Raw genomic sequence first — 113,341 nt, forward strand, 5'->3', positions numbered from 1 at the left:
GCATCGGCGCGACAGCGCAATTCTTCGACCACTTCAACGGCTCGGTCGATCTCGCCGCGCCGCTGTCGCGGCCTGGCGGTGACAACGCGCCGAAACAGGACGATTTGAACGTGCTGTTCCGGGTGTGGGGCGAGTTCTGAATCCGGCTTCTCTGCCAAGGAAATTTAGTTATGAAGACCTCCGCAATTTCCAGCTCGATCGTCGGCAACGCGCGCTACGGCGCCACGCTCGGCAGCCGGTTCGGTGTCGCCATGGGCAGGCCGCATGCGGGCACCGCCATCGACGTCAAGCACCGCGGCCCGGGACGCGCGCCGATCGGGACGCAGTACGCCGGCGTGGCCGGATCCACCGGTTCCAACTAATCCACCACTCATGACGGATGCAGCGATGCATTCGGGTCGACGCTCGGAGAACGAAAGATGGCGGTATATGGATTGCGCTTCATGCTGGCGGCCGCGTTGCTGCTGTCGGCGCTCCCGGCTTCGGCCGCGACCTGGTGGGACGGCAAGTGGAACTACCGAGCCAAGCTGACCCTGGACACCACCTCCACCGGCGCGGCGCTGAGCCAGCCGTCCGGGCGCGCACAGGTGCTGGTGCGCCTGCATTCGGGCAACTTCAATTTCGCCGACGCCAAGGCCGACGGCAGCGACGTGCGCTTCGTCGCCGGCGACGACCGCACGCCGCTGAAGTACCACTTCGAGAAGTACGACGGGCTGGTCGATCAGGTGGCGCTGGCCTGGGTCGACCTGCCCGAGTTGCCGGCCAACGCCAGCACGCCGCTGTACGTCTACTTCGGCAATCCCGAGGCCAGCGGCGGCGGCGATGCCAAGGGCAGCTATGACGCCGATACGGTCGCGGTCTACCACTTCGCCAACGCGCAGGCGGCCGCCGCCGACAGCACCGCCTACGCCAACAACGCCGCGCCGCCGCTGGACCTGGCCGACGCCGCGTTGATCGGCGCCGGCCTGCGCCTGGACGGACGCGCGCCGGTGACGGTGCCGGCCTCGGCATCGCTGAACTGGCCGGCGGCGCAGCCGACCACCGTGTCGCTGTGGGCCAAGCCGGCCAGCGCCAACGCCTCCGGCGTGCTGCTGACGCTGCCCGGCGCGCTGACCCTGCGCCTGCAGGAAGGCCGCGTGCTGGCCGAGTTCGGCGCGGCGGTGCCGAGCGCGCAGATCGCCGCCACCACCGCGCTGCCGGCCGACGCCTGGGCGCATGTGGCGCTGCGCAGCGACGGCAAGACCGCCACGTTGTTCGTCAACGGCCAGCCCGCCGGCGAGACCGCGGTGGCATTGCCGGCCAGCAACGGCGGCCTGCTGCTCGGTGGCGAGCCGGGCGCGGCGCGGCCGAACTTCATCGGCCTGCTCGACGAGGTCGAAGTGGCCAAGAACGCGCGCCCGGTCGGCGCGATCGAAGCGGCGGCGCGCAGCCAGGGCGTGGACGCGCGGTTGGCGCGCTTCGATCCGGTCGAACAGCAGTCGGGCGATGGCGGCCACAACTACTTCGGCATCCTGATCGCCGCGCTGACCCCGGATGCGTGGGCGGTGATCGGGATCCTGGCGGTGATGGCGCTGATCAGCTGGTGGGTGATGGTGCGCAAGGGCCTGTACCTCAACGCCACCGCCGGCGCCAATGCGCGCTTCCTCCACGCCTACCGCCAGCAGGTGGCCGCGCATCCGCTGCACGCGCCGCACTGGCAGCAGCTCGGCACCTCGGCCGGCGTGCGTTCCAACCTGGCGCGGCTGCTGCAGGTCGGCCAGCAGGAACTGCGCGAGCGTCTGCAGGCCAGCGGGACCAACGTGGTGCGCACGCAATCGATCGCGGCGATCCGCTCGGCGCTGGACGCGGCCGCGGTGCGCGAAGGCCAGCGCATCCACAAAGGCATGGTGCTGCTGACCATCGCCATTTCCGGCGGCCCGTTCCTGGGCCTGCTCGGCACCGTGGTCGGGGTCATGATCACCTTCGCCGCGGTGGCCGCCGCCGGCGACGTCAACATCAACGCGATCGCCCCCGGCATCGCCGCCGCGCTGCTGGCCACGGTGGCCGGCCTGGCCGTCGCGATCCCGGCGCTGTTCGGCTACAACTACCTGCTCAGCCAGGCCGAAGCGGTCTCGGCGGACATGCAGGTGTTCGTCGACGAACTGGAAAAGCGCATCGCCGAAGACTATGCCGGCGACGCGCCGGCGCGCGCGGGCGGAGGCTGAGCCGATGAAGGTCCAAGGCAAGAAGCCCTACGACGACATCAACATCACGCCGATGCTGGACCTGGCGTACGTGCTGCTGGTGATCTTCATCATCATGACCACCGCCGCGGTGCAGGGCATCAAGGTCGAACTGCCCAAGGCCAGCGCGGCCAAGCCGTTGTCCGAGCCCAAGACCAAGGTCATCGCGATCGACAACAACGGCCAGGTCAGCCTGGACGCGGTGCCGGTGAGCATGAGCGAACTGGAACAGCAGCTGCGCAACGCGCTGGCCAGCGACGCCGAGCTGCCGGTGATGCTGCGCGGCGATCGCACCGTGCAGTACGAGAAGGTGATGGCGGTGCTGGACCTGTGCAGCCGGCTCGGCATCGCCTCGATCGGCCTGGCCACGCAACGCCAGGCGGCCGGCTGAGTGGACGCGATGGATCCCCTGCAATACGCCGAACCGCCGCGACGCTGGCTGAAAGCCGGCGCCGCGGTGCTCGCGCTGCTGTTGCTCGGCTGGCTGGCCACGCTGCTGCTGCGCCCGCAGCAGGCGACGCCGGCGCGCGCGCAGCCGCCGCGCATCACCCAGGTGATGCTGCCGCCGCCACCGCCTCCGCCGCCGCCCAAGCCCGATCCGCAGCCGCCCAAGCCGCAGGAACAGCCGCAGCCGATGCAGGCCGCCGAGCCGACCCCGCAACCGAAGCCGGACGCCGAAGCGACGCCGCCGGGCGATCCGCTGACCGCGCCGGCCGGCCCCGGCGACAACGCCTTCGGCCTGCAGGCCGGCGATGGCGGCGGCACCCGCATCGGCGGCAAGGGCGGCGGCGGCAGTCCGTTCGGCGGCTATGCGGCCAGCGTGCAGCGCGCGGTGCAGCAGCTGTTGCAGCGCGACGAGCGCACCCGCAAGGGCCGCTACAGCGCCACCGTGGCGCTGTGGCTGAACCCGGACGGCAGCATCGGCCGCCTGCAGATCCTGAGCTCGGCCGGCAAGCCGGAACTGGACGCGGCGATCGTGCGCGCGCTGCAGGACCAGCCGCTGCCGCAACCGCCGCCCGCCTCCCTTCCCCAACCCATCCAATTGCGCATCGGCGCCCTGGCGCCGGGCTGACGCCGCGTTTCGTACCAAGGACCCCAGCATGACCACTCCGTTTCCTCTCCACCGTCCGTCCCGGTTGCGCCTGGCCCTGCTGGCGCTGCTGCTGGCGCCGGGCGCGGCCATGGCCCAGTCCGCCGCGACCGCGATCGATCCGGCGCAGATCAATCCGCAGGTCACGCTGCGGCTGATCGACCTGCTGGTCGCCAAGGGCGTGATGACCCGCGCCCAGGCCGACGACCTGATCCGCGAAGCCTCCGCCACGGCCGCTGCGGCGCCGGCCCCGGCGGCGGCAGGCGCCGCGCCGTACCAGACCCAGCCCGGCGCGGTGGTGGTGCAGTACGTGCCCGAGCCGGTGCGCCAGCAGATCAAGGACGAACTGCGCGCCGAAGTCACCGCGCAGGCCAAGTCCGAAGGCTGGGCCACGCCCGGCGCGCTGCCGGAATGGACCCAGCGCGTGCGCGTGTACGGCGATCTGCGCGTGCGCGGCGAAGGCGTGTTCAACGCCGACGAAAACTACGCGTTCTTCCCCGACTTCGGCGACATCAACGCCGGCTCCGGGTTCGACGTGGTCGGCGCCAACAACGCGCCGTTCGTCAACACCACGCGCAACCGCAGCCGCATGCGCGTGCGTGCGCGGCTCGGGGTGAGCGCGCAGATCGCCGACTGGGTGCAGGCCGACCTGCGCCTGGCCACCGGCAGCGACCGTAGCCCGGTGTCCACCAACCAGACCCTGGGCGGCGGCGGCAACCTGTCCAAGTACTCGCTGTGGCTGGACCGCGCCGCGCTGCAGCTGACCCCGATCGACGCGTTGACCCTGACCTTCGGCCGCTTCGCCAATCCGTTCTGGAGCAGCGAACTGGTGTTCGACAACGACCTGAACTTCGACGGCGTGGCCGCGCGCTACGACCTGGCCGCCGATGACGACGATGCCGACTTCGCGCCGTGGATCAGCGCCGGCCTGTTCCCGGTCTACAACACCGAGTTCGATTTCGGCTCCACCAGCACCAGCAAGACCCGCAGCCGCGACAAGTGGATGTACGGCGCGCAGCTGGGCGCGCGCTGGCGCTTCGCCGACGACATGGCGCTGCGCGTGGGCCTGGGCTACTTCCAGTACGACCAGTTCGAGGGCAAGCGCTCGTCGCCGTGCCTGGCGCCGACCTCGGCCGACAGCTGCGACACCGATGGTTCGCGGCCGCAGTTCCAGCAGTTCGGCAATACCTTGTTCGCGCTGCGCGACATCGTCGCCGATCCGGCCAATCCCAATGGCCCGCAGCTGCAGTACTACGGCTACGCCAGCAAGTTCGGCGTCGCCGACCTGCACGCGCAGCTGCAGCTGGACCAGTTCGCACCGGTGACGATGCTGCTCGAGGCCGACGTGGTCAAGAACACCCGCTACAACGCCACGCGCGTGCGCTCGCTGGGTCCGGTCAACAACCTCGGCGACCAGGGCGTGTTCGACGGCGGCGACATGGGCTACTACCTCAACCTCACCGTCGGCCAGCCCAAGCCGGTGCAGCCGGGCGACTGGAACGTCAGCGTCGGCTACAAGTACCTGGAATCGGATGCGGTGCCGGACGGCTTCACCGATTCGGATTTCCATCTCGGCGGCACCAATGCGCGCGGCTTCATCGTCGGCGGCAACTACGCGCTGGCGCGCAACACCTGGGTCGGCCTGCGCTGGCTCAGCGCCAACGAGATCTCCGGCGCGCCGTTCGCGGTGGACCTGCTGCAGCTCGACCTCGGCACGGAGTTCTGAGCATGCACCGCCTTCCCTCCCGCCTGGCCTGCGGCATGCTCGCCGCGACGCTGCTCGCCATCGCCCCGCTGCACGCGCAGGACAGCACCGAGACGCGGCTGCGCGAAGCGCTGCGCGACACCGGCGCGCGGCTGCGCCAGGCCGAGGCCGCGCTGGTCCAGCAGCAGCTGGCGACCGCCGCCGCCGAACGCGAGCGCGACGCGCTGCGTGCCGCGCCAGCGCCGCGTGCCGCAAGCGCCGACCCCGGCCGCGAGGCCGCGTTGCAGCGGCAGCTGCTGCAGGCGCAGCGCGAACGCGACGCCGCGCTCGCGCAGCGACGCGAACAGCAGCAGGCGCAGGTCAACGCCGCGCAGGCCGCCACCCAGCAGGCGCAGGCACGGGCGACGCTGGACGCGGAACTGCAGCGCCAGCGCGCGCGGATGGCGCAATGCGCCACCGGCAGCGACGCGTTGTACGCCACCGCGCGCGAACTGGCCGCGCTGTACCGCGATCCGGCCTTCGTGCGCTTCGTGCGCAGCCACGGCCGCGAGCTGTTCGGCATGGCCAGGGTGACGCGCGAGAACCGCGTGCGCGCGCTGGAAGACCGCCTGGCCGAGCAGCACGCGCAGACCCAGGCCTGCTCCACCGCCGCGGCTGTGGCCACCACGCCGCAGGACGCTGCGCAATGAGCCGCGCCGGCGTCGCGCTGGCGTGGCTGGCGCTGGCCGCGCCGACCGTCGGCACGGACACCGCGCTCGCCACGCCGCCAGCGCCGCCGCCGGCGACCGCGCCGTGCGTGCAGGTGCGGATCGGCGAGGACGTCGCCGGCCAGCTGGACTGCCTCAACCAGACGTTGCGCGAGGCCGCCGCCAACGCCCGCCTGAGCGCCCCGCCGCTGGCCGCGGCCGCCACCGCGCTGGATCCGCTGCAACGCGGACAGCCCACGCCGGCCGCGCTGCGCCAGCGCTACGGCAACGCCTACGGCCGTTCGCTGACCCCGCAGCGCCCACAGCCGCACTACCTCCCCACTCCGTTCGCTCCGGCGCGCTGACGCGCCGCTACCGAGATCGCCGCCATGCCCCGCAACCGTCGCCGCCGCCGCAACCGCCTCCGCCGTCCCCTTCGCCTGCTGGTGCTGAGCCTGGCGATCTCGGCCGCCCTGGTCGGCCGCAGCCAGGCGCAGACCAGTCCGTTCGTGCGCCGTGGCGCCGATCCGGGCGCGCAGGCAGCGGCGGCCGCGCAGCAACAGGGATTGCAGTCGGCGGCGGCCAGCGCCCTGGCGCAGAAATCGCTGCAGGCCTTCCAGCGCGCCGCGCAGGCCCGGCAGAGCCTGGACGCGATGCAGGCCGCCGCGCGCGCCGCGGCGCAGGCATCGCAGGCCGGCATGGTGCCGGACGGCCTCGGCAAGGGCGGCCTGCAACTGCCTGACGGCGCGATCATCGATCCGGGCACGGTGCGCAGCGACGACCCGCGCCTTGGCCAGCGCAACGTGTGGCTGGGCGCACGCGCGCCGACCCAGCAGGTGGTCGGCGGCGACACCCAGGTCACCATCCAGCAGACCCAGAAGAAGGCGATCCTCAACTGGGAAACGTTCAACGTCGGCAGCCGCACCCGCCTGCAGTTCGACCAGTCCGCCGGCGGCAGCGACGCGGCGCAGTGGATCGCGCTGAACCGGGTCAACGACCCGAGCGCGGCGCCGAGCAAGATCCTGGGCAGCATCCAGGCGCCGGGCCAGGTGTACCTGCTCAACCGCAACGGCGTGCTGTTCGGCGGCGCCAGCCAGGTCAACGCGCATTCGCTGCTGGTGTCCTCGCTGGACCTGTTCGACGCCAACCGCGCGCTCAGCGACCAGACCTTCCTCGCCCGCGGCCTGTTCGGCGTCGCCGGCCAGAGCGGCGTGGTGCTGACCGGACTGGACGGCATGGCCGCCGGGCAACCGCCTGGCGACATCCGGATCGACAGCGGCGCGCGCATCGCCAGCGGCAGCCAGGGCTACACCCTGATCGCCGCGCCGAACGTCGGCAACGCCGGCACGGTGACCGCGCAGGACGGGCAGGTGATGCTGGCGGCGGTGCTGGGGCTGCGGCAGAGCACGGCGTTGCCCAGCGCCGCCGGCAACGTGCTGCCGGTGGGCTTCAGCGGTTTCTCGCTGCCCGGCGCGGCAATGGGCCAGATCGGCTCACTGGACAACAGCGGCGTGGTCGCCGCAAGCCGCGGCGATGCGACCCTGGTCGGCTACGACGTGCGCCAGCGCGGCGTGGTCAGCGCCACCACCAGCATCAGCCGTCCGGGCAACGTATCGCTGCTGGCGATCGACCAGAACGGCAACTACACCGGCAACGACGGCGCGACGCCCTATCTGGGCGGGCGCCTGGAGCTGGCGGCCGGCGCGCTCACCGCGGTGCTGCCCGAACGCGACGGCGAGACCACCACCTCCGGCGCCAGCGCCGACCAGGCCTTCGTCGCGCCATCGCTGACCCTGGCCGGCGCGCAGGTGCGGATCGGCACCGATACGCAGGTGCTGGCGCCGGGCGCGACGATGAACGTGACCGGGCTGAGCCGTAACGATGCGCCCGACCGTGGCCGCACGCTGCTCAACGACCGCATCCTGGTGGAAAACGGCGCGCAGTTGAGTGTGTCCGGCCTGGCCGACGTACAGCGCGACATGTCCAGCAATCTGGTCAAGATCCCGCGCGTGGGCCAGAACGAACTGGCCGACTCGCCGCTGCAGCGCGACGGCGCATTGGCCCGCCAGGCGCTGCAGTTCGACCGTCGCGCCAGCGGCACCCGCGCCGACGGCGTGGCCTGGGTCGGCAGCCCGCTGCTCAACGCGCAGGGCTATGTCGACCAGGTGCCGCGCACCATCGACGACATGCTGCTGGACGGCGGCACGATCAACCTCAGCGGTAGCGACGTGGTGCTCAATCCGGGTGCACGGCTGGACCTGGACGGCGGCTACCTGCACGTGCGCGGCGGCATGGTGGAGACGCCGCGGCTGCTCGGCAGCAACGGCCGCCTGTACGACCTGGCCAGCGCCGATCCGTCGCTGACCTACGTGGGCATCGCCGGCGATCAAACCCACCACCACGCGCGCTGGGGCGTGACCGAGCGCTACAGCAATCCCCTGCTCGGCAGCCGCCGCTACTACGAGAGCGACTACCTGGAAGGCGGTGACGCGGGCAGCCTGAACATCACGCTGGACCGCCACTACGACAACGTGCAGGGCCGCGAGACGCTGGGCGCGCTGGTGCTCGGCGGCGCGCTGTCGGCGCAGGCGGTGTCCGGCCGCTACCAGTTGCTGTCCGCCACGCCGGCACGCGGCGGCGCGTTGCACCTCGACGGCGGCGATGGGCGCAGCTGGCAGATCGTTACCGATACCCCGGTGACGGCCGGGCCGGACCTGGACACGTCGGTGGAGGAATTGGCCGACGCCGGCCTGGCGCCACAGGATCCGCGCCATCCCGGTTACTGGTCGCAGTTGTCCGCGCGCTGGGTGCAGGAGGCCGGCCTGGCCTCGGTCGGCGTAAAGACCGCCAACGGCGTCATCGAGGTCGCCGCGGACGCGCGCCTGCAGGTCGCCGATGGCGGCAGCATCACGCTCGACGGCGGACGCGTCGACGTGCAAGGCACGCTGATCGCGCGCGCTGGCGATATCGCGTTGGACAGCAGGGGAGGCGACCTGCGGATAGCCGCTCCCGGCCAGGACGCGCTGCTGGCGTTCGGTCGCGGCGACCTGCTGGTCGGCGGCGGCGCGCTGCTGGACGTAAGCGGACGGTGGGTCAACGACGACCGCCGGCTGACCCAGACCCCGCAAGGCCAAGCCTTCATCGACGGCGGCACGCTGTCGCTGCGCACGCAGCAACGCGTGGACACCGATGCCGACGGCATCCGCCACGACAACACCGGTTCGATCCTGATCGCAGCGGGTGCGTCGCTGCGCGCCAACAGCGGCGGCTACGTCGATGCCGACGGCGAACTGGCGATGCGCGACGGGCGCCCGCTGGGCCGCGGTGGCGACATCGGCCTGCAGACCTACCTGCGCCCATCCAATGACAGCACCGCCGACCCGACCTACGTAGTGGATCTGACGCCGGCCGACGGCGCCGGACGCCTTCAGTTCGATCCGGCCAGCCTGCAGGCCGACAGCTTTGCCGGCGGCGGCACGCTGACGCTGCGCGCGCTGGGCGTGCAGATCGGCGGCGACGCGCCGGCCGATGCGCGCATCCTGCAACTGGACCCGGCGTTCTTCGCCGCGCACGGATTCGGCAGCTACGACTTGGCCGCCGAACGCGACGCCGGCATCGCCGCCGGTACCCAAGTGCGCGTCAGCCAGCGCAACCTGCTGCCCGACGTGCAGGCGCTGCGCGCCGCGTCCAGCGGCACCGACGTGCTGGCCGGACTGCGCGATGGCGGCAACGGCTACGTGCGCCTGGGCCAGCTGGATCCGTTCTATCGACCGGCCACCGACTTCGCCCTGCGCGCCGGCGACTATCTCGGCCGCGTTGCCGGCAATCCCGTCCACAGCGCCGCCTCGGGCACGCTGGAACTGGCGCAAGGCGCGCAGCTGACCCTGGATCCGGGTGCGACGGTACGGCTGGGCTCGCGCGGGCAGGTCAACATCTTCGGCCAGATCAGCGCGCGCGGCGGCGAGGTCGTGCTGTCCGGCGATACCACCCAGCAGTCGGGGCTGGCCCCGCCACCCGGCGGCGACAACGGCCGCGCCTACGCCGATGCCGGCAAGTCGGTATGGCTGGGCGCGGACAGCCGCGTGGACGTGTCCGGTATCGTCCTGTCCGATCCAGCGCCCACGCTGCAACCCAGCGAACGCGGACCGGTGGTGCCGCGCGGCGGGCGCGTGCTCGACGGCGGCACCGTCACCCTCAGCAACGACGGCGGCTACGTGGTCGTGGAGGCCGGCGCGCAACTGGATCTTTCCGGCGTCTCGGCGGTGTTCGACCTGCCCACCGGCGCCGGCCTGTTCGGCGGCGCCACGCCGAGCCTGCAAGCACAGACCGTGTGGAGCGACGGCGGGCGCCTGACCCTGGCGGCCAGCGCCGGGCTGTTCTTCGACGGCCGCATCCAGGCCCACGGCGGTGCCGCGCAGGCGCAGGGCGGCACCCTCGCGCTGCTGCCCCTCAGCCAGGTCGGCAGTCGCACTCCGAACGGATTCGCCGCCAAGGGCCTGATCTTCACCCAAAGCGACAGCCGTCTGCCGGCCGGCGCACAGCCGGGACAGGCGCTGGAACCGGCGTTGGCCGCGCCGTCGGGGCTGCTGTACTTCGCCGCCGACCGGCTGGCCGACAGCGGCGTCCAGACCCTCTACGCCGGCGTGCAGACCCCCAGCGGCAGCGACGCCACCCCGCCGCTGGTCCCGATCGGCTTCAGCGGCGATGTGGACCTGTCGCTGGCGCGCGCACTGGTGTTCAACGCCCCCTCCTATGCGCTGCTGGCGCCGCAGGCCGGCAGCTTCGGCGCGCTCGCCGACAGCGGTCAGGTGACGCTGTCGGCCGCCTATGTTGGCCTCAACGGCTGGCGTCCGGCCACCGCCGATGCGAGCCTGGTCGAACCGCCGGCGCCCGGCGCCGCCAGGTTGACGGTGCAGGCCCAGCACATCGACCTGGGCGGCCAGTTCGCGCTGAATGGCGTGGGCCTGGCGCAATTCCACAGCCAGGGCGACCTGCGCCTGCATACGCCCGCGGCCTACGCCTTCCAGGGCACCACCACGCCACTGCCGCGCGCCGGCGAACTGCTCACTGCCGGCGACCTGGAGTTCCGCGCCGCGCAGCTGTACCCGGCCAGCGGCGAGACCTTCCTGATCCGCGCACTGGGCGCGCTCGATCCGCAGACCGGGGTGCGTGCCGACACCCGCATCGACATCGCCGACCACGGCGGCGATGCGGCGCTGCCGCTGTCGGCGGGCGGCACGCTGGCGCTGGACGCCACCGAGATCGAACAGCACGGCACCGTGCGCGCGCCGGGTGGACGCCTGCTGCTCGGCGTCGGCGCCGCCGGCGAGGACGCCACCGCGCGCGCGCTGTTCGGCACGCGCACCCTGGCGCCCACGCGCCGCGTGAGCCTGGGCGCGGGCAGCGTCACCTCGGTGTCGCTGCAAGGCGCGGTGCTGCCCTACGGCAGCACCGTCGACGGCAGCCAGTGGCGCTACGACGTCAACCCACAAGCCAGCAACGCCGACCTCGCCGCGCCGCCGCAGAAGCAGATCCGGCTGCAGGCCGCGGACGTGGAACTGGGCGCGGGCGCGCAGATCGACCTGTCCGGCGGCGGCGACCTGCAGGCGGTCGAATGGGTCCCCGGCACCGGCGGCAGCCGCGACGTGCTGTCGCGCTACAACACCAGCTACGCCAGCGGCAGCGCACAGCAGGTGCCGCTGTATGCGGACGCACGCGAGGTCTATGCGATCGTTCCCGGCCTGCAGACGCCGGTCGCAGCGACCGACGCGCTGTTCGAGCAGGGCGACGCGGCGCCGGCGCTGGGACGCGCGGTGCAGCTGAGCGGCGTGCCGGGCCTCGCCGACGGCGTCTACACGCTGCTGCCGGCCAAGTACGCCACCCTGCCCGGCGCCTATCGCGTCGTGGCGCGCAGCGGCAGCCAGGACGCGACCGCGGCGCAGAACCAGATCGCGCCCGACGGCACCGCGATGGTCGCCGGCCACTACGTCGATACCCTCAGCGGCGCACGCGACGCGCGCAGCAGCCTGTTCGAGGTGCAATCGCGGGCGACCTGGGGCCAGTACTCCGAATACACCCTGACCGGCGCCAACAGCTTCTTCGCCGGCCTGGCCACGCGCCAGGGCAACGCCACGCCGCAGCTGCCGCGCGACGGCGGGCAACTGGTGCTGTCGGCGGACCAGCGACTGCAGCTGGGCGCCACCCTCGCCACCGCCGCGGCCAACGGCGGCGCCGCCGCACAGGTCGACATCACCGCACGCGCGCTGCAGGTCCGCGGCCAGGGCCAGGCAGCGCTGGACGGCTACGTCAGCGTCGATGTCGCCGCGCTCAATACGCTCAACGCCGGCAGCCTGCTGCTGGGCGGCACCCGCGAGCAGACCGCCGCCGGCACACTGCTGCACGTCGGCGCCGAACACGTGCTGGTGAACAACGATGCGCGCGATCCGCTGCGCGCGCCGGAACTGATCCTGGTGGCCGGGGCCAATGCGGATGGCGGCGTGCAGGTCGCCGACGGCAGCGTGCTGCAGGCCCAGGGCGGCAGCGGCACGCGCAATTCCAGCACGCTGCTGATCGGCGACAGCGCTCCCGCCGGGGCCAGTGGCGATGGCGCGCTGCTGCGCCTGTCCAGCTACGGCGATGCGGCCCTGCAACGCCGCAACGTTCCCGGCGCAGCGCTGGCGCAGGGCCGGCTGCGTGTCGGCGACGGGGCGCAGCTGCTCGGCGGCGCCTCGCTGAACCTGGATTCCACCGGCGACACCGAGGTCGCCGCCGGCGCCCGCCTGCAAGCCGATGCGATCACCGCCAGCGCCGGCCAGGTGCGCCTGGACGCGGGCGCGGCGGCGACCGATGCCGGCGGCCTGGTGATCGGCGCGGCCAGCCTGGCGCAGCTCGCCGACGCCAAGCGGGTCAGCCTGCGCAGCTACGGCGACATGAGCTTCGCCAGCGGCCTGGAATTGAGCGTGGACAACGCGCTGACCTTGAGCGCCGCGCGCTTCGTCGGCGACGGCAGCACGGTGCGGCTGCGCGCCGACCAGCTGACCCTGTCCAACGAGATCGGCACCAGCGCCGCTGCCGACAGCGGCAGCGGCAGCGGACTGCTGCAACTGCAGGGACGCGAGGTGGCGTTCGGCAGCGGCGACAAGCAGCTGGCCGGCTTCGGTGCGGTCGCGGTCGATGCCGAGCAGGCGCTGTTCGTGCGCGGGCATGGCCAGTTCGACTTCGGTACGCGCGAGGTGACGCTGCGCGCGCCCGTGCTGGTGGCAGATGCCGGTGCCGACAATCGCCTGGTCACCCAGGGCGCGCTGCACCTGCAGCGCAACGGCGGCACCGCGAGCGCGGCCACGCCGCTTGGCGGCAGCGTCGGCCTGGTCGGCGGCAGCATCGACGGCAACGGCGCGATCCGCGCGCGCTCCGGCAGCGTCGACGTGCATGCCACCAGCGGCGACCTGCGGCTGGATTCCGGCGCCAGCATCGACGTGTCCGGCACCACCCAGGTCTTCTTCGATACGCCGACCTACACCGCCGGCGGCGATATCGCACTGCGGGCCGACCGCGGCGGAGTGAATGCCGCCACGTCCACCCTGCTGGATTTCTCCGCCGCCGGCAGCGCCGATGCCGGTTCGCTCGACATCGCCACGCCATTGGGCGCCGCGCGCCTGCTGGGCACGCTCGACGGCGCCGCCGGCAGCGGCCGCGGCGGCCGTTTCGCGCTGGATTCGGGCGCCGCGGTCGACCTCGACGCGTTGGCGCCGCAACTGGCCAACAGCGGCATCGACGGCGCCATCGACATCCATGCGCGCAGCGGCAATCTGACCCTGTCCGCCGGCCGTTCGCTGCAGGCGCAGCGCGTCAGCCTGACCGCCGATGGCGGCGCCGATGCGCTGCTGCGCGACGCCGGCAACGGCAACGTGCGCATCGACGGGCTGATCGACGCCTCCGGTACCCAGGGCGGCGACATCGCGCTGTGGGGCCGCCACGGCGTGGCGGTCAACGGCCGGTTGCTGGCGCGCGGCAGCGCCGCCGATCGGCGCGGCGGCACCATCGTGCTCGGCAGCAGCGGCCGCGAGGACGGCACACTCAACGCCGACTACGGCTACCAGAACGTGCAGGCTGCGGCGGCCGGCACCATCGCGATCGGCGCCGGCGCGCTGCTCGACGTCTCCGGCGGCAGCGCCGGCGGTCTGTCCGGCGGCAGCGTGCAATTGCGTGCGCCGCTGCTGGCCGACGGCGAGGTCAACGTGACCATCGCCGACGGCGCGCGCATCGCCGGCGCCCGCGAAGTGGGCCTGGAAGCCTATGCGGTGTGGAGCACCACCGATGCCAGCAGCGACCCGACCCAGCATTTCGACGGCATCGTCGATCCGGCCGGCTGGTACGACGCGCAGGGCCAGCTGCTGCCCGGCAGCTGGACCGACACCGCCGGCAACGCCTTGGCCGCACCGTCCACGCCGGCACAGTTGGCCGACTATCTGAGCCGCCACCTGTTCACACCGGACGCGGCCAACGCCGCGCATCGCCAGTTCTACGGTTACCGCGACGACGCCAGCGCCGCCCCAGGCACGCTGATGGGCTTCGTGCAGCAACCCGGCTTCGCCTTCGCCGGACGCTTCGCCGGCATCGCCAACTTCCGCGCACGGCCGGGCATCGAGCTGCGCAACCCGGACCCGGCGATCAACGGCGGCGCGATCAGCGTGCTGACCAGCTGGAACCTGGGTTCGGGCGCCACGCGCGATGCGCTGGATTTCCGCTACAACGGCGCGGCGCCGGTGCTGACCCTGCGTGCGGCACAGGAAGTGACGATCAAGGCCAGCCTCAGCGACGGCTTCTATCAGCTGCGCAATCCGTTCGGCAGCGGCGGCCCGCAGGCCAGCTACGACGATGCCGCCGGCCAGTACCAGGGGCTGAGCGAGCTGTATTTGGGATTCGGCGTGAGCATCGACACGCTCGTCCCCATGCCGTCTGCGCAGAACGGCGACGACGCACAGGCCCAGCAGTACTACGGGCAGTACCTGCAGTTGCTGGCGATGTTCCAGAAGACGCAGCCGGACATGGGCGCCACGCCGGAAACCCCGATCAACATGCTCGACGGCTTCCTGTTGCAGTACGCGCCGGAGCTCGGCAGCGTGGTGGAACAATTCCCCGGCCAACCGGCGCCGCCGCCGTCGCCGACCGCGCCGGCCGACTATCCCGGCTACCTGGCCAGCTACGAGCGCTACGTGCTGGACCTGTACGCGTTCTGGGGCCAGTCCGGCTTCGGCGCGCTGCCGGCCTACGTTCCACCGTCTTTGCCCGTGCTCGGCGCGCTGCTGCCCGCCGACACCCACAACACCCCGTCCTCGCTGCAGGCTAGCCGCAGCAACCCGCTGCCGCTGGCCACCGCCAGCCTGATCGGCGGCGACAGCAGCCGCTACCGCATCGTCGCCGGCGCCGATTTCGCCAGCATCCGTCCCGACGCGCTGCGCCAGGACGCCGACGCCGACGTGGTGCTCGACGGTCACCAGCGCTACCAGCAGGAAGGGCAGAAGGACGTGTTGCTGCCGACCGTGCTGCGCACCGGCACCGGCAGCATCCAGATCGCCGCCGCCCGCGACCTGCACTTCGCCGACACCGATGCACCGGCCAGCATCTACACCGCTGGGCGCCCGGTGGACGGCAGCGCGATCGGCACCGACACCTACGTGGCGCGCAGCAGCGCGGGCAGCCGCGCCGCCGACGTGGTGATCGGCGCCCAGGCCAACGCCGAGGCCGGCGGCGACCTGAGCCTGCAGGCCAACCGCGACATCGTCGGCAATCGGCAGATCGTGGACACCGACGGCAGCCGCAGCGGCGTGGTCGGCAACTACGTCGGCCAGTACTGGTGGCCGTGGATGCAGCTGGGCAATCCGCTGGGGGCCGACGGCCTTACCTCGATCGCCGCGCAGATCAACTACGGCGGCTTCGCCCAGGGCGTGATGAGCAGCGGCGGCGACGTCGCCGTGGATGCCGGACGCGACATCCGCGAACTGTCGGTATCGCTGCCGACCAACTACATCGAAGGCGAGCAGGGCCGCCGCGTCTTCGGCGGCGGCAACCTGAGCGTGAATGCCGGCCGCGATGTGCTTGGCGGCGACTATTTCGTCGCCGCCGGCGAAGGCCATCTGCGCGCCGGCGGGCGCCTCGGCAGCGCCTTCGATCTGCAGGCGCAGGGCTACGACGGTGGCGGCCAACTGCGTCAGGTCGAAAGCGCGGTGGATCCGGTCTTCGCGTTGCAGGATGCGCAGTGGTCAATCCAGACGCGCGGTGACACGGCGATCGGCGCGATCGTCAACCCGACCTACGTGATTCCCAACGAAGGCGGCATTCCCGCGCTGCTGGCAACCGACCGCATCAGCCAGGACTACAGCACCGACTCCAGTGTGCAGATCGCCGCGCTGGACGGCGACATCCGGCTGAAGACGCTGAAACTGCCGGGCCTGCTGTTCGGTTTCGGCGAGCGCGACAACAACCGTCCGTTGCCCGACAGCGTCTCGCTGAGCCAGCAGGTGTTCGACAACGTGCTGCCGGCGCGGCTGGAAGCGATCGCGCAGCATGGCGCCGTCCAGATCGAAGGCGCCGCGCGCCTGTTCCCGTCGGCCAGCGGGCAGTTGGCGTTGCTCGCACGCGACGACATCGCGCTGTTCAACGACAGCGTGCTGCCCGGCACCTCGCTGTGGATGCTCGATGCACCCGGCGCCTATGCGGGCAACGACCTGAGCGTGCCCGACCGCAACCAGTTGTTGAACCTGCATCGCAACGACAGTGCACCGGCGTTGCTGTACAGCCTGGACGGCGACATCGTCAGCGGCTTCGCCGCCGATGGCTATCGGCTCAATCCGCTGACGCTCGATCTGCCCAAGCCGGCACGCATCCGCGCCGGGCGCGATATCGTCAACCTCGACCTGCGTGCGCAGAACTACCGGGCCGGCGACGTCACCCGGGTGGTGGCCGGACGCGACCTGTACTACACGCCAATCCAGGGCGCACCGCTGGATCCCGGCTACGTCGCGCGCTGGGGATGGCTGGAACTGGGCGGGCCAGGCACCTTCGAAGTGCAGGCCGGTCGCAACCTGGGGCCGCTGACCTCGGCCAACGAGGCGTTGGCCGCCACACGAGGAAGGAACATCGATGCCCTGGACGGCGGCATCCGCACCATCGGCAACAGCAACAATCCCGGCTTGCCCACGACCGGCGCCACGCTGGTCGCACGCTTCGGCGTGGCCCCTGGCGACGCCGCCGACGCGTTCGCGGCGCTGTACCTGGATCCGGCCGGCGCGCAAAGCCAGGACGCCTACCGCCGCTGGTTGGCGGAGTTCGTGCTGCAGCGGAGCAACGACGCACGCGAGCGGGCCGGCCTGGCACCCCTGAGCGAACTGCCGGTCGCACAGGCATGGGCCGCGTTCCAGCAACTGCCTGGCGAGGATCGGCGCCTGCTGGTTGAACGCGTGTTCCTGGACGTGCTCAAGCAGGTCGGCGAAGGCTACGCCGACCCCGCCAGTGCCGACTATCAGCAATACGCACGCGGCTACCAGGCGATCGAAACCCTGTATCCGGGGCGACTGGGCTATACCGCCAACAATCTGCAAGGCGGTGCCAACGGCGCGGCGACGCGGGTGAGCACCGGCGCCCTGGACATGCGCGGCTCGACCCTGCAGACCGGGAACGGCGGCGATATCCGCGTGCTCGGGCCGGGCGGCGGCATGCAGGTGGGCAGCGCGCTGGCGCCGCCAGCGGTGTTCGATACGCAGGGCAACGTGCTGATCGGCCCGGCCCAGCAGGGCATCCTGGCGCTGGGCCAGGGCGACGTCGGCGTGTTCACCGATGCCAGCGTGCTGCTTGCGCAGAGCCGCATCTTCACCCAGCGCGGCGGCGACCTGGCGATGTGGAGCTCCAACGGCGACATCAACGCCGGCAAGGGCGCCAAGACCAGTTCGGAGAAGTCGCGCGCCAGCTATCAGTGCGACCTGGACCGCTACTGCACCCTCAACGCGCGCGGCCAGGTCAGCGGCGCCGGCATCGCCACCTTGCGCGTGGACGCGGCCGATCCGCAGGGCGACGTGGTGCTGGTCGCGCCACGCGGCACGGTGGATGCGGGCGACGCCGGCATCCGCGTCAGCGGCAACCTGATCGTGGCGTCGCAGTTCGTCGCCAATGCCGACAACATCCAGGTGCAGGGCGATACGGTCGGCGTCGGCAGCGCACGCAGCGTCGATGGCGGCGCGCTGAGCGCGGCATCCAACGCCGCGGCCGCGGTATCCGACGCGGTCGGCGACATGGCCTCGCGCGGCAACACCCCGCCGCGCGAGGCGCCGTCGGTCATCACCGTGCAGGTCATCGGTCTCGGCGATTGCGCCATGGACGACCCGCGCTGCCAGCCCGGCCCATGACATTGCGACGACATGGGCCGGATCCGCAGCCGGCCCATGTCCGAACCGATAATCTCCGTCGCATTATGTAGACAACGGAAAATACGGCCTGTGGAAATTCAGCCAGAACGTTATTTTGCCGTGCACGCATTATGTCAACGGCCACCAAGATCAATTTGTTTCAAGCTACGCATCACAGGTAAAGAAAAGTACCTGCGAATGTCTCTTCAATATCATTGTTCGAGCGCAACCTTTCTCCTGCGCCACCACTGTGGCGCAAGCACGCTACAGGTCAAGAAATTCCCCGGATCCTATCCGTCGTTTTCTCACCAAGGAGAGAAGCAAGTGCTCAACCTCAACATTTCCCGTTTCAGCGCCATCGCCGTTGCGGTCGCGGCCCTGTCCAGCGGTTCGGCCATGGCGGCCGAGAACCTGTACGGCGGCGGCGCCACCTTCCCGGCGCAGCCGTACGTCGGCACCGGCTACCTGACCCCCAACCCGGATGCGCGCCTGTCCACCAATGCCGGCAACACCCCCGGCACCGGCTTCACCGTCTCCGGCATCGCCGCCGGCTCGGTGTTCGGCACCTACAAGACCAACACCACCAACAACGTGTCGTACTGCCAGACCGGCAGCGGCCTGGGCAAGACCGCGCTCAACGGCGCGATCGCCAACCAGAGCTGCCGCGACTTCAGCGCCACCCCGGTGGGCTTCAGCGCGCCGACCAGCGCCAGCAACACCCCGGACTTCATCGGCACCGACTCGCCGCTGAGCACCAACGACTACACCACGTTCCTGGGCGGTGCCAACGCCGCGGCGCGCGTGGGCCTGGTGCAGATCCCGACCATCGCCGGCGCCATCGCCCTGCCGCACAACGATTCGGTCGACAACGTCGCGCTGACCACCGCTCAGGTCTGCCAGATCTATTCCGGCCAGGTCAGCAACTGGTCGTCGATCCCGGGCGTGACCGGCTCCGCCGGTCCGATCAAGATCGTCTACCGCACCGATGGCAGCGGCACCAGCTTCGCCTTCACCAGCTTCCTGGCCGCGCGCTGCAACGGCACCGCCAACGTGCCGTCCGGCTTCGTCTTCACCCCGAACCAGAGCTTCACGGCTGCCCTGCCGGGCGGCGCGAGCGCCGTCTATGGCACGCGCGGCGTCAGCGCCAGCGGCAACGCCGGCGTGGTCGCGGCGGTACTGAGCACCGCCAACGCCGATGCGCTGGGCTATGCCGATATCGGCGAAGTGGTCGCCCAGGCGGCCGACTACGCCACGGTCAACGGCTTCGACCCGGCGCTGTTCGGCAAGAACGCGTCCGGCGTGCCGACCCCGATCAGCATCAACCCGACCACCGGGTTGCTGGCCGGTCGCGTGCTCGACGGCGCCACCGTCAACCTGGTTCCGGGCAGCGGCTCGACCGCGACCAAGAACTGCGTGCGTCTGGTCAGCCCGTCGGCAGCGATCGCCAACGCGTACCCGATCGCCGCGATCACCTACCTGGCCGGCTACACCAATGGCAACGGCAGCGCTGCGCACATCCAGGCGCTGAAGGACCTGTACGGCCAGTTCTACAACACCACCACGCGCCCGGTGCTGCCGAACGGCTTCGCTTACCTGGACGGCGTCGCCACGTTCCGCACCTCGGTGCAGTCGACGATCACCAACTGCGTGCAGTAAGGCTTCACGCCAGGATGGCAACGGACCGGCGGGCAGCGATGCCCGCCGGTCTTTTTTTGTCCGGACGCCCCATTCGATGCAGCGATCGGCACGGCGCGACGCGATCCGCATCCCGGAACACGCGATCGTCGCACGCACGCATGCGCGCAGCGCCGCACGCCTCGCCGGGAGAGATCGGCACCCCTCGCAACCCGACTGCGGCGAAGGCCGCTACGCCGAAGCCGGCGGCTCCTCCTGCTCGCGCAAAAGCTCCTCCAGCACCTGGATCGCACCATCGATCCGCGTCAGCGTCTGCTGCAAATCGTTCCTGCGGGCGTCCAGCTGCTGCAGCTGCACGCCACCCGCGCGGCGCTCGTCCTTCAACTCCTGCAACCGTTGCGCGATCGAATTGCGATCCATGGCGTGGCACCTGCGTGGATGGGATCGCTAGAGTAAGCCAGCGTGCCCGGCTGCCGCAGCGGACGATAGGCCCATGATCGCCATCAGCGTGGCCGCGTCGTTCGCCGATGGCGATGGCCATGCGAGTCGCCGGCGCGCACCTGTGCGGCCGCGCCCAGGCTCAGGCGTACAACACGCCCGGCCGCCCTTCCTCCACGATCGCATGCGGCACGAAGCGCGCGCTGTCGCGGGTGATCGGGCCATCGTCCTCGCGGATGCCGATGCCGCACGCGGTGTCGCCGACGATCCAGCTGCCGACCATCGGATAGCGGCCGTCGAACACCGGCAACGGATGCGCCTGCTGGCGGATGCATGGCCCCTGGTAGGGGCCGTCGCTCTGCAGCATGCGGCCGTCGGCCAGGTGCAGGGCGATGTTGGCGCCCTCGCGCGAATGCAGCGGCTTGCGCACCCAGCCCGGCGGCAAGGCGGCACCGTCGTCGAACGCGGCCGGCAGCAGGTTGGAATGGCCATGATGGCGCTCCCACAGCAGCGGCAGGATGCCCTTGTTGCTGAGCAGCGCCTTCCACGGCGGCTCCAGCAGGCGCAGGCCCGAGCCCGGCAAGGCCTGGCCGAAGCGCTCGGCGAACAGGTCCTCCAGCGGATACAGCTTGAACAGCGCGCCGATCACCGCGTCGTCCAGATCTGTATAGCGGCCGTCCTCGGACAGGCCGATGTCTTCGATCGCGATCGCCTCGCCGAACAACCCGGCCTGCGCCGCGCAGTCGCGCAGGTAGGCGACCGTGCCCTGGTCTTCTTCCGAGTCGCGCACCGCGGCGAAATACAGCGGCGGCGGCAACCGCGCCGCCAGCTCGGCGAAACGCGCCACCAGGGCCTCGTGGATCGAGTTGAACTGGTCGGCGTCGCGCGCCAGGCGGCCCTGCGCCCGCTGGTCTTCCAGCCACTGCCACTGGAAGAACGCCGACTCGAACAGCGAGGTCGGCGTGTCGTAGTTCAGTTCGTACAGCTTGGCCGGGCCGGTGCCGTCGTAGGCCAGGTCCAGGCGCCCGTACAGGTGCGGATCGCGGCGCCGCCAGCTCTCGGCGATCCAGTCGCGGAACGCCGGCGGAATCGCCAGCCGCTGCATCAGCGCCTCGCTGGCGACGATCTCGTCCACCAGCCCCATCGCCATCTGGTGCAGCTCGGCACTGGGATCCTCCAGATCGCGCTCGATCTGGCGCAGGGTGAACGCGTAGTAGGCGCGTTCGTCCCAATAGCGCTCGCCGCCGATGGTGTGGAAACGGAAGCCGCACTCGGCGGCCTGCGCGCGCCAGTCGCCGCGTTCGACGATCGCGATGCGTTGCATGTGCTTCCTTGGCTGGTGCGACGTGAGCGCGGCGATCAGCCGCCGAAACTGCCGCGCGCGCCGCTGGAGCTGCCGAAGCCGCCGCGGCTGACGGTGACCGCCCGGTTCGGCGTGGCGCCGATATGGGTCATGGTCTGGTTGCCGCGCAGGCTGGTCGCCGCACCGGCACCGGCGCCGGTCGCCGGGCGCTGCCACTGGCTCTGCCGGTCCTGGTACGCGGGCGCGGCGTTGAAGCCGGCCATGCGGTTGCCGTTGAGCATCTGCGACAGGAAGAAGCCGGTCATCAGCGGGCCGATGAACGAATGCCCCTGATGGTCGCGCTGTTCCACGCAACGCTCGGCGGAATACTCCTGCGCGCACTGCTCGCGGCTGGCGTACTTGGGCCCCTGCTCGGCCGACTGCTGCTGCGCCTGCTTGAACGCCTCGCGGCAGGTGGTGATGTCGTGGGTCTGCGCCGCGCAGGCTTCCACCGAGGTGTACAGCCCCTCCTGGGTCTTGGCCTCGCGCTCGCAGGCGGTGAACAGCAGCGGCGCGGTGCCCATCAGCAACAGCGCGGCCTTCTTGGATCGTTTCATCGTCTCCCTCCCGGACCTCAGAATGCGATGATGCCTGTTCGGGCCGGAGACGGAAACCGCCGGTACCGCGCCTGCCCATTCATCCGCATCGCCTCAAGCATCGCCCGGTGGTCCGTGCGGTCGGCGCAGCGGTGCCGGTTCAGCGCCGGCAAGGCAGCCGTGCAGGCCGCGTGATAACGTGGCCAATGGCCTTGCACCCGGCGCAAAAGGTTGCGAATGCAACCCTTTGCACCCTGCCGGGCCGACCACTTCCGCCAGCATTCCGCCCGCCTTCCGACCGCACGACACCCCCATGCCCGACTATCGCTCCAAGACTTCCACCCACGGCCGCAACATGGCCGGCGCGCGCGCGCTGTGGCGCGCCACCGGCATGCAGGATGCCGACTTCCACAAGCCGATCATCGCCATCGCCAACTCCTTCACCCAGTTCGTGCCCGGCCACGTGCACCTGAAGGATCTCGGCCAGCTGGTCGCGCGCGAGATCGAACGCGTCGGCGGCGTGGCCAAGGAATTCGACACCATCGCCGTGGACGACGGCATCGCCATGGGCCACGACGGCATGCTGTACTCGCTGCCCAGCCGCGAGATCATCGCCGACTCGGTGGAGTACATGGTCAACGCGCACTGCGCCGACGCGCTGGTGTGCATCTCCAACTGCGACAAGATCACCCCCGGCATGCTGATGGCCGCGCTGCGCCTCAACATCCCCACCGTGTTCGTGTCCGGCGGGCCGATGGAGGCCGGCAAGACCAAGCTCGCCGATCACAACCTGGACCTGATCGACGCGATGGTGATCGCCGCCGATCCCAACGCCTCCGACGAAAAGGTCGCCGCGTTCGAACGCAGCGCCTGCCCCACCTGCGGCTCGTGCTCGGGCATGTTCACCGCCAACTCGATGAACTGCCTGACCGAAGCGCTGGGCCTGGCCCTGCCCGGCAACGGCACCGTCGTGGCCACCCATGCCGACCGCGAGCAGTTGTTCCTGAAGGCCGGGCGCACCGCGGTCGAACTGTGCCACCGCTGGTACGGCGCCGAAGACCCGACCGCGCTGCCGCGCGGCATCGCCACCTTCGCCGCGTTCGAGAACGCGATGACGCTGGACATCGCGATGGGCGGCTCCACCAACACCATCCTGCACCTGCTCGCCGCCGCACAGGAAGGCGAAGTGCCGTTCACCCTGCGCGACATCGACCGCCTGTCGCGGCACGTGCCGCAGCTGTGCAAGGTCGCGCCGAACATCCAGAAGTACCACATCGAAGACGTGCACCGCGCCGGCGGCATCCTCTCCATCCTCGGCGAACTGGCGCGCGGCGGCCTGCTGCATACCGACCAGGCCACCGTGCACAGCCGCACCCTCGGCGATGCCATCGCGCAATGGGACATCACCCAGACCGACGACGACGTCGTGCACACCTTCTACAAGGCCGGCCCGGCCGGCATCCCCACCCAGATCGCCTTCAGCCAGGCCACGCGCTGGCCGACGCTGGATGTCGACCGCCAAGCCGGCTGCATCCGCGACGTCGCCCATGCCTACTCGCAGGAGGGCGGGCTGGCGGTGCTGTACGGCAACATCGCCCTCGACGGCTGCGTGGTCAAGACCGCCGGCGTGGACGAATCGATCCACGTGTTCGAAGGCAACGCCAAGGTGTTCGAGAGCCAGGATTCGGCGGTCAAGGGCATCCTCGCCGACGAAGTGAAGGCGGGCGACGTGGTGGTGATCCGCTATGAAGGCCCCAAGGGCGGCCCCGGCATGCAGGAGATGCTGTACCCCACCTCGTACCTGAAATCCAAGGGCCTGGGCAAGCAATGCGCCCTGCTCACCGACGGCCGGTTTTCCGGCGGCACCTCCGGCCTGTCGATCGGCCACGCCTCCCCGGAAGCGGCCGCCGGCGGCGCCATCGGCCTGGTCCGCGACGGCGACAAGATCCTGATCGACATCCCCAACCGCAGCATCAACCTGCTGGTCGACGACGCCGAACTGGCCGCCCGCCGCGCCGCACAGGACGCCCAAGGCTGGAAGCCGGTCGAAGTCCGCCCACGCAAGGTCACCACCGCACTGAAGGCGTACGCGCTGCTGGCGACGAGCGCGGACAAGGGCGCGGTACGCGACAAGGCGATGCTGGACGGCTGAGGCGTTTCGATGAAGACCGCGGGTTCCCGCGGTCTTCATGGCGTGCTGGCATCGCACTGTAGGAGGGACTTCAGTCCCGACGCCTGGCCGCAGACGCCTACAGATCGGTTGCCTCTGTTGGCGGCAACGTCACTCGCCGGTTAAGTGCGGCAATATTTTATCCGGTACGGCCACCTCGTGGCGACAAGGCGTCTTTCACACAGCAGCCATGCATGAGGCCTAACAACCCGTTCAAGCCCAACCCTCTTCGCAAGTTGGAGTATTTCAGGCGTAAGACCCCATGATCTTTGCTACAGCAACCGACGAGAACACCCTGTTCGTATTTGACTCCATTGCGGAAGCAATCGCTTACTGCGAGGGTATCGATGTGGAGGATGGCAGCTGGATCTTCTGGGATGAGGCCGGCAACGCTCTAAGCGCGGAGTTCATCATGCCAAATCACCATGGCAGGCTCACTGTTGGTGACGGCGCGTATCGCCTGGTTCAAGCACCGGATCAGCCCACTCTGGCAGAGTCTCTTTCCAGCATCTTTCACATAGATGGCAACCCACACTTCGCCACTCTCTCTGCAGTCGGGGCGCATCTTGCAACCGCTGCTCAGGTGTCCCGACGTGGGGCCTAATGGTTCATTCAAGCCGAACCCATTTGCAGGCCGGCTTAATTCAGGCGTTAAGCGGCTTTGGAGGTCTCGATGGAGCTGACACTTCTGCTGGTTGCGGCCCTTGCTCTTGTCAACATCGTCGCATCGGTTGCAGTACTTCGCGCCTCAGTGCTCTCGCCATCACAGCGCCTGCTGCAACTTGCTCTTATCTGGTTCATTCCAGTCATTGGCGCGATCGTTTGCATAGCCTTTGTCTCTTCCCAGGCAACTCGCCCCACATCGTCCAGCACAGTTGACCCGCTCTATCTGCCATCCGATGGTGGCGCGCCGGACGGCCCAGGCATTGGGAGCTGTGGCTGCGGCGGTAGTGACGCTGGCGCAACCGGGAGCAGTGACTAGTGGCACCGCCTAGCGATTCATTCAAGCCGACGCCACTTCACGACGCGGCTTACTTTCAAGCGTTAGGGTCCCATGGGAGAAATCGACCATTCCGTTGCAACACTCCGGTTCTTCGGAGACGACCTCGTGCCTGATGAGCTCACCGCATTGCTCGGAGCGAGCCCAACGGTGTCGCATCGGAAGGGCCAAGAGCTTATTGGTAGCAACACCGGCATGGTGCGCGTTGCCAAGACTGGAAGCTGGCGACTCAGTGCGGCCCGCCGTGAGCCCGAGGACCTTGAAGCACAAACCTGGGAAATCCTAGGACAACTCACTCAGGATCTCCGTGCTTGGGATTCTCTGGCCCGCTATCAACCGGACTTGTTCTGCGGCCTTTTCATGGGCAGTAGCAATGACGGGCTACCCCTTTCGGCCAAGGCCTTACTTGCCCTTGGCCAGCGCGGCGTTGCACTAGGGCTGGACATCTATGATGCCGGTGATTAAGGCTCTAGCAGCGGGCCCTAACGATGCATCAAGTTGAACCCCTTCGCGGCTCGCCTCGATTCAGGCGTTAGGCGACAGAATGAGAAACTTGACACATCGATCCTTTTTAATAAGCGGATCAGCCATATGCGGATTCGGCGCTGCCTACTGCTTTCTGTGGATATTTTCCGCCGCAAGTCTGGCCTCAGGCTTCTGCGGCAACAGCTTCTCACTGTTCGCTGAGCACTTGCGCTGCCGCCAAGTGAACTTCGCAATGATCCTTACGGCTTTGTTCTTGCTGCTTGGTGTGTTTCTCGGCTGGAAGGCGGCGCGTACTGTGGTCAAACCAAGCTAAAGAAGTTTTCTGTCATGGTGTCGAGATGCGACTCATGGGAAGCCTTGCTGAGCGTTGACAATTCCTTCAAGCTGAACCCGCTTCGCGGGTCGGCCTAATTCAGGCGTTAGTCCGCGCAGGTGGAACAGGGGGTTACTTGTGGGAAAAGCACTCGCGTACTTGATCGTCGTGGTGGCAGGTGTGCTGCTGTTGCACGCTACTGGGCTGCTCGATGGCATGTTCAGCCGCGGTAACCTTGAGGAACGTGACGCGTTCTGGCAAAAGACCGTCGCCTCAGAGGCGCCCATCGGCACCGCAAAAAGCGCCGTAACTGCGCTTGCAGCGCACCACGGCGTCTCGCTCGAGTGCTTCAGCTCGTCCCTTACACCGCCTCTGGCCGATTGCATCGGGGATGACCCGAGCTCCAAGGGCGGCACTTCGGGTCATCCGGTCGCACTCCAGCTGAACTTCACGTTCCACGGCGGGAGCTTGGCGAAGTTCGAGACGAGTCGGCACGTTCTTCAGTAGGCTCGACCTAACAATTCGTCCAAGCGACACCACTTTGTGCATAGCTTCACTCAGGCTAGGCGCTACAGACAGATCAGAGGAGTGTGTATGAGTGCAGCAGCACAGCCAGTTCCTTGCTCCATCAGCCCGCAAGACAAGCAGGCCCAAGCTCTGGCAGTCGGGGACGATCTCGTCCGGCGTCACGGGAAACGAAAGTTCTACACGGTCGAGCAGGTCAAAGAGTCCAACCGGCGACGGAACATCGACATCGACGTGGCCTGCTGGTCCCATGCGATGTTCAACTCGCACGAGGACTTTGATCGCCTGCACTCAGGGGTCGCCGAAGGCTGCGACTACGCAGCGATGAAATCCGAGATGCTCCGGGCGGTCGCGACCGATCACTCAGCAGCATGGTTCGATTGGGATCTATCCTGGTTGGAGTTCCCGGACCTGGATTTCTCGCTCTTCGATTTCTTCGACCTGTAACCGATGACCCACCAGGTGATGCCTGACAACTCATTCAAGCCGAGCCCGCTTCGTGTTTGGCTTAACTCAAGCGTTAGGCCACGCGGAGCAAGGTAGTGATCTCGATCGAAACGCGGGGCCGCATCTATCTGTCCGCTTTCACCGCGACGCTGATCGTTGGCGATCTGGCGCTTAAAGCCCTGTTCGTGATTGCAGGCAGTTTGCGTTGGAGCCAAGCGGCCGGGACGGCTGTGACTCTACTTGCCCTCTGGTTCCTATGGCGTGGATCCAGGGCTGCATACTGGTACTTGGTCGCATGCATGGTCGCTGCGCTCATCTACGTCATCTGGGTGGCCGTCACAACGCAAATTATCGCATTGGCCTGGATTGCGGTTCCCATTTCCTTCCTATTACTCACCGCATTGGCTCCTGCCACGCGCAAATTTTTGGCCGTGCAGCGTGCAACCGGTGCCTAACAATCCATTCAAACCAAACCCGCACCAGCGACCGCAGCCGGTTCTGTTCCGGCGTTAGTCCTATGCCAAGACATTGCAGCCACTGCGGATTGGAACTTCGTGAGATCGGGAACTTCCGACCCGACTGGATAACCGTTTACGAGTGTCCAAGCGGGCTACCTCTTCACGAATTTCTGGAGGTGGGCGATTCTCGTTGGACCTTTCCGCTCTTAGACCTAAATCTCGGCGTCAAAGACCGGCTGACCAATGCGGACCCATCTCTTGTTGAGCTTGCCGCATCCCGCATCCGCATGATCGACTACAAAACCGTGAGCATTGTCGGCTTTGAGCAAACGCTGCTCGGCATCTTCCCAGAGCCCAGCAATGCCGCCGCATAGCCCAAACAACTCGTTCGAGCCGAACCCTTTCGCGGGCCGGCTTGACTCGGCCAGGCCCCGGGAGAGTTCGTCGCCATATTTGGCGTTTTACCCGCCCCTTTGGCCAGTTCGTCGCACGCCAGTCGCCCCACTGCCATGGGACTGCAATCCTTGCGATTCCGCTCACCGGCCAAGGAGCCGCGTCGTGAAAGCGCTAATTGCCATCGTTGTCTGGTGCCTTCTGTTTGTGCTGTGCTGGCCGCTGGCCTTGCTGGCCTTGGTCCTGTGGCCCATCGTGTGGTTGCTCACCCTGCCGTTCCGCCTTGTGGGGATCACGTTCTCTGCCATGTTCGCGTTCCTACAGGCCATCCTGTTCTTGCCTGCCCGCCTCCTTGGTTGGCGGCCGGGACGCGTAGCGACAGCCTGACCCATTCGTTCAAGCCGAGCCGTTTCGCGACTCGGGCATTCAATCGGCGCTAGGCCACCAATGGCAGACCTCCAGCAACTCAGGGAAGTCGCAGCGCAGCTTCGGGAGCTGCAGCGAACCTCTCCGACCAACGCCTCCGAAGTCCGCGCCTGGGATACTTCAGCGCGGAAGTTCTCCGAGACGTTGTGCATTCCGCTCCCATCCCGGGCCATGCACTACCTGCACGATGCGGACGTCCGCATCAAAGACCCGGAGTACGGGAAGTTCCAAGATGAAATGCTCTCCCGTATCATCTCGGAGCTCGAGTCAGGGATCCTTCCTGCATCCACTACCACGACCTTGTCCTTTCATCCACGCTGGTTGGGGGCAATTGCTTTGTGTGTTGTCGCAGTTATCTGCTGGTTCGTATTTTGGTGACGTGGCCAGGAACTCGTTCAAGTCGAAATCGCTTTAATCAGGAAACCGTCTGCGATCGGCTGGTGAGTTGCATCCAGCAGGTTCGTTGGTGAGCTACCCACCGCTATGGGCCTGCAGATTGAGGCCTAACGACTCGTTCCAGCTGGCGCCGCTTCACGGTGCAGCCAATTCGGCCTTGGCGCCAGGAGGATTCATGGAAGTCTTGATCGCGATAGTGATTGTTGCCGGCCTGGCTAGCGGACTGGCCGTCTTGCTGCTCGGCTTATTGCTACCTCGCAAGTTCTGCCCTAGATGCAACACGGCGTTGCCTCGCTTCCGCAAGCCTTCAAGCACCCGGGAAGCGATGCTCGGGGGCTGGTCGTGTCCGTCTTGTGGTGCAAAGATCGCCCGCAATGGCGCGCTCCTGCCGGACTAGCGGCTTTTTGTTGCCCCTGGCACGTCGTTCGACCAGAGCCCGCAGCCGAGAACTTGCCGAGCAGGTGTGGCTGCCCAAGACCTGTACCTGGCATTCGACCGCGCCAAGCCGGCGCCGTTCGCGGAGTGCCTCACAGGGCGAGGCTTCATGACGAACTCGCAACGCCCGGACAGCTACTGTGCGAGCACTTGGCAGACGAGAGAATTGCGATGTCGAACCTGCACAAACAGACGCTGGAGAAGGCCAATGAAGCCATCTCCCGCGGCGATTTCGAAGGCTTCCTGCGCCACTGCACGGAAGACACCGTATGGAACTTCATCGGCGATCGGACGCTCAGGGGCAAGGATGCCGTGCGCCAATGGATGGCAGAGGCCTACAAGCAACCGCCCGTGTTCCGGGTGCATCGGATGATCGCGGAAGGTCAGTTCCTTGCGGCGATCGGCGTGATCGCCTTGAAGGGATCGAGCGGGCAAGAAGTCGAGCATGCGTACTGCGACGTGTGGCGCTTCGAGGACGGCCTGATGGCCGAGTTGAACGCCTACGTGGTCGAGTCCTGATCGATCCTGGATCACCCCAAGCAGTGGGAGTTGCAGTCAGCCACCGACCGGGCGACAGAGGGCGCTCTTCGATCGCCCTCGAGGACGTTACGATCGCATGGATCTTCCCCCGGTCGCAGCGTCTTGGCTCATGGCCGCCTTGCTCGCGAACAACGACTCATTCAAGCCGATCCCACTTCGCGGGTCGGCTCCATACAGATCGGATATTCATGCAAACCCTTCAAGAACTGCTCGATGGCGACGACCCTGCGATGCCGCTGCTCAGGCAATGGCTTTCCGAAGCCAGCCGTCCGTTCGAGGTCCTTCCGCCTTCGCAGCAGCACGGCGAGGTCCTGGTCGGCCTCCAGGTCACCACGCGCTCGCCCATGGGCGCCATCGCGTACGAGACCGGCGGGCTGTTGATCGATCACGGTTGGCTGCGCATCCTCGGCTCGGGGCATCCGAAATTGCCGCGCGACATCGTCGCGTGGAACGCCGGCCGGTCTTCGGGTCACCTGCTGGTCGCGGACGATGTCGTGGGCGGCTTCTTCTCGGTGAACGGCGGTAGTCTGGGGAGCGATCTGGGCGCGCTGTACTACCTTGCGCCCGATACGCTGCGATGGGAGGCCATGGACATCGGCTACAGCGACTTCCTCTGCTGGGCGCTCAGCGACCGACTGGACCTGTTCTACGAAGGCTTGCGCTGGCACGGCTGGGAAGCCGACGTGAAACAGTCCGATGGCACCCAATGCTTCAACTTCTTTCCGTTTCTTTGGACCGAGGAAGGGTCCGTCGAATCCAGTTCCCGTAAACTGATCGATGTCGCGGAGCAATTCGCTTTCAATACGACGCTGGCCGGCCGCGCGGAATGAGCCGCAATCCAGGCATCTTCGCAGGCGCCATGGCCGGCGCGGCGCCAAGTAGTCCGGCCGGCTCTCCCAATCGCCCAGTCCTCGAGAGACATCCATCCCTATGCTCCACCACATTTCCCTTGGCGTTTCCGACATCGAGCGCTCGGCGCGCTTCTACGACGCGGCGCTTCTGCCGCTCGGCTACGTGCGCGTGTGGGAAGACCTGACCCCGGGAGACGACGATCAAGCGGTGGGCTACGGCCTGCCCGGCGGCGGCGACCGGTTGGCGATCAAGCTCAGGGGCGCGAACGCGTGCGCACCCGGCCCTGGATTCCATCTCGCCTTCGCTGCCGCCAGCCATGCTGCCGTCGACGCCTTTCATGCGGCTGCGCTGCAAAACGGCGGCCAGGACAATGGCGCTCCCGGGCTGCGTCCGGACTATGGGGACAGCTACTACGCCGCGTTCGTCGTCGATCCCGACGGCCATCGTCTCGAGGCCGTCCTCAATTCGACGCCCTGACACCGGCATACCGCTCAGCGGCGCTTTGAAGCGAGTGCGAGAATCGGTGCATCGATCGGGTTGTCGGGCAGCTCTCTGAATTTCGTTCGCTCCACAATCGAACGCCATTCGGCAGCGTTGCGCAACGATGGTCTGAGCGACGGCGCTTCCGGCCTGCTGGTCGAAGGAACGACTCGAGGTGGCGTCGGGAATGCGCCAGCGAGGCTTCTTCGTTATCCTGCCCGCCCTTTCATGGACGAACACCGAACCCAATGTCCGACGACGCCGCGTCCCGTATCGGGAACATATTGCTGGGCCTGCTGTTCGCGCTGCTCGGGCTCGTCTTGCTGGGTATTGCGGCCGGTCTCGCGCTTGACCGGCACGAATTCCTCGCTCGCGCACAGACCGCCGATGGCGTCGTCAGCCGCTTGAACGCCGGCGGCGCGCATCCTGAGATCGCCTTCACGACAGGTGCTGGCGAGAAAATATCCTATCCCCAGGGCGGCTTCATCTCCATCCATCGGCCAGGTCAGACGGTGCGGGTGCATTACCTGCCCGAGTGGCCGTCGGGCAGCGCCGTGATCGATGATCCGGGGGCGCTGTGGGGCGTGCCCGTGGTTATGGGAGGCATGGGCCTGATATTCGGCATCGCCGGCGTGTCAAGAGTCGTTCGCCGCAGCCGCGGTGCGGGCGGATCGCAGCAACGACGTTGAACGCACGCGCCACCCAGCCGATGCGGATGGGAAGGTCGCTCGCAACGATTCGACCGTGCGCCTACGCTTGAGCAGCAGCTGTCGAAGGCGATCTTCTGACGACATGCCTTTCTGCGCTGCCCGGTTAGGCTAATGGCACCTCTCCGTTACGGACAGCGCCCATGCATCCAACCCAGTCATTGCGGATCGGCCTGATCTCCGACACCCATGGCCTGCTGCGGCCACAGGCGCTGGCGGCGATGCAGGGCTGCGACGCGATCGTGCACGCCGGCGACGTCGGCAAGCCGGACATCCTCGACGCCTTGCGCGCGATCGCGCCACTGCACGCGATCCGCGGCAACATCGATATCGCGCCATGGGCACAGACGCTGCCGGACGTCCTGGACGTCGAGATCGCAGGCGTGCGCCTGCACGTGCTGCACGACCTGAAGACGCTGGCGCGCGAACCTGCGGGCGTGGACGTGGTGGTCAGCGGGCATTCGCACAAACCCTTGCTGCGGACCCGCGACGGCGTGCTGTACATCAATCCCGGCAGCGCTGGCCCGCGCCGTTTCAGTCTGCCGATCAGCGTCGGCTATCTGCATCTGCAGGCCGACGGCGTCCGCGGCGAGCTGTTGAACTTGGTGTGAGACGGCTGCAGGCGTCATGCAAGCATGGAACTGGCATGTAAAGCGATGGACCGCGCTGCAGCGCGCAGAGGACACGGCAGCCACGGCCGCAGTGGTTGGTGACGCGTCGCCACTTTCGCGGATACCCGGCGCCCAGATCGGGCGCTCAGCGGCGATCACGCGATCCGCACGATGCGGCAGCCGATCGTGGCTTGGCCATGGCTCCTAGAGCCCCAGCACCACCTCGCTCCACGGCCGCGCTGGCGCCGGCCGATGCACGGCGCCACTCCGCCCCAACTGCGCCTGCGACGATCGCTGCTGCCGGCATTGCCAATCTCCGCTAGAGTTGGTCGCGAGCCTTGGGGTTGACCGGCACTGCGGGGACGGGAAGCAGGGCAGAGGCCGCGCGGGGGCGCAAGGCACTACCAAGGCGCCCGATGCAGCGGGAATGGACGGCGTGCATCGCGCAGAAAAAGGGGGATTTCTTATGTGGAAAAAGTTCGGCGGTAGCTTCGGCAAGATGGGCCTTGGAAAAATGTCCAAGGACGAATATCAGGCAAACCTCAACGGCATGAACATGTTCTTCGGGGCCGTGCTGGGGTTGGTCCTCGCCGGTACCGAGAAGCTCAACGACTGGCAGTTCGGCGTGGTGCTGACCATGCTCGCCGGCATCGTCATTTCCATTCTCTTCATCTCCAACAGCCGGCACAGGGTGGTCTATGCGATCTATACGGTCGTGCTGGTGCTGACGCTCCCCGGGATGGCCGACCTCATGCTCAGAGGACACGATGTCATCCCCAGCAAGGTCCAACCCACGCTGATCGTGTGGACCGCCATGACCATCATGGTGGAGTTCTGGGGCCGCGAACGCGACCAGGCCGCCTCTATGACCGGCTCCGACCAATCCAGTTGAAGCGCAGATGGCGATTCTCAAGCGCATCGTCCAATCCTTTTGGTGGCTCGCACTCGCCTACGTTCCAATGGCGCTCTCCGACAGGATCGAGCGCTTGTACGCGGAATTGGGCTGCCCGCCTCGCGGGGATTGCTACGTGGCCGGCACGATCACGGCATTCGATCTCTGGCTATTGACGCTCGCGATCACCGTGCTGGTGTGGCCTGCTTGCCTCTGGTTTCTCGGTCTGCGCTGGATGACCGGCCGGCTGGCCACCTGGCTTGGAACTCTGTTCAAGGCACACCGGCTGCGCCGGCAGGACTGATTCGCGCAGCGGTTTCCAGCGGCTTCCAGCGGGGCCGGCAACGCATGGCCTCCCCGCCCACTCACCAATCCGTCGGCGCGTAGTCCTTCAGGAACTGCCCCCACACGTGCTCGCCGGTGTTGAAACCGTGGATGATCGGGTCGACGATGCGCGCGGCGCCGTCGACGATATCCAGCGGCGGATGGAAGCGCTCTTCCTGCACCTTGCGCGCGGCGATCTCGGCCGGATCCTCGTCGGTGACCCAGCCGGTGTCCACGCTGTTCATGTGGATGCCGTCGTTCTGGTAATCGGCGGCCGAGGTCCGGGTCATCATGTTCAACGCGGCCTTGGCCATGTTGGTGTGCGGGTGCCGGGTGGTCTTGAAGTTGCGGTAGAACTGCCCTTCCATCGCCGACACGTTGACGATGTGCTTGTCGCGTTCGGGCGTGCGCAGCATCAGCGGCTTGAGCCGCGCGTTGATGATGAACGGCGCGATGGCGTTGACCAGTTGCGTCTCCAGCAGCTCCACCGACGGCACTTCGGCCATCAGCAGGCGCCACGAGTTGCGCCCGCGCAGGTCCACCTGCTGCAGGTCCTGGTCCAGCCGGCCCTCCGGAAACAGATGCTGCTGGCCAAGCAGCTCGTCGGCCAGCAGCGGCACTTGCGACAGTTCGGCGGCGCGAGTCAGGCCGTCGGCACCGCTGATGCCGTGGCCCTGCCCTGCCTGAAGCGTGGTCGCCGACGCCGCCGGCAGCAGTTCCGGGCTGCGCAAGCCCTCGTAGTGGCCGACCAGGCGGCGCACGTGCTCGGGCAGTTCGTGCAGCGCGGCGGTTTCGCCGGCCATCATGTGCGCGTAGAACTGCGGCGGCCGGCGCACGGTCTGGCAGGCGTTGTTGACGATGAAGTCCAGCCGCTCGCGCGTGGCCAGCAGCTGGCTGCAGAACGCCTCGACGCTGGGCGTGTGGCGCAGGTCCAGGCCGAACACCTGCAGGCGGTGGCCCCATTCGGCGAAGTCCGGCTCCTGCGCGTAGCGCGCGGCCGAATCGCGCGGGAAGCGCGTGGTCACGATCAACTCGGCGCCGGCGCGCAACAGCTTCAGTCCGGCCTGATAGCCGATCTTGACCCGGCCGCCGGTCAGCAGCGCCACGCGCCCGCGCAGATCGGCGGTCTCGGTACGCTTGAAGTAGTTCAGCTCGGCGCAGGCCGGGCACATCTGGTCGTAGAAATGGTGCAACTTGGTGAACTTCTGCTTGCACACGTAGCAGTGTCGCAACTCGGGCGAATGCGGCGCCGCAGGCTCTTCGACCGCGGCGTTGCTGGCGTCGTGCAAGCCGGCGGCATGCGGCGGGAAGTAGTTCGGCGTGCTGAACACCGGCTTGCGCCGTAGCGCGCGGATGCCGGTCTGCTCGAGCAGCGCCTCGGCCTTGCGCACCTTTTCCTGGTGGCGTTCGCGCGCCTGCTGCTTGAGCAACTGCCGGCGCGCCTTGGGTTCCGGGTGATAGACCTTCGCCACCACCTGGTGCAGGCGCACGCGGTCGGCCTCGGGCAATGCATCGAGCACGCTGCGATCGGCGTCGATGGCTTCGAGCAGGTCCAGGGCGACACGCAGGCGTTCGGTCAGGGGCAGGTCGTCGGTGGCGGGGGGCGAGGCGGTGGTGTTCAAGACGGATCCGGGATGAGCGGCGGCGAGCCGTGGCGAAAGGCGCGGCAGAACGCCGACGAAAGACAGCGGTAGAGGCAGCGATGCGGCGCGCCCGGCGCTTGCGGCGAACGGGAGGCGGCATCGCTAGGGGCGTTGCGACCGACCGGGATGGGCCGGCCAGGCGGCATTTTCGCCGATCAGGGGTGCCGGCGCCATGTCGGCCGCGGATCGCGCCTCACCCCTGTCCCCACGCTCCGCGCGCCAGGCGCCGGTGTCGCGCTCATGCGCCGTCGGCGGGCGCGTCGACCTTGCGTACCGTCGTCTGCCGCGGCTTGAGCGCGCGGCCGGCGGCATCGCGCGGCAGCATCGCCGGCACCGGCTTGCCGGTACGGCGATCGAGCAGGCGCGAATGCGCCTCGCCCGGCACAAACAGATGCCGCTCGCCCCATTGCCGCAACGCCAGCAGCAGCGGGAACAGCTGCTCGCCTTTCTCGGTGAGCGCGTATTCCTGGTAGGCGCTGCCGTCGGCGGCCGGCCGCAGCGCCAGGATCTGCGCCTCGACCAGCAGCCGCAGGCGATCGGCCAGGATGTTGCGCGCCATGCCCAGACTGCGCTGGAAATCGCCGAAGCGGCCGATCCCGTCGAAGGCATCGCGCAGGATCAGCAACGCCCAGCGCTCGCCGATCAGATCCACCGAACGCGCCACCGGGCACGGCTGGGCGGAGTCCTTGCTGCGTCTGGCCATGCCGTCTCTCCTTCGCCGAGTGCGCTATCGGTTGCATTTTAAAACCAAAGGCGCCACGCTGTTACTGGTTTTTAATCGAAACCACTTAGCGACGCACGAGCCATGCCGACCGTATCCGATTCCGAGCTCAGGCCCGAGCCGCCCAGGCTGAGCCGCGGGCAAGTGGCGCTGTTCGCCTGCGCCAGCGGCGCCAGCGTGGCCAACGTCTATTTCGCGCAGCCGCTGCTCGATGCGCTGGCGGCGGAATTCGGCATCGGCCAAGGCGCTGCCGGCGGCGTGATCGGCGCGACCCAGGCCGGTTGCGCACTGGCGCTGTTGCTGGTGGTGCCGCTGGGCGATCGCCACGCGCGGCGCCCGCTGATGCTGTGGCAAGGCGGCGCATTGCTGGCCGCGCTGCTGGCGGTGGCCGCGGCGCCGACGCTACCGGCACTGCTGGCAGGAATGCTCGCCCTGGGCTTGCTGGGCACGGCGATGACCCAGGGCCTGATCGCCTATGCCGCGGCCAGCGCCGCGGCGGCCGAACGTGGCCGGGTGGTCGGCGCCGCCCAGGCCGGCGTGGTGATCGGGCTGCTGTTGGCGCGGGTGCTGGCTGGCGTGATCGCCGATCTGGCCGGCTGGCGCGGCGTCTATGCCGCATCCGCCGCGCTGACCCTGGTGCTGCTGTTGTGGTTGCGGCATGTGTTGCCCGCCCTGCCCGCGCCGCAACGGCCGCCCGGCTATGCGGCCCTGCTGCGCTCGATGCTGCGCATGCTGGCGCACGAGCGGGTGCTGCAGATCCGCGGCGGCATCGCGCTGCTGATGTTCGCCAGCTTCTCGATCTTCTGGACCGCACTGGTGCTGCCGCTGAGCGCAGCGCCGTATGCCTACTCGCATGCCACGATCGGCGCATTCGGCCTGGTCGGGGCGGTCGGCGCGCTCGCCGCAGCGCGTGCCGGGCGCTGGGCCGACCGTGGCTGGGCGCAGCGCTGCAGCGGGCTGATGCTGGCGCTGCTGCTGGCGTCGTGGCTGCCGCTGGCGCTGGGCATGCGTTCGCTGGCGGCGCTGGTGCTCGGCATCGTCGTGCTGGACATGGCCGGCCAGGCGATCCACGTCATCAACCAGAGCCTGATCTTCCGCGGCGACGCGTCGGCGCACAGCCGGCGCGTCGCCGGCTACATGCTGTTCTACGCGCTGGGCAGCGGCCTGGGCGCGATCGCCGCCACCGCCATCTATGCGCATGCCGGATGGACGGGCGTGTGCATCCTGGGAGCGGCGACCAGCGCGGCGGCGCTGCTGTTCTGGACGATCACGCTGCGCTGGATGCCGGCGGCATCCGCGCGTTAGCCAGCTTCATCGCAGGCATCCGCCGTTGGCGACGTGGCTGGGAAGGACACCGGCTGGCCTCGACCAGCGCTTGCCACAGATGCCGCCGGTAACGCCTGGCGCGACTGGCGCTCACCTGCGTTCGTTGCAGCCTCCTGCAGCGCCATCGGTGCGGCCACACGCTCAGCGCAGCGGCGCCTGCGCGAATTCGCCGCGTTGCAGCTTGGCCACGTCGTTGCCCTGCGCGTCCTTCGCCTGCAGATCGGCGCCCTTGGCGGCGAGGTCTTTCAGCACTTCGGTACGCTGGAACAACGCCGCGTACATCGCCGCGGTCTGGCCGGCGTTGTTGCGTTGGTCGGGCGCGCAATCGGCCTGCATCAGCCGCTTGGCGATTGCCAGTTCGCCCTTGAAGATCGCGCCCATCAGTGCGGTGTTGCCGCGCTTGTCCTGTGCGCACGGATCGGCGCCCGCGCGCAGCAATTGCTCCACCGCCGGCTGCTGGCCGTGGTAGGCAGCCAGGATCAGCGCGGTATAGCCCTTGTCGTCGCGGGCATTGAGGTCGTAGTGCGCCTGGATGAACTCGGCCAGCATGTCCTGGCGGCCTTCGCGCGCGGCATCGAAGAAGTAGTCGCGTAGTTGCGCCTGGATCTTGGCCGGATCAGCGGGCGCGGGCGCGGCGGTCGCCGAGGCGGCGGCCAGGCTCAGGGCGAGAAGAAGGAAGCGAAGCATGCTCGGTCTCCGGCAAAGAAAACGCAGCGCGGCGTGGGGGAGGCGCCGCCGCGCTGCGCTATGAACAGTCAATCCCGCAGTTGCGCGGCCAGCTGCTTGACCCGCGCCAGGTCGCCCTTGGCGACGCGGGCGACGCCGCTGCCGTAGGACGGATCGGCCTTGTACAGGAACGACAGCATGATGTGCTTGCTGGCGTCGTCGGTGCCGGCCAGCGATTCGCCGAAGCTCTGGATCAGGTCCTGCTGCTCCTTCTTGCTGTAGCTGCGGAACAGTTCGCCGGCCTGCTTGAAGTTCTGCTCGCGGGTGATCTTCGCCTGCTGCGAGGTGCCGGACAGCGGCAGCTGGCTGTAGCGCGCGTTCGGATCCTGCAGGCGCGGGGCGAGCCGGCTGGGCTCGTAGTTGACGCCGCTGGCGGTGGCGCCGGAGTTCATCGCGCCGTCCTGATTGCCGTTGTTGACTGCCACCAGTGGCCGGTTCACCGGCAGACTCAGGCCATTGGTACCGACCCGGTACAACTGGGTATCGGCATAGGAGAAGATGCGCCCCTGCAGCAGGCGGTCTTCCGAGGGTTCGATGCCCGGCACCAGGTTGGCCGGTGCCATCGCCACCTGCTCGGTCTCCTGGAAGAAGTTGTCCACGTTCTTGTTCAGCACCATCTGTCCGATCTTGCGCTCGGGCACGTCCGGCCAGATCTTGGTCGCATCCAGCGGATCGAAGTCGAACTTGGCCAGGTCTTCCGGCTTCAGCACCTGGATGTACAGGTCCCACTTCGGATAGTCGCCCTGCTTGATCGCGCCGACCAGATCGTTGGTCAGGTGGCTATAGTCCTTGCCCTGCACCTGCGCCACCTGCTTCGGGTCCAGGTTCTTCAGGCCTTGCAGCGACTTCCAATGGAACTTGACGTAGTGCACCTCGCCTTGCGCGTTGACCAGTTTGTAGGCGTGCACGCCGTTGCCGTCCATGAAGCGGTAGCCGGCCGGCGTGCCTTCGTTGGAGTACAGCAGGGTCAGCGTGCGCGTGGCCTCGGGCACGTGCGAGAAGAAATCGAAACGGCGCGCATCGTCGTCGAGATTGGTCCGCGGATCCGGCTTGAACGCATGCACCATGTCGGGGAACTTGATCGCATCGCGGATGAAGAAGGTCGGGAAGTTGTTGCCGACCAGGTCCCAGTTGCCCTCGCTGGTGTAGAACTTGGTGGCGAAGCCGTGCGGATCGCGCAGCGTCTCCGGCGAATGGTTGCCGTGCACCACCGAGGAGAAGCGCACGAACACCGGGGTCTTGGTGCCGGCGCTGAACACCTTGGCCTTGGTCAGGTCGGAGATGTCGGCACTGGCGGTGAACGCGCCATGCACGCCGGTGCCGCGCGCATGCACCACGCGCTCGGGGATGCGCTCGCGGTCGAAGCGCTGCAGCTTCTGGATCAGCTGCACGTCCTGGAGCAGGGTCGGGCCGGTGGCGCCGGCGGTCTGCGAGTTCTGGTTGTCGCCCACCGGCGCACCGTTGTCGCGCGTGAGCGTGGACTGCGCGAACCCGGCGGGAACGATCAGGGTCTGCGACAGCAGGGCGAGCACCAACAGTGTTCCAGGGCGCATGGCGTCAGCTCGTGTTGAGGGAGCTGAAGCATGGCGGTGGCGCGGCGGGCTGAGAATTCGTTAGTTGCTATGGCTGCGATAGGCAGGGTGGATGCCGGCACGCTGTTGTGATTGCGGTCTCGCACATGGGCGTTGCGCGTGCACTTCGCGCCATTTGCGCCTCGCACGAGCGGCGCGAGGCGACGCGATCGACATCAAAATGTAGACAGCGCGTGGCGCTAGCCGATCACCCGCTTGAACGGCGGCAACGCATCGATGATGCGCTTGCCGTAGCGCTTGGTCAGCAAGCGCGAGTCGAGGATGATGACCCGGCCATGGTCGCTGGAGCTGCGGATCAGGCGGCCGGCGAACTGGGTCAGGGTGCGCAGCGCGTGCGGTACCGCGATCAGGTTGAAGGCGTTGAGGCCGCGGCTTTCGAACCACTCGCCGAGCGTCGCGGTCTGCGGGTCGGTCGGCACCGCGAACGGCACCTGGGTGATGACCACGGTGGTGCAGGCATCGCCCGGCAGGTCCAGGCCTTCGCCGAAGGAATTCAGGCCGAACAGCACCGAGCCCTCGCCGGCACCGATGCGGCGCATGTGCTCGCCGATCATCTGCGACTTGGAACCCTCGCCCTGCACCAGCACGCGGTTGCGCTGCGCGACCGGCAGCAGGTCGGCGACCTTGAGCATCTTCCAGCGCGAAGTGAACAGCACGATCGAGCCCTTGCCCCAGTCCAGTTCCTTGACCAGATAGCGCGCGACCTCGCGTGGATGGCCCTCGCGGTCGTCCGGCGCCACCGGGAATTTCGGCACGATCAGTTCAGCCTGGTTGGGCAGGTCGAACGGCGAGGACAGCGACACCATCTCGGCATGCGCGGGCAGGCCGTTGTCGATCGCCAGCGCCTGGAAATCGCCGCCGCCAGTCAGCGTGGCCGAGGTCAGCACCGCCGAGTCCACTTCGCTCCACAGCAGCGCGCGCAGCACCTGCGCGGCCGACACCGGCGAGCAGTGGCAGACCAGGTCGGCATCGCGCGAGGCGGTGATCCAGCGCGCCATCGGCGCCTGCCCGTCCTGGTCCTCGCGGCGCCAGCCCAGCCACAGCGCGTATTGCTGCTCGACCATCTCCAGGGCCATGCCCAGGCTGCGCTGCAGGCGCTCCTTGGCCGCATCCTCCTGCTTGGACTTGGCCACCAGCTGATGCGCGGCCTGCACCCAGTTGAGCAGTGCGGCGGTGTCCTGCGCCTGCGCGTCGATGAACGGCTTCCAGTCCTCGGGCAGGCGCCCGTTGGGCGCGCGCCACATCGGCTCTTCCTGGCTTGGATCCGGCACCCAGGCGCGCTCGATCTCGGCGCGGAACGCCTTCAAGCCCTTGCTGACCTGGGTCGCCAGTTCGATCGCCTCGTTCGGCAACTGGTTGCCGATGGTGTCCTTGTCGGCCAGCCGGTAGGCCGCGCCGACCAGCGACTGCAGGCGGCCGGTGCGGCGCGCCATGTCGTCCAGCGCCAGGTTGGCCGCGCCCTGGTCGATGGCGACGCCGGCGATGTGGTGGCCCTCGTCGAGCACCAGCAGCATGTCCGCCGGCGGCGCGATCAGCGGCTGGCCGTTGTCGCTGTCGCCCAGCGCCAGCGCCGACAGCAGCAAGGCGTGGTTGGTGACCACGATCTGCGCGTCGCGCACGTCGCTGCGCGCTTTCAGCACCGGGCATTGCACCGCGAACGAGCAGCGGCGCCCGGCGCAGCCGGCGGCATTGGTGGTGATACGCGCGCGCAGCGACGCCGGGATCGGCTCCGGCGCGGTGTCCAGGTCGCCGTTCCAGGTCTTGTCGGCGTAGGCCTTGGCCAGGCCGCGCGCCTGCTCGGCCTCGGCCGGGCTCAGCGGGCGATCGTACAGCGGCGCCTCGTCCTCGAACATGCTGTCCTGCGCGGCTTCGCCATGCAGTTCGGCGACGTTGCGCGCGCACAGGTAGCGGGTGCGGCCCTTGGCCAGCGCCACCGTCGCCTCGATGCCGGTGGCCTTGAGGAAGGCGGGGATGTCACGCTCCACCAATTGCGATTGCAGCGCCACGGTGCCGGTGCTGATCACCAGCTTCTTCTTGCTGGCCAGCGCGATCGGTACGCCGGCGGTGAGGTAGCCCAGGCTCTTGCCGACGCCGGTGGGCGCCTCGGCCACGCCGACGCCGCCGCTGGTGCCCAGCGCGCGCGACACCACCCCGATCATCTGGCTCTGCGCGCGGCGCACGCGGAACCCGGGGGTGTTGGCCTGCAGTTTGGTGTAGGCGTCGCGGATGGCGAGCTTCAGCGGCTCGGTCAGCTCGCGCTGGGGCTTGCCGGGCGCGGACTGCGCGGCCGGCGTGGGGGTGTCGTTCATCCGCGCATTTTCTCACGTCCGGTCGCACGGATTGACACCGGCGCGGGCGCGGACCTTAACGCGGCGCGGAAGGCTTGTGCGGCAACGCGCGCCGCAAGGCCTGCAACAACAGCGCCACGCCGAGCACGTACAGCGCATCTTCCAGCAGGCGGATCGACGCGTAGGTCCATGCGTACGGCTCGGTGAGCCGATCGGACATCAGTTGCGTCCAGCCCACCGCCGCGTTCAGCGCGCGCGGCAGCACCGCGTTCGCCATCAGCACCGCCAATCCGGCCTGCGCCAGCGTGCGTGCGCGGCCAGGCGCCAGGCGCGCGAGCAGCAGCAGGCCGATCAGCGGCAGCAGGAAGCGCGCCAGCAGGCCGATCCCGCCGGTCACCATCTTGACCTCCAGCAGCGGCTGGATCGCAGTCGCCAGCATTGCCGTCTCCTTCGGTTGCGCCGCGTCGGCACCGGCGCGGCGGGTGCCGGACGACACCGCGCCCGGACCCGCCAGCCGGCGCGGAATAGGTTCTAGCGCGGCAGAGCGAACCGCAGCGCCAGCACCACCAGCAGCATCGCCACTGCGTGCAGGATGGTGAACACGGCCTGCAGGATGCCGTACCAGGCCGCGTAGCTGGTGAACGTTCCGCCCTGGGACACGATCCATATCGGCAACAGCGAGGTCACCGAGCCGCATAGCCCGCCGACCAGCAGCAGGCTCAAGCCCCACAGGCCGAGCGTGCGTGCACGGCCGGGGCGGCGCGTGGACAACAGCACCACTCCGACGCCGAGCACGATCAGGATCGGCAGCTGGAAGCCCACCGTGGTCAACAACTGAAGCAGGAATCCATTGTCCATGCGATCTCCGTGGAAGCTGAAAGAAAGCGCCGGAGCGCTCGGGTCAGTCGGCGCTCACCAGCACCGCATCGCGCGCGCGCAGCGCGGCGTAGACCGGATCGGTGTCCGGACGCACGCCGTGCCAGCGCTCGAAGCTCTCGGCCGCCTGCTCGACCAGCATGCCCAGGCCGTCGACGGTATCGCGGCAGTTGGCCGCGCGCGCCCACGCCAGGAACGGGATCGCGATCTCGCCGTAGTTCAGGTCCACCGCCAGGGTCATGCTGTTGACCAGCGACAGCGGCAGCGAGAATCCCGCCGCCTCGTCGCGGCCGGCGGCGGTGGCGTTGACGATCAGTTCGAAGTCGCCCAGTTCGCGCAGGTCTTCCCAGTAGCGGGACATGGCGCGCGCCGGTTCGCCCAGCGCATCGACCAGCGCATCGGCGCGTTCGGGCGAGCGGTTGACGATCATCAGCTGCTGCACGCCGGCGTCCAGCAGCGCCGGCGCCACCCCGCGCGCGGCGCCGCCGGCGCCGAGCAGCAGCGCACGGCGACCGCGCAGGTCCAGGCCGTTGCGCCCGGTCAGGTCGCGCACCAGGCCGGCGCCGTCGGTGTTGTCGCCGTGCCACTGCCCGTCGCGGTAGCTGAGCGTGTTGACCGCCCCGGCGCGCTGCGCACGTTCGCTGTGGATCACGCTGTGCGCGTAGGCGGCTTCCTTCAGCGGCAAGGTCACGTTGGCGCCCACACCGCCCTCCGCGGCAAACGCCGCCAGCGCCGCCGCAAAGCCGTCCGGCATGGCGTCGATCGCGTCGTACTGCAGGGCGATGCCGGCCTGCTTGGCGAAGTCGGCATGGATGCGCGGCGACAGCGAATGGGTGACGGGATGGCCGAACACGGCATAACGGGATGTGGGCATGGAACGCTCGTTGGTTGTTTTAGACTGGTCGCGACATCCGAAGGAATCCGACATGCGGACCCCCGCCCTGCCGCTCGCGCTGGCCGCGAGTTTACTCTGCGCGCCGTCGGCGTTCGCGCTTTCCGAGTTCGGCATCGAGGGCATGGGCGTGGTCTCGACCAAGGCCGACGAGACCCGTGCCAGCGTTTCCGCAGACGGCCAGCGCATCGTCTGGGGCAGCCCCGACCGCGCCGGCGGGCCCGGTGGCGGCGACCTGTGGCAGGCCACGCTGCGCGACGGGCGCTGGGCTGACGCGCAACCGCTGCCGGCGCCGCTGAACACACCTGGCGCCGACACCGACCCGTTCTTCAGCACCGACGGGCGCTGGCTGTATTTCGCCTCCGACCGCGCCGGCGGCCACGGCGGCGGCGATCTGTACCGCGCGCCAGTGCTGGCCGACGGCCGCTACGGCCCGCCGCAGAACCTGGGCGCGGCGGTGAATTCACGCAGCGACGAACGCACGCCGGCGCTGTCGCTGGACGGCACCCGGCTGCTGTTCGCCAGCGACGGGCATGGCGGTGCCGGCGGCATGGACCTGTTCGTGGCGCGGCTGCAAGGCCAGGTCTTCGGCCAGTTGCAGGCGCTGGACGGGATCGACAGCGCCGACGACGAAACCGATGCCGCCTGGCTGGGCGACGGCCGCGCACTGGTGTTCGCGCGGGCGCGCAAGGCGCAAAGCGCGCAGTTGTGGCTGGCGCAGTGCGCCGCTGGGCGCTACGTGCAGCCGCAGCCGCTGGCGCTGTCGTTCAATGGTGCCGACGGCGACACGCGCGGCGCGGTACTGGACGCCGCCAAACCGAGCGAACTGCTGGTCGTCGGCAGTGCGCGCGCACCGAAGGCCGGCCAGCGCGACGTGTACCGGATGAAGGCCCCGGCGGCGAGCGGCAGCGGCGATTGTGCGGGTGCGCGCTGACGGCGACGGCTGCGCTGCTGGACGTGCGAATGCCGAAGATCGATGACGCGTGCCCGTCTGCAAGCGCTGCTGGAACGGTCGCTGCAATGCTCGCTGATGCGGTTGGTCGCGGCTGAAGCCGCTCCTACAAAAAAGCGAGCTGCGCCTTCTGCCCTTGTAGGAGCGGCTTCAGCCGCGACAGACGCAGCGATGAAGACAACGCCACCGGATTCGATCCGGGGCCGATAACTCTCCCCGAATCGCTCCACCCGCATCAGACCTCAATACACATCGCGCCGATAACGCCCGGCCGCGCTGAGCGTATCCAGCGCATCCTCGCCGAGGATGTCGCGCAAGGCCGTATCCACGCCGCGGGCCATGCTGTCCAGGCTGCCGCAGACGTGCAGCGTGGCGCCGCGCGCGATCCAGGCGCGCACCTCATCGGCGGCGTCGCGCAGGCGATCCTGCACGTAGACCTTGCCCGGCTGGTCGCGCGAGAACGCCAGGTCCAGGCGCTGCAGATGGCCACTGTCGTGCCAGGCGCGCAGCTCCGCACCGAACAGCGCATCGTGCGCGGCATTGCGCTCGCCGAACAGCAACCAATGCCCATGCGCGCCGGCAACCTCGGCTTCGCGCAGCAGGCTGCGCAGGCCGGCGATGCCGGTGCCATTGCCGATCAGCAGCAGCGGCGCATCGCCGTGCCGGCGGAAACCGGGGTTGGCGCGCACCCGCGCCTGCACCGCGGTGCCCAGCGGCGCATGCAGGCACAGCCAACCCGAGCCCAGGCCGGCGCTGCCGTCGTCGCGCCGGGTCAGGCGCACCACCAGTTGCAGCAGGCCGTCGGCCGGCACCGAGGCGATCGAGTATTCGCGCAGCGGCAGCTGCGGCAGCGCATCGAGCCAGGCCTGCAGATCGTTCGCATCCCCGGGTGGCGACAGCACGCGATCGGCCAGCGCCGCCTGCAGCGGCATCGGCACGCCGTCGGCACGCACCGGGGTGTCGGCGGCCAGGCCATGCGCGGCAAGCCAGGCGCGCACGGCGTCGGCGGCATGGCATGGCTGCACTTCCAGGATGTCGCCCGCCTGCCACTGCGCCTGCGCCGGCGGCGCCAGATCGATGCGCCACACCGGCGCGCCGGCGCTGCCTGGATTGAGCAGCGCGCGCCCGGCCAGGCGCCACTCCAGCGACGGCGGCGCCTGCAGTTCCGGCGCCGCCGCGGCCACGCCGGTGACCGCGGACAACTGCCGCTGCCACTGCGCCAGCGCCTGCGGATCGGCGTTGTCCACCTCCACCGCCGGGAACAGCGCCTGCGCGCCTTGCGCGGCCAGCCACTGCTCCAGCCGCCGCGAAAACCCGCAGAAGCGCGCGTACTGGCGATCGCCCAGCGCCAGCAGCGCATAGCCGAGCTCGGGCAGCGCCTGCGCCTGGCGCAGCACCTTCTTCTCGAACGCCCGCGCCGGGTCCGGCGCTTCGCCGTCGCCGAAGGTGCTGACCACGAACAGCGCACGCCGCGCGCGCAGCAGTTGCGCCGTATCCAGTTGCGCCAGCGATTGCACCTGCACCGGTACGCCGGCCGCCTGCAGCTGCCCGGCGGCCTGCCAGGCCAGGCGCTCGGCGAATCCGCTCTGGCTGGCGAATCCGACCAGCCACGGCTCGGCGGCCGCCGGCGCAGTCGGCCCCAGGCCGCTCCGCGCACTGCGCAGCGCGCGCTTCTTGCGCCGCCGGTCCAGGTACAGCAACCAGCCGGTGACGAAAAACAGCGGCATGCACAGGCTGGCCAGCAGCACCAGCGCGCGCCCAGGCAGGCCGAAGAAGCTGCCGCTGTGCAGGGCGAAGACGCTGCTCAGCAACTGTCGACCCAGCGGCTGCTGCCGATAGTCCAGGCGGCGCACGACGCGGCCGCTGCGCGGATCGATCTCCACGCCGTCGAAGGCGCGGCTGTGCACCGGATCTTCCGCCAGGTAGCGCGCGATGGCCGGCTGGCCGGGACGCCCAGGCAGGCGCAGGTCCAGGTAGGCGCGGCGCACGCCGGGCAGCGCATCGAGCGCGGCCTGCAGCCGCGCATAGTCCACCGCCGGCGGCTTGCCGCCGCGGCCGCCGCCGCTTTCCGCGCGCTCGCCGCCGAGCACCGCCACCAGCCCTTGCCGGTACCAGTCGTAGGACCAGTACAACCCGGTCAGCGCGATCAGCAGGTAGATGGCCAGGCACCAGGTGCCGATCACCGAATGCAGGCTCCACAGGAAGCCGCGTCCCTGCCGCTTCCATTCCACCGCCCACCACGCGCGCCAGCTCCACCATTGCCGCGGCCAGCGCAGGTACAGCCCGGACAGGCAGAAGAACAGCAGCACGATCGCGCACGCGCCGGTGACGGCCTTGCCGCGCTCGCCAGCGGCCAAACGCCGATGCAGGTCCTCGACGAAGGCGAAGAAGCCGGTCAAGCGCGGCTCCGCCACGGTCTGCCCGGTATAGGGATCGAAATACAGGCGCCCGCCGTCGCCGCCGGCCAGGCGTACGTTGGACGGGCGCGTGCCGGTCGGGTCGATCAGCAGGCGCGTGGTGCGGTGCGTGCCGCCCAGGTCCAACCGCCGCGCCAGTTCGGCCAGCGGCAGCGGCGATTCGCCGGCGGCGTGGCGCGCGGCCGCCTCGGCCAGCGGCGGGTTGGCCCAGCGCACGATCTCGTCCTCGAACGCCAGCGTGGCGCCGCTCAGGCCCATCACCGACAGCACCAGCCCGGCGCTGATGCCGAGCAGCCAGTGCAGCTGGAACAACAGCTTCTTGGTCACGGCACAGGCACGGTCGAAGGCGGCCGCGCATTGTAGATGAGAACGCTTATCGAATCGAATTGCGCCGGTGCCTCGCCGGACCCTCCACAAACATGACTGCCAGCCCTGGTGACACGCGCGCCACATCCAGCGGTCACCGCAGCGACATGGCCCTTCGCCACTTTCTTCGCTCCCCCTGGCTAGCGAGGTACGCGATGTCCTTCTCCCTGCGCGGTTGTCTGGTGTTGCTTGCGTTGTTCACGGCCCAGACGGCGATGGCCGCCACCAATTGCGCCACGCTGTACGCCGGCGGCAAGCCGCCGAGCGTGGACACCGCGCTGAGCACGCGCACCACCGAGGTCTGCCATACCGAATACGCGATCCTGGCCTCGGGCGTGACCAAGGGGCCGCTGTACTCGGCCGAGCACCTGACCGACCAGCAGGTCGCCGGTGCCGAGGCGATCGGCCGGGTCGGCTCGTTCCACGAGGAAACCGCCATCCCCGCCGCCGACCGCTCCAAGAGCTCGGACTACACCAATACCGGCTTCGACCGCGGCCACATGACCCCGGCCGGCGACGCCTCGACCGAAAGTTCGGAGAAGGAGACCTTCTCGATGGCCAACGTGGTCCCGCAGGACCACAAGCTCAACACTGGCGAGTGGGCGCGCATCGAGGAGCAGGTGCGGCAACTGGCCAAGCAGCGCGGCGAGATCTACGTGGTGACCGGCCCGGCCTTCGACGACAACGTGACGACGATCGGCACCGACAAGGTGGAAGTGGCGGACTACGTATGGAAAGCGGTGTACGAGCCGGGCGTGGGCGCGGCCGCGTACCTGTGCGTGAACGACGACAGCATCACCTGCGACGTGGTGTCGATCGACGACGTGATCACGATGGCCAGCGTCGACCCGTTCCCGGCGATCGCCGCGGCGATGAAGTCCACGCCGATCGCGTTGACGTTGCCTTGAAAGCCGGGATTCGGGATTCGGGATTCGGGATTCGCAATAGCGTCGTGATCGGCTGAGTGGTTGTCGAGGCTGCCGCAGATAGCTGCGGCGGCACCGTTAGCCGAAGCACCCAAGGATGACCACGTCCGGGCTCAGCCCACGTGCGCGGTCATCGCTTCCGCCAGCGCCGCGAACACCGCACTGCAGGCCGCGCTCCCGCGCAGGTCCTGGTGCATGGTGATCCAGGTCTCCAGGCCCAGGCGCACCTGCTGCGGCAGCACCGGCACCAGGCTCGGCGTGCGCCGCGCCAGGGGCATCTGGAAGAAGCCGATGCCGCAGCCGGCGCGGATCAAGGCCAGCTGCGCCAGATCGCTGTCGGCGCGCAGCGCGAACGCCTCGCGGCGCCACAGCGGCAGCGCAGCGCGCGCGGCGCGCAGGAACGGCGTCTCCGCATCGAAGCCGACCAGCGCGTGCTGCACGAGTTCGTCCAGGCCTTGCGGCGTTCCGTGCCGGGCCAGGTAGTCCCGATGGGCGTACAGGCCGAGCGTCACCTCGCCGATGCGGCGGGCGACCAGCAGATCCTGTTGCGGCCGGGTCATGCGCACCGCCACGTCGGCTTCGCGGTGCAGCAGGTCCTGCACGCGGTTGCTCAGCACCAGCTCGAGCCGCAGCTGCGGATGAGCGCGGCGCAAGCCGGCCAATACCGGCGGCAGCACTTCCGCGCCGATCACCTCGCTGGCGGCGATCCGCACCGTGCCCTGCACCGCCTCGCCATGACGGCCCGCCGCACGCTGCAGCGACGCGGCGATGCTGGCCATCGACTGCGCATGGCCGCGCAGCGCCAGCGCCGCATCGGTCGGCAGCAGCCCGGTCTGCGAGCGCACGAACAACGGCACGGCCAACGCCTTCTCCAGCGCCGCCACATGCCGGCCGACCGTGGGCTGGGTCAGCGCCAGCGCACGCGCCGCCGCCGACAGCGACCCCTCCTCCAGCACCGCGAGGAACGTCCGATACAACTCCCAACCGATTGCGCTATCCATACATAAATGTATAGCCGATCGACCATGTTCGCCAATTCCTTTGCAACGCGGCCGCGGCCAGACTGGCCGCCATCCCTGCAATGGAGCATCCGCATGACAACGACCTCCACCGCCCTGGTCCTGGGCGCCACCGGCGGCATCGGCGGCGAACTGGCGCGCCAGCTGCGCGACGCCGGCTGGCAGGTCCGCGCACTGCAGCGCGCGATCCCGGCCGCCGGCGAAACCCGCGACGGCATCCACTGGCTGCGCGGCGACGCGATGTGCCGCGAGGACGTGCTGCAGGCCGCACGCGGCTGCGCCGTGATCGTGCACGCGGTCAATCCGCCCGGCTATCGGCGCTGGGCCGAACTGGTGTTGCCGATGATCGACAACACCATCGTCGCGGCCTGCGCCGAAGGCGCGACCATCGTGCTGCCGGGCACGGTCTACAACTACGGCCCGGATGCCTATCCGGCGCCAGACGAAGACGCGCCGCAGACGCCGGCCACGCGCAAGGGCGCGATCCGGGTCGAGCTGGAGCGGCGCCTGCAGGCCGCGACCGCGCACGGCGCGCGGGTCATCGTGGTGCGCGCGGGCGACTTCTTCGGCCCGCGCGTGGGCAACAGCTGGCTCGCGCAGGGGCTGGTGAAACCGGGCCGCCCGATCGCCACGGTGACGCTGCCGGGAGATCCCGGTGTCGGCCACCAATGGGCCTACGTGCCGGACGTGGCGAGGACCATGCTCCGGCTGTTGCAGCAGCGCGATGCGCTTCCGGCATTCGCGCGCCTGCACATGGACGGACACTGGGACGCCGATGGCACCCAGATGGCCGCGGCGATCGCGCGCGCGGTGCGCCGCCACGGCATGCCGCAACCGAAAACCCGCCGCTTTCCGTGGTGGCTGCTGACCCTGGCCGTACCCTTTTGGCCGCTGGCGCGCGAACTGCGCGAAATGCGCCCACTGTGGCGCCATCCGCTGCGCATGCGCAACGCGCGCCTGCTGCAGGCGCTCGGCGAAGAGCCGCATACGCCGCTGGACGAAGCGATGGAAGCGACGCTGATCGGTTTGGGCTGCCTGCCGGCAGCGACATCCATGCCGCTGGCGCAGTCAGCGTCCACGTCATAAGTGCAGCGCCTATGCCTGCAGGTCTTTCCCTGCGCGCATCCTGCCTTTGTAGGAGCGGCTTCAGCCGCGACAGAATGCTACCGGTAGCGTCCTGTCGCGGCTGAAGCCGCTCCTACAACAAAGCGGCATCCTCTGAATCGCAAGACGCGACCGCTTCAGCGCGCCTCGCGCAGCCAGCGCGCCACCTGCGGCGCGAAATAGGTCAGCACGCCGTCGGCGCCGGCGCGCTTGAACGCCATCAGCGATTCCAGCACGCACTTGCGCTCGTCCAGCCAGCCATTGGCGGCGGCGGCCTTGAGCATCGCGTACTCGCCGCTGACCTGGTAGGCGAAGGTCGGCACGCGGAACTCGTCCTTCACCCGCCGCACCACGTCCAGGTACGGCATGCCGGGCTTGACCATGACCATGTCCGCGCCTTCCTCCAAGTCCAGCGCGATCTCGCGCAGGGCCTCCTCGCCGTTGGCCGGGTCCATCTGGTAGGTGCTCTTGTCGGCCTTGCCCAGATTGCCGGCGCTGCCGACCGCGTCGCGGAACGGGCCATAGAAGGCGGAGGCGTACTTGGCCGAGTAGGCCATGATGCGCACGTGCAGGTGCTCGTCGGCATCCAGCGCGCGGCGGATCGCGCCGATGCGCCCATCCATCATGTCCGAAGGCGAGACGATGTCCACGCCGGCCTGCGCATGCGACAGCGACTGCTTGACCAGCGCCTCGACGGTGATGTCGTTGAGCACGTAGCCGTGCGCGTCGATGATGCCGTCCTGGCCGTGGGTGGTGTACGGGTCCAGCGCCACGTCGGTCATCACCCCCAGCTCGGGGAAGCGCGCCTTCAGCGCGCGCACCGCGCGTTGCGCCAGGCCGTCCTCGTTCCAGGCCTCGGCCGCGTCCAGGCTCTTGCCGGACGGGTCGATCACCGGGAACAGGTCGATCACCGGAATGCCCAGTTCCAGCGCGCTCTCGGCTTCCTTCAGCAACTCGTCCAGCGATAGCCGCTCCACCCCGGGCATCGACGCGATCGGCGCGCGCCCGGACAGCTCGTGCACGAACACCGGCCAGATCAGGTCGTCGGCGGTCAGGGTGTTCTCGCGCATCAGCCGGCGCGAGAAGTCGTCGCGGCGCATGCGCCGGGGGCGGTAGTGGGGATGGGGCATAACGGTTCCTCTGCAAGGAGACAGGCGCCGCGGCCAGCCGGCGACCGGATGCGCCGCCTCGGCCGGGACGGACGCTGGCGGCCGCCTTTCGGCGCTGTCGTGCGCCACATCGACAGCGCGTCATTCTACGCCCGGTGCCGACGCCCGGTAGCCGGCGGCACGGGACGCAGCGTCCGACGGAACCGCTTGCGCGCCGCAGTGGCTCGACGTTGTCGAACACATAGCGCGCCCGGGACGTCGTCGTCATTTGGCCGCGCAGTTGCCGGCATCGCAGCACAGCACTAGGTCGGCGCGGCCGCGAAGCCGCACAGGCGGCATGGCGCGGCAACACACGCCGCATCTCGGCATCTCGGCGCGGTGGAATCGGCGCAGGTGCTTCGAATCGATGCCGGATCCGCCAGGTAGCCCGTCAGTCGCGCCGCTCAGTCCTGCAGCATCGTGAGCGCCGGCTCGCGCGCCAGCGCTTCGCGCAGTTCCTGCGCGCCCGGCGTGCCCCGCTGCAAGGCCTGCTGCAGGTGCTGGACGTACTGCTCCACGCGCTTGGGTGGCAGCAGCGGCTCGTTGGGATCCACGGATGCCTCGATCAACGCGGGCCCGGGCGCGGCCAGCGCCGCCTGCACCACCTCGGCGCACTGCGCCGGATCCTCGACCCGCCAGCTGGCGATGCCGCAGGCCTGCGCCACCAGCGCGAAGTCGATCGGGGTGAGGTCGCACTCCGTCTCCGGATTGCCCAGGAACATCATCTGCTCCCATTTGATCTGGCCCAGCGTGTTGTTCTTGATCACCACCAGCTTGATCGGCAGGCGGTAGCGGACGATGGTGACCAGTTCGCCCATGAGCATGCTCAGGCCGCCATCGCCGGTGAAGGCGACCACCTGCCGGCCCGGATGCGCCAGCGCCGCGGCGATCGCGTAGGGCACGGCGCAGGCCATCGACGCCAGCAGCCCGGAACCGATGTAGGTCTGGCGCGCCTTCGCCTGCACGTAGCGCGCCATCAGCCCGGTGTTGTGGCCGCAATCCCACACCACGATGGCGTCCTCGTCCAGGCGGTCGCCCATCTCGCGCACGATCCGGCCCGGCGGCATCGGGATCGCCTGGCGTTCGACGCTGCTGCGCAACAGGGCCCGCCATTGCCGCGCGCCGTCCTGCGCCTGCTGCAGGAAGCGGCGGTCCTGCTTGCGCCGCAGGTGCGCGTTGAGCGCCTGCAGGGTGCTGCGCGCATCGCCGACCAGGCCCACCTCGGCCGGGAAGCGCAGGCCGATGCGGGTCGCGTCGCAATCCAGTTGCACGCCGCGCGCCTGGCCGGGCTTGGGGTAGTACTCGATGTAGGGAAAGGTCGAGCCGACGATCAGCAGCGCATCGCAGCCCTCCATCGCCTCCTGGCTGGGACGGGTGCCGAGCAGGCCGATGCCGCCGGTGGTGAGCGGATGGTCGTCGGCCAGCAGGCCCTTGCCGAGCAGCGCCTTGACGATCGGCGCGCCGAGCAGCTCGGCGGTCTCGGTCAACGCCTCGACCGCGCCCAGCGCGCCTTGCCCGGCGAGGATGGTCACCCGTTGCGCCGCGTTCAACAGCGCCGCGGCGCGCGCGATGGCGTCTGCATCTGCGCAGCCGTGGCCGGCCGCCGGCAGCAACGAGGCATGGTGCGGCAGGTTGCGGCTGGAGGCGATGTCGGCCGATTCCGGCTCGTCCTGCACGTCGATCGGCATCGCCAGGTGGGCGACGCCGCGCAGCGCCAGCGCATGCCGGCAGGCCAGGCTGGCCACATTCTCGACCTGCCCGGCGCCCATCACCCGAGCCGAGTACGCCGCCACGTCCATGAACAGCTTGCTGTGGTCCACGTCCTGCTGGGTGAAGGTGTCGGCCAGGTCGTGGTACGGCGACCCGGTGATCGCGATCACCGGCGCGCGGTCGAGCTTGGCGTCGTAGAGTCCGTTCAGCAGGTGTATCCCGCCCGGGCCGGTGGTGGCCAGGCAGCAGCCCAGCCTGCCGCTGACCTTGGCATGGGCGGTGGCCGCGAAGGCCGCCGATTCCTCATGGCGCATCTGCACGAAACGCACCCGCGGCGCGCGCACCCGGATCGCTTCCATCAGTGCATTGATGCCGTCGCCCGGCATGCCGAAGATCGTGTCCACGCCGAAGCCGATCAGCGTGTCGATCAGGATGTCCGCCCCGTTGCGCGCCATGCTCCGCTCCTGCTCAAGACTGGGTCGTGGCGAGCAGAGCACGGCGCCGGTACGGTGCCTGTCAGGACACGGTCAAGGACATGCGAAAACGCGCGGCGGCAGCACGCGTGCCGGCACGCCGGTTGGCTCAGATGACCCCGCCGCCCAGGCTCAAGCGGATCACCCCGACCACGATCACCAGGCCGTTGAGGATCAGCCCGGTCTTGGCGCGGCCGCGCTTCGGCGCCGAGGTGAACAGCAGGCCGATCGCGGCGATGATCGCCCCGACCGCGGCGAACGGGATCACGAACCAGTTGCCCCACCCCAGCAGCGGGATGAAGGCCAGGATCATCCACAGCAACGCCACGATGCCCCACAACAGACTGATCAAGCCCATGCCGTCGCCCTTCGCTGAATGCCAGTGCGCACCATAGCGCGCGCCCCTGCCGGCGCAAGCCAACTCTTGGCATGGGGCTCACGGCGGGCGTGCCACGGTGGGCATGGCGATGGCGGGTACGTCGCGGTTCACCGATCCCGCCTATCATCGCCTCGTATCCGATCCGCGGGGGTAATGCCATGAACGTCCGACCGCTGTTGCCGCTGGCGCTGCTGTTCGCGCTGGCCGGCTGCGCCAGTTCCTCCAAGGTGATGGTCGGCGCGCCGCGTCCGCCGATCGACCCGGCCCTGGTCCAGATCTATTCGACCCCGCCCGTCGGCGCGGTCGACATCGCCCAGCTCGAATCCTCCAGCGCGGCCGGGTTCGGCACCCAGGGCCAGACCGACGCCGCCATGGCGCGGCTCAAGCGCGAAGCGGCCAAGCTCGGCGCCAACGGCGTGGTGCTGATGGGCGTGGCCTCGCAACGCTCGGGCGGCGGCATGTCGGTCGGCGCCGGCAGCTACGGCGGCCACGTCGGTGGCGGCCTGGGCATCGGCATCCCGACCACCCAGAAGCGCGCCGCCGGCATGGCGATTTGGGTGCCGCCGGGCGCGCAGGTGCCGGCTGCGCCGCCGCAGCAGCCATTGCCCCCGCAGGAACACTGATCGCCCCGGCAGGCAGACGCCGGCACGGCGTCGCTACGGCCTGGCCCCACCACGGTCGGCAATGCCGGAAACCGACCACCCTCCGGCAAGGCCGGCGAGCGGCCTGATCGCGCTCTGGCCGAGCCAGCGGGCACCAAACGACCAACGGTGGCCACCGGGACCTTGCAAGCCATTGGCCGGGTTATAGTATTCCGACTCCGGGGAGTTGAGGGACCGGGTCTGCCTTGGCGGCGGACCCGCAAGGGTAATGCCACGTCATTAGTCTGAGCGCCCGGATTGGACCGTCTTTGACAGAAGGACTCGTTATGAAGCGCTGGATATGGATATTGGTCGCATTCTTCGGGCTGCAGGGCGTTGCCAGCGCAGTCCCTGTATACGAAGAGCTGTCGTGCCGGGACAACGACCCGTTCGTGTTCTGCACGCAGGGCTGCAAGGGCAGGGACAAGAACTGGATTCCTGTCACTCCAAGGGCTGGGATATGGATGGCTGTGCCTGGGTATTGCCCCTGGCCAACCTCGACCGGCCCGTGCTGCGTTGGCAATGTGTGTTTCCAAGTATGGACACAGACTGCCGTCGACGCCGTCGGCGAGTACATGCGCATCTGCCCCATTGGCGGCGGCAAGGCGAGCGACTGGATGGGGAACGGGCGCCCGGAAAGCACCCCGTACGATCACTGATCCGCTTGCATCATGCGTGCCGCTGCGGTCGCCGCAGCGGCACGCCCTGATCACGTGATCACTTCCGCTGCGCCGGCACGAACACCTCGTCCACCGCCGTCGCCAGTTGGTCCGGCGGCAGCAAGCCCTGGTCGAGCAGGAAGTTGTTGAACTTGAGCCGGTCGAACTTCGCGCCCAGCGCCAGTTCGGTGCGCATGCGCAGTTCCATGATGCGGCTGTAGCCGTAGAAGTAGCTGCCGGCCTGGCCGGGCGCGCGCATCATGTAGCGGTCCAGTTCCTGCCGCGCCATCGCCGGCGACAGGCCGACGTCGTTCTCCAGCACCAGGCGCGCGCGCTCGCGGTCGATCAGGCCCAGGTTGAGCATCGGATCGAGCATCGCGCGGGCGGCGCGCAGCAGGCGGAACTGCAGGGCGATCAGCTGGCCGTCCAGCGGTTCGTACGGCACCAGTTCGGCCTCGGCGTACAGCGCCCAACCTTCGACGTTGACCGAATTGAACGCGAACATGCTGCGCGCCAGCGACACGCCGCGCTCGACCATCGCGGTGAACTGCAGTTCGTGGCCGGGCCGGCCTTCGTGCGCGCTCAGCGTCCACGCCGCCGAGCCGAAGTTGAAGTCGTCGTAGTGCTCGCCCTTGCCGGCGCTATCCGGATTGCCCAGCGGTAGCACGAAGGTGCCCTGCTCGCCGGTGTTGCCGACCAGCGGCGCCGGGCGGAAATGCGGCGCCGGCTGCGCCGCGCTCTCGGCGGCCGAACCCAGCCGCATCTGCATCGGCCGCTGTGGCACGTCGACGATGCGCTGCTGGCGGATGATCGGGTCGATCTTTTCGATGACGCCGCGGTAGTGGGTCTCCAGCTCGTCGTTGGCGATGGTGTCGCGCTTGAGCGCGCGAATCACCGCGCGGTAGTCGCTGGCATCGTCGACCTTCAGGCCCTTGGCCTTGGCCACCAGCGGCGCCAACTGCTGCATCGCCGCGCGGGTCTCCATGAATTCCAGCTGCGCGCGCTGCATCAGCAGCTGCGGCGCGATGTCGATGCCGACCTGCTTGAGCTGGAAGGCATACAGCTCCGGCGGCAGGCGCGCGTCCTCGCGGGCCTTCGGCAGCACCACCTTGCGCGTCCACGCGGCGTAGTCCTTGAACTGTTTGTCCATCGCCGCGAGCGCCGGTTCGGCACCGGCGATCTTGTAGTTCGCGAACAATTCGCGGATGCCCTTGGCGTAGGTGTCCACGTTGCTCAGCGCCTGCTCGACCTCGCGCCGGGTCGGCGGCAACAGCGCGCCGTCGGCGCGCTTTTCCTCGTAGCGCTGGCGCGCCAGCAGCAGCGAGGAGGTACTGCCGGGCAGCAGGCCGACGTAGCGCTGCAGCCGGTCCAGGGCCTTGGCCCGGCGCGCCGCCGGCACCTGCTCGGACAGCAGGTTGTTGATCCCGCCGAACACCATCTGCGGCGCATCGTTCCATGGCAGCAGCAGCCGCTCGTTCAACGCGCTGCCCTCGATGGCCTGGTCGGCGGCGTGGAGCATGATCGCCAGGTCCTGGCGCACGTTGGGATCGCGCTCCAGCTCCAGTTTCTCCTGCAGCGCGCGCCGGGCCTGGGCGATCGCGTCGCGATAGCGGCGGGCGTTGTCCGGACCGAGGTCGGCGACCTTGTCGTCGTAGCCGGGCACGCCGAAGAAGCTCACTTCCTCCGGCTGGAACGGCGCCTGCGCCTGCAGCAGGATCTGCGCGAAGTCGTTGCTGCGCGTCACCCATGCCGGGCTGGCGGCCTGGGCCTTTGCCGGGGCGGTCTGCGCCAGCGCGGGCAGCGGCGCGGCCAGGGCCAGCGCGATGGCGAGGACGAGTGGCTTCATCGGGTGCTTCTCCAACGGGACGATGCGGCGACCGTACGCGGCGCACGCTCGGCCAGCAACCTGCCGTAGGTCATGGCGGTGCCGATCCGGGACGAGGCACTCGCAAACGGACGCGGCGGGCGCCGTTCCAGGACATCGAGACCGGCGCCAGCTCGGTGGCCGACTCCGCTCCCGAACTGGGCGGCCTGGTCGATGAGCACCGCAGCGCCGCGGTTCGATGCGCCGCTTGCGCTACTGCGACGCAGCAATGCGCCAAGGTTCGTGCTGGTACCTAGCGCTATTGTCCAACCGCTTCGGCAGGCGACTTCGCGGCGCCTGCCGCTGCACGCACCGAAGTGGGCGACACCGTGCAATACACCACCGCCATCAGCCAGACTGCCGGCAATTAGCGGTGCATGCCCCGCATGCCTACTGCGTGCTGTCGGCGTCCGCCGGGACAACCGGGTCGGCCTCGGCCTGCGTTTCGTCGGCGGCGTCCATCTCCGGGTCGGACTCGACGTCGGTCTCGCCGGGCTCGTCCATGTCCGACTCGTCGAGCAGCGGAATGGCTTCGCCGGCATCGGGCAGCACCTGCAGCGTGGTGTAGTGCCATTCGCCGGCATGGCGCTCGGCCTCGATGTACAGAGTGCCGTTGCCGCGTGCGCCGTGCAGCGAGACGCTGAAGTTGGCGCTGCCGGTGCCGTTGCTGGTGGAAATGCTGCCGCTGGGCATGATGCCGTCCTCGACCGGCGCGCCCAACGCCTCGATCACCCGCGGATCGTGCTGCGCCGCCTTCAGGCCGACCTGGTAGGGCTCGGACGATTTGGTGACGCTCGCGATGCCGGCCACGAACATGGCGATCGAGCCCAGCAGCATCGCGCCGAGCAGCAACGCCAGCAAGGGCACCGCCCATTTCCAGTGCCGCGCCCACCAACCGCGCTTGGCCGGTAGCTGCTGCGGCTGCGGCTGCGGCTGCGACGGTGGCGGTGGCGGCGCGGAGGACGTCTCGGGAAGCGGCGGAGGCGTGGACATGCGGGGAATTCCTTTTCGGAGAGAGGCGACGTGAGGTGTGCGATCAGGGCTTCAGGCAACGCGCCAGGAACGCTTCGGTGGTGCGGTAGCGGTGCAGCGCATTGCTGCCGGACAGGCTGTGCTTGGCCCCAGGATAGGTCATCAGTTCGAACAGCTTGCCGCGCTTCTGCAGCTCGCTCATCAGCGAGGTGGAGTTGGTGAACAGCACGTTGTCGTCGGCCATGCCGTGGACCAGCAGCAGAGGCGAGTTCAGGCCGTCCAGGTGCGCGGCCACGCGGCCGTCGCGGTAGCCGACGGGATTGGCCGCGGGCAGGTTCATGTAGCGCTCGGTGTAGTGGCTGTCGTACAGGCCCCAGTCGGTGACCGGTGCGCCGGCCACGCCGCAGGCATAGGCCTCGCTGTGCTTGGCCAGCAGCATCAGGGTCATGTAGCCGCCGTTGGACCAGCCGTACACGCCGATGCGCGCGCCATCCACCCACGGCTGCGCCTTCAGCCAGGCGACGCCGCGCAGCTGGTCGTCCACTTCCACCGTGCCCTGGCGCTGGTACAGCGCGCCGCCGAAGTCGCGGCCGCGGCGCGGGGTGCCGCGGTTGTCGACCGAGAACACGACGTAGCCGTGCTGGGCCAGGTACTGGTCGAACAGCGCATCGCCGCGGTTGGGCCAGCCATCGACCACGGTCTGCGCGGCCGGGCCGCCGTAGACGTAGACCACCACCGGATAGCGCTTGCCCGGGTCGAACCCGGCGGGCTTGGTCAGCCGGTAGTGCAGCGGCGTCTTGCCGTCGGCCGCGGTCAGGCTGCCGAATTCCACCGGGCGCTGCGCATCGCGGTATTTCGCGTAGGGATGCTGCGGATCGGCCAGGTCGTTGGCCAGCAGCGTGGCGATCTTTTCGCCATTGGCGCGGAACAGCTCGATCTGCGGCGGGGTGGCGGTGTTGGACCAGCTGTCGACGTAGACGCTGGCGTTCTTGGCGAAGCTGGCCGCATGCGTGCCGTTGGGCTTGGACAGCCTCTCGATCGCGCCGCCGGACAGCGGCACCGCGTAGATGTGGGTCTGGGTCGGCGACTCCTTGGTCGCGGAGAAGTAGACCTTGCCGGCGCCCTCGTCCACCGCCAGCAGTTCGTCGACGATCCAGTCGCCGTGGGTCAGCGGGAGCAGCTTGCGGCCGTCTTCCGAGGCCAGGTACAGGTGCTCGTAGCCGCTGCGCTCCGAACCCCAGACGAAGCGGCCGTCCTTGAGGAAATGCAGGTCGTTGTTGAGCGGCACCCAGGTCTTGCTGGTTTCGGTGACCAGCACGCGCTGCTTGCCGCCGGCCAGCGTCGCTTCGACCAGTTCGAGCCGCTTCTGGTCGCGCGACTGGCGCTGAAAGGTCAGCCGCTGCGCATCGCGCCAGTCCACCCGCGCCAGGTAGATGTCCGGATTCTTGCCCAGGTCGATCCACTGCGGTTGCGCGTCGGCGCGCGGCGCGATCGTGCCCAGCTGGATCCTGACGTTGGGCTGCCCGGCCTGCGGATAGCGCTGGTCGATCACCTCGGTGTGGTCGGCGTAGACCTCCGGGCGCTTCTGCACCGGCACGCCGGACTCGTCGATGCGGGCGAAGGCGATCGCCGAATCGTCCGGCGCCCACCAGTAGCCGGTGTGGCGGTCCATCTCCTCGTCGGCGACGAACTCGGCCACGCCGTTGCCGATGGTGTCGCTGCCGTCGCGGGTCAGCTGATGCTGCTGGCCGCTGGCCAGCTCGATCACCCACAGGTTGCGCGCGCGCACGAAGCTCAGGTAACCGCCCTTCGGCGAGATCTTCGGGTCGGTGGCGAAGCCCTCGCCGTCGGTCAGCTTGCGCACCGCGGCGCGGCCGCTCTTGCGCAGGTCGTACAGGTACAGCTCGCCGCCGAGCGGGAACAGCAACGCCTGCGCATCCGGCGCCCACTGATAGTCGACGATGCCCGAATAGGCGGAAATGCGCTGGCGTTCGCGCCGCGCCTTCTCCTCGTCGCTCAGCGTCTCGGTGCCGGGCAGCACCACCTTCGAATCCACCAGCAGCCGGGTCTGGCCGCTGGCGATGTCGTATTCCCACAGGTCCAGCTGGTTGCGGTCGCTGTCCTTGCCGCGCAGGAAGGTCACCCGCGAGCCGTCGGGCGCGACCTTCGGCTTCATCAAGGTAGGGCCGGACAACGGCTTGCTGCCGGTGATGGCCTCCAGGGTCAGTTTTTCGGCGTGCGCGGGAACGAGGGGAGTGGCGAGCATGAGGGCGAGAGCGGCGAACAGAGAGCGCATGAAGGTTCCTGGCGGAGCACCGGGCGCAGGAGGATGCGCGCGCGCCCGGGGGTGGAGAGACGTGACGCGGGCCGGCTCAGCGCTGCCCGAACAGCTGCTTGCGCTCTTCATCGCTGAGCGGCTTGCCGGCGTCCGGATTGACCTGGTCCTTCAGCGCGTAGGCGCGCTGCGTGGCCGGGCGCGCGCCGATCGCGTCGTGCCAGCGCTTGAGGTGCGGGAACGCGGCGTAGTCGGGCTTGAGCCCGTTGTACACCTCGATCCACGGATAGCTGGCCATGTCGGCGATGCCGTAGTCGGCGCCGGCCAGGTATTCGCTGCGCGCCAGGCGCTTGTCGAGCACGCCGTGCAGGCGCCGCACTTCGTTGCTGTAGCGGTCGATGGCATAGCCGATCTTCTCCGGCGCATAGACGCTGAAATGGCCCATCTGCCCGCTCATCGGGCCGAGCCCGGCCATCTGCCAGAACAGCCATTCCAGCGCGACGATGCGCCCGCGCGGATCGGTCGGCAGGAAACGCCCGGTCTTCTCGGCCAGGTACAGCAGGATCGCGCCGGACTCGAACACGCTCTGCGGCGCACCGCCGTCGGCCGGCGCATGGTCGACGATGGCCGGCATCTTGTTGTTCGGCGAGATCGCCAGGAACTCCGGCTTGAACTGGTCGCCGGCGCCGATGTTGACCGGCTTGACGGTGTAGTCCAGCCCGGCTTCCTCGAGCAACAGGGCGACCTTGTGGCCGTTGGGCGTGGGCCAGTAGTACAGATCGATCATGGCGGCGGTCCGGGAACGGGGGCGCCCAGTGTAGCCGCGCCCTGCGCTTGGCAGCATCCCGGCGGGCCGGTACCCTGCGCCCTTCCTGCAACGCAGCATCCGGTATCACGCCATGAGCCCGCCTCGCCGTCTCAATCCGCTGTCCAGCCTAATCTTCGCCTCGCGCTGGCTGCAGCTGCCGCTGTACCTGGGCCTGATCGTCGCCCAGGGCGTGTACGTGTTCCTGTTCGGCAAGGAGCTGTGGCACCTGATCCACGAGGCGCCGAGCCTGGGCGAGCAGCAGATCATGCTGATCGTGCTCGGCCTGATCGACGTGGTGATGATCTCCAACCTGCTGGTGATGGTGATCGTCGGCGGCTACGAGACCTTCGTCTCGCGACTGGGCCTGGAGGGCCATCCGGACCAGCCGGAGTGGCTGAGCCACGTCAACGCCAGTGTGCTGAAGGTGAAGCTGGCACTGTCGATCATCGGCATTTCCTCGATCCACCTGCTCAAGACCTTCATCGCGGTCGGCGCGCTCGACGGCATGCCGATGTGCTCGCCGGAGCAGCTGGCCAGCGCCGCCACCGCCACCGTGGGCCTGAAGACCTGCGCCACGCTGACCGCGACCGGCGTGCTGTGGCAGACCATCATCCACGGCATCTTCATCCTGTCGGCGATCGGCATCGCCTGGACCGACCGGCTGATGTCGGCGCCGGCGAAACCGGCGCACTGACGCACGCCGGTCCGGCCGCCGGCACGGGGCCGTCAAGCACGCGGCGGACGTGGATGCTAGATTGGAGGATGGGTGCACTGGCAGGGACGGGGGGAGCCGGTCCGGCCGCGCGGGAAGCACCATCGCTGCGTATTCATTGCCATCACCGGGGACTAGGGGGAAGCATGTTGCATGTAACGACATTCGCAAAGGCGCGCCGCGTGGCGCCGGTCCTGCTGCTTGCCGCACTGGCGGCGGCCTGTTCCAAGCAGGAAGAGACCACCCCGACCGCCGCGCCGGCGGCCGCACCCGCCGCGGTGGCGCCGGCCGCACCCGCCGCGGTGGCGCCGGCCGCGCCGCCGGTCTCGGCCAAGGTGCAGTCGATGGGCACCGAGCAGCTGCACGAGTCGGCCAGCCAGGCGCTGCGCGAGAACCGCATGTACGCGCCGGCCGGCAACAATGCCGTCGAGTACTACCTGGCGCTGCGCGACAAGCAGCCGGACGACGCCGGGGTGAAGAGCGCGCTGACCGACCTGATGCCGTACACGCTGATCGCCGCCGAGCAGAGCATCAACCGCGAGGACTTCCCGGAAGCGCAGCGGCTGGTCGCGCTGATCGAGAAGATGGACAGCCAGGCGCCGGCATTGCCGCGGCTGAAGCAGGGCGTGAGCAACGGCGTGCAGTCGGTGGCGCAGCGCACCCAGGAAGAGACCGACAAGGTCAAGAAGGACGCCGAGCAGAAGGCCAAGCTCCTGGCCGAGCAGCAGAAGCAGGCGCAGCAGCAGGCCAGCGAGGCGCAGGCCGCGCAGCAGATCGCCGCGCAACAGGAAGCCGCGCGCCGCGAGACGGCGCGCCAGGAGGCCGAGCGCCAGGCCGCTGCGGCGCGCAGTGCGCCGACGCCGGCGCCCGCCGCGGCCGCGCAACCTGCCGCGACGCCACCGGCCGCCGCGGCCAGCACGCAATCGTTGCGCGCGATCAGCACGCCGGCGCCGCGCTACCCGCCGGAAGCCTTGCGCTCGGGCACCGCCGGCGAAGTGCTGGTGGAGATCACCGTGGGCACCGACGGCTCGGTCACCAACGCGCGCGTGCTGCGCGCCACTCCGCCGCGGGTGTTCGACCGCGAAGCGTTGAACGCGACCAAGCGCTGGCGCTTCGAACCGGTCAGCGCGCCGGTCACCACGCGGCGGACGCTGGCGTTCAATCCGGGCGGCTGACGGACACGCATGCGGCACCAGGAAAGCCCGGCGCGATCCGGGCTTTTTTGTGGGCGCGGACACGGCTGCCGCGGGCGACGTCGGTCAGTAGGCCGAGTGGCCTATGACAGGCGCGCGGCCGCCTTCTAGGATCGGCCTTCCATCGCCAATCGGAGATCGCCATGCGCCTGCGCGCCCTGTTGCCGTTGTGCCTGCTTGTCGCCGCCGCCGCCCAGGCGGGCACGCCGCCGCCGCAGGACCGCTATGCGCCGGCGCGCGAGATCGTCGCCGACATCGGCAGGATCGTGACCCCGGACGGCGTGCAGGAAACCTTCGAAGTCGAGCTCGGCGGCACCCGCCAGGTGGTCAACGTGCGCGGCGCCGATCGGGCCAACCCGCTGCTGCTGTTCATCCATGGCGGCCCGGGCGCGGTCGAGATGCCGGTGGCATGGTCGTTCCAGCGGCCGTGGGAGGATTTCTTCACCGTCGTGCAGTGGGACCAGCGCGGCGCCGGGCGCTCCTATCCGCTGAACGATCCCAAGACGCTGGCGCCGACCCTGACCCCGGCGCGCTACCGCGACGATGCGATCGCGCTGATCGAACAGCTGCGCCGGCGCTACGGCAAGGCGAAGGTGTTCGTGCTCGGCCACAGCTGGGGCTCGATCGTCGGGCTGGAGGTGGCGGCGCAGCGCCCGGACCTGCTGTACGCCTACATCGGCATGGGCCAGGTGATCGACTTCCGCGCCAACGAACGCGCCGGCTACGACTGGGTGCTGGAGCAGGCGCGCCGCGACGGCAACGCCGCCGCGGTGGCCGAACTGGAAGCGCTGCATCCCTACCCCGGCGACGGCGCGTTCGACATCGACAAGATGAGCACGCAACGCAAGTGGTCGATCCACTACGGCGGCCTGGCGGCCGGACGCCGGGATGCGGATTTCTATTTCCGCGCCCCGCGCCTGTCGCCCGAATACACCCCGGCCGACATCCAGGCGTGGGACCAGGGCAGCGCGTTCACCATCGCCACGCTGTTCCCGCAGTTGTCCGACGTCAGCTTCGCCTCGCTGCACACGCTGCAGGTGCCGGTGATCATGCTGCTCGGGCGGCAGGACTACACCACCCCGTCGTCGTTGACCGCGCGCTGGTTGCAGCAGGTGCAGGCACCGCGCAAGCGTGCGGTCTGGCTCGAGCACTCGGCGCACCTGCCGATGGTGGAAGAGCCCGGCCGCGTGCTGCAGGCCCTGCTCACCGAGGCGCTGCCGCTGGCCGAATCGGCACCGCGCTAGCCGGCCTGCACGGCATGCGCTGCGGCGTTCGATGGCAGCTTGTGCAGCGCCGCGCGGGTTCGGACCAGCATGCGCCCCGGCCAGCCGATCGGCATTGCGCTCCCGCACGCCGCGGGCGCGGACACGCGGCGATCTCAGCCCGAGATCGCCAGGCGTTCCTGCCGGTAGCGGCGCACCGCGGCCAGCCACAACACCGCGGCCAGGCCGAAGCCTGCGGCCAGGTACACCGCCCAGATCTGCAGGTCGATCGGTTCGCGACGGATGATCTTCAGCAGCATCTGGTTCTGCGCCAGGAACGGCACCGCGAACTGCCACAGCGCGGTCTTCAGCGGATACACCATCAACGCGTAGCCGGGCAGCATCGGCAGCAGCATCAGCCAGGTCATGTGGCTCTGCGCCTCCTTCATGCTCTTGGCCGCCGCCGCCAGCACGGTCAGCAGCGAGGTGCCGATGAACAGCATCGGCAGCAGCACGAACAGCATCTGCAGCATCGCCACGAAGCTGACGTTGAGCTGGCGGCCGATGCCGCTGGCGAACTGCGCGCTGAGCTTGAACGCGAGCAGGGTCAGCAGCAGCGAGGCCAGTCCGACCACGCAGGCGGCGGCGATCTTGCCGCTGACGATGGCCCCGCGCGACGCCGGCGTGGCCAGCAGCGGCTCCAGCGATTGCCGCTCGCGTTCGCCGGCGGTGGCGTCGAGGATCAGGTAGGCGCCGCCGATGAACGAGGTGATGGTCAGCAGCACCGGCAGCAGGATCGACAGCAGCGCACCACGCTTGGCCTCGGCCGTGGCCAGGTCCTGGGTGGCGATGTCCAGCGGCCGCGAAACCTGCGCATCGACGCCGCGTGCCAACAGCCGCAACGCGCCGACCTGCTGGCTGTACACGCTCAGCGCCGCCTGCACCCGCGCGGTCGGGATGTCGGCATCGCGGCGGGTGCTGTCCTTGATGATCTCCACCAGCGCCGGGCGCCCTTCGCGCCAGGCGCTGGCGTAGTCCTCGTCGATCTTCAGGGCCAGATCCACGTCCTGGCTGCGGATCGCCGCGGTCAGGTCCTTGGGCGGGGCGACCGCGTTGAGCCCCTGCGCGGCGAGGAACGCGACCAGGTTCGGCGCGCGCTCGCGGCCGATCATCGGAATGTCCAGCGGCTTGTCGATCTGGGTCCTGACCCGGCTCTCGGCCAGCGCGCCCATGCCCAGGATCAGCGCCGGGTACAGCAGCGGGCCGAGCAGCAAGGCCAGCGCCAGGGTGCGGCGGTCGCGCCCGAGGTCGCGCAATTCCTTGCGCATCACGGTGAAAACGGTTCGAAACAGGCTCATGCGTGCAGTCCCTCGTCGCTGCCGATCGCCTTGACGAAGGCGTCTTCCAGATTGTCTTCGCCGGTCAGGGCGCGCAGTTCGTCGGCGGTGCCGGCCGCCACCACCGTGCCCTTGGCGACGATGACGATGCGATCGCACAGCGCCGCCACCTCCTGCATGATGTGGCTGGAGAAGATCACGCAGCGCCCTTCGGCGCGCAGCCCGCGCAGGAAGCCGCGCATCGCGCGGGTGGTCATCACGTCCAGGCCGTTGGTCGGCTCGTCGAGGATCACGTTGCGCGGGTCGTGGACCAGCGCGCGCGCGATCGCGGTCTTGGTGCGCTGGCCCTGGCTGAAGCCCTCGGTCTGGCGATCGAGAATGTCGTCCATGTCCAGCGCCGTGGCCAGCACCCGGGTGCGTTCGGCGATGCGCGCCGCCGACAGCCCGTGCAGTTCGCCGAAGTAGGCGATGTTCTCGCGCGCGGTCAGCCGCTTGTACACGCCGCGCGCGTCGGGCAGCACGCCCAGCGCGCGGCGCACCGCCAACGGATCGGCGCCGACGTCGATGCCGTCCACCCGCACCTGGCCCTGGTCGGGCGTCATCAGCGTGTACAGCATGCGCAAGGTGGTGGTCTTGCCGGCGCCGTTGGGGCCGAGCAGGCCAGTGATCTGGCCGTCGGCCGCTTCGAAGCTGACCCCTTGCACCGCCTGCACGGTGCCGGTCTTGGTCTTGAACGCCTTGTGCAGATTGTCGGCGACGATCATGCGCGGTCCTCCCTGCGAAACGCTGCGCGGCTCATGGTTCCCATCCGTTGAATGAAGTGAAGGCCGGCACGCCGCTCATCGCGTCCAGGCAGGTGGCATCGAGTTGCTTAGCGTCGGCGTTCTCGAAGAACTGGCCGAGCAGCTTGGGCATGCAGCCCAGGGTCATGGTGCCGTGGCCCTGCCCGCGCACCACCAGGTGGCGGCCGTTGGGCAGCCCCTGCAGCACGCGCGCGGCGTAGCGCGGCGGGGTCACCGGATCCAGTTCCCCGGAGGTCAGCAGCACCGGCAAGCTGGACTTGAACGGCGCGGTGAAATCGGCCGGACGCGTGCCGGTCGGCCACACCGGGCAGGCGGCGAAGAACATCTGCGCCACCTCCGGGCCGAGCAGGGTATCGCCGCCGGCGGCAGGCGCGCGGTAGCGGTCGGCGTCCTCGGCGCAGATCACCGACCATTGCATACCGCGATTCATCTGCCCGTCCATCTGCTTGCCCATCATCTGCGCCAGCGACATCAGCGGCGCGTAGCGTTCGTGCGCGGCCTCGTCCAGCACCAGCGGCAGCAGCGAGGCGGTCTGCGGCGCATACGAGAACGAGAACGCGAGGCTGGTGACGGTGTCGGCGGTGACCCGGTCGTGCTTGCTCTCGCCGCTGGCCGGGTCGCGATAGTCCACCTCCACCGGCGCCTGCCGCAGCCGTTCCACCACCGTGCGCAACTGCGCGCGGGTATCGGCGGGAAAGCGCTTGGCGCAGGCCGGAGTGGCCTTGCACTGCTCGGACTGCAGCTTGATCGCGTCCTCGAAGGTGGTGGCGAACTCGCCGCCGACCACCAGATCGTTCGGCGCCACGCCGTCGATCACCACGCTGCGGGTGTGCGCCGCGTAGCGCGCCGCATACTGCTGGGCCACGCGGGTGCCGTAGGAGCCGCCGATCAGGTTGAGCTTGTCCGCGCCGAGCGCGGCGCGCACCGCATCCAGGTCGGCGATGGCCTGGGTGGTGGTGTAGTAGCGCGGATCGGCGCGGCCCTGCAGCGACTGCGCGCAACGCCTGGCGTAATCGGCCAGCTCCGCCGCGGTGGGCACACTGGTCGGGTCGGCCAGCTGCATTTCCTTGCCGTCCGCGCCCAGGCAGGTCAGCGGATTGGATTGGCCGGTGCCGCGCTGGTCGATCAGGAACACGTCGCGGCGCTTGCGGGTATCGCGCAAGGCCAGGTCGACGATGCTGGCCACGTCGGTCGCCGCCTGGCCCGGGCCGCCGGCGAGGAAGAACACCGGGTCCGGCTCGCTGCTGCCCTGGCCGCCGACCGGCAGCCAGGCAATGTTGAGTTCGATCTTGCGCCCGCCGGGCGCCGCCGGATTCTCCGGCACCGGCATGCGCGTGCATTGCGCTTCGACATTGTTGGCCGCGACCGGACTGGTCAGCGTGCAGGGATGGAAGCGCAACGTGCCGTAGCTGCGCCCCGCATTCTGTGGCGCCGGTCCTTGTCCGGCCTGGCAGGCGGCGAGCAGCAAGGTCGTCGCAACGACGGCAAGCGCTCTGCATGGGTGTGGCATGGTTCGCATCCTTGAGTTCATGGGGTGCAGGATGCCATGCCGGAGCATGGCGTCGTAGGTGACCGATGGCAGGGCGTAAGGACTACTCGGGATCGTCGAACAGGAACACCTGCTCGATGCTGTGCGCGAACAACCGCGCGATACGGAACGCCAGCGGCAGGCTCGGATCGTACTTGCCGGTTTCCAGCGCGTTGATGGTCTGCCGCGACACGCCCAGCCGCTCGCCCAGTTCGCCTTGCGACCATCCCTGGGCTTCGCGCAACTCGCGGATGCGGCTGTTCATTGGTAGCGGCGCGCATTCACGCCTTTGGCGATGCCGTAGGTCGCGCACAGCAGCGGGAACACCCACATCATCGCCACCGTTGCCGGCACCGCGATCGTGCCCGCCGCCTGCAGGAATCCGGCGGTCATGTAGCCGCCACTGACCAGCGCGGCGGCGATGGCAATGGACTCCAGCTCGATGCGCCGCTGCATCTCGTCGGAGTCGCGCACGAAGCGCGCCACCGCACGGATCACCAGCGCCACCAGCAGCGCCGGCAGCAGCGCGATCAACACCCGCGCCCAGTCGGCCTCCACGCTGCTGAGCAGGCGCCTCCAGCACAGCATCACCGCGACGTAGATCAGCATCGGCGGACCCAGTTCACGGTAGTAGCGGCGCGCCAGCGCCGGCACCGCGCTGTCGCGCATGCTGCCCGACGACCACCACAGCATCAGCGCCAGGAAGATGCCGCCGATGCACAGACCGAGCCACAGCCCGCGAAAGTAATCGTCGCCGCGCAACAGCCGCAGCGACGACGTGGCCGCGAGCATCACCACGCTCACGCACAGCACGATGATCGCGCTGCGCTTGCAGCGGTTCATGCCCGTACCCCGACCGCAGCGCCGGCCACCCCCAGCCGATAGTGATCGAATGCCGCCACGACGTTCCGCATGCACCCTCCTGTCAAGCACGCTTTACAGGAGGATGCGCGCGTCCGCAGCGGCTGTCAAGCGTCCTTTACAGGCGAAGGCGCGGGAATATTCGCAGGTGCACGCCAGGTCTACGCAAGAGGATGGCGCGCGCTCATGGGTGGCCAGTGGAGACGCGGCCTGGTCCCCACACCGACCTCCGACTTGGGGCGATCTTGCTGGTCACGCCGCGTGCGCCGGTAGACGACGGTGGTGGGGCGGCGGCTCATGCGGCGCCCAAGCGCAACGAACGAGATACCGCGTGCGCACCTGCCTCATGCGGCACACCGGCTCACTGCTCGACAAGCCGAAGAAATTCGGGCAGCCCAAGCAAGGCAGCTGAAGAACAGCGGAGACGTCATAGCGCGCGCTGTGCGCGCGCTGCGCTGAAGCCGCTATGCCTTGCCGGCCGACGCCCGCCTTGGCGCGCCTGCGCACAGTCCCTCCATGACCGTATCCATGAGCCAGGTCAGACGTGGCTGCCAGTCCTCGGCAGGGTCGATCTGCCAGATACCCGCGATCGCCAGGAAAAACTTGTCCGCGGTGATTCCTGGCCGGATCGTTCCAGCCTCCTCGTTCGCATCGAGCAGCATCTGAGCGGCAGCGATCACGGGAGCATAGCCCTCGTTGCCCGCGCACTCCCTCGTGTTCGCAACGGCGCGCAATGCGCCAGCCAGGCCGGCTTTGGTGATCGCGTACTCGGCCAGGCGCTTCATCCACTCGCGTAGCGCCCGCTCTGGGGGCAGCGTCTTCAGCAAGTGCTCGGCGAACTCGGTGACCTGCAGCATTTCATGGCGATAGACCTCAATCACCAGCGCCTCCCGCGTGGGGAAGTGGCGGTAGAAGGTCCCCTGCCCGACGCCCGCCTTCTTGGCGATCGTGCTGAGGGGAACATCGGCCGAACCGACCAATTCCGCGAGCGCGACCGACAGGATGCGCTCCCGATTCTGCATTGCATCAGACCGCTTTGGCTTTTCCACACCTGTTTCCCTTCACGATTTCGTTGACAAACGGACAACTGTCCGCCAATGTTGTCTGGAAACGGATCGTTGTCCGTTTGATTCTACCCCTTCCGCAACCAGGACACATCCGTGAAGAACACAGGCAATACGATTCTCATCACCGGCTCCACCTCTGGGATCGGGCTCGGGCTGGCACTGCGGCTGCAGCAGGCCGGCAACACCGTCATCGTCTCGGGGCGCAAGAAGGCGCTGCTGGACCAGATCACCGCCGAGCATCCGGGCATCGAGGCGATCGAACTCGACGTTGCGGACGCGGCGTCCGTCGTGGCAGCGAGCCGCCTGGCGGCCGAACGCTATCCCGGCCTCAATGTCGTCATCAACAATGCCGGCATCATGCCGAGCGAGAACGTCTTCAAGCCGGAGTCCCTGGAGGCCGCCGAAGAGGCGATCGCCATCAACCTTCTCGGCACCATCCGCATGACCTATGCGTTCTTGCCGCAACTTGCCAGCAACAACGACAGCGTCATCATCAACGTCAGCTCCGCACTGGCGTTCGTTCCGTTCCCGGCAGCCATGACCTACAGCGCCACCAAAGCCGCCGTGCATTCGTTTACCGAGAGCCTGCGTGTTCAATTGGCCGGCACCAAGGTGCAGGTCGTCGAGCTGGCGCCTCCCGGCGTGCGCACCAAGCTGTTCGGCCAGGGCAACGACGAGCACGCCATGCCCCTGGACGAATTCCTCGATGAGGCCCTGGCGCTTCTGCATGCAGAACCCACGCCCAAGGAGATCATCGTGGAGCGCGCGAAGTTTCTTCGGCAGGCCGAGGCGAACGGCAGCTACGACGAGGTTCTGGGAATGCTTTCCTCCATAAGCGTTCCGGACTAGGCAGCGCGTCCGGATCGTCGGCACGGTGGCGCCGCCGTGCCGAGCTGCGCGCCGCGCGACGAACCATCCCTGGCGTACCAGCGGTTCGTTCGCCCGCCACCAGCTGCGCCACTGCCCGACGTGACTAGTTGCTGCCGTCTAGGTCGACTCCGCAGGTCAGATGGCCTGCCCGCCGGAGACCTCGATCCGTTGCGCATTGACCCAGCGGTTGTCCGGGCCCAGCAGGCTGGCGACCATGGGGCCGATATCGTCGGGCACGCCCACGCGCCCCAGGGCGGTCATGGCGGCGAACTGCTTGTTCAGATCGGGCAGGTCGCGCACGGCGCCGCCCAGGAAGTCGGTTTCGATCGCGCCCGGGGCCACGGTGTTCACCGCGATGCCGCGGCCACCGAGTTCCTTGGCCATGTAGACCGACAGGATCTCGACGGCGCCCTTGGCGGCGGCATAGGCGGAGAAGCCCGGCATCGATACACGGGTCAGGCCGGAGGAGAAGTTCACGATGCGGCCGCCATCGGCGATCAACGGCAGCAGCGCCTGGGTCAGGAAGTACACGCCCTTGACGTGGGTCGCGAACAGCGCGTCGAACTGGGCTTCGGTCGTCTCTGCGAGCATGGCCATCTCGCCATGACCGGCATTGTTGAGCAGGTGGTCGAAGCCGGTGCGGGACCAGGTGCCGGACAGGGCGCTGCGCACGGCGTCGGCGAAGGCGCCGAAGGACGCCACGTCGCTCACGTCCAGCGGCAAGGCGACCGCCTTGCGGCCCATCGCTTCGATCTCGGCGACGACGGCCTTGGCCTGGTCGGCGCCATTGCGGTAGGTGAGCAGGACATCGCCGCCACGGCGGGCGACGCTGAGGGCGGTATTGCGGCCGAGGCCGCGGTTGGCACCGGTGATGAGCGAGATCGAGGGCATGGGAGTCTCCAGCGGGATGGATGTTGCGGGGTGGAGAAACGATCGCCCCAGACGCGTTCGCGCGGTTTCCCGATCCTGCCCTTTTTTTGCCTATTAATCCCGATCTTGGCCCGGCGCATTCCGCGCCGCTCGTTCTTTATCTGATTTTTTATGAAACAACCCTGCCTATTCTTCCGGATTTCTTGCCCAATCATCCAACACGACTGTGGTCACTGTGGCCAAGCGCTAGGATCTGCGCATGCCTGCGAACCTTTTGGAAACCGCGCGTCGCTACGCCGATGCGCACGTCGACGCGGCCGGGGTCGCGCGCACGCCCCTGCCTGGGCTTGCGATCCTGCGCGAGACCCGGCCGACGCCATTGCAGTACGCCATCTGCAGGCCGCTGGTGGCGCTGGTGCTGCAGGGCAGGAAGCAGGTCGCGATGGGCAGCAGCAGCTACGACTTCGGTGCCGGCGAATCCCTGCTGATCACCGCGGAAGTGCCCACGGTCAGCCAGATCACCCGTGCCTCGCTCGCCGCGCCCTACTACGCCTGCGTGGTGGAGCTGGATCCGGCCACGATCGCCTCGCTGGTGGCCGAGATGGGCACGGCCCCCTTCGCGATGGGCGCGCCGGTGCGCGTCGACCCGACCGAGACGGAAGTCGCCGATACCGCGGACCGGCTCATCCGCCTGCTGGACCGCCCCATGTCGGTTCCCGTGCTGGGCCCGCAGCTGCTGCGCGAGCTGCACTACTGGCTGCTGTCAGGCCGGCACGGCGGCGCGATGCGCGCGCTGGGCGTCACCGACAGCCATGCCCGGCGGGTGGGCCGCGCGGTGGCCAGGATCCGCTCGGACTTCGCCAGGCCGTTGCGCGTCGAGCAGCTGGCGGACGCGGCGGGGATGAGCCTTTCGACGTTCCATGTGCACTTCCGCGCGATCACCTCGCTGACCCCGCTGCAGTTCCAGAAACAGCTGCGCCTGATCGAGGCCAGGCGCCTGCTGTTGGCGGAAGGCGCGACGATCGGCCGGGCGGCCTCGGCGGTGGGATACGAAAGCGTTCCCCAGTTCACCCGCGAATACGGCCGCATGTTCGGCATGCCGCCGGGCAAGGACCTGAAGGAGACCCGGCAGCGCCTGACCTCGGCCGCGTAGCCGGGGTAGGCCCCGTGCCGGGCGAGCGGTGCAGCGCCCGGGGCGATGCCGGGCGTGGGCTGAAGCGAGCAGCCGAGCGCCGGCGCATGGCCGGCGACGCCGCGTTCGGCGCTACTTGCTGCTGACGTACTTCTCGCGGCGGATGTGCTGTACCGGCAGGCCGGCCTCCTTCAGCGCATCGAAGCAGGCGTCGACCATGTTCGGGTTGCCGCACAGGTAGGCGACGTCGCCGTCGGCCTGCGGCGCGAACTCGCCCAGGAACTGCTGCACGTAGCCATGGCGCACGTCCGCATGCGGCGCCTCCGGCAGCTCGCGCGAGAAGCACGGCACGAAGCGGAACCCCGGATGCGCGTCGGCGAAGGCGCGGAACTCGTCGCCGTACAGCAGCTCGGCCGGCGTGCGCGCGCCCAGCAGCAGCACCACTTCCACGCCGCGCTCGGCCATCGCCGCTTCCAGCAACGGCAGCATCGACCGGTATGGGGTGACGCCGGTGCCGGTGGCGATCAGCAGGTAGCGGCGGTTGCTGTCGCCGTGGTTCAGACAGAAGCGGCCGTACGGGCCGCTGGCGCAGACCTGCCCGCCGATCTCCAGGCCTTCGAACAGCGCCGTGGCCGCGCCGCCGGCGACGAAGCTGACCGCGATCTCGACCGTCGCGTCGGCCGGCTGCGCCGGGTCGTGGCGGGTGGCCAGCGAGTAGCTGCGCTTGGTCGCGGTGCCGTCGGCGTAGTGGAAATGCACCTGCACGAACTGGCCGGGCACGAACGGCAGCGGCTGGCCGTCGTCGCGGACGAAGCGGTAGTGGCCCACGGCCGGGGCCAGCATGTAGCGGTCGACCAGTTTCAGCGGGAATTGGACAGGCACGAAGATGCAACAGTCTATGGCCGGGGCCGGGCCCACGAGGTCTCCTATAATAGCGGCTGCATTTCTCCAGCGCCGTCGACAGGGCGCGAAAGGTCCGCCTTGAATCCCGCCTCCCCGCTCCCTTCCCCCATGCCGGTGCCCGCGCTGCGCGTGCGCGAACTGCGCAAGACCTACGACAACGGCGTGCAGGCGCTGCACGGCGTGTCGCTGGACGTGCTGCCCGGCGACTTCTTCGCCCTGCTCGGGCCCAACGGCGCCGGCAAGTCCACCCTGATCGGCATCATCAGCTCGCTGGTGAACCTCAGCGCCGGCCAGGTCGAGGTGTTCGGCACCGACCTGAGCACCCAGCGCAGCGCGGCGATGCGGCTGCTCGGCCTGGTCCCGCAGGAGATCAACTTCAACCTGTTCGAGAAGCCGTTCGACATCCTGGTCAACTACGCCGGCTTCTACGGCATGCCGCGCGCCCAGGCCGAGCGCCAGGCCGAAGTGGAGCTCAAGCGTGCGCACCTGTGGGAGAAGGCGCAGGTGATGAGCCGCACCCTGTCCGGCGGCATGAAGCGGCGGCTGATGATCGCCCGCGCGATGATGACCCAGCCGCGCCTGCTGATCCTGGACGAGCCCACCGCCGGCGTGGACATCGAGATCCGCCGCGACATGTGGCGCGTGCTGCGCGAGATCAACGCCGCCGGCACCACCATCATCCTCACCACGCACTACCTGGAGGAAGCGGAGAGCCTGTGCCGCAACCTGGCGATCATCGACCGCGGCCGCATCGTCGAGCAGGGCCCGATGCGCGAGCTGCTGGCCAAGCTCGACGTGGAAGGCTTCCTGCTGGACATCGACGGCGCATTGCCGGCGCAGCTGCCGGCGATCGAGGGCACCATCCTGCTGGCGCAGGACGCGCACACGCTGGACCTGGACATGCCGCGGGCGATGGACCTCAACCGCGTGTTCGCCGCGCTCGGCGCCGCCGGTATCCGCGTGCGTTCGATGCGCACCAAGAGCAATCGCCTGGAGGAACTGTTCGTGCGCCTCACCGGCGACAACCGGGACGGCCAGCCTGCGGCGGCCGCACGCCCTGCGAGCCCGGCGGATGCAGATTCGCCGAAGCAGCCCCCCGCCGCCTGACCCCTCTTTCGCTGGACGACGATGAACACCACAAGCACTCCGCAACCGCTCCTCCCCGAGGCCACGCCGACCCAGCGCAACTGGGTCGCGCTGGGCACCGTCGTGCGCCGCGAGGTCAAGCGCATCCTGCGCATCTGGGGCCAGACCCTGGTGCCGCCGGCGATCACCATGACCCTGTACTTCCTGATCTTCGGCGGGCTGATCGGCTCGCGCGTGGGCGACATGGGCGGCTACAGCTACATGCAGTTCATCGTCCCCGGCCTGGTGATGATGAGCGTGATCCAGAACAGCTACGGCAACATCAGTTCCAGCTTCTTCGGCGCCAAGTTCGGCCGCCACGTCGAGGAACTGCTGGTCAGCCCGATGCCGAACTGGGTGATCCTGTGGGGCTACGTCGCCGGCGCGGTGCTGCGCGGGCTGATGGTCGGCGTGCTGGTGCTGATCATCGCCATGTTCTTCACCCCGGTGCGCATCCCGCACCCGCTGGTGACGCTGACCACGGTCCTGCTGGGCGCCACGATCTTCTCGCTGGCCGGCTTCATCAACGCCGTGTACGCGAAGAAGTTCGACGACGTCGCCATCGTGCCGACCTTCATCCTGACCCCGCTGACCTACCTGGGCGGCGTGTTCTATTCGGTGAAGCTGCTGCCCGGCTGGGCCGAGGCCGCCACCCACGCCAACCCGATCTTCTACATGGTCAACGCCTTCCGCTACGGCCTGCTCGGCAGCAGCGATGTGCCGGTGTGGGTGGCGTACGCGCTGATGCTCGGCTTCGTCGCGGTGCTCAGCGCGCTGGCGCTGTGGCTGCTGAAGCGCGGGGTGGGATTGCGCAGTTGAGCATGCGCCGCGCCCTCGTGCTGCTGTGGCTGCTGTACAGCGCGACCGCGATGGTGGCGCCCGCCGATGCCAGCGAGGAACCGGCGCTGCCAGCGGTCACTGCGCTGTACCAGCAGGGCCAGGCGGACGGCGCGCAACTCGCACAGTCGCTGTATTGCGAACTGCCACAGGACGGAATCGTGCGCCTCGTCGATGCCCTGCAACGCGCCGCGCGCGAGCGCGCGCTGGCGGCCGGCGTGGACTTCGACGCGGCCCGGCACGAGGCCGCGATGCAGACAGGCTTCGACGATTTCCGCCAGCTGATGGCCAACCTCGACGCGCGGGGCGACGCGCAGGACCTGGCACAACGCCAGGCGCACTACCTCGCGCAATGCGCCGAAGTGCGCGTGGAGATCGAGGCGTTGATCGGTCCGTCGCCCAAGCAGGCAGCCAAGGATTGACGCCCGCCCTGACGGGCGATTCCCCTCCAGCAGAAGGCATTTCCAGATGCGCATCCTGATCCTCGGCGCCGGTGCGACCGGCGGTTACTTCGGCGGACGCCTGGCCCAGGCCGGCGTCGATGTAAGTTTCCTGGTGCGCCCGGCGCGCGCCGAGCGCCTGCGGCGCGACGGACTGCGCATCCGCAGCCCGCGTGGCGACGCAGACATCGCGGTGGCCACCCTGACCGCCGACACGCTGCCCGCCGCGCAGCCGTTCGACCTGGTGGTGCTCAGCTGCAAGGCCTACGACCTGGACAGCGCGCTGGACGCGGTGGCGCCGGCGATGGGCGCGGCCACCACGCTGCTGCCGATCCTCAACGGGCTGCGCCATTACCCGGTGCTGGACGCGCGCTTCGGTGGCGAACGCGTGCTCGGCGGGTTGTGCTTCATCAGCGCCACGCTGGACGCGGACGGCGTGGTCCAGCACCTGGGCAAGCCGGCCTCGCTGACCTTCGGCGAACGCGACGGACGCGGCGCAGACAGCGCGCGGGTGCGCGCGCTCGCCGCTGCCTGCGCGGCGGCCGGCATCGACCATGTCGCCGCGCCGCGGATCGCGCAGGAGCAATGGATCAAGTACACCTTCCTGACTGCGCTGGCCGCCGGCACCTGCCTGATGCGCGCGCCGGTCGGCAGGATCGTCGCCGGCGACGACGGCCAGGCGCTGATGCGCGGGCTGTACGCCGAATGCCTGGCGGTGGCGGCCGCGGCGGGCGAGCCGATTCCCGACACGGCCCAGGCCAACGCGCTGCAGTTGCTGACCCAACCCGGCTCGCCGACGAAGGCCTCGATGCTGCGCGACCTGGAAGCCGGGCAGCAGGTGGAAGCGCAGCACATCGTCGGCGACATGCTGGCGCGCGCTCGCGCCGCCGGCCATGCGGCGCCGTGGCTGACGGCCGCATACTGCCATCTGCAGGCCTACCAGGCCGGGCTGGCGGAGCGCTGATGCGCCTCGGGTGACCGCTCCCTTATGGGAGCGACTTCAGTCGCGATGAACGAAGCGACGAACCTCCCGCCACCAGACCGCGTCGGCACCGATGGCTCCGGCCAGCCAGAACCTCCTGCACGGCGCTACCAGCGCGCCCAAGACGCCATCCCCGCCGCAACATCTTCGCGCGCCGCTGACGCCCGGCCCGCCTATGCTCGGCGACCTCACCACGGCCTAGCGCATGAAATTCATGGAAAAGATATTCCGCGGCGGCCACATCGTGATCATCCTGCTGTTCCTGCTGTGCGCCACCGGACTGGTGTCGATGGCGGTGCTGGAACTGTGGCACGGCCTCACCCCCGGCGGCGACCTGGTGGTGCGCGACCGCTTCAACGTGGTGCTGGAGGCGATCGGCCTACTGACCGTGGCGCTGGTGACGCTGGAACTGGGCCAGACCATCTTCGAGGAAGAGGTGCAGCGCGACGTCAAGGTCAGCGGACCCACGCGCGTGCGCCGCTATCTGTCGCGGTTCTTCGTGGTCATCGTCATCGCCCTGGCGATCGAGACGCTGGTATCGATCTTCGAACTGATGCACGACGACCCGGCCAAGCTGCCCTATGCCACCGCGGTCGGCCTGTGCGCGGCGTTGCTGCTGATCGCCTGGGGCGTGTTCGTCAAGCTCAACCGCAGCGCCGAGGAGCTGGAGCCCGAAGCGATGGCCGAGGCCAAGCGCGAGGACAAGCAGGTCGAATAGGGATCGCGCTAGCGCGCCGCCGGATAGGGCTGCAATAGCCGCACCCGCGCCACAGGCAGCCAGATCAAGTAGTCGCGGCCATCGCGCGCGAGGTAGCGCACCTGCAGCCAGTCGTTCCAGCGCACGTACGCGGTCAGCGTGTCGCCCTGCACCACGAAGATGGCGCGCTCGCGGCAACGCAGGTCCGGACCGCGATGGAAGGCGCTGCGGCCCTTCGCCGCCACCTGCGCCTGCCACGGCGGCAGCAGCGGCGTACCGTGCAGTGCCGCCTGTGCCGACAGGTATTCGCACGACGGCGCCGCTTCGGCGGCCCGCGCCAGGCATGCCCACGCCAGCGCAAGCGCAAGCGTGGCCGCCAGGCGCCAGGCGGCGCTCACGCGACGTCGGGCAACCGGAAGAACCCGCGCGCCGCCGCGGTGCTGGCCGCGGCAGTCGTGGCCAGGTCCTCGCCGCGGTCGCGCGCCAGTTCCTCGACGATGTGGGCCAGGAACGCCGGCTCGTTGCGTCGGTCCTTGGGCAGCGGCTTGAGCGTGCGCGGCAGCAGATACGGCGCGTCGGTCTCGATCATCAGCCGCGAGGCCGGGATGTTGCCGACCAGCTCGCGCAGGTGCGCGCCGCGGCGCTCGTCGCACAGCCAGCCGGTGATGCCGATGTGCCAGTCGCGGTCCAGGTAGTCGAACAGCTCCTCGCGGGTGCCGGTGAAGCAGTGCACCACCGCCGGGCCGAGCTTGCCGTCGAACTGGCGCATCAGCGCCAGGAAGTCGGCGTGCGCGTCGCGCTGGTGCAGGAACAGCGGCTTGCCGGTCTCGGCGGCCAGCTGCAGCTGGCGTTCGAACGCGCGGTGCTGCGCCGGGCGCGGAGCGAGATCGCGGAAGTAGTCCAGGCCGCATTCGCCCACCGCCACCACCTGCGGATGCGCATGCAGCGCGCGCATCTCCGCATCGCATTCGGCGGTGTATTCCAGCGCATGGTGCGGGTGCACGCCGGCGGTGGCGTACAGGAAGCCGGGGTGCCGCTGCGCCAGCTGCAGCGCCAGCGGCGAGTGCTCGCGGCTGGCACCGGTGACCACCATCTGCGTCACGCCGGCATCGCGGGCGCGCTGCAGCACCGCGTCGCGGTCGCGATCGAAGGAATCGTGGGTGAGGTTGGCGCCGATATCGATCAACTGCATGGGGCGGGCGGCTGCAAGAATGAAGTGGCGCGGATTGTAGCGGTCCACGGCGCGGCCCAGGGACGCCGCCGCTGGCCGCGTGCGCCGCTAGGAGCGTGGGCGGCAGAAACGTTCGAGGCGAGAAGTTCGCTGTGCGAGACCGCTTTTGTGACGATTCGCCGGCCTGTAGCCGCGCTACAGGCCAAGAAGCGGCGCAAAAACGGACCGCACAGCGGGCTTCGCAGCCCGGACGGCTTCTGCCGCCCACGCTCCTAGGCCAGCGGCGGCATCTCCGCGCGTAGCGAGCGCAGTTCGCGCGCCAGCAGCGCGTCCACTTCGCCGGGCTGGAACTGCGCGGCGAACAGCGGCACCGCGAATCGGTAGTGCGCGCCATCCTCGGCGCGGCACAGCACATGGGCCAGCTGCAGGCGGGCCAGCGCGCGGCGCAGCAGTTCCGCGTCCATCGCGACGCCGGCCGCGTCGAAATCGGCCAGCATCCGCTCCAGTGCCGTCGCCGGTTGCGCCGCCGGCCCGGCATGGTGCGCCTGGGCCACGCGGTAGACCAGGATCCGGTCGATCCGGCACGCCACCGGGTCGGGGCTCAGCCGCGCCCAGCCGGCGAGCGCATCGGCCATCGCGTCCGAGTGCGTCGCCGCGTGCACGGCCTGCGCATCGATCAGGCGATGCGCGCGCGGCAGTCGCTCCAGCACCTGCTGGCAGGCGATGGCGACCAGGTTCGCGCGCTGCCCGCAGGCCGTGGCCAGCGCCGCGGGCAGGCCGCCGTCGCCATAGTGGATGCCCAGGCGCGCCAGCGGCTCGGTTGCCAGCGCCACGCAGGCTTCGCGCTCCAGGCCGGCCAGGTGGATGACCTCGCCGAAGTTGCGGATCGGCGAGGCGTGGTCCAGCACTGCGGCTTCGTACAGGTCCCAGAACCCGGCAAGCATGAAGTGGCAGCGGCCCTCCTCGCTCAGCGCGCGCAGCGCGGCGAGCTGCGTGTAGCCGCTCGTCGCCTCCTCGCGCAGGAACAGGTCGGTCTCGTCCACCAGCAGCAACAGGCGGCGCCCGCTGGCGCGCTGCGCCAGCGCATCGACCAGCGCGTCGATGCCGCTGTCGCCTGGCATCCGCAACTCGGCGGCCAAGCGCGCCGACAGGCGGTGATCGCGCAGCGACAGGTAGGTGCAGTGCACCCGCGGATGTCCGGCGAAGCGCCGCTCGATCGCCTTCATCAGGCTGGTCTTGCCCAACTGCCGGCCGCCGACCAGCAGGTAGTTGCCGGGCTCGCGATTGAGCACGCGCGCCAGCAGCGCTTCGCGGCCGAAGAACGCGGCCGGGCGGGTGATGCCGCCATGGGTCTGGTAGGGCGAGATGCGGGTCGCTTTCAGCTGCCGGGCCAGCAGTGCGACCAGCACCTCGGCGGCCTTGGGGCGCAGCAGCCATTCGCTCTGGCCGGCCTGATCCAGGTACGCGCACAGGTTGGCCGGATCGCTGGCGAAAGCCAGCAGGTGCGCGTCGGCCTGCGCGCCAGGGCTGATCACCAGCACCACGTCCTGGCCGCTGGGCATCGCGCGCAACTGCTCGACGATCGCCGCGCCTGGCAGGCCCGGATCGGGCTGGTATAGCCACAGGCGCTCCAGCGCGACGGGGAGCGTCTGCGGCAACGTCCACAGCCAGACCTGGCCGGGCAGCGTCCAGTCGGTCGCGCGGGTGGCCACGGCGTCCACGCGCGCCGCCAGCGCCGCCGCACGCATGTCCGCAGCGCCGTGCGCATAGGCCATCGCCTCGCGCCAGCGCACCTCTGGGATGCCGACGGCCAGCAGTACCCCGGCGCGCGCCCGGATCCAGCCAAGTTGCCGATGCAGCACCGGCAGTGCGCCGACCGGATGCCGGAACACGCGGCGCGGCACGCGCACGATGTCCAGCACCGCCGGGCGCACGCGCACCCACATCACCGCCAGCGCCAGCAGCAGTGCGATCGCCACGCCGAGCAACAGCGCCAGCCATTCGGCGATGCTCCATGGCGCCGAGCTGCGGCATTCCTGCGGTATCAGCGCCGATGAGGGGGCCGGAATCCCGGGGCGGCAGTGCCATGCCTGCGATGCAGGATCCAGCCGATAGACCAGCACCCGTCCGCGCAGGCCGGAGTGCGGCGGGAACAGTTCGGTGTAGCGGAAACGCAGTTCGAACTCGGCCGGCGCTTCCACCGTCACCACCGCCTGGGCCGCATCGTGCACGCCGGGCAAGGCCGGCGCCGCGGGCCACTGCCGATGGATCAGCCAATGCGACAGCGCCTCCTCGCGGATCAGCAGCATGTCGATGCGGCTGCGCTGCAGCAGCATCAGGGTCTGGCCATCGCGCTGCGCGCGCCACGCCGCCCAGGGATTGAGCCAGGGCGCGAACAGCAGGCTGGCCAGGAACCAGGTCGCCAGCGCGATCAGCAGCGGCCGCAGCCAGCGCCAGCGCGGGCGCGCAGCGGCGGTCCTCACGCGGCGGTGCCGTCGAGCTGCTCGACGATGGTCCGGGCCGCGCGGCGGATCGCCTCGCACCGCCATTCCAGCCAGTTGCCGTCGGCATGCCTGCGCGCCACCAGCAGGTTGCTCCAGTACAGATGGCGCAGCAGCGGATCGAGCAGGTATGGGCGTGCCGGTGCGAGCCGCGGCTGCTCCAGCCAGCCCTGCACGATGCCGCGCTGCGCCGGGTCGCGCAGCAGCGGAAGCAGTGCCTGCCACAGCGGCGGGTGACCGGCCAGGTGCTCGGTCGCCGCCTCGTCGCTGGGATCGTCCTGCGCCAGCAGCGCGATCGCGGCACTGGCCAGCAGCGGATGGCCGCCGGACAGGCGCAGCGCGCGTGCGGCCGCCTGCAGCGTCGGGGCGGAATCCGTGGCCATGCGCTGCAGGTCGGCCACGGTCAGTTCCGGCCAGGTCTCCGTGGCGGCGATGTTGAGCAGCGACAGGTCGCCGCCTTGGTACTTGAGGTCGGCCAGCGCCGCGCCGCCGCAGATCAGCAGGTGCAGCTGTCCGCTGTACATCTCGCTGAGGCTGCGCAGGATCCCGGCCAGCAGGTGGCGCTGCGCGGGTGCGCCCTGCTCGAAGCGGCTGACCAGGCAGAACAGCGGCGCCGGTGCCTGCAGCAGGCCCGCCAGACCGGTCTCGAAGTCGTAGTCCGATGCCACCCCGGCCATGCCGCATTGCCGGCCCAGCGCGGCGAAGTAGGCGTCGGCGTCCTCGCCGGCACTGAACGACGGCTGCAGGTGCAGGACCCGCTCGCGACCGTAGCGCGCGTCCGCCTGGGCCAGGATCGCGGCCCGCTCCGGCGGCTGCCCCCAGTGCGCCTGGGTGAGCAGCAGCAGGACCGGATACGGGCGCTGCTGCTGCAGCCGCTCGAACAACCCGGCGACCGTCTCGGCGACCGACGCCGGCCACGCCGGCGCCGCGCCGGCGGCCGCCGCGGCCTCCGCCTCGGCCGGGAATTCGGCTTCGAACCCGGCCGCGGCCAGCAAGCGGTTGGCTTCCGCTTCGGTCAAGCGCAGGTAGTTGGCGCAGGCCAGCACCTTGTCGCGGTGCTTGCGGTTGGGCAGCGAATAGCCGTGCCGCCAGTTGTTGACCGCCTCGCGGCTGATGCCGATCTCGCTGGCCACGCCGGCGGCGCTGGCCCGGATCCGGCGCATGTGGCGGGTCAGCAGGTCGGGGAACTCCGAGACGGGCATGCAGTGGATTCGAATCAGCAGGCGGCAGGCCACCCTACCGGCCGCATCGCGGCTGTCAATCGGCGGCATGCCCGCGCTCCCCGGCCGCGCTCAGGCCGCGGGCGGCGCCGGCAGCGCCTGCGCCACGAACAGGCGGCGGGTGATCAGCAGGTGCGCGACGAAGATCAGCACGCCGAGCAGCGCCAGGGCGACCGCCAGCCGCCGCAGCGTGGCGCCCAAGCTCTTGCTGCGCTCCAGCTTTTCCAGCCGCTCGAACCGGGACGGCTCGGCATTGGCGTAGGCCACGCGCACGCTGGCGCCCTCCTTCGTATACGGCGTCGCGTTGTCCTCGGAGGTCTCGAACGTGCCTTCGTAGGTGTTGCCGCCGGCCTCGAACGCATAGCCGAAATGGTAGGTGAGCGAGACGCGACCCTTGCGGCCGCGCGTCTCCTGGATGTCGTCCAGGTGCACCGGCGCGTCGACCACGCTGTGATCCTTCAGGATCGCGTTGGCCTGGCGATAGCCGGCGAAACCGGACAGGCCGAAGAACGCGGCGACGACGCCGAACGCCGCCACGCACAGCCACTTGGACAGCGTGCGCAGCACGGCATGGGATTTTTCGGAAACGGGAATGCTGATCATTGGTGGGCCCCTGGAGAACGTGGTGGTTGCCGGCGGCATGCGCGCCACCGGATGCAGCGCAGTCTGGCGACGGCCGCCGGCGCGTTGCAGTACCAAAGCGTCAAGCGGGCGACGCCGCGGTTGACGGCGCGTCAAGCGCCGCCGCGCACGCCGCCACGGCGCATTCCACGTATCCTTGCCGCGCATGACGCACGTTGCATTTCCGATCGATCCGCTGCTGCCGCAGATCCGCGACAGCCTCGCCGCGCATCCGCGGCTGGTGCTGGAGGCCCCGCCCGGCGCCGGCAAGACCACCCAGGTGCCGCCGGCGCTGCTGGAGGCGCCGTGGCTGCAGGGCCGCCGCATCGTGATGCTGGAGCCGCGCCGGGTCGCCGCGCGCAGCGCCGCCACCTTCATGGCGCGGCAGCGCGGCGAGGCGCCGGGCGAGACCGTGGGCTACCGCATCCGCTTCGAGAACAAGGTGTCCGCGCGCACCCGCATCGAGGTGGTCACCGAAGGCATCCTGACCCGGATGCTCCAGGACGACCCGATGCTCGACGGCGTCGGCGCGCTGCTGTTCGACGAATTCCACGAACGCCACCTGGCCGCCGACCTGGGCCTGGCGCTGGCGCTGGACGTGCAGGCGCAGGTGCGCGAGGACCTGCGCATCGTGGTGATGTCGGCGACGCTGGACGGCGAACGCCTGGCGCAGTTTCTGGAGGCGCCCAGGTTGTCCAGCGCCGGCCGCAGCTATCCGGTGGAGATCGCGCATTTCCCGGCGCGGCGCGAGGAATCGCTGGAGGCGCAGAGCCGCCGCGCGGTGGAACACGCGCTGCAGCAGCATCCCGGCGACGTGCTGGTGTTTCTGCCCGGGCAGCGCGAGATCGCGCGGGTGCAGGCGGCGCTGGAGGGGTCTGCGGTGGTGTCGGGGCTCTCGCCCGATGCGGCTTCGGAAGTCGTCTCATCAGGCACCGCCTCGGGCGTACCCTCATCCGGCGCTGCGCGCCACCTTCTCCCGGGGGGAGAAGGGAGTGGTGGCGGCGTCGACATCTTGCCGTTGCATGGCGAGTTGCCGGTCGAGCAGCAGGCCAAGGTGCTGCAGCCCGATCCGCATGGCCGCCGCCGCGTGGTGCTGGCCACCAACGTGGCCGAATCCTCGGTCACCCTGCCCGGCGTGCGCGTGGTGATCGACGCCGGGCTGGCGCGCGAGCCGCACTACGACCCCAACAGCGGTTTCTCGCGGCTGGACGTGACCGCCATCGCCCAGGCCTCGGCCGACCAGCGTGCCGGCCGCGCCGGCCGCGTCGCTTCGGGCTGGGCGTACCGGCTGTGGCCGCAGTCGCAGCGCCTGGAGGCGCAGCGCCGCGCGGAAATCCTGCAGGTGGAACTGGCCGGACTGGCGCTGGAACTGGCGGCCTGGGGCAGCGACGCGCTGCGCTTCGTCGATCCGCCGCCGGCCGGCGCGCTGGCCGCCGCGCGCGAACTGCTGCAACGGCTCGGCGCCTTGAGCGAAAACCACGCGATCACCGCGAGCGGCCGGCGCATGCTCGCGCTGGGCACGCATCCGCGGCTGGCGGCGATGCTGCTGGCCGCGCCGGATGCGCGCGCGCAGGCGCTGGCCTGCGACCTGGCCGCGCTGGTCGAGGCGCGCGATCCGCTGCGCCAGGGCGGCGATGCGCTGGCCGCGCGCTGGCGCGCACTGGCCGCGTTCCGCCGCGGCCGCGCCCCGCACGACGCCAACCGCGGCGGCCTGGCCGCGATCGACGCGGCCGCCAAGCAATGGCGGCGGCGCCTGCGCAACGACGCCGCGCCGCCGGACAGCGTCGAAGCGCACGCGCTCGGCGACCTGCTCGCCCACGCCTTCCCCGACCGCATCGCCACCCGTCATCCCGCCGATCCGTTGCGCTACCTGCTGGCCAACGGCCGCAGCGCGCGCCTGTTCGACAACAGCGACCTGCGCGGCGAGCCGTGGCTGGTCGCCACCGAACTGCGCTACGAGGCCAAGGACGCGCTGCTGCTGCGCGCCGCGCCGGTGGACGAGACGCGGCTGCGCGCCGATTTCCCGCAGCGCTTCGTGCAGCAGGACGTGGTGCGCTGGGACGCCGAACGGCGCGCGCTGAGCGCGCTGCGCGAAACCCGTTTCGACCGCATCGTGCTCGACAGCCGCCCGGCCGGCCGCGTCGATCCGGCGCATGCGGCGGCGGCGCTGACCGAGGCGGTGCGCGAACTCGGGCTGGCGGCGCTGCCCTGGAGCGAGGCGCTGACCCAGTGGCGCGCACGCGCAACCGGACTGCGCGTGTGGATGCCCGAGCTGGCCCTGCCCGATCTCGGCGACGCGGCGCTGCTGGACGACCTGGACCGTTGGCTGCGCCCGGCCTTCGCCGGCAAGACCCGGCTCGACGCGCTCGGCGAGGACGAGCTGGGCGAAGCGCTCAAATCGCTGCTGCCATGGGACCGGCGGCAGGCGCTCGATCGGCATGCGCCGACCCGGATCACGGTGCCCTCGGGCATGGAACGGCGCATCGACTACGCGCTCGACCACGACGGCCAGCCGTTGCCGCCGGTGCTGGCGGTGAAGCTGCAGGAACTGTTCGGCCTGGCCGACACCCCGCGCATCGCCGACGGCCGCGTGCCGCTGGTGCTGCACCTGCTCTCGCCCGGCGGGCGCCCGCTGCAGGTCACCCAGGACCTGCGCAACTTCTGGTCCAGCACCTATCCGGAAGTGAAGAAGGAGATGAAGGGCCGCTACCCGCGCCATCCGTGGCCGGACGACCCATGGACCGCCACCGCCAGCCATCGCGCCAAACCACGCGGCACCTGAGGCGGCGCTGCGCACGGGATTGGCGGCTGCGCCGAACGTGGACGACGGCCGGACCGGCGCGCCTGGCCTACGGCGGGCGAACACGCGCGTCATCCAGACGGGGTGCGTGACGCGCGACCAGCATCATCGTGCCCGTCACCGGCCGCCCTCGGCACCTGCCCGGGCTGGCCACTTCGGACGCCGCCCGCCAGCGCGGCGCGTCCGCTCCCGCCCCCTGCACCGCCCATGTTCAGCCGCCAGACGATTCCGCGGCGATGCGCTAACGCCATCTATACGGGGCGCAAGGGACACTGCAGTCCTTATTCCTGCCAGTAGGGACGCCCATGAGCAAGCTGACCATCATTACCGACCGCGCACTCGATCTCGCCAGCCATGCCGGCGACAGCCTGCGCCACATCGGCCCGCAGGCGAACAGGTGGCTGCAGTCCGGCGCCGCGATGGGCGCGCTCAAGACCGGCGCGGCGATGGGTGCGGTGAAGACCGGCACCAAGGTCGCGCGCACCGTGGTGCGGCGCAACCCGGTCATCGCGATCGCCGCCGCGGCGCTGGGCGCCGGCCTGCTCGGCTACGCGATCTACCGCAAGCGCCAGCGCGACCGCAACGGCGCGATCGAAGGCGATTCGCAGCGCATCGAAGCCAGCAAGCGCGGCAATGCCGGCGCACGCCGTACGGCGGCGAGCCGGGTGTCGCGTCGCGCCGCGGCCGCACAGGAAGGCAGCGAAGACTAGATTCTGCGGTATCGCCGTAGTGCGATAACGAACATGGCGACCGGGCGAAACCCGGTCGCTTTTTTTATGCGCGTTTCGCAGGCTGTCGAGCATGCGAGCGGCCTGCCGAATGCCTCGTACAGCAGAGTGCGCCGTTGACCTGTAGGAGCGGCTTCAGCCGCGACCAGTTCCGTCCGGCAGCCCCATTGCGTCGTCGGTCGCGGCCGATGGCCGAGCCACCCACAACCGCGCAACACCGGCGCAGCCGATGCGTCGACTCCGCCGGTCACGGCACCGCTCGTCGATCCGGACAAAGCGCTTCGCCCGTCGCAACCGATAGTCCAACGCCATCCAGAGCGGCTGCTACGCCAACATTCCGCGTGCATTGCGCATGCGGCAGGCCGCCATGGCGTTCACCCGAAAGTCCGCGGTAACCCGTAGCGCTACAGCCTGCGCCATGCACCCGGCGCCAACCCATCCAGCCCGTGCGTGCCGATCGCTGCGCGCACCAGGCGCAAGGTCGGCAAGCCGACGGCGGCGGTCATGCGCCGGACCTGGCGGTTGCGCCCTTCGCGCAGCACGATCTGCAGCCATGCGTCGGGCACCGTCTTGCGGAACCGTACCGGCGGGTCGCGCGGCCACAGTTCCGGTGCCGTCTCCAGCACGCTGGCCTGGGCCGCCGCGGTCGGCCCGTCGTTCAACACCACGCCGTCGCGCAGGCGCTGCAGCTGCTCGGGCTGCGGCATGCCTTCCACCTGCACCCAATACGTTTTCGGTTGCTTGTGCCGCGGGTCGGTGTAGCGGTGCGCCAGTGCGCCGTCGTCGGTCAGCAGCAGCAGGCCTTCGCTGTCGTAGTCCAGCCTGCCCGCCGCGTACACGTCGGCGGGCAGGCCGAACCCGGCCAGCGTGCGCCGCGGCGGTTCGCTGCGGTCGGTGAACTGGCACAGCACATTGAACGGCTTGTTGAACGCGATCAGCATTAAAGCGCGGATTGGGGATGAAGGGATTCGGGATTTGCCGCACATCGACGGCACATGCGGCGCGGGGACATTCTCCCACGCCGGATCCCTTTTCCCGCCGACCGCGGCCGTCGCTCAGGACTTGACGAACTTCAGCGTCATCCGGTCGCTCTCGCCGATCGCCTTGTACTTGGCCTCGTCGGCGGCCTCGTGGCTGTTGCTCGGCGGCAGCGTCCACACGCCGCCCGGATAGTCCTTGGTGTCGCGCGGGTTGGCGTTGACCTCGCTCTTGCCGGCCAGCTTGAAGCCGGCCGCCTCGGCCATCGCGATCACCTGCGCCTGGCCGACGTAGCCGCTCTTGTCGTCAGCCGGCACGTCGGCCTTGGCGCGGTGTTCGACCACGCCGAGCACGCCGCCCGGCTTGAGCACCTGGTAGAAGCCCTTGAACATGCCTTCCGCCTGCCCGGAGGTGCGCCAGTTGTGCACGTTGCGGAAGGTCAGCACCAGATCGGCCGAGGCGGCCGGGCCGAACACCGGCGCGGTCGGCGAATAGCCGACCAGCTTGGCCTTGCCGTACTGCGCCGGCGCGGCGGCGAACTTCTGTTCCAGCCCCGTGCGCGCCTTCTGCTGGTAGTCGCGGCCGCGGCCTTCGGGCACCGCCGCCGGATCCACCACCGCGGCGATGTACTGGCCGCGTTCGCGCAGGTAAGGGGCCAGGATTTCCGAATACCAGCCGCCGCCGGGAGTGATCTCGATCACCGTCTGCGTCGGCTTGATGCCGAAGAACGCCAGGGTCTGCCCCGGATGCCGGTAGGCGTCGCGCGCGACATAGGTGCGGTCGCGCCAGCTGCCGTTGATGGCCGCCTGCAGCGCGGCATCCGGCGCCGGCAGGGTGGCGCTGTCGGCAGGCTTGATCGCCTGCGCGGCCGGGATCGCCAGCGCCGCGGCAATGGCCAGGGTACAAGCACAGGCAAGCGTCGTTCGAAGAGTCATGGGCGTGCGTCCGCTGGAGATGTGGCGCGAGCCTAGCACGCATGCGCGCACGCCTGAATGTTGCCTTCGCGTTAGCGCGAATCACGCCGGCGGAACGCTGTTTTCGCCACCATCGCCCCGATCCCGAAACCTTGGGCGACTATCCTGTCGCTCTTCCTCACAGCGGAGCATCCCCCATGCTGCACACGCGCGAACTCGGCCGTTCCGGCCTGCACGCGGCACCGCTCGCCTTCGGCGGCAATGTGTTCGGCTGGAGCGCCGACGCCAAGACCTCCTTCGCGCTGCTCGACGCCTTCGTCGAGGCGGGCTGCAACCTGATCGACACCGCCGATGCGTATGCGGCGTGGGTGCCCGGCAACCGCGGCGGCGAATCGGAAACCATCATCGGCCAGTGGCTCAAGCGCAGCGGCAAGCGCGACAAGGTGCTGATCGCGACCAAGGTCGGCAAGTGGGCCGAGCGCCCGGGCCTGGCCGCCGACAACATCGCCGCGGCGGTGGAGGAGTCGCTGCAACGCCTGCAGACCGATGTGATCGACCTGTACCAGGCGCACGAGGACGACGAATCGGTGCCGCTTGAAGCCTCGCTGGCCGCGTTCGGGCGGCTGATCGAGCAAGGCAAGGTGCGCGCGATCGGCGCCTCCAACTACAGCGCCGAACGCCTGGCCGAGGCGCTGAAGGTCTCGGCGCAATACGGGCTGCCGCGCTACGAGACGCTGCAGCCCGAGTACAACCTGTACGACCGCGGCGGCTACGAAAACGGCCTGGAGCCGCTGGTGCGCGACCAGGGCTTGGGCGTGATCTGCTACTACGCGCTGGCCCGCGGCTTCCTCAGCGGCAAGTACCGCAGTTCCGCCGATGCTGCCAAGAGCCCGGCGCGCGGCGACAGCGTGATCGCGCGCTACCTCAACGCACGCGGCCTGCGCATCCTGGCCGCGCTCGACGACATCGCCGGCAAGCATTCGGCCACGCCGACCCAGGTGGCCCTGGCGTGGCTGATCGCACGTCCCGGCATCACCGCGCCGATCGCCAGCGCGACCAGTGTCGAGCAGTTGCAGCAACTGCTGGCCGCCGCCCGCCTGCAGCTGTCGGCCGACGACGTCGCGCAACTGGATGCCGCCAGCAAGGAAACCCCATGAGTTCCGTTTCCCACACCACCCGCGTAGTGCTCGCCTCGCGTCCGCAGGGTGCGCCGAGCGCGCAGAATTTCCGTCTCGAACAGGCGCCGCTGGCCGTGCCCGGCCCTGGCCAGGTGCTGCTGCGCAACCGCTGGCTGTCGCTGGATCCGTACATGCGCGGGCGCATGAGCGATGCGCCGTCCTACGCGCCGCCCGTGCAGCTGGACCAGGTGATGGTCGGCAGCACCGTCGCCGAAGTGCTGGAATCGCACCATCCCGACCTCAAGCCCGGCGACCTGGTGCTGGTGCAGAGCGGCGGCTGGCAGACGCACCTGGTGGCCGACGGCGCCGGTCTGAGGCGCAAGCTCGATCCGCAGTCGCCGCTGCCGCCGAGCACCGCGCTCGGTGTCTACGGCATGCCCGGCTTCACCGCCTACGCCGGCCTGCACGAGATCGGCAAGCCGCAGAGCGGCGAGACCGTGGCGGTCGCCGCCGCCACCGGCCCGGTCGGCGCCACCGTGGCGCAGATCGCCAGGTTGCGCGGCGCGAAGGTGATCGCCATCGCCGGCGGCGCCGAAAAATGCCGCTACCTGCGCGAGGAACTGGGCCTGGACGTAGCGTTGGACCATCGCGCCCCGGATTTCGCCGAGCAGCTGCGTGGCGCCGCGAAGGATGGCATCGACGTCTACTTCGAGAACGTCGGCGGGCACGTGTTCGATGCGGTGCTGCCGTTGCTCAACGACTTCGCGCGGGTGCCGGTGTGCGGCACCATCGCCACCTACAACACGCGCGGCGAATTGCCGGCGGCACCGGACCGCGTGCCGGCGCTGATGAACCAGGTGCTGCGCCAGCGGCTGACCGTGCGCGGCTTCATCGTCGGCGATTTCGTCAAGCTCTACCCGGAGTTCCTGCGCGAGATGGGCGCGTGGCTGGCCGACGGCCGCGTGCGCTACCGCGAACACGTCGTGCATGGGCTGGAGAACGCGCCGCAGGCCTTCATCGACATGCTCGGCGGCGGCAACTTCGGCAAGCTGGTGGTGCAGCTGGACGAGAGCCGGGATTAGGGATTAGGGATTAGGGATTAGGGATTAGGGATTAGGGATTCGGGATTAGGGATTTGAGAAGCTGTGCTGCGGGGTCACGACCATGCGGCGACTGTCTCTGCAGCCCGAGCCCGTTATTGCAGCAGGAAGCGCAGCAACGCGTCGTTGAAGGCGTGCGGCGACTCCAGGTTGCACAGGTGCCGGCCGTGCACCTGGGCGAGGCTTCCGCGCATCGCCTGCGTGGCGATCGCCTGCAGGCCGTCGGGCGGGCACACCGGATCGTCGTGCCCGGCCAGCGCCAGCAGCGGCGTGGCGATCCCGCCCAGCGCACCGCGGAAATCGGCGCCGGCCACCGCCTCGCAGCAGGCCAGGTAGGCCTGCGCATCGGTACCCAGGAACGTCGCCAGGATCGCCTCGACCGCCGCCGGCTGCATGGCGGCGAAGGCCGGCGTGAACCAGCGCTCGCGGGTGCCGTCCAGCAGCCCCGCCAGTCCCTCGGCGCGAACTTGCGCGATGCGCGCCCGCCAGCTGTCCTCGGTACCGATCCTGGCCGCGGTCGCGCATACGGTCAGCGTCTGCAGGCGCTCGCCGGCATGCAATCCCAGCCATTGCCCGGTCAACCCGCCGATCGACAGGCCGCAGAAGTGCGTGCGCTCGACCGACAGCGCATCGAGCAACGCCAGCACATCCCCGGCCAGGTCCTCGACCCGGTACGGTCCCGGCACCGCGCTCGAGGCGCCATGGCCGCGGCGGTCGTAGCGCAGCACCCGGTAGTACGGCGCCAACGCATCGATCTGCCCGTCCCACATGTGCAGATCGGTGCCCAGCGAGTTGCAGAAGGTCAGCCAGGGACGGCCTTCGCTGCCGTCGACGCGGTAGTGCAGGCGGTGCGTGGGAAGTTCGAGGAAGGGCATGGCGGCGATGTCGAATGAGGGGGCGCGCCTGTCGGCCGCCAGCGGAGTCTAGCGCTCTTGCCGCAGGGGGAATGCGCAAGGCCCGCAGCATGCAACCTCCACCACAACGGGGCGTGCGGCGTGAGCGCATTGCACGGGTTTCGCGTCGGGCCGGCACGTCGCCGCGCCGACGCACGGCCAACATCGCCAAGCGCCGTTGCCTAGTGCAGCAGCGCCAGCACGAAATCGAGGAAGGCGCGTACCTTCGCCGGCAGGTGCTGGCGCGATGCGTACAGCGCATACAGCGGGAATCGCTCGTCGGGCCAGTCGGGGAACAGGTCGATCAGCCGGCCGTCGTCGAGCATCGGCCGCAGGCCCAGATCGAACACCTGCGCCACGCCGTAGCCGGCAAGGCACACGCTGTAGAGCGAGCCGGCATCGTTGACGGTCAGCTGCCCCGCCATGTCCAGTTCGATGCGTTTCCTGCCGCGCACGAACTCCCAGGTGAAGGGCCGCCCGGTGTGCGCGTCGCGGAACAGGATGCAGGTGTGGCGCCGATCCTGCAGTTCCTGCGGCGATGCCGGCCGGCCATGGCGCTGAATATAAGCGGGTGCGGCGATGGTGACGACGCGGCAGTCCATCAGCTTGCGCGCCACCAGCGTCGACGGCGGCGGATGGCCGAAGCGCAGCACCAGGTCGTAGCCGTCGGCCACCATGTCGCCGGGTTCGTCGCGCGTGATCAGCTCCAGTTTCAGGTCCGGATGCGCTTGCAGGAAGGCGCCGAGCCGCGGGCCCAGTACCAGGCGCGAGAAGAATGGATCGACGTTGACCCGCAATCGGCCGCGCACGACGTTCGCTCCTTGCTGCGCCGAGGCGGCCGCCTCTTCCAGCGCCGCCAGCAAGGGCGCCACTTCGCCGTGGAAGCGACGACCCTCGTCGGTGAGCGCGATCGCGCGCGTGGTGCGATCGAACAGGCGGATGCCCAGCCGCGCTTCCAGTCGCGCAACCGCACGACTGACCCCGGAAGGCGTCATGTCCAGCCGCTCGGATGCGGCGGCGAAGCTGCCGCTGTCGACGATGGCGCACAGCACGCCGATGCCGCTGGCCAGGCGTTCGTCAAAGGTCATATCAGATTCCGCTCATGGGATTACTGACCCTGCGTCATCAATGAACTGACACCGATGATATCGGAAGCGGCGACGACGACGCCCAGAATGCGTGCCACGCCTGCTGCCGCGGCGGGCACCCACGAAAGGAACGCACATGTACGCAATCACCGGAATCACCGGGCAGGTCGGTGCCACGCTGGCCCGCCGCTTGTTGGCGGCGGGCCACCAAGTGCGCGCCGTGTTGCGCGATGCCGCAAAGAGCGAGCGATGGGCCGCACAAGGCTGCACGGTGGCACTGGCCGAACTGACCGACGTGCCGGCCCTGGTCCGCGCCTTCAGCGGCACCGAAGGCGTCTTCATCCTGCTGCCGCCGGCCTTCGACCCCGAACCGGGGTTTCCGGCCGCGCGCCGCATCATCGCCGCGCTGCGCGAAGCGCTGGAACAGGCACGACCGGAAAAGGTGGTGGCACTGTCCACCGTCGGTGCCGACGCAGAGCGCCCCAACCTGCTCAACCAGCTGCGCATCATGGAGCAACAGTTCGCCACGCTGCAGATGCCGACGGCCTTCCTGCGCGCGGCCTGGTTCATGGAGAACGCACGCTGGGACATCGACGCCGCCCGCAGCGGCGCCATCGCCAGCTATCTGCAGCCGGCATCGCGCGCCATCGCGATGGTGTCGATCCATGACGTGGGCCGCACCGCCGCCGACATGCTGCAGGAGCAATGGGAAGGGCACCGCATCGTGCAACTGGAAGGCCCGCAACGAACCAGCCCGGACGACATCGCCGCCGCATTCGGCCGCTTGCTCGGCCGCGACGTGACCGCCCAGACCGTGCCGCGCGACACCTGGGAAGACCTGTTCCGTGCCCAGGGCATGCAGCATCCGTTGCCGCGCATGCAGATGCTGGACGGCTTCAACGCAGGCTGGATCGATTTCGCGCAGGGCGGCGATACGCATGCGGAGTCGCGCAAGGGCGAGATTGGCATCGAAGCGGCGCTGCGCGCGATGCTCGAGGAGCAGGCCGGCGTGGAGTGAGCATGCGGCGGTTCGCGACCGCCGCGTTGTCTTTCGAGCGACATCTTCCATCGGCAGGGCGAGCGCATCGCAGCGAGCGATTCGCCATGGTCGGGCGCATTTCCGAGTGAGCCTCGTCCCGCAAGCGCGGCGACGCGACGGCGCACGCCACAACGACCCAAGTCGACCGATCCAGCCAGTCTGGACGCCGGCCATGCCACGCAGCCTCCCGCGTGCAGAGCCCACGCTGACGATGCGCGCAAGCGGCACGTGCCGCCGCTTGCGTCATTGGACGTTTACCATCGCGTATCCCAGCATCGCGGCGCAGGCCATGTCGTCCATCCGCAACGTCCTGTTCGTGTGCGCCCGCAACCGGCTGCGCAGCCCCACCGCCGAGCAGGTGTTCGCCGATTGGCCGGGCATCGAGACCGCATCGGCCGGCATCCAGGCCGACGCCGACACGCCGCTGACGCCCGAACTGCTCGCCTGGGCCGATCTGATCTTCGTGATGGAGCGCCGGCACCGCAGCAAGCTGTCGGCGACGTTCAAGCGCCACCTGCGCGGCAAGCGCGTGGTGTGTCTCGGGATTCCCGACGACTACGCATTCATGGCACCGGCGTTGGTGGAACGTCTGTTGCGCACGGTGCCTGCATATCTGCCACGACATTGATCGATCGCGATAGCGCGCCGTGTTCGGCGTGCACGCCGGCGATGCCTAGATAATAAAAATAATTGCAGAAACCTCTTGCGCAATGAAAATAAGGCAGGTAATGTGCGCGCCCATCAGCCGACTTTGTTCGGCGACAACGCAGCCGACGACCATGAATCCCCGCCACTTCAACGCCCTTGTGCCCAACCTGCAGCGCGAAACGCGCGCAGCGTCGCCACGTGCGCTGTGCGGCGACGCGCTGCGGCTGGGTCACACCCCCTGATCGACTGATCTTCCTCGCGGAGATCGGTTGCATCGATCTCCGAGGAACGCGACGCCCTCGGACACCGCACCGGGGGCGTTTTGCTTTGTGCGTTCGCAACGTATTTTGTCGATCCCAAACCCAGGCACCCGGGCATGGAATGCCCGGAAACAGGGAAGTTTCGCTCGCGAGGCGCGCAAGCGCTGCGTCCAGGTGCCGGACGCGGGCGGCGGGGAAAGGATCGACGCAGGAATTGCCGCTTCGAAGGAGGCGTCAATCGGGAAACTGTACTTAATGGTCGCTAGCGGTACGGGATGCGATTCCCGTCCGGTGCGCACGGCACTGCCGTCGCGTATGCCTGCGGCCGGGATGTGCAGTTTCCACCAGACGTTAGCTCAGAGGTAGAGCGGTGGCGCGTCTACTGGTCGCCGGTTCGACTCCGGCACGTCGCTTTGGATAGCTCAGCTGGTAGAGCATCGGAACCTTAATCCGACTGTCGCGGGTTCGATTCCCGCTCCGAGAACCATGACCTTTCACGTCATGTGCAATACCGGGCGCAAGCCCAGCAAGTCGCGCCGCGCGGGACACGCCGCACGCATCGCCACCGGCGCTGCGTCACGCGTGCACCGCAGCGTCGCTGCCGCCGCCGCGCCGCCCTGGACGTGCGTGCCGGAGCAAACGATCGCATCGCAATGCAACGCGATGCGCTCGCCTGCGCCTGCCTCCGTACCGACAGCGCCCGTCGGCCGCCGCAGCGACGCCGTGCGCGCACTTGCATCCATTCCAGCGTTGCGTCGCCGACGGCGTGCGCAACGCGACGTCCTCGCGCTCGTCGGTCCGGCGCGGCGACTTCATTCACAGGACCGGATCACCAGAGCCACACACAAGGAGAACGTGCCATGTTCTGGACCAAGCGGGTCGTGATCGGCGATAGCGAGCGCGGCCTGATGTATCGCAACCGGCGTTTCGAGCGCGTGCTCGCGCCCGGCGTCTACCGCCTGTTCGACCCGGCGCGGCGTATCGAGGTGAAGACCTTCAATATCGCCGTACCCGACTACGCCGGCAACGACGTCGACGCGCTGATCGCGCGCCTGGGCGCACAGTTGCACGAACTGTTCGTGCTGGCCGACCTGGGCAGCGACGAGGTGGGCCTGGTGTTCAAGCAGGGCAAGCTCGAGGACGTGCTGCCGCCCGGCACGCGCCGGCTGTACTGGCGTGGGCTGGTTTCGGTGGACGTGATGCGCCTGCCGCTGGGCGAGAGCCTGGCGGTGCCGCCGGATGTCGCCCAGCGCCTGCGCCAGCTTGGCGTGCTGTCGCGCTTCGCGGTCGCGCTGGACGTTCCGGCCGAGTCGGCGGGACTGGTGTTCGTCGATGGACGCCTGCAGCAGACTTTGACGCCGGGCCACTACGCGTTCTGGAACTTCCGCAAGAACATCGTTGCGGAGGTGATCGAGCTGCGAATCCAGTCGGTGGAGGTTTCCGGGCAGGAGCTGTTGACCCGCGACAAGGTCAGCCTGCGCGTCAACCTTGCCGCGAGCATGCGCGTCGCCGACCCGGTTGCGGCGCGGACGCGGGTGGCCAAGTACGGCGACCAGCTGTATCGCGAGCTGCAGTACGGTTTGCGCCGTGCGGTTTCGGCCAAGACGCTGGACGAGCTGCTTGGCGACAAGGCCTCGCTGGACGCGGACATCTTCGGCTACGTGCGCGAGCAGGTCGCCGGCTTCGGCATCGAGGTGCTGGGCGTGGGCGTCAAGGACGTGATCCTGCCCGGCGAGATGAAGGAGATCCTCAACGCAGTGGTGCAGGCGGAGAAGTCGGCGCAGGCCAACGTGATCCGCCGGCGCGAGGAGGCCAACGCCACGCGTTCGCTGCTCAACACCGCCAAGCTGATCGAGGACAACCCGGTGCTGATGCGGCTGAAGGAGCTGGAGGCGCTGGAGAAGGTCACCGAGAAGATCGACAAGCTCACCGTGTTCGGCGGCCTGGATGGCGTGCTGAAGCAGTTGGTGACGATGAAGTGATACCGCCTTGCGCGGCGGAGGGAATCGCCGCGCATGGCTTCGAAGGAAGGACACCATGAGTACGCAACATTACGAATTGCTGCATGCCGAGGGCACCACCCCGATCAAGGGCTGGGTGCGCGGCGTGCCGCTGGAAGCGCAGGCCCACGAACAGCTGCGCAACATCGCCGCGATCCCCTTCGTCGGGCCGTGGGTGGCGGTGATGCCCGACGTGCACCTGGGCAAGGGCGCGACCGTGGGCTCGGTGATCCCGACCCGCGGCGCGATCATCCCGGCGGCGGTCGGCGTGGACATCGGCTGCGGCATGGCCGCAGTGCGTACCACGCTGCGCGCATCCGACCTGCCCGACAACCTGGCGCAGTTGCGCTCGAGCATCGAGCGCAGCGTGCCGGTCGGCAACGGCCGTGGCGGCGAGCACCGCAAGCTGCCCGACAGCATCGCCACGCGCATCGCGCAGTCGGGGTTGGTCGAGCGCCTGGACACGATCAAGGCCAGGCACCGCCGGATCCGTACCGACAAGCTGGATTGCCAGATCGGCACGCTCGGCGGCGGCAACCACTTCATCGAGGTGTGCCTGGACGAAAGCGATGCGGTGTGGGTGATGCTGCACAGCGGCTCGCGCGGCACCGGCAACCTGATCGGCAGCTATTTCATCGAACAGGCGCGCGAGCAGCTGGCGCACCGCGTGCTCGGCTTCCACCTGCCGGACAAGGACCTGGCGTTCTTCATGGAAGGCGAGCCGTTGTTCGACGACTACGTCGAGGCAGTGTCGTGGGCGCAGGACTACGCCCGCGAGAACCGCGAGGCGATGATGGCGCGGGTGCTGGCGGAGATGCGCCACCGCTTGCCGAAGTTCCAGTTGGAGAAGCTGGCGGTGAACTGTCACCACAACTACGTGCAGAAGGAAACGCACGCCGGCGAGGAACTGCTGGTGACCCGCAAGGGCGCGGTCAGCGCACGTGCCGGCGAACTGGGCATCATTCCGGGCAGCATGGGCGCGAAGAGCTTCATCGTGCGCGGGCTGGGCAATGACGACAGCTTCCACAGCTGCAGCCACGGCGCCGGCCGGGTGCTGAGCCGTACCGCCGCACGCCAGCAGATCACCCTGGCCCAGCACCGCGAGGCCACCGCGCACGTGGAGTGCCGCAAGGATGCGGCGGTGATCGACGAATCGCCGGCGGCGTACAAGTCGATCGACGCGGTGATGGCCGCGCAAAGCGACCTGGTGGAAGTGGTGCATACGCTGCGCCAGGTGCTGTGCGTGAAGGGCTGAGGCTGTCGCGGCGATCGCGGCGGCACCGGCAGGCGCAGGCCGTCCGTTCGCGGACGGCCTTTTTTTATCCGCCGCTCGCCGTATCCAGCTGGCTGTCTTCGGCGATCAGCGTGTGATGCAGGCCGATGCCGGCGAGTACGCCGTCGGCCGAAGCCAGGGTCGCGTTGCCGAACATGCGCGCGGCGTCGCCGGCCGCATACACCCGCGGCAGGCTGGTCGATTTTTTCTCGTCCACGCGCAGATACGGCCCGAGCGGGCCGTCGTCGAAGGCGCAACCCAGGCGCTCGGCCAGCGGCGTGGCCATGGCCATCGGTGCGGCCAGGAACAGCGCCTGGATCGCCACGCGCTCGCCATCGGCCACGCGCATGCCGTCGATCGCGGTGCCCTCGCCTTCCAGTGCGACCGCCTGGCGCGTCTCCACCTGCACGCCACGCTTGGCCAGCTTGGCCATCAGCTCGGCGTCGTCCAGCGGCATGCCCTGCGCGAACAGCGTCACCTGGCCCCAGTCGGCCAGCATCAGCGCCCGCTCCGCCGAGCCCGTGGTGCCGTTGCCGAGCACGCCGATGCGCGCCTGCCGGCCCAGTTCGTAGCCGTGGCAGTACGGGCAGTGCATGACGCTATGCCCCCAGCGCTCCGCCACGCCAGGCAGTTCCGGCAACTGATCGGCGACGCCGGTCGCCAGCACCAGACCGCGCGCGTGCGCCTGCCGGCCATCTGCCAAGGCCACCTCCCAGCCGCCGGGCAGCGCCTTCGCATCTTCGACCTGGCCTTCCCACCATTCGACGGTCGGATAGGCCAGCAGCTGCGCCCTGGCCTGCGCCAGCACGGCGCTGCCCGGCATGCCGTCCAGCGCCAGCAGGCCATGCGAGTGCGGGGCGTAGCGGTTGCGCGGCAAGCCCGCATCGACCACCAGCACCTTGCGATGCCCACGCGCCAGCATCAGTGCGGCAGACAGGCCGGCGAAACTGCCCCCGACGATCACGGCATCATGCTGCATGGGTCTTCTGCTCCTGTTTGAGTTTGCGTTGCACGCGCTGGCCCAGCTTGCGCAGCGTCAATGCCTGCAGCTGCGCGGCCAGCGCCGCCTGTGCCTGCCGATAGCCGTCGTCGAGCGCGTCGTTGACCGCGCGCTCGATCGCGCACCCCGGATGCGGGCCGCGCACGCCGTGGCCGAGCAAGAGCGGCTCGCCAAGGGCGACATACACGTCGTACAGGCTGATCGCCTCCGGCGTGCGCGCCAGCTGCCAGCCGCCGCCATGGCCGCGGCTGGAGTCGACCAGTTGCGCGTCGCGCAGCCGCGCCAGCAAGCGCCGCACCACCACCGCATGGCTTTGCAGGCAGGCCGCCATCTGCTCGGACGTCATCGGCTCGCCGTGCTGGGCCATGTGGACCAGCAGGTGCAGTACATCGGAAAGCTGTGTGTTTCGTTTCATGTAACAATCATAGTTACATATACAAACGGATGTCCAGTGCCGGTGCTCGGCACGGCGGCGAACCACGGCCGCGGTTTCGCGCATGGGCGCGGCACACGGCGTCGTTCGGATGTAGTCAGGCTATTGGCGGCGGCGTCTGCACGACGTGCATGCGTGACCGATTCCGGCTGCGCATCTTCACGGCATCGTGGCACACGCTGCCAACGAACCCCGCATCGGCGATCGTCTCGCCCCGCTCACCGATGCGCGCGCGCGCACGCATGCGTCACGCAGCGAACGGCGTCGGCCCCAGCGCGTCGGCCAGATGGTCCAGGAACGATGCGATGCGCCGGGACCGCGGTGTTGCGGTAGTAGACGCCGTGGACCGGCTGGCGCATGTCCAGCGTGTGCTGCCGTCGCAACCCGGGCGCTGCATCGTTGCCGGAATCACCGCGGCGGTGCAGCGCGCAGTTCCAGGCGCACGCCTCCGCAGCGCCTGGCCAGCCAGCGCATGGCGGCGAATCGGATATATGCAGGGCGCGCGGCGCAGTGCGCGTCGCATCCGGCATGGAAGCCACAGCGCAATGCGCCAGGACGGTGGCCGCGCACTGCGTATCGCTGCGCTGCAAACGCTTCCAAAGCGTTGCTGGCGCTCACTAGCCTGATCGATTCAGCGATTCGTCCGCAATCTGCCGCCGTGTTGCGGAATCCGCCGGAAATATCCGCTAGGATCGGACCGACAGGGGGTAGCACTCGAGAGGAGCCCTACCCATGCAGACCGCTTCCGCTCTCGCTCGTCCTGCCCGCACGCGTCCCGCCATCGATCTGAACGCCGAAATGGCCTACTGGCAGGATGCCCATGCCAGTGGACGTCTCGGCCAGCATGGCTTTTCCGATTATTCGTTGCTGCTGAAGATGGGCTACGACGTCTATCTGGCGTATCCGCGCGCCACCGAGGCGCAGCTGTATCGCGTACTGCAGGAGTCCTACCACCTGTTGGCGCCGTCGCTGTCGGTGCCGTGGGACGAAGCGCGCTGGCTGGTACGCCACGCCTGGCACCATCTGGAGCAATCCGCCAGCAGTCATTGACAGGCGCGAACGTGCCTTAAGGCACGCTGCCGACAGCAACGCAGCAGTTGCTGTCGCGTATCCGCTGCGGCGCCACTGCGCCGCGCCTGCGCTCGTTATCGCGATGGCGTCGCGTCGGACGTGCGCTCCTTGGCCTCGATCTGGCCGTGGAACTCCTTCGAGCCCTGTCCGGGCGAGGTCGCCGCATCGCCCTGGGTGTTCTTGAGGCTCTGCTTGCGCCGCTCGACCACGTTCTTGGCCAGCGCCACGCGGCGCCCGACCACCATCTCGGTCAGCCAGTCGATCAGGTAACGGGTGTATTCGAGTTGGTGTTCCTTTTGGGTCAGCGCGTGATCGGCGCCCTTGATCACCCGCGAGGTCAGCGAACGCGCATTGGAAAACGCCGCGGCGTAGTTCTTGAGCACCTGGCCGGGCACGATCACGTCCTGCTCGGCCTCCACCAGCAGCACGTCGCCGCGGAAGCGCTGGCACGCGGCCAGGGCGATGTTGTCCGCCGGCGCCACCGTGCGGCGCCGGTACGGCATCAGGTCCGGATCCTGGTTCAGCGCCACCTTCGGTCCGTCCCAGTGCGCGTCCTTGTACAGCGCCGGCGACCGCAGCGCCAGCCACTCCACTGGCCGCTCCAGGGTCAGCAGCGAGGCGAGGTAGCCGCCGTAGCTCAGGCCCACCACCGCGATCGACTCCGGGTCCACCTGCGGCGACGCCACCAGGCGGTCGTAGGCGGCCTTGATGTCGTCCAGATTCTGCGCGCGCGTCACCGTCTCGCGCATCGATGCCATGCCTTCGTGGCCGCGCAGATCGAAGGTCAGGCACACGCAACCCAGGCCGACCGCTTCGCGTGCGCGTACCAGGTTGTGATGCTGGTTGCCGCCCCAGCCGTGCACGAACAGCACCCCGGGCATGCCGTTGGTCGGGGTCAGCAGCGTGCCGCTCAATGCATCGCCATCCACCGCGATATCGATGCTGGAGAGTTTGGTTTCCATCGTCAGTCTGCAACGTTCACGTAGCGGTACTTGGTCAGGCGGCCGACGCGCGGATCCTCGCCCACGTAATACGCCTGCGCGCCGGCCGGCAGCGCGGCGTCGCCATAGCGTTCGACGGTGGCCGCAATCACCGCGTGCAGCGCCGGTTCGCGCTGGAATGCATCGACCGCGGCCAGTTCCGCCGGCGTCGCGCCGCCGATGCGCCAGGACTGCTCGAGCACGCCGCACATGCGGGTGCCGTCCTGCGCGACGCCATCGATCACGTCGTAGTTGCGGCGCGATGCGTAGAAATCGGGATAGGCCTCGGCAACGCAGCGGTCGTAGTGGCGCGCCTTCAAGACCGCCTCGCGCTGCGGTGGCGGCAGCTCGCGTTCGAGCAGGGCGTCCAGCGTGCCGCGGATCACGAACAGCTGCGAACCGCCATAGGTCTCGCGACCGGCACCGTCGCGGGTGACGGACTGGGTGCCGTAGTAGGCGATGGTCATTCCGGCGCACTCCACCTCGCCGACGCTGAAGGTGGTCGAGCGGTCCAGTTGCCGCTCCAGCACGACGCCCTGCTGCGCCAGATCCGCGGGCGCCACCGCCTCCAGGGCCGTATCCAGCGCGTGCGCATCGTGCAGCAGCGATTGGCCCTGTCCGCCGATGCCATGGGGCAGCTTCAAGCGCACCTGGCCGCCGCGGCGCAGGCGCGCATACGCCTCGCGCGCGTCGGCAACGGCGAACGCGGTATAGCCGGGCACCGTCGCCTCGCCCAGTGCGGCGCCGAGCGCGCGGCTCCAGCCCTGCGGCGCGGCCGCGTCGGGCGCGACCAGCGGATGGCTGATCGCCTTGGTGGCGACGAACGCATGCGGCACCACGCCGCCGAGCAGGCCGCTGGCATCGCGCACGCCCAGTTGCAGCGCCTGTTCGGCGGTCAAGGTGTCGTCGGGCACGTAGAAGCCGCTGCCCATCGTTGCCTCGCCTAGCGGCAGGCGCATCAGCCGCGCGACCTCGGCGGCGACCCAGGCATGCGTCGCGGCCTCGTGCCCGCCTGGCGGATGCGTCCGCACACTGTGGAGGCGCACGTGGTCACGGACGACGAAAAAGGCCATGGGCGACACTCCGCGGGAGCAGGAAAGGGCGCGATCAAGCATGCGCATGCCAGACCAGCAGGGCGGCGACCAGCAATGTCGCCAGCAGCAGGGCGCCCAACACGCGCAATGCCCTGCTGGCGCGCAATTGCCGCCACCAGGCTCCTGCCTCGGAGATGCCTGGCGCATCGGCGGGAATGGCGCCTGGCGCCTGCGGCGTCTGCTGCGCGGGATGCGATTGCGGAGACGGATGGCGGTGGGGGTCGGCCATGCGCACAAGGCTGTCGGCGGCGGCGTTGCCGCAGGGTGAACGCGACGTGTCCAGTGCGTTAGCGATGCATCGAGCACGGGTTGGGAGCGGCTGATGGTGCAACCCGCTGGTGGCGACCACGACTGGCTGTGCGCCGCGTCGGCGCGCGGCACCACTAGGCTGGCGACAACTGCGCCGCGACCTGCGCATCGATCCGATGCTTGCCCGCCAACGCCTGCATGCCCTGCAGCGTGGCCTGCACCGCGCTGGCGTAGCCGCTGCGCCACAACGCGGCGCGCGACTGCCGCGAGGACGCCTCGCCCAGCGCCAACGCGAACGCCTGCACGCGCGGGTCGGCCAGCGTGGCGCGATCCAGGAACGGCTGTTCCAGCGCGATCACGTCCACCGGCGCCAACCAGGCGTCGGCGACCAGTTCGGCCACGCCGACCCGGTGCGACAACTGATGCATCGCGCTCAGGGTTTCGTGCAGCATCTCCAGATACGCCCACTGCCACAGGGCCGCCTTGAGGTGCGGGTCGGCCTGGTCCAGCGCGGACAAGGCACCGTCGATCTGGTCGATGCGTAAATCGTTCATCCGCCGGCGCTCCACGTCATGCAATCCGATTGCCACATTCTGCGCGCAAATAGTGAGGAGATTGTGAGCCGCGCCATCGCCGCGCCGGGCGATGACACGACCGCGACACGGCCTGGTTAGCATGCTCGTGGCGTTCAGCGCCGCTGCGCCGTTGTTGCATGCCGCGAGGATCCGACGATGCACCTGGAACACTGGCTTCTGCCGCCGCACGACTGGGTACCCAATCATCCGTTTCTGCCGGTGCTGCTGTACCGCGCAGTCGATCCCGACGGCGGTGCCGAAGGCTTCGAACGCCGCTTCGCCGAGCACGGCTGGCCGCCGCAATGGCGCGACGGCATCTACGACTATCACCACTACCACTCCACCGCGCATGAGGTCCTGGGCGTCGCCCGCGGCAGCGCACGGTTGGTCATCGGCGGCCCGGGCGGGCCGGAGACTACGCTGGCGGTCGGCGACGCCTTGCTGCTCCCGGCCGGCACCGGCCATTGCTGCATCGCCTCCAGTGCCGATTTCCTGGTGGTCGGCGCGTATCCCGACGGCCAGGACTGGGACATCTGCCGGCAGCCGCCCACGCCCGCGATGATCCGCCGCATCGCGCAGCTGCCATTGCCGCCTCGCGATCCGGTCGCCGGCCGGGATGGTCCGCTGCACGCGCAATGGCGGATGCCCACAGCATCGGGCTGATTCCACGCGCTCCTTGCAGGCGCGGCGCCGGGCAGGTATGACTTCCCGCACCCTGACTTCCCGCAGACGACACGGCACGGCCCAGCGCCGATGCTGCAGCCACGTTCAAAGGAACCGCCGCCATGCGTCTATTGCCCTCCGTGTGCACGCTCTGCCTGCTCGGCGCCGCCGTGAGCGCCGCCGCCGGCCCGCAGTTCTCCTCCCAGCAATGCGGCTTCTCCACGCCCTACGACGTCATCGTCGACCGTACCGGCGTCATGCTGACCCGTAGCGACGGCATGCCGAAGACGGTGTTCCTGCACGACGGACGGCTGCAGGTGGACGGCGTCGCGCAAGCGCTCGGCAACGCCGATGCGCAACGCCTGCGGCAGATGGAACGCGGCGCGCAGGCGCTGATGCCCGAGGTCGCCGGCATCGCCCGCGAGACGGTCGGCATCACCTTCGATGCCTTCGGCGGCGTGGTCGAAGCCATCACCGGCAGCCGCAGCAAGGCGCGCAAGCTGGAGGTGCACCGCGACGCCGCCCTCGCCCATCTGGACCGCACCCTCGGTCAGGGCCGATGGCAGCAGGAGCTGTTCGACAAGGCGTTCGAAGCCGACGTCAGTGCCGCCGCCGAGGAAATGGCCAGCGCGCTGACCCGCGGGGTGATGTTCGCGGTGTTCACCGGTCGCGCCGACGCCATCGAAAAACGCACCGCCGCGATGGAGAAGGACCTGGAGCGGCGCATGGACGCCCGCGGCAAGGCGCTGGAGGCCAGGGCCGACGCGCTCTGCGTGCAGGTCGCGGCGCTGGATGCGTTGCAGCAGCAGCTGGACTACCGGCTGCCCGGCGGCAAGCGGCTGGAGTTGCTGGAACATCGCGACAAGCCGGCAACGTCGACCGCGCCCGACGAGGCGACGGTGGCCGCGACCGGAGCGCCGCGCAGCGAGGCGCACTGACGCGAGGCGACGGGGACGGGGACGGGGACGGGGACGGGGACGGGCGACGGGCGACGGGCGACGGGCAAGAGTCGCCTAGGCACGGCGGCAGCAGTGCGGCCGCCACGTCATTCGCACTCGCAGCAACATCCCCATGTCGCCGTCCGCCACACGCGGACCCGCATCAGGCGCTCGCCTGCCAGACCGCGCCGGCCGGATCGAACTCGGCGGTGGTCAACTCCGGCGCGCGCCAACCGAAGCCGCAGACCGCAAGCGGCCCTTCGCGCAACGGGTCCATGCCGAACGCGCGTTCGATATCCACCTCGTTGATCGCCGAGGTCACGAACGCGCCCCACTGCGCCTGCGTCGCGCACAGGTACAGCAACTGCGACAGGTGCCCGATATCCAGCAGCAAGGCGCGGTAGGCCTTGGGATGGTGGCGGTACTTCCAGTTCATGCGCGCGTAACGCGGCGCCATCACCACCAGCACCGGCGCATCGGCGAACCAGTGCTGACCGGCTACTGCGGTCCGTGCCAATGCATCCAATGCGGTATCCGGGGGGGGCAACGGCTCCAGGGCATGATCGACCGGATGGTAGTGATACAGGCCCGGTGCGAGACCCTCCACGCGCTGCACGATCAGATAGGCCTCGGTGGCATGCAGGCCGCCGCCGGAGGGTGCGTTCTTCTTCAGGAACGCGGCCATGCCGTCGGCCTCGACCCTGGCGCTTGCCGCGAACACGCGCTGCATCAGCTGCGCGAACGCGGCCAGCGGCAACGGCCGTGCGGTATCGAAATTGCGGCAGGTGGCGCGCCGCGCGAGCAGCGCATCGAAGTCGTCTTCCTGCTCGCGCGGCAGCGGCAGGCGCGCGGAAGGCGCGCAGCGCGCGCCCACCTCTGCAGGCGGCGGGCCGAGCTTTTCGCACAGGCCGGCGACCGTGGTCAGCCCATTGGCCTCCATCGCCACGACGCTGTCGCTGCCCTGCCAACGCCCGAACCGGTGCGCCAGCGCGGCGGGACCCCACCAATAGGCGTCGCGCATGGCGGCATCGCGCTCGCCGAAACCGCCAGGCGCCACGTCGTCATCGCGCAGCAGCAGGCCGACCTCGAGCAGGCGCGCACTGGCGGCGGCGCACTGCGCCGGCAAGGCCTGCGCGTCGGTCCAATCGCCCGCACTGAGCGCACCCAGCAGCTCGCGCTCCAGTGCATCGACTTCCAGTTCCTGTTCCAGATGCGGGGCCAGCGCCACCCATTGGCGCTCGCGCGCCAGGCCATTGCCTCCGGCCAGCAACGAAGCCATATCGAAGCGGCTGACCTCGCGCGGCTCGAGGAACAGATGAAAACAACGGCGCACGCGCATACGGAAAGACCTACTCAACCTGGCAGGGGAATATGCCGATAGAGATATAGTGGCTGCGCCTTACACGCCACGCCGAACACCACCCTTCCCTGCGAGATGACATTGCCATGACTAGCGCCCCTCACGACCCGTTGCCCGCTGACATCGCCGATCGCCTGCTGGAGCTGCTCAGCACCGACGACGCTTTCCGCGCCAGCTTTCAGGACAATCCGGTCGCCGCGCTGGCCAGCCTCGGCTACAAGCCGGCCGACCATGCCTTGGCCGCCGACCCGGCGCCGCCCAAGCAGGGCGCGCCGTTCTTCTGCATGACCTCGCAGGAACTGGCGTCGAAGGAAGAAATCGCCAAGGCGCGCAAGGAGCTGGTCAGCCACCTGACGGTGGACGGCAACCATCACGTCGTGTTCTGTTTCGAAGCCGGCAAGGTCGCCTCGACCGTCTCCCTCAAGTAAGCCGGCATCGCGGCGCTGGGCCAGGCGGCGAACAGCGCGTCGAGTCGCCGCCGCGCATCCGGGGCCCTGTCCAGATCCGACAGGGCTTGCGCCGCCCAGCGATCGGCCATGCGCGTATCGGCGACATTCAAGGTCTGCAACGACTGCGACACCGAAGCCTCGCCATAGGCAAGGCCTCGATGCGCGCCGATCCAATCCGCCTGCGCAAGCGCCTGGCGATGCTCGCCAGCCGCCTGAAGGGTATGATACAGCGCCACCCGTGCCTGCAGCAGGTCGTCCTCGCGCGGCGCCAGCAAGGCGAGCGCCTGCGCGTAGTCGCCGCGCAAGCGGTACTGCCCGGCCTGCACGATGCGCAGCAGCTTGCCCAGGGTCGGATCCGCCGAGACCTCCACCCACGGACCCACGACCTTCAGCGCACGCGCCGACAATGCGTCGTCGCCGAGGCGCTGCGCCAGATAGACGGCGGCGAGAATCAGCGCGGCGCGATCGCTGGCATACGGTTCGCCAGGAAGCGCCCGCTCCTGTCTTTGCAGTTGGGCGTGCTGCCATTGCCGCAGCCGTGGCAGCACCTTGCCGGACTGCTGCGTCAACGCCTGGATCGATAGCTGCAAGAAGCCGAACTGGGCCTGGGTGAAATCGTTGCCCGCGCGGCTCGCCTTGAGCGCATCGTCCAGCTCGACGGCGACCTCGTCCCACTTGCCCTGGTCCACCTTCAGCGCGATCAGGTCCAGGCGCGGCACCATGTCGTCGTTGGCATAGTCGCTCTTGGGAATGGCGCGCAACCGCGCCTCGGCCTCGGCGTAGTTGCCCTGCAGCGCCAGCACGTTGGCCAGGCGCCGGCCGGGACCGCTCTTGTCCTGCAGTGCGATCTGGGTGAACTGGGCCTTGGCCTGCTCCAGCTTTCCCTGCACCAGGTAGATGCGGCCGATGTCGTCGATGGCGATCGACCGATACGGATCCTGCGCGGTGTCGGCGGCAACGGCATGCGGCAACGCGTCGGCGAAGCGGTTGGCCTGGAACAGGTGCCAGAACGCATTGCCGTGTCCGGCGAAGCTGTCGGGATACAGATGCACCAACTGCTGCCACCCGCCCAGTGCGGCCGGGCTGTCGCTGAGTTCGGCCGAATAGGCATCGAGATAGAGCTGGTCGCGCGCTGGCAGACGCGCCTTGTACGCCAGCGCCTTCTGGAAGTACGGTACCGCCGCGGCACGGTCGGAGGTCGCCATCAGCACCCGGGCAATGCCGACATAGGCCAGCGCGAACTGCGGATCGAGGTTGAGCGCCGCACGGAAATTCTGTTCGGCCTGCTTCCAGTTGGCGTTGCCCGTGGCATCGATGCCAAGCGCATACGCACGCAACGCGTCCAGGTTGGACGTCGTCACCTGCGGCAACGGCTTGGACGCCTGATCGACCGACTGGATGGCTTCTCCGAGTTGGCGCCGCAACTGGCCGCTGACCGTGTCCACCGACGCCAGCACCGATTCGAGCCCGCGCCCGGTCTGGGTCTCGGTATACACCGTTGCCTGCGTCGCCGGATCGACCACTTCCACGGTGACGCGGATGCGCCCGCCCACTTCGGCGACGGTCGGCAGGATCACCGCGCGCGCGCCGTCGCGCAGCGCGATCTCCGAGGCGAGCGCGCGATCGATCTTGCTGTCGGGGCTGCGCTTCATCCGGCCCAGGGTGTCGCGCACCTTGAGGTCGCTGAGCAGGTTGACGTAGCGCGATTGCTCCAGGCTGATCCGGAACGCCTGGTCGAGCGAGGCGTCGAGCGTCGCGTTGCCGGTGAGGTTGCGCAGGTCGCCGACCACGATCCAGTCGCGTTCGGCGAACGCGATCGCCGGCTCCGGACGGCCGAAGAACAGCAGCGCGGCGACCACCGTCAGGGTCAGCATCGCCTCCGCCACCAGCGCCGCCGGGCGGCGCCACAGCGGGATGTCGCGCCACGCCTTCGGCGTCGGCTTCGGCGCGCGCAGAGGGGTGTTGCCGATTTCGCCAACTTCGTAGATCTCCTGCGGCGTCGGCACGCCCTTGAAGCGCCAGCGGCCGTGCGATTTCCACAGCAGGCGTTCGCCGCGCTCGCCCAGTTCGCGCGCGGCGCGGTGGGTCAGCGACTCGGCCACCGCCGACAGCAGGATCTGCCCGGGCCGCGCCAGGGTCATCAGCCGCGCCGCGGTCGGCTTGGCCAGGCCCTCCACTTCCAGCGGCTTGGCGCCGACCTGCACGGCGGCATCGCTGTTGCGCCAGGTCAGCACTTCGCCGACGTGCAGGCCGGCGCGCACCTTCAGCTCCAGCTTGCGCTGCGCGCCCAGCGCGTGCAGGCCGCGGCTGTAGTCCAGGGCGAAGCCGAGGCCGTCGATAGGGCGTTCGAACAGCAGCAGCAGGCCGTCGGAGCGGTCGATCAGGCGCCCGCGCCAACGCTGCTGCAGTTCCAGCACCAGCGAGTCGTGCAGCTTGAACAGTTCGGCGGCGTTGGCGTCGCCGAGCCGTTCCACCAGCGCCACCGAATCGCACAGGTCGGTCAGCAGCAGGGTGCGGAGCTGCGGGACCTCGGGCTGGGGCTGGTGGGCGTCGTTCATGGCGGCTCGAGGACGCGCGCGCGTCAGTAGGGGGCGGAGGCGACGTCGTGCCAGTACAGCCGGTTGCCGCCGAGGCGCTTGGCCTCGTACAACGCGGCGTCGGCATTGGCGTACCAGTCGTTCCAGTCGGACTGCGGATCGACCCGGCTGATGCCGATGCTGACCGGACAGATATGCGGCGAGGGATGCGGCACGCCGAGCAGGTTCTGCACCGTGGCGATCACGAACTCGCCGATGCGGCGCAGGTCTTCCGCGTTGCCGGTCGCCACCAGCAGGCAGAACTCGTCGCCGCCCAGGCGGCAGGCGATGTCGTCCTCGCCGGCGACGGAACGCAGGATGTTGGCGACGTTCTGCAGCACGCGGTCGCCGACCAGGTGACCGTGTTCGTCGTTGATGTGCTTGAAGCGGTCGCAGTCGATCAGCAGCAGGCCCGGTCCCGGCGAGCGGCCGTCGCGGCGGCACTCCTGCAGACGCAGGATCAGGCCGCGGCGGTTGTGCAGGCCGGTCAGCTCGTCGGTGCGCACCAGTTCTTCGGTCTGGCTGAGCTGGTGGGTGGTGGCGTAGAGATTGTCCAGCGCCGCTTCCAGATCGTGGTTGCGGCGGCGCAACTGGCGGATCAGGGTCTGCTCGTTCATCACCACGCGCATGATGGTACGGCGCAGGAAGTAGGCGACCAGGCCCGGGTCGCGCTCCACCAGGCGCTGGAAGTCGTCGTGGTCCAGTTCCACCAGCACGCCGTCGCTGGCGGCGATCGCATCGGCACTGCGCATGTGGCTGCCGATCAACAGTCCGAGTTCGCCGAAGAACTCGCCATGTCCGAGATGCTTGACCACCAGGTCCTCGCCGAAATCCAGGTCGATCACGCCGCTGCTGATCACGAACATGGCGCTGCCGCCGTCGCCGCGCCGGAACAGCACGTCGCCGGCACGCACCGTCCGCGTGCGGCCGAACTCGGAGAACAGGCGCAGCTCCGCCGCAGTCAGCACCGCCAGCTCGCTAGGCTTGGGGGCGACCACACCAACCGTCGGAATTGTCTCGCGTACGTTGGATGCGGCGCTGTCGCAACTCATCCGGGCCCCCACTGGCTCCTGGCGTCGCTCGCCATCGTGCACAAAGCATAGCATCTGCACGACGCACCGACGGCCAGGTCACAGCCGATCTCGCGGCAGCGGAGATGGCAAAAGAACGCACGCCAGGCTGGCGAGCGCGCCTTGGCCGGATGCGAGCTGGCGCATCTCGTAGACACCACACAGAGGGCGGCACGCACCGCGGCCGGCACAAAAAAAGCCCGGGCGAACCCGGGCTCTCCCCTCCCGTGGGGATCGGCGACAACGAACGCCCGGCTGCAGGTCAGGCGGCCTTTTCGCCGTGGAACTGCTCTTCCTCCGTCGAGCCCTTCAGTGCGGTGGTGGAGGACTGGCCCTGCTGGATCGCCTGGGCCACCGCATCGAAGTAGCCGGTGCCGACCTCGCGCTGGTGCTTGACCGCGGTGAAGCCGCGATCGGCGGCGGCGAACTCGGCTTCCTGCAACTCGACGAAGGCGCTCATCTGCCGGCGCGCATAGCCGTGCGCCAGATTGAACATCGAGTAGTTCAGCGCATGGAACCCGGCCAGGGTGATGAACTGGAACTTGTAGCCGTAGCGCGCGATCTCCTTCTGGAATTTGGCGATCGTCGCGTCGTCCAGGTTCTTCTTCCAGTTGAAGCTCGGCGAGCAGTTGTAGGCCAGCAGCTTGCCCGGGAACTTGGCGTGGATCGCCTCGGCGAACTGGCGCGCGAACTCCAGGTCCGGCTTGCCGGTCTCGCACCAGATCAGGTCGGCGTACGGGGCGTAGGCCAGGCCGCGGCAGATCGCCTGGTCCAGGCCCTTGTTGGTCTTGAAGAAGCCTTCGACGGTACGCTCGCCGGTGGTGAACGGGCGGTCGTTGGGGTCGATGTCGCTGGTCACCAGGTCGGCGGCCTCGGCATCGGTGCGCGCGACCAGCAGCGTCGGCACGCCCAGCACGTCGGCAGCCAGGCGCGCGGCGTTCAACTTCTCGACCGCCTCGCGGGTCGGCACCAGCACCTTGCCGCCCATGTGCCCGCACTTCTTCACCGAGGCCAGTTGGTCCTCGAAATGCACGCCGGCCGCGCCGGCCTCGATCATCGCCTTCATCAGTTCGAAGGCGTTGAGCACGCCGCCGAAGCCGGCCTCGGCATCGGCCACGATCGGCTGCAGGAAGTCGATCTCGTCCTTGCCCTCGGCGTGGTGCAGCTGGTCGGCGCGCAGCAGCGTGTTGTTGATGCGCTTGACCACCGCCGGCACCGAGTCGGCCGGGTACAGCGACTGGTCGGGATACATCTGCCCGGCCAGGTTGGCGTCGGCGGCGACCTGCCAGCCGGACAGGTAGATCGCGTTGAGCCCGGCCTTGACCTGCTGCATCGCCTGGTTGCCGGTCAGTGCGCCCAGTGCGTTGACGAAGTCCTTTTCGTGCAGGTACTTCCACAACTTCTCGGCGCCGAGCCGGGCCAGCGAGTGCTCCACGTGCACGGTGCCGCGCAGGCGCACCACGTCGGCGGCGGTGTAGTTGCGGGTGATCCCGGCCCAGCGCGGATTGGTGTCCCAGTCGTGCTGGATCTGTTCGGCGTTCTGCAGCGTGGTGCTCATCTTGCGTTCTCCTCGGAATGGATACGGCGATGAAACGGTGGTGCGGTGGAGACGAGGACGTGGCGCAGGGTTCGAAAGACGCCGGATCCGCATTTGCGAATCCCCACTCTCCAATCCCTGCCGTCCAATCAATCGATCATCTGGTACGCCGGCAACGTCAGGAACTCGGCCAGATCGTCGCTGCGGGTCAGCCCGTCCAGCAGCGCGATGGCGTCGTCGAGGCGATTGCCGCCGGGCAGCAGCGCGCGCTCGCCCAGGCGCGCCGGCAGCTGGCGCATGCACGCGTCGAACAGCGCGAAGTCGATCGCGGTACCGTCGTCCAGGTGCAGGCCGCCGACGTGCAACCACTGCCACAGCTGGCTGCGGCTGATCTCGGCGGTGGCGGCGTCCTCCATCAGGTGGTGGATCGGCACGCAGCCGTTGCCGTCCAGCCACGCCGCCAGGTAGCGCACGCAGACCTCGATGTTGCCCTCGAAGCCGGCGCGGGTGATGGTGCCGGTGGACGGCGCGATCAGCGTGTCGCGGTCGGCCTGCACGTCCTCACGGCGCACCGCGTGCTGGTTCGGCGCGCGCATGTGCTCGTCAAAGATGGCGCGGGCGATCGGGATCAGCGCCGGATGCGCGACCCAGGTGCCGTCGTGGCCGGCGCTGACTTCGCGCAGCTTGTCCGCCCGCACCCGTGCCATCGCCTGCTCGTTGGCCGCCTCGTCGTGGCCGATCGGGATCTGCGCGGCCATGCCGCCCATCGCATGCGCGCCGCGGCGGTGGCAGGTGCGGATCAGCAGTTCCGAATACGCCTTCAGGAACGGCTGGGTCATGGTCACCTGGCCGCGCTCGGGCAGCACCCGGTCGGGGTGGCGGCGGAAGGTCTTCAGGTAGGAGAAGATGTAGTCCCAGCGGCCGCAGTTCAGGCCGACGATGCGCTCGCGCAGCGCATGCAGGATCTCGTCCATCTCGAACACCGCCGGCAGCGTCTCGATCAGCACGGTGACCTTGATCTGGCCCTGCGGCAGGCCCAGCATCGCCTCGATGTGCGACAGCGCGGCCTCCCACAGCGCGGCCTCTTCCATCGACTGCAGCTTGGGCAGGTACAGGTACGGGCCGCGGTCCTTGGCCAGCAGCGCGCG

101 protein-coding genes and 1 tRNA gene (2 of these 102 cut by a window edge) are annotated in these 113,341 nt (G+C 69.2%); 54 read left to right on the forward strand and 48 right to left on the reverse strand.

Features of this window, described 5'->3' with window-relative positions:
• From J2Y70_RS14875 to J2Y70_RS14920, 10 genes are all read left to right on the forward strand, one after another.
• Positions 1–140, forward strand: partial view of a ShlB/FhaC/HecB family hemolysin secretion/activation protein gene (locus J2Y70_RS14875; protein WP_309919067.1) — the 3' end only. The gene continues 1,471 nt to the left of window position 1, outside the view; the window shows 140 of its 1,611 coding nt (coding positions 1,472–1,611); its start codon lies off the left edge, out of view; it ends in the stop codon at positions 138–140.
• Positions 141–170: 30 nt separating this feature from the next.
• Positions 171–362: a hypothetical protein gene (locus J2Y70_RS14880; protein WP_309919070.1), complete on the forward strand. Its 192-nt coding sequence runs from the start codon at positions 171–173 to the stop codon at positions 360–362.
• A gap of 57 nt (positions 363–419) precedes the next feature.
• On the forward strand, positions 420–2,204 hold the full coding sequence (locus tag J2Y70_RS14885) for a DUF2341 domain-containing protein (protein WP_309919073.1): 1,785 nt from the start codon (positions 420–422) through the stop codon (positions 2,202–2,204).
• Positions 2,205–2,208: 4 nt separating this feature from the next.
• Positions 2,209–2,613, forward strand: a complete 405-nt coding sequence (locus J2Y70_RS14890) for a biopolymer transporter ExbD (protein ID WP_206232898.1) — start codon at positions 2,209–2,211, stop codon at positions 2,611–2,613.
• A 9-nt stretch (positions 2,614–2,622) separates the two neighbouring features.
• The gene (locus J2Y70_RS14895) at positions 2,623–3,294 is read left to right on the forward strand and encodes a TonB family protein (RefSeq protein WP_309919077.1); all 672 of its coding nucleotides are present in this window, start codon (positions 2,623–2,625) and stop codon (positions 3,292–3,294) included.
• Between the two features lie 28 nt (positions 3,295–3,322).
• Positions 3,323–5,038, forward strand: a complete 1,716-nt coding sequence (locus tag J2Y70_RS14900; RefSeq protein WP_309919080.1) for a putative porin — start codon at positions 3,323–3,325, stop codon at positions 5,036–5,038.
• 2 nt (positions 5,039–5,040) lie between these two features.
• Positions 5,041–5,706, forward strand: a complete 666-nt coding sequence (locus tag J2Y70_RS14905) for a hypothetical protein (RefSeq protein ID WP_309919083.1) — start codon at positions 5,041–5,043, stop codon at positions 5,704–5,706.
• Positions 5,703–6,068: a hypothetical protein gene (locus J2Y70_RS14910; RefSeq protein ID WP_309919086.1), complete on the forward strand. Its 366-nt coding sequence runs from the start codon at positions 5,703–5,705 to the stop codon at positions 6,066–6,068. The genes J2Y70_RS14905 and J2Y70_RS14910 overlap by 4 nt, the downstream gene beginning before the upstream one ends.
• A 24-nt stretch (positions 6,069–6,092) precedes the next feature.
• Positions 6,093–18,104, forward strand: coding sequence for a filamentous haemagglutinin family protein (locus tag J2Y70_RS14915; RefSeq protein ID WP_309919089.1), 12,012 nt, complete (start codon positions 6,093–6,095; stop codon positions 18,102–18,104).
• A gap of 324 nt (positions 18,105–18,428) precedes the next feature.
• Positions 18,429–19,760 carry a substrate-binding domain-containing protein gene (locus tag J2Y70_RS14920; protein WP_309919092.1) on the forward strand — a complete coding sequence of 444 codons (1,332 nt, stop codon included), beginning with the start codon at positions 18,429–18,431 and terminating at the stop codon, positions 19,758–19,760.
• Between the two features lie 210 nt (positions 19,761–19,970).
• Here J2Y70_RS14920 and J2Y70_RS14925 read toward each other — a convergent pair whose 3' ends face one another.
• The 3 genes from J2Y70_RS14925 to J2Y70_RS14935 form a co-directional block, all read right to left on the reverse strand.
• Complete coding sequence (locus J2Y70_RS14925) at positions 19,971–20,159, reverse strand: hypothetical protein (RefSeq protein ID WP_309919094.1); 189 nt, start codon at positions 20,157–20,159, stop codon at positions 19,971–19,973.
• 160 nt (positions 20,160–20,319) lie between these two features.
• Positions 20,320–21,501 (reverse strand): glutathionylspermidine synthase family protein, encoded by a 1,182-nt coding sequence (locus J2Y70_RS14930; RefSeq protein ID WP_309919097.1) that lies wholly within the window; start codon positions 21,499–21,501, stop codon positions 20,320–20,322.
• 35 nt (positions 21,502–21,536) lie between these two features.
• The gene (locus J2Y70_RS14935; RefSeq protein WP_263396104.1) at positions 21,537–22,076 is read right to left on the reverse strand and encodes a DUF1190 domain-containing protein; all 540 of its coding nucleotides are present in this window, start codon (positions 22,074–22,076) and stop codon (positions 21,537–21,539) included.
• Between the two features lie 292 nt (positions 22,077–22,368).
• Here J2Y70_RS14935 and ilvD point away from each other — a divergent pair, with 292 nt between their 5' ends.
• The 16 genes from ilvD to J2Y70_RS15015 all read left to right on the forward strand — a co-directional run bounded on the left by ilvD (position 22,369) and on the right by J2Y70_RS15015 (position 33,490).
• Positions 22,369–24,207 (forward strand): dihydroxy-acid dehydratase, encoded by a 1,839-nt coding sequence (gene ilvD, locus J2Y70_RS14940; protein ID WP_309919104.1) that lies wholly within the window; start codon positions 22,369–22,371, stop codon positions 24,205–24,207.
• Positions 24,208–24,487: 280 nt separating this feature from the next.
• Positions 24,488–24,829: a hypothetical protein gene (locus J2Y70_RS14945; protein ID WP_309919107.1), complete on the forward strand. Its 342-nt coding sequence runs from the start codon at positions 24,488–24,490 to the stop codon at positions 24,827–24,829.
• 450 nt (positions 24,830–25,279) lie between these two features.
• Positions 25,280–25,690: a DUF4279 domain-containing protein gene (locus J2Y70_RS14950; protein WP_309919110.1), complete on the forward strand. Its 411-nt coding sequence runs from the start codon at positions 25,280–25,282 to the stop codon at positions 25,688–25,690.
• A 493-nt stretch (positions 25,691–26,183) separates the two neighbouring features.
• The gene (locus J2Y70_RS14955) at positions 26,184–26,531 is read left to right on the forward strand and encodes a hypothetical protein (RefSeq protein ID WP_309919112.1); all 348 of its coding nucleotides are present in this window, start codon (positions 26,184–26,186) and stop codon (positions 26,529–26,531) included.
• A gap of 87 nt (positions 26,532–26,618) precedes the next feature.
• Positions 26,619–26,996: a DUF6559 family protein gene (locus tag J2Y70_RS14960; protein ID WP_309919114.1), complete on the forward strand. Its 378-nt coding sequence runs from the start codon at positions 26,619–26,621 to the stop codon at positions 26,994–26,996.
• A 95-nt stretch (positions 26,997–27,091) separates the two neighbouring features.
• Entirely contained in the window at positions 27,092–27,451 is a 360-nt protein-coding gene (locus J2Y70_RS14965; protein WP_309919117.1) for a hypothetical protein, read from the forward strand.
• A 62-nt stretch (positions 27,452–27,513) separates the two neighbouring features.
• Positions 27,514–27,828 carry a hypothetical protein gene (locus tag J2Y70_RS14970; protein ID WP_309919120.1) on the forward strand — a complete coding sequence of 105 codons (315 nt, stop codon included), beginning with the start codon at positions 27,514–27,516 and terminating at the stop codon, positions 27,826–27,828.
• Between the two features lie 184 nt (positions 27,829–28,012).
• Positions 28,013–28,234, forward strand: coding sequence for a hypothetical protein (locus tag J2Y70_RS14975; RefSeq protein ID WP_263396108.1), 222 nt, complete (start codon positions 28,013–28,015; stop codon positions 28,232–28,234).
• A gap of 610 nt (positions 28,235–28,844) precedes the next feature.
• Positions 28,845–29,066, forward strand: a complete 222-nt coding sequence (locus J2Y70_RS14980) for a hypothetical protein (RefSeq protein WP_263396110.1) — start codon at positions 28,845–28,847, stop codon at positions 29,064–29,066.
• 209 nt (positions 29,067–29,275) lie between these two features.
• Positions 29,276–29,623, forward strand: a complete 348-nt coding sequence (locus tag J2Y70_RS14985) for a nuclear transport factor 2 family protein (RefSeq protein ID WP_309919124.1) — start codon at positions 29,276–29,278, stop codon at positions 29,621–29,623.
• A 209-nt stretch (positions 29,624–29,832) separates the two neighbouring features.
• The gene (locus J2Y70_RS14990) at positions 29,833–30,474 is read left to right on the forward strand and encodes a DUF2625 domain-containing protein (RefSeq protein ID WP_309919126.1); all 642 of its coding nucleotides are present in this window, start codon (positions 29,833–29,835) and stop codon (positions 30,472–30,474) included.
• A gap of 100 nt (positions 30,475–30,574) precedes the next feature.
• Positions 30,575–30,973, forward strand: coding sequence for a VOC family protein (locus J2Y70_RS14995; protein ID WP_263396113.1), 399 nt, complete (start codon positions 30,575–30,577; stop codon positions 30,971–30,973).
• Between the two features lie 251 nt (positions 30,974–31,224).
• Positions 31,225–31,665: a DUF3592 domain-containing protein gene (locus tag J2Y70_RS15000; RefSeq protein ID WP_309919129.1), complete on the forward strand. Its 441-nt coding sequence runs from the start codon at positions 31,225–31,227 to the stop codon at positions 31,663–31,665.
• A gap of 161 nt (positions 31,666–31,826) precedes the next feature.
• On the forward strand, positions 31,827–32,294 hold the full coding sequence (locus J2Y70_RS15005; protein ID WP_309919132.1) for a metallophosphoesterase family protein: 468 nt from the start codon (positions 31,827–31,829) through the stop codon (positions 32,292–32,294).
• A gap of 427 nt (positions 32,295–32,721) precedes the next feature.
• Entirely contained in the window at positions 32,722–33,186 is a 465-nt protein-coding gene (locus J2Y70_RS15010) for a hypothetical protein (RefSeq protein ID WP_309919135.1), read from the forward strand.
• Positions 33,187–33,193: 7 nt separating this feature from the next.
• Entirely contained in the window at positions 33,194–33,490 is a 297-nt protein-coding gene (locus J2Y70_RS15015; RefSeq protein ID WP_309919138.1) for a hypothetical protein, read from the forward strand.
• A 61-nt stretch (positions 33,491–33,551) separates the two neighbouring features.
• Here the strand turns inward: J2Y70_RS15015 and J2Y70_RS15020 are convergent, their stop codons facing one another.
• Complete coding sequence (locus tag J2Y70_RS15020) at positions 33,552–35,132, reverse strand: SDR family oxidoreductase (RefSeq protein ID WP_309919142.1); 1,581 nt, start codon at positions 35,130–35,132, stop codon at positions 33,552–33,554.
• Positions 35,133–35,391: 259 nt separating this feature from the next.
• The gene (locus J2Y70_RS15025; protein WP_309919145.1) at positions 35,392–35,856 is read right to left on the reverse strand and encodes a helix-turn-helix domain-containing protein; all 465 of its coding nucleotides are present in this window, start codon (positions 35,854–35,856) and stop codon (positions 35,392–35,394) included.
• 102 nt (positions 35,857–35,958) lie between these two features.
• Here J2Y70_RS15025 and J2Y70_RS15030 point away from each other — a divergent pair, with 102 nt between their 5' ends.
• The gene (locus J2Y70_RS15030) at positions 35,959–37,179 is read left to right on the forward strand and encodes an MFS transporter (RefSeq protein WP_309919148.1); all 1,221 of its coding nucleotides are present in this window, start codon (positions 35,959–35,961) and stop codon (positions 37,177–37,179) included.
• A gap of 162 nt (positions 37,180–37,341) precedes the next feature.
• On the opposite strand, the gene J2Y70_RS15035 is transcribed toward J2Y70_RS15030, so the two are convergent.
• The 6 genes from J2Y70_RS15035 to aroE form a co-directional block, all read right to left on the reverse strand.
• Positions 37,342–37,887, reverse strand: a complete 546-nt coding sequence (locus tag J2Y70_RS15035; RefSeq protein ID WP_309919151.1) for an ankyrin repeat domain-containing protein — start codon at positions 37,885–37,887, stop codon at positions 37,342–37,344.
• A 68-nt stretch (positions 37,888–37,955) separates the two neighbouring features.
• The gene (gene katB / locus J2Y70_RS15040) at positions 37,956–39,479 is read right to left on the reverse strand and encodes a catalase KatB (protein WP_309919154.1); all 1,524 of its coding nucleotides are present in this window, start codon (positions 39,477–39,479) and stop codon (positions 37,956–37,958) included.
• A 218-nt stretch (positions 39,480–39,697) separates the two neighbouring features.
• Positions 39,698–41,827, reverse strand: coding sequence for an ATP-dependent DNA helicase DinG (dinG, locus tag J2Y70_RS15045; RefSeq protein WP_309919157.1), 2,130 nt, complete (start codon positions 41,825–41,827; stop codon positions 39,698–39,700).
• Positions 41,828–41,882: 55 nt separating this feature from the next.
• A complete protein-coding gene (locus J2Y70_RS15050; RefSeq protein WP_263396125.1) occupies positions 41,883–42,245 on the reverse strand; it encodes a hypothetical protein in 363 nt (120 codons plus the stop codon).
• Positions 42,246–42,337: 92 nt separating this feature from the next.
• Positions 42,338–42,664 carry a hypothetical protein gene (locus J2Y70_RS15055; RefSeq protein WP_263396126.1) on the reverse strand — a complete coding sequence of 109 codons (327 nt, stop codon included), beginning with the start codon at positions 42,662–42,664 and terminating at the stop codon, positions 42,338–42,340.
• A 43-nt stretch (positions 42,665–42,707) separates the two neighbouring features.
• Entirely contained in the window at positions 42,708–43,556 is an 849-nt protein-coding gene (gene aroE / locus J2Y70_RS15060) for a shikimate dehydrogenase (RefSeq protein ID WP_263396127.1), read from the reverse strand.
• A 52-nt stretch (positions 43,557–43,608) separates the two neighbouring features.
• Here aroE and J2Y70_RS15065 point away from each other — a divergent pair, with 52 nt between their 5' ends.
• Entirely contained in the window at positions 43,609–44,508 is a 900-nt protein-coding gene (locus J2Y70_RS15065; protein ID WP_309919163.1) for a TolB-like protein, read from the forward strand.
• A 260-nt stretch (positions 44,509–44,768) separates the two neighbouring features.
• Here J2Y70_RS15065 and J2Y70_RS15070 read toward each other — a convergent pair whose 3' ends face one another.
• The gene (locus J2Y70_RS15070; RefSeq protein WP_309919166.1) at positions 44,769–47,270 is read right to left on the reverse strand and encodes a sulfite reductase flavoprotein subunit alpha; all 2,502 of its coding nucleotides are present in this window, start codon (positions 47,268–47,270) and stop codon (positions 44,769–44,771) included.
• A gap of 194 nt (positions 47,271–47,464) precedes the next feature.
• Here J2Y70_RS15070 and J2Y70_RS15075 point away from each other — a divergent pair, with 194 nt between their 5' ends.
• Positions 47,465–48,217: a DNA/RNA non-specific endonuclease gene (locus J2Y70_RS15075; protein WP_309919169.1), complete on the forward strand. Its 753-nt coding sequence runs from the start codon at positions 47,465–47,467 to the stop codon at positions 48,215–48,217.
• 131 nt (positions 48,218–48,348) lie between these two features.
• Here the strand turns inward: J2Y70_RS15075 and J2Y70_RS15080 are convergent, their stop codons facing one another.
• The gene (locus tag J2Y70_RS15080; RefSeq protein ID WP_309919172.1) at positions 48,349–49,236 is read right to left on the reverse strand and encodes a LysR substrate-binding domain-containing protein; all 888 of its coding nucleotides are present in this window, start codon (positions 49,234–49,236) and stop codon (positions 48,349–48,351) included.
• Positions 49,237–49,329: 93 nt separating this feature from the next.
• Here J2Y70_RS15080 and J2Y70_RS15085 point away from each other — a divergent pair, with 93 nt between their 5' ends.
• A complete protein-coding gene (locus J2Y70_RS15085) occupies positions 49,330–50,340 on the forward strand; it encodes an NAD-dependent epimerase/dehydratase family protein (RefSeq protein WP_309919175.1) in 1,011 nt (336 codons plus the stop codon).
• A 155-nt stretch (positions 50,341–50,495) separates the two neighbouring features.
• Here J2Y70_RS15085 and hemB read toward each other — a convergent pair whose 3' ends face one another.
• The 3 genes from hemB to J2Y70_RS15100 form a co-directional block, all read right to left on the reverse strand.
• A complete protein-coding gene (gene hemB / locus J2Y70_RS15090; protein WP_309919178.1) occupies positions 50,496–51,488 on the reverse strand; it encodes a porphobilinogen synthase in 993 nt (330 codons plus the stop codon).
• Between the two features lie 422 nt (positions 51,489–51,910).
• Positions 51,911–53,671 (reverse strand): thiamine pyrophosphate-dependent enzyme, encoded by a 1,761-nt coding sequence (locus tag J2Y70_RS15095; RefSeq protein ID WP_309919181.1) that lies wholly within the window; start codon positions 53,669–53,671, stop codon positions 51,911–51,913.
• Positions 53,672–53,798: 127 nt separating this feature from the next.
• Positions 53,799–54,047: a hypothetical protein gene (locus tag J2Y70_RS15100; RefSeq protein ID WP_263111980.1), complete on the reverse strand. Its 249-nt coding sequence runs from the start codon at positions 54,045–54,047 to the stop codon at positions 53,799–53,801.
• A gap of 179 nt (positions 54,048–54,226) precedes the next feature.
• Between J2Y70_RS15100 and J2Y70_RS15105 the strand changes: the two genes are divergently transcribed.
• On the forward strand, positions 54,227–54,691 hold the full coding sequence (locus J2Y70_RS15105; protein WP_263396135.1) for a hypothetical protein: 465 nt from the start codon (positions 54,227–54,229) through the stop codon (positions 54,689–54,691).
• Positions 54,692–55,426: 735 nt separating this feature from the next.
• On the opposite strand, the gene J2Y70_RS15110 is transcribed toward J2Y70_RS15105, so the two are convergent.
• The 4 genes from J2Y70_RS15110 to J2Y70_RS15125 form a co-directional block, all read right to left on the reverse strand.
• Positions 55,427–57,214, reverse strand: a complete 1,788-nt coding sequence (locus J2Y70_RS15110; RefSeq protein ID WP_309919187.1) for a DUF885 domain-containing protein — start codon at positions 57,212–57,214, stop codon at positions 55,427–55,429.
• 408 nt (positions 57,215–57,622) lie between these two features.
• On the reverse strand, positions 57,623–58,225 hold the full coding sequence (locus tag J2Y70_RS15115) for a cytochrome c oxidase assembly factor 1 family protein (RefSeq protein WP_309919190.1): 603 nt from the start codon (positions 58,223–58,225) through the stop codon (positions 57,623–57,625).
• Between the two features lie 43 nt (positions 58,226–58,268).
• Complete coding sequence (locus J2Y70_RS15120; protein ID WP_309919193.1) at positions 58,269–60,500, reverse strand: S9 family peptidase; 2,232 nt, start codon at positions 60,498–60,500, stop codon at positions 58,269–58,271.
• A 76-nt stretch (positions 60,501–60,576) separates the two neighbouring features.
• On the reverse strand, positions 60,577–61,266 hold the full coding sequence (locus tag J2Y70_RS15125) for a glutathione S-transferase N-terminal domain-containing protein (RefSeq protein ID WP_309919196.1): 690 nt from the start codon (positions 61,264–61,266) through the stop codon (positions 60,577–60,579).
• A 112-nt stretch (positions 61,267–61,378) separates the two neighbouring features.
• Between J2Y70_RS15125 and J2Y70_RS15130 the strand changes: the two genes are divergently transcribed.
• From J2Y70_RS15130 to J2Y70_RS15140, 3 genes are all read left to right on the forward strand, one after another.
• A complete protein-coding gene (locus J2Y70_RS15130; protein ID WP_309919201.1) occupies positions 61,379–61,981 on the forward strand; it encodes a TIGR00645 family protein in 603 nt (200 codons plus the stop codon).
• A gap of 164 nt (positions 61,982–62,145) precedes the next feature.
• Positions 62,146–63,174, forward strand: a complete 1,029-nt coding sequence (locus tag J2Y70_RS15135) for an energy transducer TonB (RefSeq protein WP_309919204.1) — start codon at positions 62,146–62,148, stop codon at positions 63,172–63,174.
• A gap of 161 nt (positions 63,175–63,335) precedes the next feature.
• Complete coding sequence (locus J2Y70_RS15140) at positions 63,336–64,436, forward strand: alpha/beta hydrolase (protein ID WP_309919207.1); 1,101 nt, start codon at positions 63,336–63,338, stop codon at positions 64,434–64,436.
• A gap of 134 nt (positions 64,437–64,570) precedes the next feature.
• On the opposite strand, the gene J2Y70_RS15145 is transcribed toward J2Y70_RS15140, so the two are convergent.
• The 6 genes from J2Y70_RS15145 to J2Y70_RS15170 form a co-directional block, all read right to left on the reverse strand.
• On the reverse strand, positions 64,571–65,752 hold the full coding sequence (locus J2Y70_RS15145) for an ABC transporter permease (RefSeq protein WP_309919210.1): 1,182 nt from the start codon (positions 65,750–65,752) through the stop codon (positions 64,571–64,573).
• Positions 65,749–66,495: an ATP-binding cassette domain-containing protein gene (locus J2Y70_RS15150; RefSeq protein WP_263396145.1), complete on the reverse strand. Its 747-nt coding sequence runs from the start codon at positions 66,493–66,495 to the stop codon at positions 65,749–65,751. The genes J2Y70_RS15145 and J2Y70_RS15150 overlap by 4 nt, the downstream gene beginning before the upstream one ends.
• Before the next feature lie 31 nt (positions 66,496–66,526).
• Complete coding sequence (locus tag J2Y70_RS15155) at positions 66,527–68,044, reverse strand: alpha/beta hydrolase (RefSeq protein WP_309919217.1); 1,518 nt, start codon at positions 68,042–68,044, stop codon at positions 66,527–66,529.
• Positions 68,045–68,126: 82 nt separating this feature from the next.
• Positions 68,127–68,327 carry a helix-turn-helix transcriptional regulator gene (locus J2Y70_RS15160; RefSeq protein ID WP_263396147.1) on the reverse strand — a complete coding sequence of 67 codons (201 nt, stop codon included), beginning with the start codon at positions 68,325–68,327 and terminating at the stop codon, positions 68,127–68,129.
• The gene (locus tag J2Y70_RS15165) at positions 68,324–68,905 is read right to left on the reverse strand and encodes a hypothetical protein (RefSeq protein ID WP_309919222.1); all 582 of its coding nucleotides are present in this window, start codon (positions 68,903–68,905) and stop codon (positions 68,324–68,326) included. The genes J2Y70_RS15160 and J2Y70_RS15165 overlap by 4 nt, the downstream gene beginning before the upstream one ends.
• Before the next feature lie 482 nt (positions 68,906–69,387).
• Positions 69,388–69,972 (reverse strand): TetR/AcrR family transcriptional regulator, encoded by a 585-nt coding sequence (locus J2Y70_RS15170; RefSeq protein WP_309919225.1) that lies wholly within the window; start codon positions 69,970–69,972, stop codon positions 69,388–69,390.
• A 111-nt stretch (positions 69,973–70,083) separates the two neighbouring features.
• On the opposite strand from J2Y70_RS15170, the gene J2Y70_RS15175 reads away from it, so the two are divergent.
• Positions 70,084–70,839, forward strand: a complete 756-nt coding sequence (locus J2Y70_RS15175; RefSeq protein WP_309919228.1) for an SDR family NAD(P)-dependent oxidoreductase — start codon at positions 70,084–70,086, stop codon at positions 70,837–70,839.
• A 156-nt stretch (positions 70,840–70,995) separates the two neighbouring features.
• On the opposite strand, the gene J2Y70_RS15180 is transcribed toward J2Y70_RS15175, so the two are convergent.
• The gene (locus J2Y70_RS15180; protein ID WP_309919231.1) at positions 70,996–71,751 is read right to left on the reverse strand and encodes an SDR family oxidoreductase; all 756 of its coding nucleotides are present in this window, start codon (positions 71,749–71,751) and stop codon (positions 70,996–70,998) included.
• A 238-nt stretch (positions 71,752–71,989) separates the two neighbouring features.
• On the opposite strand from J2Y70_RS15180, the gene J2Y70_RS15185 reads away from it, so the two are divergent.
• Positions 71,990–72,883, forward strand: coding sequence for an AraC family transcriptional regulator (locus tag J2Y70_RS15185; protein ID WP_309919234.1), 894 nt, complete (start codon positions 71,990–71,992; stop codon positions 72,881–72,883).
• 111 nt (positions 72,884–72,994) lie between these two features.
• Here the strand turns inward: J2Y70_RS15185 and J2Y70_RS15190 are convergent, their stop codons facing one another.
• Complete coding sequence (locus tag J2Y70_RS15190; protein ID WP_263398555.1) at positions 72,995–73,705, reverse strand: FAD-binding oxidoreductase; 711 nt, start codon at positions 73,703–73,705, stop codon at positions 72,995–72,997.
• 168 nt (positions 73,706–73,873) lie between these two features.
• Between J2Y70_RS15190 and J2Y70_RS15195 the strand changes: the two genes are divergently transcribed.
• The 5 genes from J2Y70_RS15195 to J2Y70_RS15215 all read left to right on the forward strand — a co-directional run bounded on the left by J2Y70_RS15195 (position 73,874) and on the right by J2Y70_RS15215 (position 77,867).
• Positions 73,874–74,872, forward strand: a complete 999-nt coding sequence (locus J2Y70_RS15195; protein ID WP_309919237.1) for an ABC transporter ATP-binding protein — start codon at positions 73,874–73,876, stop codon at positions 74,870–74,872.
• A gap of 21 nt (positions 74,873–74,893) precedes the next feature.
• Positions 74,894–75,709: an ABC transporter permease gene (locus J2Y70_RS15200; RefSeq protein ID WP_309919240.1), complete on the forward strand. Its 816-nt coding sequence runs from the start codon at positions 74,894–74,896 to the stop codon at positions 75,707–75,709.
• Between the two features lie 2 nt (positions 75,710–75,711).
• A complete protein-coding gene (locus J2Y70_RS15205; RefSeq protein ID WP_309919243.1) occupies positions 75,712–76,149 on the forward strand; it encodes a hypothetical protein in 438 nt (145 codons plus the stop codon).
• A gap of 46 nt (positions 76,150–76,195) precedes the next feature.
• Positions 76,196–77,131: a 2-dehydropantoate 2-reductase gene (panE, locus tag J2Y70_RS15210; RefSeq protein ID WP_309919246.1), complete on the forward strand. Its 936-nt coding sequence runs from the start codon at positions 76,196–76,198 to the stop codon at positions 77,129–77,131.
• Positions 77,132–77,354: 223 nt separating this feature from the next.
• The gene (locus tag J2Y70_RS15215) at positions 77,355–77,867 is read left to right on the forward strand and encodes a hypothetical protein (protein WP_263396156.1); all 513 of its coding nucleotides are present in this window, start codon (positions 77,355–77,357) and stop codon (positions 77,865–77,867) included.
• An 8-nt stretch (positions 77,868–77,875) separates the two neighbouring features.
• On the opposite strand, the gene J2Y70_RS15220 is transcribed toward J2Y70_RS15215, so the two are convergent.
• The 5 genes from J2Y70_RS15220 to J2Y70_RS15240 all read right to left on the reverse strand — a co-directional run bounded on the left by J2Y70_RS15220 (position 77,876) and on the right by J2Y70_RS15240 (position 83,341).
• Positions 77,876–78,244: a hypothetical protein gene (locus tag J2Y70_RS15220; protein ID WP_309919251.1), complete on the reverse strand. Its 369-nt coding sequence runs from the start codon at positions 78,242–78,244 to the stop codon at positions 77,876–77,878.
• On the reverse strand, positions 78,241–79,038 hold the full coding sequence (locus J2Y70_RS15225) for a TatD family hydrolase (RefSeq protein ID WP_309919253.1): 798 nt from the start codon (positions 79,036–79,038) through the stop codon (positions 78,241–78,243). Before J2Y70_RS15225 ends, J2Y70_RS15220 begins: the two co-directional genes overlap by 4 nt.
• Before the next feature lie 251 nt (positions 79,039–79,289).
• Complete coding sequence (locus J2Y70_RS15230; RefSeq protein ID WP_309919257.1) at positions 79,290–81,500, reverse strand: hypothetical protein; 2,211 nt, start codon at positions 81,498–81,500, stop codon at positions 79,290–79,292.
• On the reverse strand, positions 81,497–82,720 hold the full coding sequence (locus J2Y70_RS15235; RefSeq protein ID WP_309919260.1) for a hypothetical protein: 1,224 nt from the start codon (positions 82,718–82,720) through the stop codon (positions 81,497–81,499). Before J2Y70_RS15235 ends, J2Y70_RS15230 begins: the two co-directional genes overlap by 4 nt.
• Positions 82,721–82,810: 90 nt before the next feature.
• A complete protein-coding gene (locus J2Y70_RS15240) occupies positions 82,811–83,341 on the reverse strand; it encodes a hypothetical protein (RefSeq protein WP_309919263.1) in 531 nt (176 codons plus the stop codon).
• A gap of 184 nt (positions 83,342–83,525) precedes the next feature.
• Between J2Y70_RS15240 and hrpB the strand changes: the two genes are divergently transcribed.
• Positions 83,526–86,141 (forward strand): ATP-dependent helicase HrpB, encoded by a 2,616-nt coding sequence (gene hrpB, locus J2Y70_RS15245; RefSeq protein WP_309919266.1) that lies wholly within the window; start codon positions 83,526–83,528, stop codon positions 86,139–86,141.
• A 323-nt stretch (positions 86,142–86,464) separates the two neighbouring features.
• Positions 86,465–86,869, forward strand: a complete 405-nt coding sequence (locus tag J2Y70_RS15250; RefSeq protein ID WP_263396161.1) for a hypothetical protein — start codon at positions 86,465–86,467, stop codon at positions 86,867–86,869.
• Positions 86,870–87,291: 422 nt separating this feature from the next.
• Here J2Y70_RS15250 and J2Y70_RS15255 read toward each other — a convergent pair whose 3' ends face one another.
• Both J2Y70_RS15255 and J2Y70_RS15260 read right to left on the reverse strand, forming a co-directional pair.
• Positions 87,292–87,828 carry a pseudouridine synthase gene (locus tag J2Y70_RS15255; protein WP_309919269.1) on the reverse strand — a complete coding sequence of 179 codons (537 nt, stop codon included), beginning with the start codon at positions 87,826–87,828 and terminating at the stop codon, positions 87,292–87,294.
• 114 nt (positions 87,829–87,942) lie between these two features.
• The gene (locus J2Y70_RS15260; RefSeq protein WP_263396163.1) at positions 87,943–88,800 is read right to left on the reverse strand and encodes a class I SAM-dependent methyltransferase; all 858 of its coding nucleotides are present in this window, start codon (positions 88,798–88,800) and stop codon (positions 87,943–87,945) included.
• A gap of 176 nt (positions 88,801–88,976) precedes the next feature.
• On the opposite strand from J2Y70_RS15260, the gene J2Y70_RS15265 reads away from it, so the two are divergent.
• Entirely contained in the window at positions 88,977–89,936 is a 960-nt protein-coding gene (locus J2Y70_RS15265) for an aldo/keto reductase (RefSeq protein ID WP_309919274.1), read from the forward strand.
• On the forward strand, positions 89,933–90,979 hold the full coding sequence (locus J2Y70_RS15270) for an NADP-dependent oxidoreductase (RefSeq protein ID WP_263396165.1): 1,047 nt from the start codon (positions 89,933–89,935) through the stop codon (positions 90,977–90,979). The genes J2Y70_RS15265 and J2Y70_RS15270 overlap by 4 nt, the downstream gene beginning before the upstream one ends.
• A gap of 113 nt (positions 90,980–91,092) precedes the next feature.
• Here J2Y70_RS15270 and pcaD read toward each other — a convergent pair whose 3' ends face one another.
• Together pcaD and J2Y70_RS15280 are read right to left on the reverse strand one after the other, a co-directional pair.
• Positions 91,093–91,872 (reverse strand): 3-oxoadipate enol-lactonase, encoded by a 780-nt coding sequence (gene pcaD, locus J2Y70_RS15275; protein WP_263396166.1) that lies wholly within the window; start codon positions 91,870–91,872, stop codon positions 91,093–91,095.
• A gap of 200 nt (positions 91,873–92,072) precedes the next feature.
• A complete protein-coding gene (locus tag J2Y70_RS15280; protein WP_309919279.1) occupies positions 92,073–92,978 on the reverse strand; it encodes a LysR family transcriptional regulator in 906 nt (301 codons plus the stop codon).
• A gap of 136 nt (positions 92,979–93,114) precedes the next feature.
• Here J2Y70_RS15280 and J2Y70_RS15285 point away from each other — a divergent pair, with 136 nt between their 5' ends.
• From J2Y70_RS15285 to J2Y70_RS15305, 5 genes are all read left to right on the forward strand, one after another.
• Positions 93,115–93,996, forward strand: a complete 882-nt coding sequence (locus tag J2Y70_RS15285) for an NAD(P)H-binding protein (RefSeq protein WP_309919282.1) — start codon at positions 93,115–93,117, stop codon at positions 93,994–93,996.
• Positions 93,997–94,306: 310 nt separating this feature from the next.
• Positions 94,307–94,645 carry a low molecular weight protein tyrosine phosphatase family protein gene (locus tag J2Y70_RS15290; protein ID WP_309919503.1) on the forward strand — a complete coding sequence of 113 codons (339 nt, stop codon included), beginning with the start codon at positions 94,307–94,309 and terminating at the stop codon, positions 94,643–94,645.
• Between the two features lie 691 nt (positions 94,646–95,336).
• A tRNA-Lys gene (locus tag J2Y70_RS15295) sits at positions 95,337–95,412 on the forward strand.
• 373 nt (positions 95,413–95,785) lie between these two features.
• Positions 95,786–96,907, forward strand: coding sequence for a slipin family protein (locus J2Y70_RS15300; RefSeq protein WP_309919285.1), 1,122 nt, complete (start codon positions 95,786–95,788; stop codon positions 96,905–96,907).
• Positions 96,908–96,962: 55 nt separating this feature from the next.
• Positions 96,963–98,180, forward strand: coding sequence for an RtcB family protein (locus tag J2Y70_RS15305; RefSeq protein WP_309919287.1), 1,218 nt, complete (start codon positions 96,963–96,965; stop codon positions 98,178–98,180).
• A gap of 64 nt (positions 98,181–98,244) precedes the next feature.
• Here J2Y70_RS15305 and J2Y70_RS15310 read toward each other — a convergent pair whose 3' ends face one another.
• Positions 98,245–99,177 carry an NAD(P)/FAD-dependent oxidoreductase gene (locus tag J2Y70_RS15310; protein ID WP_309919290.1) on the reverse strand — a complete coding sequence of 311 codons (933 nt, stop codon included), beginning with the start codon at positions 99,175–99,177 and terminating at the stop codon, positions 98,245–98,247.
• The gene (locus tag J2Y70_RS15315; protein ID WP_263398557.1) at positions 99,167–99,613 is read right to left on the reverse strand and encodes an Rrf2 family transcriptional regulator; all 447 of its coding nucleotides are present in this window, start codon (positions 99,611–99,613) and stop codon (positions 99,167–99,169) included. Before J2Y70_RS15315 ends, J2Y70_RS15310 begins: the two co-directional genes overlap by 11 nt.
• A 750-nt stretch (positions 99,614–100,363) precedes the next feature.
• Here J2Y70_RS15315 and J2Y70_RS15320 point away from each other — a divergent pair.
• Positions 100,364–100,681 (forward strand): hypothetical protein, encoded by a 318-nt coding sequence (locus tag J2Y70_RS15320; protein WP_309919294.1) that lies wholly within the window; start codon positions 100,364–100,366, stop codon positions 100,679–100,681.
• A 95-nt stretch (positions 100,682–100,776) separates the two neighbouring features.
• Here J2Y70_RS15320 and J2Y70_RS15325 read toward each other — a convergent pair whose 3' ends face one another.
• The 4 genes from J2Y70_RS15325 to J2Y70_RS15340 all read right to left on the reverse strand — a co-directional run bounded on the left by J2Y70_RS15325 (position 100,777) and on the right by J2Y70_RS15340 (position 103,579).
• Positions 100,777–101,664, reverse strand: coding sequence for an alpha/beta fold hydrolase (locus tag J2Y70_RS15325; RefSeq protein WP_309919296.1), 888 nt, complete (start codon positions 101,662–101,664; stop codon positions 100,777–100,779).
• A gap of 2 nt (positions 101,665–101,666) precedes the next feature.
• Complete coding sequence (locus J2Y70_RS15330) at positions 101,667–102,755, reverse strand: DUF3182 family protein (protein WP_309919299.1); 1,089 nt, start codon at positions 102,753–102,755, stop codon at positions 101,667–101,669.
• Between the two features lie 34 nt (positions 102,756–102,789).
• Positions 102,790–103,005, reverse strand: coding sequence for a hypothetical protein (locus J2Y70_RS15335; protein WP_309919302.1), 216 nt, complete (start codon positions 103,003–103,005; stop codon positions 102,790–102,792).
• A gap of 154 nt (positions 103,006–103,159) precedes the next feature.
• Positions 103,160–103,579: a hypothetical protein gene (locus J2Y70_RS15340; RefSeq protein ID WP_263396177.1), complete on the reverse strand. Its 420-nt coding sequence runs from the start codon at positions 103,577–103,579 to the stop codon at positions 103,160–103,162.
• A gap of 177 nt (positions 103,580–103,756) precedes the next feature.
• Between J2Y70_RS15340 and J2Y70_RS15345 the strand changes: the two genes are divergently transcribed.
• The gene (locus J2Y70_RS15345) at positions 103,757–104,263 is read left to right on the forward strand and encodes a cupin domain-containing protein (protein WP_309919306.1); all 507 of its coding nucleotides are present in this window, start codon (positions 103,757–103,759) and stop codon (positions 104,261–104,263) included.
• Positions 104,264–104,385: 122 nt separating this feature from the next.
• Entirely contained in the window at positions 104,386–105,201 is an 816-nt protein-coding gene (locus J2Y70_RS15350; RefSeq protein ID WP_309919309.1) for a DUF2884 family protein, read from the forward strand.
• A 163-nt stretch (positions 105,202–105,364) separates the two neighbouring features.
• Here J2Y70_RS15350 and J2Y70_RS15355 read toward each other — a convergent pair whose 3' ends face one another.
• Positions 105,365–106,540: a putative peptide maturation dehydrogenase gene (locus J2Y70_RS15355; protein WP_309919312.1), complete on the reverse strand. Its 1,176-nt coding sequence runs from the start codon at positions 106,538–106,540 to the stop codon at positions 105,365–105,367.
• Between the two features lie 107 nt (positions 106,541–106,647).
• Here J2Y70_RS15355 and J2Y70_RS15360 point away from each other — a divergent pair, with 107 nt between their 5' ends.
• Positions 106,648–106,989 (forward strand): NHLP-related RiPP peptide, encoded by a 342-nt coding sequence (locus tag J2Y70_RS15360; protein ID WP_309919316.1) that lies wholly within the window; start codon positions 106,648–106,650, stop codon positions 106,987–106,989.
• Here J2Y70_RS15360 and J2Y70_RS15365 read toward each other — a convergent pair.
• The 4 genes from J2Y70_RS15365 to aceB all read right to left on the reverse strand — a co-directional run.
• Positions 106,932–109,568, reverse strand: a complete 2,637-nt coding sequence (locus tag J2Y70_RS15365; protein WP_309919319.1) for a putative peptide modification system cyclase — start codon at positions 109,566–109,568, stop codon at positions 106,932–106,934. The two genes, J2Y70_RS15360 and J2Y70_RS15365, sit on opposite strands and share 58 nt — an antisense overlap.
• Positions 109,569–109,591: 23 nt before the next feature.
• Positions 109,592–110,638: a GGDEF domain-containing protein gene (locus tag J2Y70_RS15370; RefSeq protein WP_309919321.1), complete on the reverse strand. Its 1,047-nt coding sequence runs from the start codon at positions 110,636–110,638 to the stop codon at positions 109,592–109,594.
• A 280-nt stretch (positions 110,639–110,918) separates the two neighbouring features.
• Positions 110,919–112,214: an isocitrate lyase gene (aceA, locus tag J2Y70_RS15375; protein WP_309919324.1), complete on the reverse strand. Its 1,296-nt coding sequence runs from the start codon at positions 112,212–112,214 to the stop codon at positions 110,919–110,921.
• Between the two features lie 128 nt (positions 112,215–112,342).
• A protein-coding gene (gene aceB, locus J2Y70_RS15380) for a malate synthase A (protein WP_309919327.1) crosses the window boundary here: on the reverse strand, positions 112,343–113,341 show its 3' portion. The gene runs 645 nt beyond the window's last position; only the last 999 of its 1,644 coding nucleotides appear in the window; its start codon lies beyond the right edge, outside the window — the gene reads right to left on this strand; the stop codon is at positions 112,343–112,345.

The sequence above is a fragment of the Xanthomonas sp. 1678 genome (assembly GCF_031455575.1).
GTDB lineage: Bacteria > Pseudomonadota > Gammaproteobacteria > Xanthomonadales > Xanthomonadaceae > Xanthomonas_A.

Bases quoted from the DNA above. Each gene is read 5' to 3' on its own strand.
- J2Y70_RS14880 (WP_309919070.1), top strand. From the start codon at position 171: ATGAAGACCTCCGCAATTTCCAGCTCGATCGTCGGCAACGCGCGCTAC.
- J2Y70_RS14885 (WP_309919073.1), top strand. From the start codon at position 420: ATGGCGGTATATGGATTGCGCTTCATGCTGGCGGCCGCGTTGCTGCTG.
- J2Y70_RS14890 (WP_206232898.1), top strand. From the start codon at position 2,209: ATGAAGGTCCAAGGCAAGAAGCCCTACGACGACATCAACATCACGCCG.
- J2Y70_RS14895 (WP_309919077.1), top strand. From the start codon at position 2,623: ATGGATCCCCTGCAATACGCCGAACCGCCGCGACGCTGGCTGAAAGCC.
- J2Y70_RS14900 (WP_309919080.1), top strand. From the start codon at position 3,323: ATGACCACTCCGTTTCCTCTCCACCGTCCGTCCCGGTTGCGCCTGGCC.
- J2Y70_RS14905 (WP_309919083.1), top strand. From the start codon at position 5,041: ATGCACCGCCTTCCCTCCCGCCTGGCCTGCGGCATGCTCGCCGCGACG.
- J2Y70_RS14910 (WP_309919086.1), top strand. From the start codon at position 5,703: ATGAGCCGCGCCGGCGTCGCGCTGGCGTGGCTGGCGCTGGCCGCGCCG.
- J2Y70_RS14915 (WP_309919089.1), top strand. From the start codon at position 6,093: ATGCCCCGCAACCGTCGCCGCCGCCGCAACCGCCTCCGCCGTCCCCTT.
- J2Y70_RS14925 (WP_309919094.1), bottom strand. From the start codon at position 20,159: ATGGATCGCAATTCGATCGCGCAACGGTTGCAGGAGTTGAAGGACGAG.
- J2Y70_RS14930 (WP_309919097.1), bottom strand. From the start codon at position 21,501: ATGCAACGCATCGCGATCGTCGAACGCGGCGACTGGCGCGCGCAGGCC.
- J2Y70_RS14935 (WP_263396104.1), bottom strand. From the start codon at position 22,076: ATGAAACGATCCAAGAAGGCCGCGCTGTTGCTGATGGGCACCGCGCCG.
- ilvD (WP_309919104.1), top strand. From the start codon at position 22,369: ATGCCCGACTATCGCTCCAAGACTTCCACCCACGGCCGCAACATGGCC.
- J2Y70_RS14945 (WP_309919107.1), top strand. From the start codon at position 24,488: ATGATCTTTGCTACAGCAACCGACGAGAACACCCTGTTCGTATTTGAC.
- J2Y70_RS14950 (WP_309919110.1), top strand. From the start codon at position 25,280: ATGGGAGAAATCGACCATTCCGTTGCAACACTCCGGTTCTTCGGAGAC.
- J2Y70_RS14960 (WP_309919114.1), top strand. From the start codon at position 26,619: ATGAGTGCAGCAGCACAGCCAGTTCCTTGCTCCATCAGCCCGCAAGAC.
- J2Y70_RS14970 (WP_309919120.1), top strand. From the start codon at position 27,514: ATGCCAAGACATTGCAGCCACTGCGGATTGGAACTTCGTGAGATCGGG.
- J2Y70_RS14980 (WP_263396110.1), top strand. From the start codon at position 28,845: ATGGAAGTCTTGATCGCGATAGTGATTGTTGCCGGCCTGGCTAGCGGA.
- J2Y70_RS14985 (WP_309919124.1), top strand. From the start codon at position 29,276: ATGTCGAACCTGCACAAACAGACGCTGGAGAAGGCCAATGAAGCCATC.
- J2Y70_RS14990 (WP_309919126.1), top strand. From the start codon at position 29,833: ATGCAAACCCTTCAAGAACTGCTCGATGGCGACGACCCTGCGATGCCG.
- J2Y70_RS14995 (WP_263396113.1), top strand. From the start codon at position 30,575: ATGCTCCACCACATTTCCCTTGGCGTTTCCGACATCGAGCGCTCGGCG.
- J2Y70_RS15000 (WP_309919129.1), top strand. From the start codon at position 31,225: ATGTCCGACGACGCCGCGTCCCGTATCGGGAACATATTGCTGGGCCTG.
- J2Y70_RS15005 (WP_309919132.1), top strand. From the start codon at position 31,827: ATGCATCCAACCCAGTCATTGCGGATCGGCCTGATCTCCGACACCCAT.
- J2Y70_RS15010 (WP_309919135.1), top strand. From the start codon at position 32,722: ATGGACGGCGTGCATCGCGCAGAAAAAGGGGGATTTCTTATGTGGAAA.
- J2Y70_RS15015 (WP_309919138.1), top strand. From the start codon at position 33,194: ATGGCGATTCTCAAGCGCATCGTCCAATCCTTTTGGTGGCTCGCACTC.
- J2Y70_RS15025 (WP_309919145.1), bottom strand. From the start codon at position 35,856: ATGGCCAGACGCAGCAAGGACTCCGCCCAGCCGTGCCCGGTGGCGCGT.
- J2Y70_RS15030 (WP_309919148.1), top strand. From the start codon at position 35,959: ATGCCGACCGTATCCGATTCCGAGCTCAGGCCCGAGCCGCCCAGGCTG.
- J2Y70_RS15035 (WP_309919151.1), bottom strand. From the start codon at position 37,887: ATGCTTCGCTTCCTTCTTCTCGCCCTGAGCCTGGCCGCCGCCTCGGCG.
- katB (WP_309919154.1), bottom strand. From the start codon at position 39,479: ATGCGCCCTGGAACACTGTTGGTGCTCGCCCTGCTGTCGCAGACCCTG.
- dinG (WP_309919157.1), bottom strand. From the start codon at position 41,827: ATGAACGACACCCCCACGCCGGCCGCGCAGTCCGCGCCCGGCAAGCCC.
- J2Y70_RS15050 (WP_263396125.1), bottom strand. From the start codon at position 42,245: ATGCTGGCGACTGCGATCCAGCCGCTGCTGGAGGTCAAGATGGTGACC.
- J2Y70_RS15055 (WP_263396126.1), bottom strand. From the start codon at position 42,664: ATGGACAATGGATTCCTGCTTCAGTTGTTGACCACGGTGGGCTTCCAG.
- aroE (WP_263396127.1), bottom strand. From the start codon at position 43,556: ATGCCCACATCCCGTTATGCCGTGTTCGGCCATCCCGTCACCCATTCG.
- J2Y70_RS15065 (WP_309919163.1), top strand. From the start codon at position 43,609: ATGCGGACCCCCGCCCTGCCGCTCGCGCTGGCCGCGAGTTTACTCTGC.
- J2Y70_RS15075 (WP_309919169.1), top strand. From the start codon at position 47,465: ATGTCCTTCTCCCTGCGCGGTTGTCTGGTGTTGCTTGCGTTGTTCACG.
- J2Y70_RS15080 (WP_309919172.1), bottom strand. From the start codon at position 49,236: ATGGATAGCGCAATCGGTTGGGAGTTGTATCGGACGTTCCTCGCGGTG.
- J2Y70_RS15085 (WP_309919175.1), top strand. From the start codon at position 49,330: ATGACAACGACCTCCACCGCCCTGGTCCTGGGCGCCACCGGCGGCATC.
- hemB (WP_309919178.1), bottom strand. From the start codon at position 51,488: ATGCCCCATCCCCACTACCGCCCCCGGCGCATGCGCCGCGACGACTTC.
- J2Y70_RS15095 (WP_309919181.1), bottom strand. From the start codon at position 53,671: ATGGCGCGCAACGGGGCGGACATCCTGATCGACACGCTGATCGGCTTC.
- J2Y70_RS15100 (WP_263111980.1), bottom strand. From the start codon at position 54,047: ATGGGCTTGATCAGTCTGTTGTGGGGCATCGTGGCGTTGCTGTGGATG.
- J2Y70_RS15105 (WP_263396135.1), top strand. From the start codon at position 54,227: ATGAACGTCCGACCGCTGTTGCCGCTGGCGCTGCTGTTCGCGCTGGCC.
- J2Y70_RS15110 (WP_309919187.1), bottom strand. From the start codon at position 57,214: ATGAAGCCACTCGTCCTCGCCATCGCGCTGGCCCTGGCCGCGCCGCTG.
- J2Y70_RS15115 (WP_309919190.1), bottom strand. From the start codon at position 58,225: ATGTCCACGCCTCCGCCGCTTCCCGAGACGTCCTCCGCGCCGCCACCG.
- J2Y70_RS15120 (WP_309919193.1), bottom strand. From the start codon at position 60,500: ATGCGCTCTCTGTTCGCCGCTCTCGCCCTCATGCTCGCCACTCCCCTC.
- J2Y70_RS15125 (WP_309919196.1), bottom strand. From the start codon at position 61,266: ATGATCGATCTGTACTACTGGCCCACGCCCAACGGCCACAAGGTCGCC.
- J2Y70_RS15130 (WP_309919201.1), top strand. From the start codon at position 61,379: ATGAGCCCGCCTCGCCGTCTCAATCCGCTGTCCAGCCTAATCTTCGCC.
- J2Y70_RS15135 (WP_309919204.1), top strand. From the start codon at position 62,146: ATGTTGCATGTAACGACATTCGCAAAGGCGCGCCGCGTGGCGCCGGTC.
- J2Y70_RS15140 (WP_309919207.1), top strand. From the start codon at position 63,336: ATGCGCCTGCGCGCCCTGTTGCCGTTGTGCCTGCTTGTCGCCGCCGCC.
- J2Y70_RS15145 (WP_309919210.1), bottom strand. From the start codon at position 65,752: ATGAGCCTGTTTCGAACCGTTTTCACCGTGATGCGCAAGGAATTGCGC.
- J2Y70_RS15150 (WP_263396145.1), bottom strand. From the start codon at position 66,495: ATGATCGTCGCCGACAATCTGCACAAGGCGTTCAAGACCAAGACCGGC.
- J2Y70_RS15155 (WP_309919217.1), bottom strand. From the start codon at position 68,044: ATGCCACACCCATGCAGAGCGCTTGCCGTCGTTGCGACGACCTTGCTG.
- J2Y70_RS15160 (WP_263396147.1), bottom strand. From the start codon at position 68,327: ATGAACAGCCGCATCCGCGAGTTGCGCGAAGCCCAGGGATGGTCGCAA.
- J2Y70_RS15165 (WP_309919222.1), bottom strand. From the start codon at position 68,905: ATGAACCGCTGCAAGCGCAGCGCGATCATCGTGCTGTGCGTGAGCGTG.
- J2Y70_RS15180 (WP_309919231.1), bottom strand. From the start codon at position 71,751: ATGCCCTCGATCTCGCTCATCACCGGTGCCAACCGCGGCCTCGGCCGC.
- J2Y70_RS15185 (WP_309919234.1), top strand. From the start codon at position 71,990: ATGCCTGCGAACCTTTTGGAAACCGCGCGTCGCTACGCCGATGCGCAC.
- J2Y70_RS15190 (WP_263398555.1), bottom strand. From the start codon at position 73,705: ATGCTGGCCCCGGCCGTGGGCCACTACCGCTTCGTCCGCGACGACGGC.
- J2Y70_RS15195 (WP_309919237.1), top strand. From the start codon at position 73,874: ATGCCGGTGCCCGCGCTGCGCGTGCGCGAACTGCGCAAGACCTACGAC.
- J2Y70_RS15200 (WP_309919240.1), top strand. From the start codon at position 74,894: ATGAACACCACAAGCACTCCGCAACCGCTCCTCCCCGAGGCCACGCCG.
- J2Y70_RS15205 (WP_309919243.1), top strand. From the start codon at position 75,712: ATGCGCCGCGCCCTCGTGCTGCTGTGGCTGCTGTACAGCGCGACCGCG.
- panE (WP_309919246.1), top strand. From the start codon at position 76,196: ATGCGCATCCTGATCCTCGGCGCCGGTGCGACCGGCGGTTACTTCGGC.
- J2Y70_RS15215 (WP_263396156.1), top strand. From the start codon at position 77,355: ATGAAATTCATGGAAAAGATATTCCGCGGCGGCCACATCGTGATCATC.
- J2Y70_RS15225 (WP_309919253.1), bottom strand. From the start codon at position 79,038: ATGCAGTTGATCGATATCGGCGCCAACCTCACCCACGATTCCTTCGAT.
- J2Y70_RS15235 (WP_309919260.1), bottom strand. From the start codon at position 82,720: ATGCCCGTCTCGGAGTTCCCCGACCTGCTGACCCGCCACATGCGCCGG.
- J2Y70_RS15240 (WP_309919263.1), bottom strand. From the start codon at position 83,341: ATGATCAGCATTCCCGTTTCCGAAAAATCCCATGCCGTGCTGCGCACG.
- hrpB (WP_309919266.1), top strand. From the start codon at position 83,526: ATGACGCACGTTGCATTTCCGATCGATCCGCTGCTGCCGCAGATCCGC.
- J2Y70_RS15250 (WP_263396161.1), top strand. From the start codon at position 86,465: ATGAGCAAGCTGACCATCATTACCGACCGCGCACTCGATCTCGCCAGC.
- J2Y70_RS15255 (WP_309919269.1), bottom strand. From the start codon at position 87,828: ATGCTGATCGCGTTCAACAAGCCGTTCAATGTGCTGTGCCAGTTCACC.
- J2Y70_RS15260 (WP_263396163.1), bottom strand. From the start codon at position 88,800: ATGACTCTTCGAACGACGCTTGCCTGTGCTTGTACCCTGGCCATTGCC.
- J2Y70_RS15265 (WP_309919274.1), top strand. From the start codon at position 88,977: ATGCTGCACACGCGCGAACTCGGCCGTTCCGGCCTGCACGCGGCACCG.
- J2Y70_RS15270 (WP_263396165.1), top strand. From the start codon at position 89,933: ATGAGTTCCGTTTCCCACACCACCCGCGTAGTGCTCGCCTCGCGTCCG.
- pcaD (WP_263396166.1), bottom strand. From the start codon at position 91,872: ATGCCCTTCCTCGAACTTCCCACGCACCGCCTGCACTACCGCGTCGAC.
- J2Y70_RS15280 (WP_309919279.1), bottom strand. From the start codon at position 92,978: ATGACCTTTGACGAACGCCTGGCCAGCGGCATCGGCGTGCTGTGCGCC.
- J2Y70_RS15285 (WP_309919282.1), top strand. From the start codon at position 93,115: ATGTACGCAATCACCGGAATCACCGGGCAGGTCGGTGCCACGCTGGCC.
- J2Y70_RS15290 (WP_309919503.1), top strand. From the start codon at position 94,307: ATGTCGTCCATCCGCAACGTCCTGTTCGTGTGCGCCCGCAACCGGCTG.
- J2Y70_RS15300 (WP_309919285.1), top strand. From the start codon at position 95,786: ATGTTCTGGACCAAGCGGGTCGTGATCGGCGATAGCGAGCGCGGCCTG.
- J2Y70_RS15305 (WP_309919287.1), top strand. From the start codon at position 96,963: ATGAGTACGCAACATTACGAATTGCTGCATGCCGAGGGCACCACCCCG.
- J2Y70_RS15310 (WP_309919290.1), bottom strand. From the start codon at position 99,177: ATGCAGCATGATGCCGTGATCGTCGGGGGCAGTTTCGCCGGCCTGTCT.
- J2Y70_RS15315 (WP_263398557.1), bottom strand. From the start codon at position 99,613: ATGAAACGAAACACACAGCTTTCCGATGTACTGCACCTGCTGGTCCAC.
- J2Y70_RS15320 (WP_309919294.1), top strand. From the start codon at position 100,364: ATGCAGACCGCTTCCGCTCTCGCTCGTCCTGCCCGCACGCGTCCCGCC.
- J2Y70_RS15325 (WP_309919296.1), bottom strand. From the start codon at position 101,664: ATGGAAACCAAACTCTCCAGCATCGATATCGCGGTGGATGGCGATGCA.
- J2Y70_RS15330 (WP_309919299.1), bottom strand. From the start codon at position 102,755: ATGGCCTTTTTCGTCGTCCGTGACCACGTGCGCCTCCACAGTGTGCGG.
- J2Y70_RS15335 (WP_309919302.1), bottom strand. From the start codon at position 103,005: ATGGCCGACCCCCACCGCCATCCGTCTCCGCAATCGCATCCCGCGCAG.
- J2Y70_RS15340 (WP_263396177.1), bottom strand. From the start codon at position 103,579: ATGAACGATTTACGCATCGACCAGATCGACGGTGCCTTGTCCGCGCTG.
- J2Y70_RS15345 (WP_309919306.1), top strand. From the start codon at position 103,757: ATGCACCTGGAACACTGGCTTCTGCCGCCGCACGACTGGGTACCCAAT.
- J2Y70_RS15350 (WP_309919309.1), top strand. From the start codon at position 104,386: ATGCGTCTATTGCCCTCCGTGTGCACGCTCTGCCTGCTCGGCGCCGCC.
- J2Y70_RS15355 (WP_309919312.1), bottom strand. From the start codon at position 106,540: ATGCGCGTGCGCCGTTGTTTTCATCTGTTCCTCGAGCCGCGCGAGGTC.
- J2Y70_RS15360 (WP_309919316.1), top strand. From the start codon at position 106,648: ATGACTAGCGCCCCTCACGACCCGTTGCCCGCTGACATCGCCGATCGC.
- J2Y70_RS15365 (WP_309919319.1), bottom strand. From the start codon at position 109,568: ATGAACGACGCCCACCAGCCCCAGCCCGAGGTCCCGCAGCTCCGCACC.
- J2Y70_RS15370 (WP_309919321.1), bottom strand. From the start codon at position 110,638: ATGAGTTGCGACAGCGCCGCATCCAACGTACGCGAGACAATTCCGACG.
- aceA (WP_309919324.1), bottom strand. From the start codon at position 112,214: ATGAGCACCACGCTGCAGAACGCCGAACAGATCCAGCACGACTGGGAC.